The organism is Nonomuraea sp. NPDC050547, assembly GCF_044457345.1.
Classification (GTDB): domain Bacteria; phylum Actinomycetota; class Actinomycetes; order Streptosporangiales; family Streptosporangiaceae; genus Nonomuraea.
The window spans coordinates 56,149-166,971 of sequence record NZ_JBITGW010000016.1; the positions used below are offsets into that span (position 1 = coordinate 56,149).

At 71.9% G+C, this 110,823-nt stretch carries 108 protein-coding genes (2 of these 108 cut by a window edge); 68 read left to right on the top strand and 40 right to left on the bottom strand.

Features of this window, described 5'->3' with window-relative positions; genetic code table 11:
- Positions 1-593 carry the 3' portion of a GNAT family N-acetyltransferase gene (locus ACIBHY_RS35015; RefSeq protein ID WP_397254362.1) on the top strand. Its footprint begins 10 nt before the window's first position, so the window shows 593 of its 603 coding nt (coding positions 11-603); its start codon lies beyond the left edge, outside the window; its stop codon occupies positions 591-593.
- Here ACIBHY_RS35015 and ACIBHY_RS35020 read toward each other — a convergent pair.
- Entirely contained in the window at positions 590-940 is a 351-nt protein-coding gene (locus ACIBHY_RS35020; RefSeq protein WP_397254364.1) for a DoxX family protein, read from the bottom strand. The genes ACIBHY_RS35015 and ACIBHY_RS35020 overlap by 4 nt on opposite strands.
- An 87-nt stretch (positions 941-1,027) precedes the next feature.
- Between ACIBHY_RS35020 and ACIBHY_RS35025 the strand changes: the two genes are divergently transcribed.
- The gene (locus tag ACIBHY_RS35025) at positions 1,028-1,918 is read left to right on the top strand and encodes a LysR family transcriptional regulator (RefSeq protein WP_397254366.1); all 891 of its coding nucleotides are present in this window, start codon (positions 1,028-1,030) and stop codon (positions 1,916-1,918) included.
- A 58-nt stretch (positions 1,919-1,976) separates the two neighbouring features.
- Here the strand turns inward: ACIBHY_RS35025 and ACIBHY_RS35030 are convergent, their stop codons facing one another.
- Positions 1,977-2,462, bottom strand: a complete 486-nt coding sequence (locus ACIBHY_RS35030) for a MarR family transcriptional regulator (RefSeq protein ID WP_397308932.1) — start codon at positions 2,460-2,462, stop codon at positions 1,977-1,979.
- Between the two features lie 37 nt (positions 2,463-2,499).
- Here ACIBHY_RS35030 and ACIBHY_RS35035 point away from each other — a divergent pair, with 37 nt between their 5' ends.
- Positions 2,500-3,384 carry an NAD(P)H-binding protein gene (locus ACIBHY_RS35035; RefSeq protein WP_397308933.1) on the top strand — a complete coding sequence of 295 codons (885 nt, stop codon included), beginning with the start codon at positions 2,500-2,502 and terminating at the stop codon, positions 3,382-3,384.
- A gap of 184 nt (positions 3,385-3,568) precedes the next feature.
- Here ACIBHY_RS35035 and ACIBHY_RS35040 read toward each other — a convergent pair whose 3' ends face one another.
- Positions 3,569-5,623: a BTAD domain-containing putative transcriptional regulator gene (locus tag ACIBHY_RS35040; RefSeq protein WP_397308934.1), complete on the bottom strand. Its 2,055-nt coding sequence runs from the start codon at positions 5,621-5,623 to the stop codon at positions 3,569-3,571.
- 59 nt (positions 5,624-5,682) lie between these two features.
- Between ACIBHY_RS35040 and ACIBHY_RS35045 the strand changes: the two genes are divergently transcribed.
- On the top strand, positions 5,683-7,161 hold the full coding sequence (locus ACIBHY_RS35045; protein ID WP_397308935.1) for an MFS transporter: 1,479 nt from the start codon (positions 5,683-5,685) through the stop codon (positions 7,159-7,161).
- Here the strand turns inward: ACIBHY_RS35045 and ACIBHY_RS35050 are convergent.
- Positions 7,141-8,127, bottom strand: coding sequence for a sigma-70 family RNA polymerase sigma factor (locus ACIBHY_RS35050; RefSeq protein WP_397308936.1), 987 nt, complete (start codon positions 8,125-8,127; stop codon positions 7,141-7,143). The two genes, ACIBHY_RS35045 and ACIBHY_RS35050, sit on opposite strands and share 21 nt — an antisense overlap.
- A gap of 59 nt (positions 8,128-8,186) precedes the next feature.
- Here ACIBHY_RS35050 and ACIBHY_RS35055 point away from each other — a divergent pair, with 59 nt between their 5' ends.
- Entirely contained in the window at positions 8,187-8,807 is a 621-nt protein-coding gene (locus ACIBHY_RS35055) for a maleylpyruvate isomerase family mycothiol-dependent enzyme (RefSeq protein WP_397308937.1), read from the top strand.
- A gap of 67 nt (positions 8,808-8,874) precedes the next feature.
- Positions 8,875-9,411 (top strand): dihydrofolate reductase family protein, encoded by a 537-nt coding sequence (locus ACIBHY_RS35060; RefSeq protein ID WP_397308938.1) that lies wholly within the window; start codon positions 8,875-8,877, stop codon positions 9,409-9,411.
- Here ACIBHY_RS35060 and ACIBHY_RS35065 read toward each other — a convergent pair whose 3' ends face one another.
- The 3 genes from ACIBHY_RS35065 to ACIBHY_RS35075 all read right to left on the bottom strand — a co-directional run bounded on the left by ACIBHY_RS35065 (position 9,412) and on the right by ACIBHY_RS35075 (position 11,362).
- Positions 9,412-9,819: a PPOX class F420-dependent oxidoreductase gene (locus ACIBHY_RS35065; RefSeq protein ID WP_397254382.1), complete on the bottom strand. Its 408-nt coding sequence runs from the start codon at positions 9,817-9,819 to the stop codon at positions 9,412-9,414.
- Between the two features lie 79 nt (positions 9,820-9,898).
- Complete coding sequence (locus ACIBHY_RS35070) at positions 9,899-10,132, bottom strand: DUF3073 domain-containing protein (protein WP_379614054.1); 234 nt, start codon at positions 10,130-10,132, stop codon at positions 9,899-9,901.
- 150 nt (positions 10,133-10,282) lie between these two features.
- On the bottom strand, positions 10,283-11,362 hold the full coding sequence (locus ACIBHY_RS35075) for a Leu/Phe/Val dehydrogenase (protein ID WP_397254384.1): 1,080 nt from the start codon (positions 11,360-11,362) through the stop codon (positions 10,283-10,285).
- A 108-nt stretch (positions 11,363-11,470) separates the two neighbouring features.
- On the opposite strand from ACIBHY_RS35075, the gene ACIBHY_RS35080 reads away from it, so the two are divergent.
- Positions 11,471-12,337: a hypothetical protein gene (locus ACIBHY_RS35080; RefSeq protein WP_397254819.1), complete on the top strand. Its 867-nt coding sequence runs from the start codon at positions 11,471-11,473 to the stop codon at positions 12,335-12,337.
- 335 nt (positions 12,338-12,672) lie between these two features.
- Positions 12,673-12,876, top strand: coding sequence for a developmental transcriptional regulator BldC (bldC, locus tag ACIBHY_RS35085; RefSeq protein ID WP_013133571.1), 204 nt, complete (start codon positions 12,673-12,675; stop codon positions 12,874-12,876).
- Positions 12,877-13,073: 197 nt separating this feature from the next.
- On the opposite strand, the gene ACIBHY_RS35090 is transcribed toward bldC, so the two are convergent.
- Positions 13,074-13,745 (bottom strand): TetR/AcrR family transcriptional regulator, encoded by a 672-nt coding sequence (locus ACIBHY_RS35090; RefSeq protein ID WP_397105581.1) that lies wholly within the window; start codon positions 13,743-13,745, stop codon positions 13,074-13,076.
- A gap of 145 nt (positions 13,746-13,890) precedes the next feature.
- Between ACIBHY_RS35090 and ACIBHY_RS35095 the strand changes: the two genes are divergently transcribed.
- The 4 genes from ACIBHY_RS35095 to ACIBHY_RS35110 all read left to right on the top strand — a co-directional run bounded on the left by ACIBHY_RS35095 (position 13,891) and on the right by ACIBHY_RS35110 (position 17,710).
- Positions 13,891-14,928, top strand: a complete 1,038-nt coding sequence (locus tag ACIBHY_RS35095) for a LacI family DNA-binding transcriptional regulator (RefSeq protein WP_397254386.1) — start codon at positions 13,891-13,893, stop codon at positions 14,926-14,928.
- Positions 14,929-15,022: 94 nt separating this feature from the next.
- Positions 15,023-15,271 (top strand): hypothetical protein, encoded by a 249-nt coding sequence (locus ACIBHY_RS35100; RefSeq protein ID WP_379614062.1) that lies wholly within the window; start codon positions 15,023-15,025, stop codon positions 15,269-15,271.
- A gap of 28 nt (positions 15,272-15,299) precedes the next feature.
- Complete coding sequence (locus ACIBHY_RS35105; RefSeq protein ID WP_397308939.1) at positions 15,300-16,115, top strand: N-acetylmuramoyl-L-alanine amidase; 816 nt, start codon at positions 15,300-15,302, stop codon at positions 16,113-16,115.
- Complete coding sequence (locus ACIBHY_RS35110; protein ID WP_397254390.1) at positions 16,112-17,710, top strand: beta-N-acetylhexosaminidase; 1,599 nt, start codon at positions 16,112-16,114, stop codon at positions 17,708-17,710. The genes ACIBHY_RS35105 and ACIBHY_RS35110 overlap by 4 nt, the downstream gene beginning before the upstream one ends.
- Position 17,711: 1 nt before the next feature.
- Here the strand turns inward: ACIBHY_RS35110 and ACIBHY_RS35115 are convergent, their stop codons facing one another.
- Both ACIBHY_RS35115 and ACIBHY_RS35120 read right to left on the bottom strand, forming a co-directional pair.
- Positions 17,712-17,906, bottom strand: coding sequence for a heavy-metal-associated domain-containing protein (locus ACIBHY_RS35115; RefSeq protein ID WP_397308940.1), 195 nt, complete (start codon positions 17,904-17,906; stop codon positions 17,712-17,714).
- Between the two features lie 53 nt (positions 17,907-17,959).
- Positions 17,960-19,402 (bottom strand): DHA2 family efflux MFS transporter permease subunit, encoded by a 1,443-nt coding sequence (locus tag ACIBHY_RS35120; protein WP_397254394.1) that lies wholly within the window; start codon positions 19,400-19,402, stop codon positions 17,960-17,962.
- A 112-nt stretch (positions 19,403-19,514) separates the two neighbouring features.
- Between ACIBHY_RS35120 and ACIBHY_RS35125 the strand changes: the two genes are divergently transcribed.
- Both ACIBHY_RS35125 and ACIBHY_RS35130 read left to right on the top strand, forming a co-directional pair.
- Positions 19,515-20,225: a TetR/AcrR family transcriptional regulator gene (locus tag ACIBHY_RS35125; protein ID WP_397254396.1), complete on the top strand. Its 711-nt coding sequence runs from the start codon at positions 19,515-19,517 to the stop codon at positions 20,223-20,225.
- Positions 20,226-20,293: 68 nt separating this feature from the next.
- On the top strand, positions 20,294-20,731 hold the full coding sequence (locus ACIBHY_RS35130) for a DUF1772 domain-containing protein (protein WP_397105595.1): 438 nt from the start codon (positions 20,294-20,296) through the stop codon (positions 20,729-20,731).
- 4 nt (positions 20,732-20,735) lie between these two features.
- On the opposite strand, the gene lpdA is transcribed toward ACIBHY_RS35130, so the two are convergent.
- Positions 20,736-22,115: a dihydrolipoyl dehydrogenase gene (gene lpdA, locus ACIBHY_RS35135; protein WP_397308941.1), complete on the bottom strand. Its 1,380-nt coding sequence runs from the start codon at positions 22,113-22,115 to the stop codon at positions 20,736-20,738.
- A gap of 67 nt (positions 22,116-22,182) precedes the next feature.
- On the opposite strand from lpdA, the gene ACIBHY_RS35140 reads away from it, so the two are divergent.
- Positions 22,183-22,833 (top strand): response regulator, encoded by a 651-nt coding sequence (locus ACIBHY_RS35140; RefSeq protein ID WP_397308942.1) that lies wholly within the window; start codon positions 22,183-22,185, stop codon positions 22,831-22,833.
- A 6-nt stretch (positions 22,834-22,839) separates the two neighbouring features.
- Entirely contained in the window at positions 22,840-23,892 is a 1,053-nt protein-coding gene (locus tag ACIBHY_RS35145; RefSeq protein ID WP_397308943.1) for a quinone-dependent dihydroorotate dehydrogenase, read from the top strand.
- Positions 23,893-23,973: 81 nt separating this feature from the next.
- On the opposite strand, the gene ACIBHY_RS35150 is transcribed toward ACIBHY_RS35145, so the two are convergent.
- The 4 genes from ACIBHY_RS35150 to ACIBHY_RS35165 are packed head-to-tail and all read right to left on the bottom strand — an operon-like array spanning position 23,974 to position 27,354.
- A complete protein-coding gene (locus ACIBHY_RS35150; protein WP_397254402.1) occupies positions 23,974-25,152 on the bottom strand; it encodes an ABC transporter permease in 1,179 nt (392 codons plus the stop codon).
- Complete coding sequence (locus ACIBHY_RS35155) at positions 25,149-25,805, bottom strand: ABC transporter ATP-binding protein (RefSeq protein WP_397254404.1); 657 nt, start codon at positions 25,803-25,805, stop codon at positions 25,149-25,151. The genes ACIBHY_RS35150 and ACIBHY_RS35155 overlap by 4 nt, the downstream gene beginning before the upstream one ends.
- A complete protein-coding gene (locus tag ACIBHY_RS35160; protein ID WP_397254406.1) occupies positions 25,802-26,857 on the bottom strand; it encodes an efflux RND transporter periplasmic adaptor subunit in 1,056 nt (351 codons plus the stop codon). The genes ACIBHY_RS35155 and ACIBHY_RS35160 overlap by 4 nt, the downstream gene beginning before the upstream one ends.
- A complete protein-coding gene (locus ACIBHY_RS35165) occupies positions 26,854-27,354 on the bottom strand; it encodes a hypothetical protein (protein ID WP_397308944.1) in 501 nt (166 codons plus the stop codon). The genes ACIBHY_RS35160 and ACIBHY_RS35165 overlap by 4 nt, the downstream gene beginning before the upstream one ends.
- 89 nt (positions 27,355-27,443) lie before the next feature.
- On the opposite strand from ACIBHY_RS35165, the gene ACIBHY_RS35170 reads away from it, so the two are divergent.
- Complete coding sequence (locus tag ACIBHY_RS35170; RefSeq protein WP_397254410.1) at positions 27,444-28,088, top strand: response regulator transcription factor; 645 nt, start codon at positions 27,444-27,446, stop codon at positions 28,086-28,088.
- A complete protein-coding gene (locus tag ACIBHY_RS35175) occupies positions 28,085-29,221 on the top strand; it encodes a sensor histidine kinase (protein ID WP_397308945.1) in 1,137 nt (378 codons plus the stop codon). The genes ACIBHY_RS35170 and ACIBHY_RS35175 overlap by 4 nt, the downstream gene beginning before the upstream one ends.
- Positions 29,222-29,224: 3 nt before the next feature.
- Here ACIBHY_RS35175 and ACIBHY_RS35180 read toward each other — a convergent pair whose 3' ends face one another.
- The 7 genes from ACIBHY_RS35180 to ACIBHY_RS35210 form a co-directional block, all read right to left on the bottom strand.
- On the bottom strand, positions 29,225-29,980 hold the full coding sequence (locus ACIBHY_RS35180; protein WP_397254414.1) for a putative protein N(5)-glutamine methyltransferase: 756 nt from the start codon (positions 29,978-29,980) through the stop codon (positions 29,225-29,227).
- Positions 29,981-30,108: 128 nt separating this feature from the next.
- A complete protein-coding gene (locus tag ACIBHY_RS35185; protein ID WP_397308946.1) occupies positions 30,109-30,816 on the bottom strand; it encodes an NAD-dependent epimerase/dehydratase family protein in 708 nt (235 codons plus the stop codon).
- Complete coding sequence (locus ACIBHY_RS35190) at positions 30,813-31,562, bottom strand: creatininase family protein (RefSeq protein WP_379614098.1); 750 nt, start codon at positions 31,560-31,562, stop codon at positions 30,813-30,815. The genes ACIBHY_RS35185 and ACIBHY_RS35190 overlap by 4 nt, the downstream gene beginning before the upstream one ends.
- A complete protein-coding gene (locus ACIBHY_RS35195) occupies positions 31,559-32,563 on the bottom strand; it encodes a Gfo/Idh/MocA family protein (protein ID WP_397308947.1) in 1,005 nt (334 codons plus the stop codon). The genes ACIBHY_RS35190 and ACIBHY_RS35195 overlap by 4 nt, the downstream gene beginning before the upstream one ends.
- A complete protein-coding gene (locus tag ACIBHY_RS35200) occupies positions 32,560-33,321 on the bottom strand; it encodes an amidohydrolase family protein (RefSeq protein WP_397254420.1) in 762 nt (253 codons plus the stop codon). Before ACIBHY_RS35200 ends, ACIBHY_RS35195 begins: the two co-directional genes overlap by 4 nt.
- The gene (locus ACIBHY_RS35205) at positions 33,318-34,160 is read right to left on the bottom strand and encodes an NAD(P)-dependent oxidoreductase (protein WP_397254422.1); all 843 of its coding nucleotides are present in this window, start codon (positions 34,158-34,160) and stop codon (positions 33,318-33,320) included. The genes ACIBHY_RS35200 and ACIBHY_RS35205 overlap by 4 nt, the downstream gene beginning before the upstream one ends.
- Positions 34,161-34,211: 51 nt before the next feature.
- The gene (locus ACIBHY_RS35210) at positions 34,212-35,390 is read right to left on the bottom strand and encodes an enolase C-terminal domain-like protein (RefSeq protein ID WP_397308948.1); all 1,179 of its coding nucleotides are present in this window, start codon (positions 35,388-35,390) and stop codon (positions 34,212-34,214) included.
- A 36-nt stretch (positions 35,391-35,426) separates the two neighbouring features.
- On the opposite strand from ACIBHY_RS35210, the gene ACIBHY_RS35215 reads away from it, so the two are divergent.
- Complete coding sequence (locus tag ACIBHY_RS35215) at positions 35,427-36,152, top strand: alpha/beta hydrolase (RefSeq protein WP_397308949.1); 726 nt, start codon at positions 35,427-35,429, stop codon at positions 36,150-36,152.
- Here the strand turns inward: ACIBHY_RS35215 and ACIBHY_RS35220 are convergent.
- Complete coding sequence (locus ACIBHY_RS35220; protein WP_397254427.1) at positions 36,127-36,966, bottom strand: Gfo/Idh/MocA family oxidoreductase; 840 nt, start codon at positions 36,964-36,966, stop codon at positions 36,127-36,129. The two genes, ACIBHY_RS35215 and ACIBHY_RS35220, sit on opposite strands and share 26 nt — an antisense overlap.
- Before the next feature lie 94 nt (positions 36,967-37,060).
- On the opposite strand from ACIBHY_RS35220, the gene ACIBHY_RS35225 reads away from it, so the two are divergent.
- Entirely contained in the window at positions 37,061-38,053 is a 993-nt protein-coding gene (locus ACIBHY_RS35225; protein WP_397308950.1) for a Gfo/Idh/MocA family protein, read from the top strand.
- A gap of 173 nt (positions 38,054-38,226) precedes the next feature.
- On the opposite strand, the gene ACIBHY_RS35230 is transcribed toward ACIBHY_RS35225, so the two are convergent.
- Together ACIBHY_RS35230 and ACIBHY_RS35235 are read right to left on the bottom strand one after the other, a co-directional pair.
- Positions 38,227-39,153 (bottom strand): hypothetical protein, encoded by a 927-nt coding sequence (locus ACIBHY_RS35230; RefSeq protein WP_397308951.1) that lies wholly within the window; start codon positions 39,151-39,153, stop codon positions 38,227-38,229.
- Positions 39,153-40,655 (bottom strand): right-handed parallel beta-helix repeat-containing protein, encoded by a 1,503-nt coding sequence (locus ACIBHY_RS35235; protein WP_397254433.1) that lies wholly within the window; start codon positions 40,653-40,655, stop codon positions 39,153-39,155. Before ACIBHY_RS35235 ends, ACIBHY_RS35230 begins: the two co-directional genes overlap by 1 nt.
- Before the next feature lie 159 nt (positions 40,656-40,814).
- Here ACIBHY_RS35235 and ACIBHY_RS35240 point away from each other — a divergent pair, with 159 nt between their 5' ends.
- Genes ACIBHY_RS35240 through ACIBHY_RS35260 form a run of 5 tightly spaced genes read left to right on the top strand, consistent with a single transcriptional unit; the run spans position 40,815 to position 47,470 of the window.
- Positions 40,815-42,080 carry an ABC transporter substrate-binding protein gene (locus ACIBHY_RS35240; RefSeq protein ID WP_397254435.1) on the top strand — a complete coding sequence of 422 codons (1,266 nt, stop codon included), beginning with the start codon at positions 40,815-40,817 and terminating at the stop codon, positions 42,078-42,080.
- Positions 42,077-43,027 carry a carbohydrate ABC transporter permease gene (locus tag ACIBHY_RS35245; RefSeq protein WP_397254437.1) on the top strand — a complete coding sequence of 317 codons (951 nt, stop codon included), beginning with the start codon at positions 42,077-42,079 and terminating at the stop codon, positions 43,025-43,027. Before ACIBHY_RS35240 ends, ACIBHY_RS35245 begins: the two co-directional genes overlap by 4 nt.
- A gap of 14 nt (positions 43,028-43,041) precedes the next feature.
- Positions 43,042-43,851, top strand: coding sequence for a carbohydrate ABC transporter permease (locus ACIBHY_RS35250; protein WP_397254439.1), 810 nt, complete (start codon positions 43,042-43,044; stop codon positions 43,849-43,851).
- Positions 43,852-43,853: 2 nt separating this feature from the next.
- A complete protein-coding gene (locus ACIBHY_RS35255) occupies positions 43,854-46,214 on the top strand; it encodes a DUF4838 domain-containing protein (RefSeq protein ID WP_397308952.1) in 2,361 nt (786 codons plus the stop codon).
- Positions 46,211-47,470 (top strand): mandelate racemase/muconate lactonizing enzyme family protein, encoded by a 1,260-nt coding sequence (locus ACIBHY_RS35260; protein ID WP_397308953.1) that lies wholly within the window; start codon positions 46,211-46,213, stop codon positions 47,468-47,470. Before ACIBHY_RS35255 ends, ACIBHY_RS35260 begins: the two co-directional genes overlap by 4 nt.
- Positions 47,471-47,550: 80 nt before the next feature.
- Here the strand turns inward: ACIBHY_RS35260 and ACIBHY_RS35265 are convergent, their stop codons facing one another.
- The gene (locus tag ACIBHY_RS35265) at positions 47,551-48,267 is read right to left on the bottom strand and encodes a FadR/GntR family transcriptional regulator (protein ID WP_397254445.1); all 717 of its coding nucleotides are present in this window, start codon (positions 48,265-48,267) and stop codon (positions 47,551-47,553) included.
- 153 nt (positions 48,268-48,420) lie between these two features.
- Here ACIBHY_RS35265 and ACIBHY_RS35270 point away from each other — a divergent pair, with 153 nt between their 5' ends.
- Together ACIBHY_RS35270 and ACIBHY_RS35275 are read left to right on the top strand one after the other, a co-directional pair.
- Positions 48,421-49,596 carry a mandelate racemase/muconate lactonizing enzyme family protein gene (locus ACIBHY_RS35270; RefSeq protein ID WP_379614131.1) on the top strand — a complete coding sequence of 392 codons (1,176 nt, stop codon included), beginning with the start codon at positions 48,421-48,423 and terminating at the stop codon, positions 49,594-49,596.
- Positions 49,593-50,465, top strand: a complete 873-nt coding sequence (locus tag ACIBHY_RS35275; protein ID WP_397254447.1) for a dihydrodipicolinate synthase family protein — start codon at positions 49,593-49,595, stop codon at positions 50,463-50,465. Before ACIBHY_RS35270 ends, ACIBHY_RS35275 begins: the two co-directional genes overlap by 4 nt.
- Positions 50,466-50,470: 5 nt before the next feature.
- On the opposite strand, the gene ACIBHY_RS35280 is transcribed toward ACIBHY_RS35275, so the two are convergent.
- Both ACIBHY_RS35280 and ACIBHY_RS35285 read right to left on the bottom strand, forming a co-directional pair.
- On the bottom strand, positions 50,471-51,370 hold the full coding sequence (locus ACIBHY_RS35280; protein ID WP_397254449.1) for an alpha/beta fold hydrolase: 900 nt from the start codon (positions 51,368-51,370) through the stop codon (positions 50,471-50,473).
- 73 nt (positions 51,371-51,443) lie between these two features.
- A complete protein-coding gene (locus tag ACIBHY_RS35285) occupies positions 51,444-52,493 on the bottom strand; it encodes a glucose 1-dehydrogenase (protein WP_397308954.1) in 1,050 nt (349 codons plus the stop codon).
- A 124-nt stretch (positions 52,494-52,617) separates the two neighbouring features.
- Here ACIBHY_RS35285 and ACIBHY_RS35290 point away from each other — a divergent pair, with 124 nt between their 5' ends.
- A complete protein-coding gene (locus tag ACIBHY_RS35290) occupies positions 52,618-53,202 on the top strand; it encodes a TetR/AcrR family transcriptional regulator (RefSeq protein ID WP_397308955.1) in 585 nt (194 codons plus the stop codon).
- Between the two features lie 7 nt (positions 53,203-53,209).
- Here the strand turns inward: ACIBHY_RS35290 and ACIBHY_RS35295 are convergent, their stop codons facing one another.
- The gene (locus tag ACIBHY_RS35295; protein WP_397308956.1) at positions 53,210-54,394 is read right to left on the bottom strand and encodes a serine hydrolase domain-containing protein; all 1,185 of its coding nucleotides are present in this window, start codon (positions 54,392-54,394) and stop codon (positions 53,210-53,212) included.
- A gap of 138 nt (positions 54,395-54,532) precedes the next feature.
- Between ACIBHY_RS35295 and ACIBHY_RS35300 the strand changes: the two genes are divergently transcribed.
- Together ACIBHY_RS35300 and ACIBHY_RS35305 are read left to right on the top strand one after the other, a co-directional pair.
- Positions 54,533-55,165, top strand: coding sequence for a TetR/AcrR family transcriptional regulator (locus ACIBHY_RS35300; protein WP_397254457.1), 633 nt, complete (start codon positions 54,533-54,535; stop codon positions 55,163-55,165).
- A 78-nt stretch (positions 55,166-55,243) separates the two neighbouring features.
- Positions 55,244-56,854: a carboxylesterase/lipase family protein gene (locus ACIBHY_RS35305; protein WP_397308957.1), complete on the top strand. Its 1,611-nt coding sequence runs from the start codon at positions 55,244-55,246 to the stop codon at positions 56,852-56,854.
- Positions 56,855-56,856: 2 nt separating this feature from the next.
- On the opposite strand, the gene ACIBHY_RS35310 is transcribed toward ACIBHY_RS35305, so the two are convergent.
- On the bottom strand, positions 56,857-57,405 hold the full coding sequence (locus ACIBHY_RS35310; RefSeq protein WP_397254821.1) for a GrpB family protein: 549 nt from the start codon (positions 57,403-57,405) through the stop codon (positions 56,857-56,859).
- 80 nt (positions 57,406-57,485) lie between these two features.
- Here ACIBHY_RS35310 and ACIBHY_RS35315 point away from each other — a divergent pair, with 80 nt between their 5' ends.
- Complete coding sequence (locus ACIBHY_RS35315) at positions 57,486-57,881, top strand: hypothetical protein (protein WP_397254461.1); 396 nt, start codon at positions 57,486-57,488, stop codon at positions 57,879-57,881.
- Here the strand turns inward: ACIBHY_RS35315 and ACIBHY_RS35320 are convergent.
- Genes ACIBHY_RS35320 through ACIBHY_RS35330 form a run of 3 tightly spaced genes read right to left on the bottom strand, consistent with a single transcriptional unit; the run spans position 57,859 to position 60,646 of the window.
- A complete protein-coding gene (locus tag ACIBHY_RS35320; RefSeq protein WP_397105666.1) occupies positions 57,859-58,137 on the bottom strand; it encodes an antibiotic biosynthesis monooxygenase in 279 nt (92 codons plus the stop codon). The two genes, ACIBHY_RS35315 and ACIBHY_RS35320, sit on opposite strands and share 23 nt — an antisense overlap.
- Complete coding sequence (locus ACIBHY_RS35325; protein ID WP_397254462.1) at positions 58,134-58,727, bottom strand: DUF2867 domain-containing protein; 594 nt, start codon at positions 58,725-58,727, stop codon at positions 58,134-58,136. The genes ACIBHY_RS35320 and ACIBHY_RS35325 overlap by 4 nt, the downstream gene beginning before the upstream one ends.
- Positions 58,724-60,646: a fumarylacetoacetate hydrolase family protein gene (locus tag ACIBHY_RS35330; RefSeq protein ID WP_397308958.1), complete on the bottom strand. Its 1,923-nt coding sequence runs from the start codon at positions 60,644-60,646 to the stop codon at positions 58,724-58,726. Before ACIBHY_RS35330 ends, ACIBHY_RS35325 begins: the two co-directional genes overlap by 4 nt.
- Positions 60,647-60,703: 57 nt before the next feature.
- Here ACIBHY_RS35330 and ACIBHY_RS35335 point away from each other — a divergent pair, with 57 nt between their 5' ends.
- Positions 60,704-61,297 carry a TetR/AcrR family transcriptional regulator gene (locus tag ACIBHY_RS35335; RefSeq protein WP_397254465.1) on the top strand — a complete coding sequence of 198 codons (594 nt, stop codon included), beginning with the start codon at positions 60,704-60,706 and terminating at the stop codon, positions 61,295-61,297.
- Between the two features lie 127 nt (positions 61,298-61,424).
- On the opposite strand, the gene ACIBHY_RS35340 is transcribed toward ACIBHY_RS35335, so the two are convergent.
- Together ACIBHY_RS35340 and ACIBHY_RS35345 are read right to left on the bottom strand one after the other, a co-directional pair.
- Positions 61,425-63,350, bottom strand: a complete 1,926-nt coding sequence (locus tag ACIBHY_RS35340; protein WP_397254467.1) for a glycosyl hydrolase family 8 — start codon at positions 63,348-63,350, stop codon at positions 61,425-61,427.
- A 112-nt stretch (positions 63,351-63,462) separates the two neighbouring features.
- On the bottom strand, positions 63,463-63,771 hold the full coding sequence (locus ACIBHY_RS35345; RefSeq protein ID WP_397254469.1) for a hypothetical protein: 309 nt from the start codon (positions 63,769-63,771) through the stop codon (positions 63,463-63,465).
- 138 nt (positions 63,772-63,909) lie between these two features.
- Between ACIBHY_RS35345 and lanKC the strand changes: the two genes are divergently transcribed.
- Both lanKC and ACIBHY_RS35355 read left to right on the top strand, forming a co-directional pair.
- The gene (gene lanKC, locus ACIBHY_RS35350) at positions 63,910-66,456 is read left to right on the top strand and encodes a class III lanthionine synthetase LanKC (RefSeq protein WP_397308959.1); all 2,547 of its coding nucleotides are present in this window, start codon (positions 63,910-63,912) and stop codon (positions 66,454-66,456) included.
- Positions 66,457-66,608: 152 nt separating this feature from the next.
- A complete protein-coding gene (locus ACIBHY_RS35355; RefSeq protein WP_397308960.1) occupies positions 66,609-67,961 on the top strand; it encodes an MFS transporter in 1,353 nt (450 codons plus the stop codon).
- 49 nt (positions 67,962-68,010) lie between these two features.
- On the opposite strand, the gene ACIBHY_RS35360 is transcribed toward ACIBHY_RS35355, so the two are convergent.
- Positions 68,011-70,914 carry a BTAD domain-containing putative transcriptional regulator gene (locus tag ACIBHY_RS35360; protein ID WP_397308961.1) on the bottom strand — a complete coding sequence of 968 codons (2,904 nt, stop codon included), beginning with the start codon at positions 70,912-70,914 and terminating at the stop codon, positions 68,011-68,013.
- Between the two features lie 205 nt (positions 70,915-71,119).
- Between ACIBHY_RS35360 and ACIBHY_RS35365 the strand changes: the two genes are divergently transcribed.
- The 4 genes from ACIBHY_RS35365 to ACIBHY_RS35380 all read left to right on the top strand — a co-directional run bounded on the left by ACIBHY_RS35365 (position 71,120) and on the right by ACIBHY_RS35380 (position 75,431).
- Positions 71,120-72,124 (top strand): sugar ABC transporter substrate-binding protein, encoded by a 1,005-nt coding sequence (locus ACIBHY_RS35365; protein ID WP_397254477.1) that lies wholly within the window; start codon positions 71,120-71,122, stop codon positions 72,122-72,124.
- Positions 72,121-73,602 (top strand): sugar ABC transporter ATP-binding protein, encoded by a 1,482-nt coding sequence (locus ACIBHY_RS35370; protein ID WP_397308962.1) that lies wholly within the window; start codon positions 72,121-72,123, stop codon positions 73,600-73,602. Before ACIBHY_RS35365 ends, ACIBHY_RS35370 begins: the two co-directional genes overlap by 4 nt.
- Positions 73,599-74,531, top strand: a complete 933-nt coding sequence (locus ACIBHY_RS35375; protein WP_397254481.1) for an ABC transporter permease — start codon at positions 73,599-73,601, stop codon at positions 74,529-74,531. The genes ACIBHY_RS35370 and ACIBHY_RS35375 overlap by 4 nt, the downstream gene beginning before the upstream one ends.
- A 75-nt stretch (positions 74,532-74,606) precedes the next feature.
- On the top strand, positions 74,607-75,431 hold the full coding sequence (locus tag ACIBHY_RS35380) for an SAM-dependent methyltransferase (protein WP_397254483.1): 825 nt from the start codon (positions 74,607-74,609) through the stop codon (positions 75,429-75,431).
- Between the two features lie 112 nt (positions 75,432-75,543).
- Here the strand turns inward: ACIBHY_RS35380 and ACIBHY_RS35385 are convergent, their stop codons facing one another.
- On the bottom strand, positions 75,544-76,845 hold the full coding sequence (locus ACIBHY_RS35385; RefSeq protein ID WP_397308963.1) for an aspartate aminotransferase family protein: 1,302 nt from the start codon (positions 76,843-76,845) through the stop codon (positions 75,544-75,546).
- Between the two features lie 105 nt (positions 76,846-76,950).
- Between ACIBHY_RS35385 and ACIBHY_RS35390 the strand changes: the two genes are divergently transcribed.
- The 13 genes from ACIBHY_RS35390 (at position 76,951) to ACIBHY_RS35450 (ending at position 89,904) form a co-directional block, all read left to right on the top strand.
- Positions 76,951-77,964: a Gfo/Idh/MocA family protein gene (locus tag ACIBHY_RS35390; RefSeq protein ID WP_397308964.1), complete on the top strand. Its 1,014-nt coding sequence runs from the start codon at positions 76,951-76,953 to the stop codon at positions 77,962-77,964.
- Positions 77,961-78,947 carry a Gfo/Idh/MocA family protein gene (locus ACIBHY_RS35395; protein ID WP_397308965.1) on the top strand — a complete coding sequence of 329 codons (987 nt, stop codon included), beginning with the start codon at positions 77,961-77,963 and terminating at the stop codon, positions 78,945-78,947. Before ACIBHY_RS35390 ends, ACIBHY_RS35395 begins: the two co-directional genes overlap by 4 nt.
- Complete coding sequence (locus ACIBHY_RS35400; RefSeq protein ID WP_397308967.1) at positions 78,944-79,801, top strand: fumarylacetoacetate hydrolase family protein; 858 nt, start codon at positions 78,944-78,946, stop codon at positions 79,799-79,801. Before ACIBHY_RS35395 ends, ACIBHY_RS35400 begins: the two co-directional genes overlap by 4 nt.
- Positions 79,798-81,345 (top strand): ABC transporter substrate-binding protein, encoded by a 1,548-nt coding sequence (locus ACIBHY_RS35405; protein ID WP_397254493.1) that lies wholly within the window; start codon positions 79,798-79,800, stop codon positions 81,343-81,345. The genes ACIBHY_RS35400 and ACIBHY_RS35405 overlap by 4 nt, the downstream gene beginning before the upstream one ends.
- Complete coding sequence (locus ACIBHY_RS35410; protein WP_397254495.1) at positions 81,345-82,304, top strand: ABC transporter permease; 960 nt, start codon at positions 81,345-81,347, stop codon at positions 82,302-82,304. The genes ACIBHY_RS35405 and ACIBHY_RS35410 overlap by 1 nt, the downstream gene beginning before the upstream one ends.
- Positions 82,301-83,170 carry an oligopeptide ABC transporter permease gene (gene opp4C, locus ACIBHY_RS35415; RefSeq protein WP_397254497.1) on the top strand — a complete coding sequence of 290 codons (870 nt, stop codon included), beginning with the start codon at positions 82,301-82,303 and terminating at the stop codon, positions 83,168-83,170. The genes ACIBHY_RS35410 and opp4C overlap by 4 nt, the downstream gene beginning before the upstream one ends.
- On the top strand, positions 83,167-84,144 hold the full coding sequence (locus tag ACIBHY_RS35420) for an ABC transporter ATP-binding protein (protein ID WP_397254499.1): 978 nt from the start codon (positions 83,167-83,169) through the stop codon (positions 84,142-84,144). Before opp4C ends, ACIBHY_RS35420 begins: the two co-directional genes overlap by 4 nt.
- Positions 84,141-85,154: an ABC transporter ATP-binding protein gene (locus ACIBHY_RS35425; protein WP_397254501.1), complete on the top strand. Its 1,014-nt coding sequence runs from the start codon at positions 84,141-84,143 to the stop codon at positions 85,152-85,154. The genes ACIBHY_RS35420 and ACIBHY_RS35425 overlap by 4 nt, the downstream gene beginning before the upstream one ends.
- On the top strand, positions 85,114-85,545 hold the full coding sequence (locus ACIBHY_RS35430) for a RidA family protein (protein ID WP_397254503.1): 432 nt from the start codon (positions 85,114-85,116) through the stop codon (positions 85,543-85,545). Before ACIBHY_RS35425 ends, ACIBHY_RS35430 begins: the two co-directional genes overlap by 41 nt.
- A gap of 70 nt (positions 85,546-85,615) precedes the next feature.
- Positions 85,616-87,121: an amidohydrolase family protein gene (locus tag ACIBHY_RS35435; protein ID WP_397308968.1), complete on the top strand. Its 1,506-nt coding sequence runs from the start codon at positions 85,616-85,618 to the stop codon at positions 87,119-87,121.
- Positions 87,118-87,981, top strand: a complete 864-nt coding sequence (locus ACIBHY_RS35440) for an IclR family transcriptional regulator (RefSeq protein ID WP_397308969.1) — start codon at positions 87,118-87,120, stop codon at positions 87,979-87,981. Before ACIBHY_RS35435 ends, ACIBHY_RS35440 begins: the two co-directional genes overlap by 4 nt.
- Positions 87,982-88,006: 25 nt before the next feature.
- Positions 88,007-88,834: an amidohydrolase family protein gene (locus ACIBHY_RS35445; RefSeq protein WP_397308970.1), complete on the top strand. Its 828-nt coding sequence runs from the start codon at positions 88,007-88,009 to the stop codon at positions 88,832-88,834.
- On the top strand, positions 88,831-89,904 hold the full coding sequence (locus ACIBHY_RS35450) for an alanine racemase (RefSeq protein ID WP_397308972.1): 1,074 nt from the start codon (positions 88,831-88,833) through the stop codon (positions 89,902-89,904). Before ACIBHY_RS35445 ends, ACIBHY_RS35450 begins: the two co-directional genes overlap by 4 nt.
- Here ACIBHY_RS35450 and ACIBHY_RS35455 read toward each other — a convergent pair.
- Positions 89,847-90,326, bottom strand: coding sequence for a hypothetical protein (locus ACIBHY_RS35455; protein WP_397308973.1), 480 nt, complete (start codon positions 90,324-90,326; stop codon positions 89,847-89,849). The genes ACIBHY_RS35450 and ACIBHY_RS35455 overlap by 58 nt on opposite strands.
- Positions 90,327-90,971: 645 nt before the next feature.
- Here ACIBHY_RS35455 and ACIBHY_RS35460 point away from each other — a divergent pair.
- From ACIBHY_RS35460 to ACIBHY_RS35500, 9 genes are all read left to right on the top strand, one after another.
- The gene (locus tag ACIBHY_RS35460) at positions 90,972-92,555 is read left to right on the top strand and encodes an exo-alpha-sialidase (protein WP_397254520.1); all 1,584 of its coding nucleotides are present in this window, start codon (positions 90,972-90,974) and stop codon (positions 92,553-92,555) included.
- A gap of 126 nt (positions 92,556-92,681) precedes the next feature.
- Positions 92,682-93,443 (top strand): DeoR/GlpR family DNA-binding transcription regulator, encoded by a 762-nt coding sequence (locus ACIBHY_RS35465; RefSeq protein WP_397308975.1) that lies wholly within the window; start codon positions 92,682-92,684, stop codon positions 93,441-93,443.
- Positions 93,440-94,447 carry a 1-phosphofructokinase family hexose kinase gene (locus ACIBHY_RS35470; RefSeq protein WP_397254524.1) on the top strand — a complete coding sequence of 336 codons (1,008 nt, stop codon included), beginning with the start codon at positions 93,440-93,442 and terminating at the stop codon, positions 94,445-94,447. The genes ACIBHY_RS35465 and ACIBHY_RS35470 overlap by 4 nt, the downstream gene beginning before the upstream one ends.
- Before the next feature lie 2 nt (positions 94,448-94,449).
- Complete coding sequence (gene mtlA, locus ACIBHY_RS35475) at positions 94,450-95,532, top strand: mannitol-specific PTS transporter subunit IIC (protein ID WP_397254526.1); 1,083 nt, start codon at positions 94,450-94,452, stop codon at positions 95,530-95,532.
- Positions 95,529-95,837: a PTS lactose transporter subunit IIB gene (locus ACIBHY_RS35480; RefSeq protein WP_397254528.1), complete on the top strand. Its 309-nt coding sequence runs from the start codon at positions 95,529-95,531 to the stop codon at positions 95,835-95,837. The genes mtlA and ACIBHY_RS35480 overlap by 4 nt, the downstream gene beginning before the upstream one ends.
- The gene (locus ACIBHY_RS35485) at positions 95,830-96,246 is read left to right on the top strand and encodes a PTS sugar transporter subunit IIA (RefSeq protein ID WP_397254530.1); all 417 of its coding nucleotides are present in this window, start codon (positions 95,830-95,832) and stop codon (positions 96,244-96,246) included. The genes ACIBHY_RS35480 and ACIBHY_RS35485 overlap by 8 nt, the downstream gene beginning before the upstream one ends.
- Complete coding sequence (locus ACIBHY_RS35490) at positions 96,243-97,238, top strand: zinc-dependent dehydrogenase (RefSeq protein WP_397254532.1); 996 nt, start codon at positions 96,243-96,245, stop codon at positions 97,236-97,238. Before ACIBHY_RS35485 ends, ACIBHY_RS35490 begins: the two co-directional genes overlap by 4 nt.
- 12 nt (positions 97,239-97,250) lie before the next feature.
- Positions 97,251-97,529 carry an HPr family phosphocarrier protein gene (locus tag ACIBHY_RS35495; protein ID WP_397308976.1) on the top strand — a complete coding sequence of 93 codons (279 nt, stop codon included), beginning with the start codon at positions 97,251-97,253 and terminating at the stop codon, positions 97,527-97,529.
- Positions 97,522-99,126, top strand: a complete 1,605-nt coding sequence (locus ACIBHY_RS35500) for a phosphoenolpyruvate--protein phosphotransferase (RefSeq protein ID WP_397308977.1) — start codon at positions 97,522-97,524, stop codon at positions 99,124-99,126. Before ACIBHY_RS35495 ends, ACIBHY_RS35500 begins: the two co-directional genes overlap by 8 nt.
- Positions 99,127-99,484: 358 nt before the next feature.
- On the opposite strand, the gene ACIBHY_RS35505 is transcribed toward ACIBHY_RS35500, so the two are convergent.
- A complete protein-coding gene (locus ACIBHY_RS35505; protein WP_397254538.1) occupies positions 99,485-100,402 on the bottom strand; it encodes a hypothetical protein in 918 nt (305 codons plus the stop codon).
- Positions 100,403-101,053: 651 nt separating this feature from the next.
- A complete protein-coding gene (locus tag ACIBHY_RS35510) occupies positions 101,054-101,929 on the bottom strand; it encodes a hypothetical protein (protein WP_397254540.1) in 876 nt (291 codons plus the stop codon).
- 658 nt (positions 101,930-102,587) lie between these two features.
- Here ACIBHY_RS35510 and ACIBHY_RS35515 point away from each other — a divergent pair.
- The 8 genes in view from ACIBHY_RS35515 to ACIBHY_RS35550 are tightly spaced (each overlapping or abutting the next) and all read left to right on the top strand, a layout consistent with a single transcriptional unit that may run on beyond the window.
- A complete protein-coding gene (locus tag ACIBHY_RS35515; RefSeq protein WP_397254542.1) occupies positions 102,588-103,976 on the top strand; it encodes an exopolysaccharide biosynthesis polyprenyl glycosylphosphotransferase in 1,389 nt (462 codons plus the stop codon).
- Entirely contained in the window at positions 103,976-105,271 is a 1,296-nt protein-coding gene (locus ACIBHY_RS35520; RefSeq protein ID WP_397254544.1) for an O-antigen ligase family protein, read from the top strand. The genes ACIBHY_RS35515 and ACIBHY_RS35520 overlap by 1 nt, the downstream gene beginning before the upstream one ends.
- Complete coding sequence (locus ACIBHY_RS35525; protein ID WP_397308978.1) at positions 105,268-106,797, top strand: lipid II flippase MurJ; 1,530 nt, start codon at positions 105,268-105,270, stop codon at positions 106,795-106,797. The genes ACIBHY_RS35520 and ACIBHY_RS35525 overlap by 4 nt, the downstream gene beginning before the upstream one ends.
- On the top strand, positions 106,794-107,498 hold the full coding sequence (locus ACIBHY_RS35530; protein WP_397254548.1) for a polysaccharide deacetylase family protein: 705 nt from the start codon (positions 106,794-106,796) through the stop codon (positions 107,496-107,498). Before ACIBHY_RS35525 ends, ACIBHY_RS35530 begins: the two co-directional genes overlap by 4 nt.
- Positions 107,495-108,625, top strand: coding sequence for a glycosyltransferase (locus tag ACIBHY_RS35535; RefSeq protein ID WP_397254550.1), 1,131 nt, complete (start codon positions 107,495-107,497; stop codon positions 108,623-108,625). The genes ACIBHY_RS35530 and ACIBHY_RS35535 overlap by 4 nt, the downstream gene beginning before the upstream one ends.
- Entirely contained in the window at positions 108,622-109,266 is a 645-nt protein-coding gene (locus tag ACIBHY_RS35540) for a hypothetical protein (protein WP_397254552.1), read from the top strand. The genes ACIBHY_RS35535 and ACIBHY_RS35540 overlap by 4 nt, the downstream gene beginning before the upstream one ends.
- The gene (locus ACIBHY_RS35545) at positions 109,263-110,366 is read left to right on the top strand and encodes a GNAT family N-acetyltransferase (protein ID WP_397308979.1); all 1,104 of its coding nucleotides are present in this window, start codon (positions 109,263-109,265) and stop codon (positions 110,364-110,366) included. Before ACIBHY_RS35540 ends, ACIBHY_RS35545 begins: the two co-directional genes overlap by 4 nt.
- Positions 110,363-110,823, top strand: partial view of a glycosyltransferase gene (locus ACIBHY_RS35550; protein ID WP_397308980.1) — the beginning only. 646 nt of this gene lie beyond the right edge of the window; the window shows 461 of its 1,107 coding nt (coding positions 1-461); its start codon is at positions 110,363-110,365; the stop codon falls past the right edge of the window. The genes ACIBHY_RS35545 and ACIBHY_RS35550 overlap by 4 nt, the downstream gene beginning before the upstream one ends.

The following is a 110,823-nucleotide window of genomic DNA, read 5'->3' on the forward strand; positions in this document are numbered from 1 at the left end:
GGCTCGTGCAGATCGCGGCAGAGGTGGAGACGTTCCTGGCGAGCCTGCCGCCGGGGGCCGGGCGGGTGACGCTACGGCCGATGACCAGGCACGACGAGGACGAGTTCACCAGACTGACCAAGGCCAGCGCGGAGCTTCACCACCCCTGGATGTCCCTGCCCGCGACCGCCGAGGAGTACCAGGCCTACCTGGCCCACTTCGACCCCGCGACCACCCGCCGCCTGCTGGTGTGCCTGCGCGACAGCGGTGACATCGCCGGCCTGGTCAACATCAACAGCATCATCCGCGGCCGTTTCCAGAACGGCTCGCTCGGCTACGCGGCCTTCGCCCCCACCGCCGGCCACGGCTACATGAGCGAGGGCCTGGCCCTCGTCCTGCGCTACTCCTTCGAGCAGTTGCGGCTCCACCGCCTGGAGGCCCAGATCCAGCCGGGCAATCACGCCTCGCTCAAGCTCGTCCAGCGCCTCGGCTTCCGCCATGAGGGCTTCTCCCCCGAGATGCTGTTCATCGACGGCGCCTGGCGCGACCACGAACGCTGGGCCATCCTCAACCCCGGCCCCTGGCCGGCCCACCCCTCGCTGCCCAACCCCTAGACTGCGGCGGGCGCCAGCGCCAGGCAGGCCGCGGCCAGCACGAGGAAGGTCCCGGGAAAGGGCAGGTGCGCGTGGACGCGGGCGCGCGCGACGGTGAACACGGCGCCGGCGAAGAAGAACACCAGCCCGGCCGCCGCGGCGATGCCGATCGCGGGTACGGCCAGCCCGGCCAGCAGCCCGACCGCCCCCGCCGCCTTGGCCACGCCCAGCGAGGTGATCCACGAACGCGGCACGCCGTACTTGTCCATGTTGGCGAGGACCCACTCGGCGCGGGCGAAGTCGACGGCGGCCGCCGCGAAGTTGCATGCGGCGGCCACGACGACCACCACGACATAGACGGTGAACACCGGATGTTCCCCCTTCGCTGGATACGTGTTCCACCCTCGCCGAGCAGCGCCGAAGGCGTCCAATAGCCGTATCGATAACCTGATGGAATGGATGTGGACACGCGGCTCGTCCGCTCCTTCCTCGCCGTCGCCGAAGAAGGCAACCTGACCAGGGCCGCCGAGCGGCTCTACGTGTCCCAGCCCGCGCTGACCAAGCAGATCAAGAGCCTGGAGACGCAGCTCGGCCTGCGGCTGTTCACCCGCTCGCGGGCCGGGATGGCGCTCACCGAGGCGGGGCGGGCGTTGCGCGAGCGGGCGCCCGGCATGCTGGCCGCCTGCGACCAGGCGCTGCGCGAGACGAAGAGCGCCGCGAGCGTGGCCGCCCGCGTGCTGAGGGTCGGGTTCCTGGCCAGCGCGGCCAACGAGGCCACGCCGGACATCGTCGCCGCGTTCGGCCGGCTGCGTCCCGGCTGGCGGGTGGAGATGCGGCAGGCCGCCTGGTCCGACCCGAGCGCCGGGCTGGCGGACGGCGAGGTCGACGCGGCCCTGCTGCGCCTGCCGTTCCCCGGGCAGGAGGCCATGCGGCACGAGGTGCTGCTCGAGGAGCCGCGCTGGGTCGCGCTGCCCTCGTCCCACCCGCTCGCCGCGCGCGCCGAGATCGCCTTCGCGGACCTGTGGGACGAGGCCTTCGTCGCCGCGCCGCAGGAGACCGGCCGGTGGCGCGACTACTGGCTGGCCGCCGACGAGCGCGACGGCCGCCCGCCGCGCGTCGGCGCCACCACCGACCAGCCCGACGCCTGGCTCCAGGCCATCGCCAACGGGTACGGCGTCGCCCTCGCCCCCGCCTCGTCGGCCCGCTACTACGCCCGTCCCGGCGTCACCTACCGACCCGTGACCGGCGTCAGCCCGACCCGGGTCGGCATCGCCTGGCCACCCGCCGCCGACGCCGACCCCGTCGTCCAGGACTTCGTCCGCTGCTGCCGGGACGCCTGCGGGTAGGGCTTCAGTGGCCGGGGCTCATTCAGCGGGCAGGGCTCGTTCGGCGGGCAGGGCTCGTTCAGTCGTCGGTGAACCGCTCGGTGGCGGCGCGGCCGGCGCCGGTGGTGCGCTGGAGGAACCCGGCGATGAGCGCGAGCTCGCTGTCGGTGTAGTCCTCGCAGAGCGCGTCCATCTGCGCGTTCATGCCGGAGAAGAGCCGGTAGACCTCCCGGTTGCGTTCGCGGCGGGCCCGAACGGTGATGGCGCGGCGGTCGGGGCCGTCGGGGTCGCGTTCGCGCACGATCCAGCCGCCGCGCTGGAGGCGGTCGAGGATGCCGGTCAGCGTGGCGGGGTGCAGACCGGCCTTGCGGGCCAGCGCGCTGGGGGTGAGCGGGCCGTGCCGGTTGAGCAGGTCGAGGCAGCTCCAGTCGACGTCCTTGAGGTTGACCTGCGTACCGATCTGACGGTTGAGCAGGGCCAGCTGGATGTTCAGGTCGCGCAGGGACTCCTTGACCGCCCTGACGACTCGCCTCCGCTCACGCGGATCACCTTCTACGGAACTCATATCGTATGACTCTCAAACTATATGTTACGGTTTCCATATGATACGACTTCCGAACGCGACCGTCCTGGTCACCGGAGCCACCGGCACCGTCGGCCGCCCGCTGATCGACCTCCTGCTCGCCCAAGGAGCCAAGGTGCGCGCGGTGACCCGCGACGCGCGCGCCGCCGCCCTGCCCGACGGCGTCGACGTCGTGGAAGGCGACCCGGCAGGCGCCCTGGACGGCGTCTCCAGCCTGTTTCTCAACCCGCGTGCCCTCGGCCTGAACCCCGACCCGCGCGCCGTCACGGCCGCCGCCGACCGGCTGCTGAGCCTGGCCCGCGAGCACGGGGTCCGGCGGGTGGTCACCATGTCCGCCCTGAATGTCGACCACGACCTCGACGAGCAGCCCTCCCGGCTGCGCGGCGAGTACAACAAGGAGACCGAGGCGGCCGTCACCGCCTCCGGCATGGAGTGGACGGCCCTGCGCTCCGGCTACTACGCGGTCAACACGATCGGCTCGTGGGCCGCCCAGATCCGCGCCGGTGACACCGTGCGCGGCGCGTACGCCGCCGCGGCGTGGGCGCCCCTGCACGAGCGCGACCTCGCCGCCGTGGCCGCGCACGCCCTGCTCACCGGCGACCTGGCCGGCGAACGCCCGGTCCTGACCGGCCCGCGTGCCCTCACCCAGCAGGAGATGATCGAGACCATCGGCGCGGCGATCGGCCGGCCGCTGCGCTTCGAGGAGGTCGCGCCGGAAGCCGCGCGGCAGGGCTTCCTGCGCGGCGGGGTGCCCGAGGCGCTGGCCGACGGCTTCCTGACCCTGCAGGCCCGCTCCTACCTCCAGCACGACCTGGTCACCGGCGAGGTCGAGAGAATCCTCGGCCGCCCCGGACTCACCTTCGCCGAATGGGCCACCGAACACGCCACCGACTTCCGCCCGTAGCCTCCAGGCCGTTGCCGCCCCAGAGGGCCATGGAAGCCTCAGAGAGGCCGTGAAGGCCGCGAAGGGAGGCCGCGGGACCGCACCGCGGGACCGGAGCGGCCGGAGCGGCTGAGGAAGGTGGGAGGGAGGGGAGACCGCGGAGGCCCCGGGAGGCCGTCGAAGTCGTGGGAGGCCGTGGAGGCTTTCAGAGGGTGGCGGTGGCTGGTTCGTCCAGGGGGGTGGGCAGTCGTCCGGCCTGGGTCCAGTACCAGCCGAGCGAGCCGGTCAGCCGGGTGGCCAGGCGGGTGTCGCCCAGCAGCTCGGCCGCCTCCCGCGCGCCGCGCAGGTTGGCGCTCTCCACGTCCAGCCGGCTCACCCAGCGGTGCCGGGCGGGCCCCGACCGGTACGCCTCGGCACACTCGGCGAACTGGGTGTAGTACGTGGCATACCACCGCAGGACGAGGTCGTGCTCGCCGGACTCGCGCAGCCGTTCCATGCCATAGGCGGACACGGACTCCAGCAGCCGGTACCTCCCCCCGGAGCGCACGACCAGCGACCGGTCCACCAGCCGGGCCAGCAGGTCGGCGACGCCGGCCGGGTCGAGGTGGTCGGGCCCGACCCCGGCCGCCTGCGCCTCGGCTGCCAGCTCGATGTCGCCGGGCGGTCCTCCGGGCAGCGGCATGGGCACCGCGCACACCCGTTCCGCCGCCTCCAGCGTGCACCCGCCCACCTGTACGGCCAGCCGCCGCAACACCACCCGCTCCGGCTCGCTGAGCAGGTCCCAGCTCCAGTCGATGGCCGCCTTGAGCGTGCGCTGATGAGCGGGCCCGGCTCGGCGCCCGGCCGACAGCAGCCGGAAGCGGTCGTCCAGCCGGTCGGCCAGGGCGCGCACGCCCATGGACCGCACCCGGGCCGCGGCCAGCTCCAGGGCCAGCGGGATGCCGTCCAGGCGGCGGCAGATCACCTCGACGGCTTCGGCGTCCTGGGGCGCCAGCGGCGTACCGGGGAGGGCTCGGGCGGTGAACAGGCGTGCGGCGGCGGCGGGGTCCAGCGGCGCGACCTCCCGCACGACCTCGCCCGCGACGCCCAGTGGCTCCCTGCTCGTGGCCAGGACGCGCAGGTCGGGTGCGGCGCGCAGCAGCAGGTCGGCGAGCTTGGCCACGGGCTCGACGACGTGTTCGCAGTTGTCGAGGATCAGCAGCGCCCGCCGGGTGCCCAGGGCGGCGGCGAGCTCGCCGTCGTCGCGCAGCCCGAGCGCCGCGGCCACCACCCCTGGCACCTCTGACTCCGAGGAGGCGGACAGCTCCACCAGGTGGGCGCCGTCGGGGAAGCGGTCGGACAGGCGGCGGGCGGCCTCCAGGGCCAGGCGGCTCTTGCCCACCCCGCCGCTGCCCGTCAGCGTGACCAGGCGGGCCGAGGCGGCCAGGCCGAGCAGGCCGGCCAGCGCCTCCTCCCTGCCGACGAGCTCGGTCAGCGGCTCGGGCAGGCGGGCGGGCGCGGGCTCCGGGGCGGGCGCGGGCCGGTGGAGGGCGGGGCGCTGTTCGAGGATCGCCTGATGCAGGGCGGCGAGTTCGGGCGCGGTGTCGAGGCCCAGCTCCTCGCGCTTGCGCTCACGCAGGGCGCGGTAGACCTCCAGGGCGTCGGCCTGCCGTCCCGACCGGTAGAGGGCGCGCATCAGCAGCGCGTGGAAGCGTTCCCGCAGCGGATGCTGGGCGGTGAGCTCGCTCAGCTCGCCGACCAGCTCGGCGTCCTGGCCGAGCGCGAGCCGTACGTCGGCATAGTCCTCGACGGCGGCCAGGCGCTGCTCCTCAAGCCGGACGGCGGTCCTGTGCACGAGAGGCGAGTCGGCGAAGTCGGCGAACGCGGGCCCGCGCCACCACGCCAGCGCCTCGGCGAGCACGGCGGCCCGCTCGCCGGGCCCGCCCGTGGACGGGAGGCGGTCCAGGGTCGCCTGGAAGCGGTGCGCGTCGGTGTCGGCCTCGATCAGGTAGCCGGGCGCGCGGGTGACGACGAGCAGCCTGGCCCCGGGCTCGGCCTCGTCCAGCGCCCGGCGCAGCTGCGAGACCTTGGCGCGCAGCGCGGCCAGCGGGTTGCCCGGTGGTTCAGGGCCCCAGAGGCTCTCGATCAGCCGCACCGAAGGAACGACCCGCCCGTGGTGGGCGAGCAGCCCGGCCAGAAGGGCCCGCACCTTACGCTCGGGCACCCCTACCGGGCGATCGTCGGCGATCACCTCAAGCGGCCCCAACACGGCGAAGCGCATGAAGCTCACCCTAAACACCTCCGAACATTTCCCGAACGTCCGCCCTTGAGGCTGATCACATGACTACTACTGTTCCCCGTACCGGGGCCGGGGCGTGGCTGGGACTGTCCGTGCTCGCCCTGGCCACGTTGTTGCTCGCTGTGGACAACACCGTTCTGCTGCTGGCTCTGCCCCATCTGGCCGTCGATCTGAATCCGAGCGCCACCGAGCTGCTGTGGATCACCGACGTGTACGGCTTCATGATCGCCGGATTCATCATCACCATGGGCTCGCTCGGCGACCGGATCGGCCGGCGCAGGCTGCTCCTGATCGGCTCGGTCATGTTCGGCGCCGCCTCCGCGCTGGCCGCCTACTCCACCTCGACGACCATGCTGATCGTCGCGCGGGTGCTCCTGGGCGTCGCCGGGGCGGCGATCGGGCCGTCGGCACTGGCGCTGGTGGCCGGGTTGTTCCCCGGGGCAAGGCAGCGGGCCATCGCCATCGGTGTGTTCACCGCGTGCTTCATGGGCGGGGCGGCGGCCGGGCCGGTGATCGGCGGAATGCTGCTGGAGCACTTCTGGTGGGGGTCGGTGTTCCTGATGGGCGTGCCGATCATGGCGTTGGTCGTGCTCGGCGGGCTCGCCTATCTGCCGGAGACCGGGGGCGGCGGCTCGGCCCGGCTCGACCTGGCCAGCGTCGCCCTGTCGATGGCCGCGCTCCTGCCGCTCGTCTACGGGCTGAAGGAACTGGCCGACGACCCTGGCCAGGTGGTGGCGTACGTGGCCGTGGTGGTCGGGCTGGCGTGCGGAGCCGCGTTCGTACGGCGGCAGCGCACGCTGGCCGAGCCGCTGCTGGACATGCGCCTGTTCGCCAACCGGTCCTTCAGGACGGCGCTGCTGATCCTGGCTCTGGCCATGGTGACGCAGGGCGGCGTGTACCTGTTCGTGAGCCAGCACCTCCAGCTCGTCGAGGGCCTGTCGCCGCTGAGCGCCGGGCTGTGGATGGCGCTGCCCGCGCTGGGCCTGGTCGGCGGCTCGCTCGCGGCACCGGTGATCGCCGGGAGGTTCCGGCCAGGACTCGTGGTCGGAGTGGGGCTCGTGGTGTCGGCGGCCGGCTTCGTCGTGATGGTGGCCGGCGACGGGCTCGTCGTGCTCTTCACCGGCGTCACGATCGCGTTCCTCGGCATGGCCCCCGTGGGCGCCCTGGGCCTCGGTCTCATCGTGGGTTCGGCGCCGGAGGAGCGGGCCGGGTCCGCCTCCGCCATCGGGGAGTGCGGCGGCGAGCTGGGCATCGCGCTCGGCGTCGCGCTGCTCGGCAGCGTCGGCACCGCCGTCTATGGCGGCCTCGCCACCTCGCCGCAGGCGGGCGACTCGCTCGGCGAGGCCCTCGACACCGCCTCCGGCCTCGCGCCGGCGCAGGCCGCCGCCCTGATCGCGGAGGCGCAGGGCGCCTTCACCCAGGGGCTGGTCGTCGTCTCGGGCATCAGCGCTGTGATCGTGCTCGCCCTGGCCGTCTCCTCCCTGACCCTGCTCAGGCACCTACGCCCGATCGGGCACTGACACGGGCAGTCCGAAGGCCGGGAAGTGTTCGGCGCCGAGGAACGAGGTGATCTCGGCGATCCGGTCTCCGCGCAGCCCGAACACCGTGATCGACCAGGCCTGATGCGTCGCGTCGGCCGACTCGCCGAGGTAGAAGGCCGCGGCGGGCCGGCCGTTCGCGCCGGTGAGCAGGTGGCGGAAGCTGGGGCATCGGGCCAGCGGAACCTGGACCGCGAAGTCGGTGACCGCGGGCAGCCCGCCGTACCACTGGGCCAGGGGCGGCATCGACCAGGTGACGTCGGCGGTGAGCAGCGCGACCAGAGCGTCTGCGTCGCCGCGTTCGAGCGCGGTCGCGAACCCCGTGACGAGCTCACGGACCCGGACGTCCGCAAGAGTCCGCAAGGCCCGGCCGGGCGCGGGAACCCGGTCGGCGACGACCCTGCGCGCGCGGGCGAGCGCGGAGTTCACGGAGGTCGTGGAGGCGTCCATCATGGCGGCGATCTCCGCGGCCGAGAACCCCAGCACGTCGAACAGCAGCAGGGCGGCACGCTGGTTCCCCGGCAGATGTTGCAGCGCCGCCACGAAGGCGAGCTCGACCGCCTCACGCTGCTCATACCCCAACCCCACGTCCGGGTACGGCCCCAGCCACCGCTGCTCGGTCACCGGAGCGGCGTCGAGCACCACGTGCCCGCTCGACGGCCCGAGGTCGACCGGCAGGGCCCGCCGGTCACGATCCTTCACCAGATCCAGGCACGTACGGGTGGCCACCGTGTACAGCCAGGACCGCAGCGCCGAGCGCCCCTCGAACCGGGCCAGCCCGCGCCAGGCCCGCAGCAGCGCCTCCTGCAGGGCGTCGTCGGCGTCGTGGACGGAGCCCAGCATGCGGTAGCAGTGGGCGTGCAACTCACGCTGGAGCGGCTGGACGAGCCGGGTGAACGCCGCGTCGTCCCCCTCCCGGGCCCGCTCCAGGTCGTCGTTTTCCGTCACGGCGACGATTCTGCAGCATGACCGCAGTCCTACCTGTCAACGACAGGAGGTGCTCTGACATGACAGATACCGGACTTTGGGCGCTGATCTTCGCCGAGCGGGCGGCTCTGGCCGACGATCTCGCGGCGCTGACGGACGAGCGGTGGGCGACGCCGTCCCTGTGCGAGGGCCTGAGCGTGCGCGAGGTGCTGGCCCATCTGACCTCGGCCGCCCGGCTCACTCCTCTGCGGTGGCTGGCGGGCGTGGTGCGCTGCCGGTTCGACTTCGACCGGCAGGTGGCGATGCGGCTGCGCGAGCAACTGGGCGCGTCGCCGGACGAGACGCTGGAGCGCTTCCGCGGGGCCGTCACGAGCAGGACCAGGCCGTTGTCGGCCATCGCCATGCTGGGCGAGACGGTCGTCCACGGCGAGGACATCCGCCGCCCGCTGGGCATCCGCCGCGACCACCCGATCGGCACGCTGACCCGCCTGGCCGGGTACTACGTGGGCTCCAACCAGGTCGTCCCGGCCAAGCGGCAGGTACGCGGGCTGCGGCTGGCGGCCGTGGACGGGCCGTTCGCGAGCGGCTCAGGGCCGTTGGTGACCGGCTCGACACTGGCGCTGATCATGGCGATGGCCGGGCGCGGGGACTACCTGGACGAACTGTCGGGCGACGGCGCGGCGATCCTGCGCGAACGCTGACCCCGGTACGTTCCCTGTCACATCTCCCGATCGACGTGGAAGCAGAACCACCGAGAAGGAGAAACCCATGAGAAAGATCGTCGCCGGCCTGTTCGTCTCCCTCGACGGAGTGGTGGAGGCACCGGACCAGTGGCACTTCCCCTACGTCAACGACGAGATGACCGGGGCCGTCATGGCCCAGCAGGAGGGCTCCGACACCCTGCTGCTCGGCCGGGTCACCTACGAGGTGTTCGCCTCGTCCTGGCCGCACCGCAGCGACCCGATGGCCGACCACCTCAACAACGTCCGCAAGCTCGTCGTCTCGACCACGCTGGCCGGCGCGGACTGGAACAACTCCACCCTGATCAGCGGCGACGCGGTCGAGGAACTGCGCCGGATCAAGGAGGGACCCGGCGGGAACATCGGCATGACCGGCAGCGTCACGCTGACCCGCGCCCTGCTCGGCGCGGGTCTCGTCGACGACCTGCACCTCTACGTCCACCCGATCGTGCTGGGCTCGGGGACCCGCCTGTTCGACGAGTCGGCGGAACGGCTGCCGCTCAGGCTGGCCGGCTCCGCCACCTTCGCCACCGGCGTCGTCCACCTTCACTACCGGCCCGCGTGATCAGCCCGCGTTGCTGATCACCCGCTGGGGAGTCAGCCGGATCACCACGCGGACCATCTCCCCGGGCAACTCCAGGTACGCCCGGCCGGCGCCCTCGCCCTCGTACTTCTCCGCCAGCTCCACCGCCAGCCGCCGGCCCTCGTCCTCGGTGACCGTCGTCACGCCGCGGACCTCGACGTACAGGTCGGGGTCCGTGAGGTCGAACACGCTCAGGCTGGCCCGCGGGTCGCGCTCCAGGTTGGTGACCTTGCGCCGGCCCGACTGGGAGGAGATCACGACGTCGTCACCGTCCGTGCCCACCCACACGACGGAGGTCTGCGGACTGCCGTCGGGGTTGAGGGTGGCCAGAACGCCGATGTTGGGAGCGTCGAGGATCTTCCTGGCGGTGTCACTCAGAGGCGTGTTCATGAGTGGATCACATCACACAGGCACCCGGCGCGGGGATCCCGCACCGGGTGCCTGCACAAGACGTCAACCGGGAGACCGGCTACCGGCGGCCGGACGTACGGTCATCGTCGTCGTCCTCAGCGCCGTAGTCATCGGCGTAATCGGCATAGCGATCCGCCAGCTCATCGTTGAGGTCGTCGGCGTCGTCGTCGGTCTGGCCGGAGTCTCCGACCCCGAGTTCATCGCGAAGACGTTCAAGATCTGTGCCACCGCTGTTGTACTTCAGCTGGCGAGCAACCTTGACCTGCTTGGCCTTTGCTCGGCCGCGCCCCATTGGCTCGACCCCCTCGTGTGGGGTCGTCCCCGACCCCTCGTCGCTAACGCACCACTCGCTGACGCCGCTGTCTTCGGACGTCAGCCTCTCGTTCGCCTATTACCGTACCTGTTTTGTGCCCAGCTCGGTACGTCGTATGGGCGCGGGGCGTCAGGCGCCCAGCCAAATGCCCCTGATTCGCCCGACTTCCGACATTCTGCGCTCTGCCAGCCTATCGGCTGCCGCCGCCGGAGGTACGCCCTCCTCAGCGGCGATTCCGAAGATCTTCAAGGTCGTGTCGTAGATCTTGGCGGCCCTGGACCGCGCGCGCTCCATGTTGAAGCCCTCGATCTCGTCGGCGACCTGGATGACCCCGCCGGAGTTCACCACGTAGTCGGGAGCGTAGAGGATGCCCCGGTCGGCGAGCTGCTTCTCCACGCCGGGATGGGCGAGCTGGTTGTTGGCGGCGCCGCACACGATCTTGGCACGGAGCGTCTCCACCACCGAGTCGGTCAGCGCGCCGCCCAGGGCGCACGGGGCGAAGACATCGATGTCGGAGACGGCCATGGCGGCGGCGTCGGCCACCACCTCGACCTCCGGATGGCGCTGGCGCACCCGCTCGATCGCCTCCTGACTGACATCGCAGACGACCACCTCGGCGCCGTCCTCGCGCAGCAGGTCGACGAGCCGGTGGCCGACCTTGCCCACGCCCTCGACGCCGACCCGCCTGCCGTGCAGGGACGGCGTGCCGTAGACCCGCTCGGCCGAGGCGCGCATGCCCTGGAAGACGCCGAACGAGGTGAGGATCGAGGAGTCACCGGCGCCGCCGTGCTCCACGGTGCGGCCGGTGACGAAACGCGACTCCCTGGCGACGATGTCCATGTCGGGGCTGTAGGTCCCCACGTCGCAGGCGGTGATGTAGCGGCCGCCCAGCGACTGGATGAAGCGGCCGTAGGCCCGCAGCAGGGGCTCGGACTTCTGTGTCGCGGGGTCGCCGATGATGACGGCCTTGCCGCCGCCGTGGTCGAGGCCGGCGAGGGCGTTCTTGTACGCCATGCCCTTGGCCAGGTTGAGCACGTCGGCCAGCGCGGCCGCCTCGCTCTCGTAGGGGTAGAAACGTGTCCCCCCGAGTGCGGGCCCGAGCTGGGTGTTGTGGATCGCGATGATCGCGCGGAGGCCGCTCTGCTCGTCGGCGCAGAAGACGACCTGTTCGTGAACGTCCTTGTGGGACGTGCCGAAGACGTCGGTCACGGTAGTGACTCCCTGTCCGGTTCCGCCGCATCTTCGCGGCGGAGATCACCTCTCAGGGTAGTGGCAGCAACGGTGCAAGCAGGCTGTCTTCATGACACGATGCCTTCCGTGCTGCCCTACGCCGCGTACCTCCGCGTCTATGAGCCGCTGACCGCCTTCAGCGAGTCTGAGCGGAAGGTCTGGGCCGAATACGCCGAGTCGCGTGACCGCCCCCGCCGGGCCAACGCGCTGCAGGCCGAGCACGGCGAGTCCGTCCGGCGCCTGCTCGGCATGCCGCCGCACCCCGCACCGGCCCAGGAGAGCCCCAACGCCTATTTGCGCCGCGTTGAGGATCGCCTCTATGTCTGCCCCTGGCAGACGCGGCTGCGCTCGTGGCTGGCGTTCTCACGGCTGCGCGGGACGGTTCCCGTGAAGATGATGGACCGGTTGGTCCCGAAGACGATCGCCGAGCAGACGGCCGACGACTTCGACCGGTTCAAGCGCACGGGCGGCTCCTCGGTGCTGCGCACCCACATCAGGACCACGACCTGGCACGTGCCACCGGCGTGGTTCATCCCCTTCGACGGCAACGAGCGGTGGCTGGTGCTGGGCTCGACGCCGCCCAAGGGCCAGGACCTCACCACCACCACCGGCCGCAACCTCATCTACGTGACCTCCATGGCGCAGGCCAGGCGGCGCTCGGCCAAGGCGCTCCAGGTGCTGCGCAAGCATCTGGGGGACGTGGCGGCCGGGCTGGACGTGGAGGACGTGGCCCGCTGGCTGGAGGAGTTCCACCCGCACTCGCTGGTGGAGCTCGACTACGGCGGCCTCGTCCATCTGATGGACGACGACGCGCTCCAGGCGGACCAGTCTGTAGCGGAGCTTTCGGCTGCTTTGACCGGATTGGACACAGGTCAAGAAGAACTTGCGTTCGCGATGTATCAGCGGGTGATCTTGCGCTGGAAGTCAATGCAACTTCTGGAATCTGCCAACTGAACCCCATACAGGGGTCCTGACCAGCAAGAGCACGGCATGAGTGGGTCACGTGTCACGCCTGCTGGCTTCTGCGAACTGAGTAGTTTGCCGTTTTCACTGCGATACCACGAAACGTGTCGCTAGAATCACCGAGCGTGACATCGCCATGTGGGCGGGCAGTTGGGTCAAAGAAGGGCTCGCCAATCGCTCTGCGTGGCGGTATGGTCACTTCGGGTGATGCCGCATATGGCTCAGAAAAGCCGCACGCTCTGGGCTATAGGGGGACATCCGTGACACGCGCAAAGGCAGTCGCAGGGATCGCAGATGCCGGTCCACACGGAGGAGAGGCCGCACAAATGTCAGCTCGTACACCCGAGGCCGAGCCACTGCTCACGCCCGCCGAGGTCGCGACCATGTTCAGGGTCGACCCCAAGACCGTTACCCGGTGGGCCAAGGCGGGCAAGTTGACGTCGATTCGCACCCTCGGCGGTCACCGGCGATACCGGGAGACCGAGGTCCGCGCGCTGCTGGCGGGGATTCCGCAGCAGCGCTCGGAGTAACTCCGAGGTCGTCACGGACCTATAGGGGGGTTTCACGGTGGGCCAGGGTCTCCGGCCCGGTCCACCCGCGTGACGACGTCATGTCGCCCCGCGCGTCGGGGGACGCATACGGGAGTTGGCGCCGCCCGCCCGGCGCCATCCTTCCCACTCCAGGGCGGCCCGCTCTCCTGGCGCGAGAGCATGGCGCGGCCGCCCGTTCAGGCGGGGAACTGCTTGTGGGCCAGGCCCTCGAAGAGGGTCCGCACCTCGCGGTCGTAGTTCGCCGCGACGCCGAGCAACGCGATCATGTGGTCCACGAGCATCTTCTCCAGCACGGGACGCTCGATGTCGCGGTGCTCCAGCCAGTCCAGCCCGGCCGTCTCCACGGAGGCGATCCAGGACACGATCGTGGTGCGCAGCACCGGCGAGGGCTGCTCGACCCGCATCTGCTTCTGGATGAGGCGGAACAACCGCTGCCGGACCCCGTCGACGATCTCGCCGACCTCGCCGGCCCGGTTGGCCGGCCCCCCGCGCAGCAGCGCGGCGAACCCGGCCGCGTGCTCTTCCACGAAGTCGAAGTAGCGCCTGAGCCCGGCGGCCAGCTCGTCGAGCGGCCTGCCGCCCTCCTGCGGCCGAAGCCGGGACTCCAGCTGTTGTGCCGCGCTTTTCAGCGCGGCGACATAGAGCTCCTGCTTGCCGCCGAAATAGTGGTACACGAGCGCCCGTGAGGCGCCCGCGGCGCTGGCCACGTCGTCGATGGAGACGTCTTCCGCATCGCGCTTACTGAACAGCTCAAGGGCCGCGGCCATGAGCTCTTCGCGACGCCGGTCGACGCTGAGCCTGCGCCGCGCAGGGCGCGCTGCTTCGGCGGAGGACTTCCCGGGTGTCACACCTGCACAGTATCCGACTCCATGCCCAATAACGGCCGCCTGCCGTCGGGGCCGACATCAGGCTTACCTCATGAAAGCCGTACCCTGCGGCGAACTCGATCGTTCTGTGAGGCAGGTGCCCGTATCCGCATCGCGGGGGAGACACATGTCAGGACCGCCCGTCAACACGACCGTCGCCGAGGTAGACACCCTGCCCCGGCCCAGGCCAACCATCCGCAACGTCGCCGAGCGAGCAGGCGTCTCGAAATCGCTCGTCTCACTCGTGCTGCGTGGGTCCCCCCACGTGAGCGAGCATCGGCGACAGGCGGTGCTGGCCGCCGCACGCGAGCTCGGCTACCGCCCCAATGCCGTGGCGCGCAGCCTCGTCGAAGGCCGTACCCATCTCGTCGGCGCGCTCGTCGCCGACCTACACAACCCGTTCTACGCCGAGTTCCTGGACGGCCTCCAGGAAAGTCTGCACGGCGACGGGCTACGCATGCTGATCGGCAACAGCCAGTGGGACCCCGCGTTCGAGGACGAAGCGGTGGAAGCCTTCCTGGAGCTCCGCGTCGACGGCCTCGTGCTCTTAGGCATAGCCCCGACCAACGAAACCCTCATCGAGGCGACCTCGTACACGCCCACGGTCGTCGTAGGGGAACGTGACATCGAGCTCGACGGCGTCGACATCGTGGTCGACGACGATCAACTCGGCGCCCGGCTGGCCATCGACCACCTGGTCGAACACGGCCACAAACGCATCGCCCACATCGAGGGCAACCGCTCCTCGCGCTGCGAGGGGTATCTGGTCGCGATGCGGCGGCACGCGCTGGCGCCGTACATCATGGTCGAGCACGCCGAGTGCTCGGAGGAAAGCGGCAGGGAGGCGGCGACGGCGCTGCTCACCCGTGAGCCGCGGCCCACCGCGATCTTCGCGGCCAATGACATGGTCGCGCTTGGTGTCATGTCGGCGGCGGCGGATCTGGGGCTGCGCATCCCCGAGGATCTGTCGGTGATCGGCTACGACAACACGCATCTCGCGGCCTCACGCCACATCTCACTCACCTCGGTCGACCTGCCCAGACGTACGATGGGCCGCTCGGCCGCCGCTCTGCTCAGCGACCGCATCGGCGACCCCGCGAAGGCCTCCCGGCTGCGCGAGGTCACCCCCGAGCTGATCGTACGGCGGAGCACGGGACCGGCCTAAAGAGCTACCCAAGGGCTGGTCAATCCCGGATGCCATGGCGAGTCTCCCCGCTTTACTCGTCAGCGTCATGGCGTCATTTCCGGGGGGAACAGTCATGCGTGATCCAGAACTGGTGTCCTGTGCCCAGCGCGCGGCGGCCGAGCTCGAACGCGCCTGGGCACACTGGCGCGCCGGCAGGGGCAGGGGGAGCGACGTCGGCGCCGAGTCCGTGGCCAGTTACGTCGCCCACTCCCTCGACCATCCGTGGGGCCGCCCGCGCGTGGTCCTCGGCCTCGACGCGGAGGACGCGAGGGACCTCGCGGCCCTCCTCCAGCGGCAGGAAGTGGGGGAACACGTCTGGTGATACCGGATCGTGACGTACCTTGGAGCTCATGCGTGCTCTACCTGCCACCGTTCTCGCCCTGCTCGGCCTGACCGCCACCGCTTGTGGCGGCGTCGCCAACAGTGACGCCGCGGGCGGTCAGGGGCTGGCCGTGTCGGCGCAGCCACAGCAACCCGCGCAAGCCACGACCATCGAGGCCAGGAAGCCGCTCGACGGCAAGGTCATCGTCATCGACCCCGGCCACAACGGCGGCAACTTCCGCGACCCCAGGGCCGTCAACCGCAAGGTGAACGTGCTGACCAAGTGGAAGGCCTGCGACACCACCGGCACGGAGACCGCCGACCGCTACACCGAGGCGGCCTTCACCTGGGACGTGTCCAACCGCCTGGTCAAGATCCTCAAGCAGCGCGGCGCGAGCGTGAAGCTGACCAGGGCCGACAACGACAGCGTGGGCCCGTGCATCACCCAGCGCGCGGCGATCGGGAACAAGGCCAAGGCCGACGCCGCGCTCTCGGTGCACGCCGACGGCTCCTCGCCGGGCAACAAGGGCTTCCACGTGATCATGCCCGAGAAGATCAACGGGCCGGTGGACCCGGTGGTGGGCGACTCCAAGAAGCTCGGCCTGGCGGTACGGCAGGCGTTCAAGACCGGCACGGGCCTGCCGTACTCGACCTACATCGGCAAGGACGCCCTCGACTTCCGCAACGACCTCGGCGGCCTCAACCTGTCGACGGTGCCGAAGATCTTCGTCGAGTGCGGGAACATGAAGAACGCCGGCGAGGCGGCGAAGTTCCGCGACCCCGAGTTCCGGCAGCGCATCGCGTTGGCGTTGGCCAACGGGTTGCAGCAGTATCTCAAGGCATGATTCCTCGCCCCAATCTGCTCAGCCAGCTGTCCGGCTCCTACGAGCTGACCACGGGCGCCGTGGTGTCCGGCCCCGCCGACCTCGTCGAGGCGGTACGCCTGGCGCTGCCCGTCCTCGACCTGCGGCCGGGCGACTCCGGCGCCGTCGACATCCGGCTCGACCCGGCCCTGGGGCCCGAGTCGTACCGGCTGACGGCAGGCTCGCGGGGCGTCGAGATCTCGGCCGGCGACCGGGCGGGGGCGTTCTACGCCGGTCAGTCGCTGCACCAGTTGCTGCCCAACGCCTCCTACCGGCGTACGCCGGGGGCGGAGTGGCGGGTGCCCGGCGTGCGGATCGAGGACGCGCCGCGCTACTCCTGGCGCGGCCTGCACGTGGACGTGGCCCGGCACTTCTTCCCCAAGCGGGAGCTCCTGCGCGTCGTCGACCTGATGGCCGTGCACAAGCTGAACCGGCTCCACCTCCATCTGGTCGACGACCAGGGCTGGCGGGTGGAGAGCCGGGCCTTCCCGCGCCTGCACGAGGTGGCCTCGCACCGCCCGCGCACCGCGACGCACCACTACCGGGAGCCCGAGTCGTTCGACGACCTCCCGCACGGCGGCTACTACACGCTGGACGACCTCGCGGAGATCGCCGCGTACGCGCGGGCGCGGGCGGTCACGATCGTGCCGGAGATCGACGTGCCGGGGCACGCGTCGGCGATCCTGGCCGCCTACCCCGAGTTCGGGGCCACGGGCGAGCCGGTCGAGGTGCTGGAGCGGTGGGGCATCTCCCCCGCGATCCTGTCGCCGCTGCCGCCGACGGTCGACTTCCTCACCACGATCTTCGACGAACTGCTGGGCGCGCTGGGCGAGACGCCGTACGTGCACGTCGGCGGGGACGAGGTCGTCCTCGACCAGTGGGACGCCTCCCCCGAGATCACCGCCTACGCGCGGGAGCTGGGGCTGGAGTCGGTGGCGGCGCTGCACGCGTGGTTCCTGCGGCGGCTGGCGGACGTGCTGGCCGAGCGGGGGACGCGGGCCGTGGTGTGGGACGAGGCGTTCGTCGCCGGTGACCTGCGGCCGGACACGCTCGTCATGCCGTGGCGCGGCATGCCGGTCGGCCGGCGGGCCGCGGCGGCCGGCCACGACGTGGTGGCCACGCCGGTCTTCCCGCTGTACTTCGACTACGCCGAGGCCGCCTCGTCCGACGAGCCGATGGCGATCGGCGACACGGTCACCGTCGCCGACGTGGCCGCCTTCGACCCCGCGCCGGCCACCTGGTCGCTCGCGGAGCGCAGGCACGTACTCGGGCCGCAGGCGCAGCTGTGGAGCGAGCGCATCCCCGACGCCCGCACGCTGGACTACAAGGCGTGGCCCCGGGCGTGCGCGCTGGCCGAGGTGGGCTGGTCGGGCGCCGCGGGCCCCGATTTCCCCGAACGGCTCCGCGCCCACCTGGGGCGGCTGGACGCGCTCGGGGTGGAGTACCGGCCGCTGGAGGGGCCCAAGCCGTGGCAGCGCCGCCGTCCCCACCGGCCGGGCGTGGTGTCGGTGTCCGACGTCATGGACCACGTGGAACAGATGGCGGAGAGCGCCACCTCCACCCGGCCCAGCATGTGAGTCAGGCGACCTGGTAGCCGGCTTCCTTGATGGCGGCGCGGACGAGGGAGTCGTCGGCCGCGCCGGTGACCGAGACGCGGCCGGAGGCCAGGTCGACGTCCACGGCGGTGACGCCGGGGACCTCCCCCACCTCTTCCTTCACGGAGGCGACGCAGTGGCCGCAGGTCATGCCGGTGACGGTGTACGTGGTGCTCATGGGAACAAGCGTATGCCCCCGGCCGGTATGACGAGGGCGCTTGCCGTACAACCTCAGTGTCCTTCTTCGCGGGCGAACCTGGGGAGCAGGAACGAGAGCGCGAACGTGGCGGCCAGCAGGCCGATCTCCACGGCGATCGTGATCTGGAGCGCGTCGGGGAAGGCCATCCGGCTCTTGAGCAGGTTGAAGAACAGCGTCCCGAGTACGGCGGCGCCGAGCGCGCCACCGAGCTGCTGGACGGCGGTGAGGGTGCCGGAGGCCGAGCCGGACTCGTGGGGTTCGACGCCGGCCAGGATGATGTCGAAGAACGGGGCCATGGTCAGGCCCATGCCGATGCCGACCAGGGCGAGCCCGGGGGCCAGCTCCCAGTAGCCGATCTGCGTGCCGTTCAGGTGGATGAACAGGGCGAGGACGGCCGCGCCGAGCGCCATCACGACCGAGCCGGCCTGCATGAGGCCGCGGCCGAACCTGGCCTGCAGGCCGGACATCGCGAGGCCGAAGCCGATCACGCCGCCGATGGCCTGCGGGAGGCCGGCCATGCCGGCCTGGAGCGGTCCCCAGCCGAGACCGACCTGGGTGAACAGGTTGAAGACCACGCCGAACCCGACCATGCCGGAGAAGAACGCGAGCCCGGCGACCAGGCCGGTGGTGAAGGCGCGCTTGCGGAAGAGGGCGGGCACGACGAGCGGGTCCTTGCCGTCGCGGACGCGGGCGCTCTCGTAGCGGCCGAAGAGGGCGAAGACGACGATCGAGGCGGCCATGGAGACGAAGGTCCAGGCGGGCCAGTCGTGCTCCTGTCCCTGGATGAGCGGGAAGATCAGCAGGAACGCGGCCACCGAGACCAGGAGCATGCCGACGAGGTCGAGCTTGGTGGCGTTGGAGAGCCTGTACTCCGGCAGGAACTTGATCGCGGCGAACGCGGCGGCCAGGCCGAGCGGCAGGTTGATCAGGAAGATCATGCGCCAGCCGGTGCCGAAGAGGTCGGCGTCGATGAGCCAGCCGGCCAGCACGGGGCCGCCGACGGACGAGATGGTCATGACGGGCCCGAAGGCGGCGAACGCCTTGCCGATCTCCTTCGGCGGGAACATCTCCTTGATCAGGCCGAGGCCCTGGGGGATCATCACGGCGCCGAACAACCCCTGGACGACGCGGAAGACGATCAGCATCTCGGGGGTGCCGCTGATGCCGCACAGCAGTGAGGCGGCGGTGAAGCCGAAGGCGCCGATCACGAACATGCGCTTGCGGCCGTAGAGGTCGCCGAGGCGGCCTCCGGTGATCAGGCCGACGGCCATGGCCAGCGCGTAGCCGGCGGTCAGCCACTGGACCATCGCGTTCGAGCCGCCCAGCTCACGCTGGATGGTCGGGGCGGCGATCGTGGTGATCAGCGCGTCGAGCAGGTCCATCACCTCGGCGGCGAGGATGACGAAGAGGGCGACCCAGCGCCATCTGTAGGGCTGGGTGCCGGTGGAGGTCTCCGCGGGGGCGGTGACGGTCATGCGAACTCCTTGGCAGGAACAACGTTCTTAGGACGAACAGCGTTCGTGTACGGACACTGTTCTAATGACGAACGGCGTTCGTGTCAAGTACACTGTTCCGGGAGGAGGAAACATGACGTCATTGCCCACCCCGCCGTGGCGCAAGTCACCCAGGCCGGTGAAGCAGCAGCTCAGTCAGGCGTTGATCGTGGAGACCGGGTTGCGGATCCTCGACGCGGAAGGATTCGACGCGCTGAGCATGCGCAGAGTCGCCCAGGAGCTCGACACGGGCCCGGCCTCGCTGTACGCGCACGTGTCCAGCAAGGACGAACTACTGGAGCTGATCTACGACCTGGTTCTCGGCGAGATCGAGGTAGGCGAGGCCGACCCGGCCAACTGGAAGGCGCAACTGCGTGAGTACGCGATGGAGTCGCACCGGGTCCTGGGCCGCCACGCCGACATCGCCAGGGCGGCCATGGCGACCGTGCCGACCGGGCCCAACGCGCTGCGGCTCGGCGAGTACATGATGACGCTGCTGATCTCGGCGGGGATGGATCCGCGCGACGCCTCGTTCGGGGTGGACCGGCTGTCGCTGTACATCGCCGGCGACGCCTACGAAGGCTCGCAGCACTACGCGCGGATGCGGGCCAAGGGCCTGAACGACCGGGAAGCCTACCTCAACAGCTTCGTGGGCCAGATCAAGGACTACTACAGATCGCTGCCGCCCGAGCGGTTTCCCATGCTCGTGACCTATGTGGACGAGCTGACCGACCCCGACGGGGAGGCCCGGTTCGAGTACGGGCTCGACCTGTTGATCGACGGCATGGCGGCCCGGATGAAGTAGACGCGCTCGTATGCGATCAAGCGTTCAGACCATGGACCGTCTCAGGGCGAGTACGCCACGATAGTCGCATGATGACACTCGCTCTGATCACTCTCGTCCTGCACGGCGCCATCGCCGGCCTCTTCTACACCTTCTCGATGTCGGTCATGCCCGGACTCAACGCGATCGACCCCGCCCAGGCCGAGACGGCCATGCGGAGCATCAACCGGAAGATCCTCAACCCGTGGCTCTACATCCCCTTCATGGGGGCTCCGGTCGCGGCCCTGGCGGCCGGGTTCCTCGCGGGTTCCCCGGCCGCCCTGTGGTTCTTCCTCGCCGCGGGCGTCAACTTCGTCGGCTCGTTCCTGGTCACCGTCGCCATCAACGTGCCGATGAACAACAAGCTCGACGCGGGCACGATGACCTACCCGGAGTACTCGCCCCGGTGGACGGGGTGGAACACGCTGCGAGCGGTGGCCGGCTTCGCCTCGGTCGTGCTGGTCGGCGTCGGCATCGCCTACCTGTAGGCACCTACATGTTGATCATGTGGCCGGCCAGACCGTGGACGGCCTCCTTGACGGCCTCGCCGAGCGTGGGGTGGGCGTGGATGTTACGTCCCACCTCATGCACGGTGAGGTCCCACTGCTGGGCCAGGGTCAGCTCGGGCAGCAGCTCGGTGACCTCGGGGCCGATCAGGTGGGCGCCGATGATCTCGCCGTGGGTGTCGTCCGCGATGATCTTCACGAAGCCGTTGGCGTCGCCCAGGCCGTGGGCCTTGCCGTTCGCGGTGAACGGGAACTTCTGCACCTTGACGTCATAACCCAGGTCGCGGGCCTGGGCTTCGGTGTATCCGAAGCTGGCGACCTGCGGCTGGCAGTACGTGGCCCGCGGCACCATCGCGAAGTCGATCTCCATGGTCTCCGCGCCCGCGATCGTCTCGGCCGCGACGACCGCCATGGCCTCGGCGGCATGCGCCAGCATGAGCTTGGCCGTGACGTCGCCGATGGCGTAGATGTGCGGCACGTTGGTACGGCCCCGGCCGTCCACCTGGATGGCGCCCCTGTCGGTGAGCGCGACCCCGGTCTTCTCCAGGCCGTAGCCCTCGACCCGCGCCTGGAAGCCGATCGCCTGCAGGACCTTGTCCGCTTCGAGCACCTGGGTCTGCTGGTCGCGGGTGACCGTGACCTTGACCGAGGAGCCGGTGTCCTCGATGTTCTCCACGCGGGTCGAGGTGAGCACCTCGATGCCGAGCCGCTTGTAGCGCTTGGCCAGCTCCGCGGAGACCTCTTCGTCCTCAAGCGGCACGACCCGGTCGAGGAACTCCACGATCGTCACCTTGACGCCGTAGTTGTGCAGCACGTAGGCGAACTCGACGCCGATGGCGCCCGCGCCCGCGATGATGATGCTGCCCGGCAGGTCCTCGCTGAGGATCTGCTCCTCGTACGTCACGACCCGCTCCGACAGCGAGGTGCCCGGGATGAGCCGGGTGGTGGCGCCGGCCGCGATGATGCAGTGGCCGAAGGTGACCGTCTCGCCGTTCACCTGCAGGGTGTTGGCGTCGAGGAACTGGCCACGGCCGTTGTACTCCGTGATGCCGTTCTTCTTCATCAGGAAGTGCACGCCCTTGACCCGGCCGTCGGCCACCTTGCGGCTGCGCTGGAAGGCGGCGCTGTAGTCGAAGGTGACCTCGCCGCTGATGCCGAAGGTCTTGGCCTCCTTGGTGAAGATGTGGGCCAGTTCGGCATTGCGCAGCAGCGCCTTGGACGGGATACAGCCCACGTTCAGGCAGACGCCACCCCAGTACTTCTCCTCGATGACCGCAGCCTTGAGGCCAAGCTGGGCGGCGCGGACCGCAGCCGTGTATCCCCCGGGTCCAGCGCCGAGAACGACGACGTCATAGTGAGTGCTCATGCGTCGGACGATACCGCCCGCCGGACCTCCCTCTTGTACGGCACTGCCAGGGGCCAAGATAGAGACCGTGATTCGCATCCTCCTCGCCGACGACGAGGCCATGATCAGGGCGGGCATCAAGGCCATCCTCGGCACCGATCCCGAGCTTGAGGTGGTCGCCGAGGCCGCCGACGGCAAGGAGGCCGTCGACCTGGCCATCAGCCACCACCCCGACGTGGTCCTGCTCGACATCCGCATGCCCAGGATGGACGGCCTGGCCGCCGCCGCCGAGATCCGCCGGGCGGCGCCGGGCAGCGCGGTCGTCATCCTGACCACGTTCGGCGAGGACGACTACATCGCCAAGGCGCTCGACGTCGGCGCCGGCGGCTTCCTGCTCAAGTCCGGCGACCCGCGCGAACTCCTGGCCGGCATCCACGCCGTCGCCGGCGGAGCCGCCTACCTCTCGCCCAAGGTGGCCCAGCGGGTCATCACCCAGCTCGCCGGCGGCCAGATGTCGCGCGGCGCCGCGGCCCGCGACCGCATCGAGCCGCTCACCGAACGCGAACGCGAGGTCCTCGCCCTCGTCGGCGCCGGACTTTCCAACGCCGAGATCGCCGCCAGGCTCTTCATCGTCGAGGGCACCGTCAAGGCGTATGTGAGCGCCATCCTGACCCGTCTCGGCGTGCGCAACAGAGTGCAGGCCGCGATCATCGCCCACGAGGCCGGATTGGTAGCCTGACCTGTGATGTACCGCCTCTTCTTCACGCTCGTCCTGCGCCGCTTCGACGCCGAGAGCGTGCACCACGCCACCGTCCGCGCGCTGGCCGTGCTGTCCGCGCTGCCGTTCGCCAAGCGCCTGCTGCACCGATGGCTCGCGCCGCACGACCCGGCGCTGCGGGTCAGCGCGTTCGGGGTGCACTTCCCCGGGCCGTTCGGGCTGGCCGCCGGGTTCGACAAGGACGCCGCCTGCGCCGAGGCGATCTCCGCGCTCGGATTCGGGCACGTCGAGGTCGGCACCATCACCGCCCACGCGCAGCCGGGCAACCCCCGGCCGAGGCTGTTCCGCCGGGTCGGGCAGGCCGCGATCATCAACCGGATGGGGTTCAACAACCACGGCGCCGCCGCGGCCGAGCGGCGGCTGCGCCGTCCGCGGGGGCTGCCGGTGGTGATCGGGGTCAACATCGGCAAGACCAAGGTGGTGCCGGAGTCCGACGCCGCCGCCGACTACGTGGCCGGCGCCAGGCGGCTCGCGCCGCTGGCCGACTACCTCGTGGTCAACGTGAGCTCGCCCAACACCCCGGGGCTGCGGAACCTGCAGGCGGTCGAGCTGCTGCGGCCCCTGCTGTCGGCCGTGAAGGAGGTGGCCGACGGGACGGCGCGCCGTACACCTTTGCTGGTGAAGATCGCGCCGGACCTCGCCGACGAGGACGTCGACGCCGTGGCGGACCTCGCCCTTGAGCTGGGGCTCGACGGCATCATCGCGACCAACACCACGATCAGGCACGACGGAGAGCAGGGCGGCCTGTCCGGCCGCCCGCTGAAGGCGCGTTCGCTGGCGGTCCTGCGCCGCCTGCGCGCCAGGGTCGGCGACCGCCTCACGCTGGTGTCCGTGGGCGGCGTCGAGGACGTGGACGACGTGTGGGAACGCCTGCTGGCCGGCGCCACCCTGGTCCAGGGCTACACGGGCTGGATCTACAACGGCCCGTTCTGGCCCTCCCGCATCAACCGCCAGCTGAGCCGCCGGCTGCGCCGCCACGGCATGAAGTCCATCACCGAGGCCATCGCCCGCACCGCCTGACCGCCTACAGTCCTGCCCGCCGCCCCGCGCGGCCCAGGGGCCGATCGGCTCCGGGCCGCGCTGGAAGAGATGCCGCCATCGCTAGACCGTCAGGGCGACGGTTGGGGACAGGCGGGCGGCGCGCATGGCCGGGTAGATGCCGGCGATGGTGCCGATGAGGAGGGTGGCGGCCACGGCGCCGCCGATCGCCCAGGGCGGGACCACGGGCGGCCAGTCGCGGGAGACGGCGTAGCCGACGGTGGCCACGGCGCCCAGGAAGGCCCCCGCGACTCCGCCCAGCGCCGACAGCAGCAGCGACTCGGCCAGGAACTGGACGCGGACCTGTCCCCTCGTGGCGCCCAGTGAGCGGCGCAGGCCGATCTCCTTGCGGCGTTCCAGGACGGAGATGACCATGGTGTTGGCCACTCCCACCCCGCCCACCAGCAGGGCCACCGCGCCCAGGCCGAGAAGCAGGTTGGTGAAGGCGCCCGCGGCGGCGGCCTTGGCGGCCAGCGCGTCGGAAGGACGGCTGACCTCCACCTCGTTCGGGTTCTCCGGGTTGACGGTGCGGGGCAGCGCCTCGCGGACCGCGCCGACCGCCGCGTCGTCGGAGCGCTCGTAGATGGTGGTCGGGTGACCGTCGAAGCCCAGATACTTCTCGGCGGCGGAGAAGCCGACCAGCGCGGAGCGCTCGATCTCCGGTGCCAGCGGCATCGGGCCGAGGATGCCGAGGACGGTGAACCAGCGGTTGCCGATCCACACCCGCACGCCGGTTCTGGTGATGCCCAGCCGTTCCGCGGCCTTGGCGCCGAGCACGACGGCCGGCTGGCGGCCGGTGGCGGCGTTGAGCCAGGCCCCCTCCACCACGCTGCCTTCCAGGGTCTTGAGCAGCGGAACCGTCGCAGCCTGTACGGCGATGCCCCCGGTGACCGCCTCAGGGATGTGGCCGGTCCTGCGCACGCTCGTCTTGATGGCGCCGGTGGCCCCGGCGGTCTGCACGTGCTCCATGCGCTCGACCATGCCCGCGGCGTCCTCGGGCAGCTGGGCCTGCTGGCCGAAGAGCGTCTGCCCGGCCGAGACCGTGAGCAGGTTGGTGCCGAGCTGGTCGAGCTGGCGCAGCAGTTGCTCCCTGGAGGACGACGAGATCCCGATGACCGCGATCATCGTGGCGATGCCGATCGCGATGCCGAGCGCGGACAGCACCACCCTGGTCGGACGGCTGCGCAGGCCGGCCGCGCCGACCCGGAGGACGTCCGACGGGCTGAGCCTGGCGGGCTTCATGACACGGCTCCGTCCCGCACCTTGACCTGGCGCGGGCACCAGGCGGCCACGTCCATGTCGTGGGTGATGATCGCGATGGTGGTGCCGGAGGCGTGCAGTTCGCCCAGGATGCGCAGGACCTCGGCACCGGAGGCGGAGTCGAGGTTGCCGGTCGGCTCGTCGGCCAGGAGCAGCGGCGGGTCGCCCGCCACCGCCCTGGCGACGGCCACCCGCTGCTGCTCGCCGCCGGACAGCTGGTTGGGCCGGTGGCCGAGCCGGTGGCCCAGGCCCACGCGTTCGAGCGCCGCGGCGGCCTTCTCGCGGCGTACGCGCCGGGGCGTGCCGGTGTAGAGCAGGCCGTCGGCCACGTTGTCCAGCGCGCTGACGCCGGGCGCCAGGTGGAACTGCTGGAAGACGAAGCCCAGGTTCTTGGCGCGCAGCGCCGACAGCTCACGGTCGCTCAGCTTGGAGATGTCGTGCCCGGCGATGCGTACCATCCCGCTGGTCGGCCGGTCGAGCGTGCCGATCAGGTTGAGCATCGTGGACTTGCCGGAGCCGGAGGGCCCGACGATCGCGACCAGCTCGCCGTAGTCGACCTTGAGGTCCACGCCGCGCAGCGCGTGCACGTCGCCGTTGTAGGTCTTGGTCACCTCGCGGAGCTCGATGACGCTCATGCCGTGGGCACCCCGACCTTCATGCCCTCCGCGAGGCCTGAGCCGGTGACCTCGACCCGGCCGCTGCCGAACGCGCCGAGCTCGACCGGCACCACACGGCTGCCGGAACCGTCGACGACCTCGACGCCGAAGCCGCCTTCGCGGGTGGCCAGCAGCGCCTCGACCGGGACGGTCAGCACGCCCTTGACCCGCTTGCTCTCCAGCTCCACGTCCACGGGCGCCTGGTCGAGCTTGGTCTTGGGCTTCTTGTTCAGCGTGATGTCCACGTCGATGGTGGTCGTCTTGTCGTCGTCGCGGCCGGAGGTCTGGGCGACGGTGCCGACCTCGGTGATCTTGCCCTTGGCCCGCTCGCCACCGGGCAGCTCGACGGTGACCTTGGCGCCCTTCCTGGCCAGATGCTGCTCGTCGGTGTCGAGGTCGACGTGGACGAGCCGCTGGGTGCCGGTGACCTTGAGCGCCTCCTGGCCGGGCATCGCCTTGCCGCCGACGGTGGCCTTGACGTCGCCGACGCGTACCTCGCCGGGCTGGAAGACGACCTGCGTGGCGTCGACCCTGCCGGTCTCCTCCAGGTCGCGGTCCTCCTGCCATTCGAGGACGGCCAGGTAGGTGGCGTAGGTGAACTCGTCGTCGACGGTCAGGTCGTCGCCGTAGCCGAGCGCCTTGAGGTTGCGCTCCAGCTGGGTCACGTCCGGGCCCTCGACGCCGCGTTCCAGGGTGCGGTAGAGGGGCAGCTTGCCGTACATGAGCGTGACGGGCTTGCGGTCCACCTTGAGCAGCGAGCGGCCGCGCTTGACCAGCGTGCCTTCCTCCGGCACCCAGGTCACGGTGCCCCGGGCGTCGGTGGTGATGGCGCGCTCGTCGTTGTAGGCGAGCGTGCCGTCCACGGTCTGGGTGTCGACGAGGTCCTGCTTGGTGATCTCCGCGGTGGCCGGCGCAGGCGGGCGGGTGGGCGCCGCCGTTCCCGTGCCACTGTCACTCAGTACGGCTGTCGCCGTCCACGCGGCGGCCGCGCCCACGAGCGCGACCGCCGCCGCTGCCAGGAGCTTTCTCACGACTGCTTCTCCGCGCCCGGCTGGAACTTCTTGCAGGCCTCCTGGGCCTTCTTCATCTTCTCTTCGTCGCCGGGACCGCCGGTCATCATGATGCCGCCGTTGGCCGTGGGGTCGGGGACGTTGATGCCGTTCTCCCGCATGCACTGGGCGAACTTCACCATCTGGTCGCGGCGCTTCGGGTCCATGGCCCCGCCCTGGTCGCCCATGACGCCCTTGAGGTGCTTCTGGCACTCCTTCTGCGCCTTCTCGACCTTGGAGCGGTCGGTGCCCTGACCGACCTTGAACTGGATACGGCCGTCCTCGGCGGGGTCGTCCATCTCGACGCCGTTCTCCCGCATGCACTGGGCGAACTTGAGCTGGGCGTCGCGGGCGTTGCCGGACGGGCTGGCGGAGGCGCCGGCGGTGGTGGCGCCGGTGCCGGTGGTGGCGCTGGTCGAGCCGCAGGCGGCGAGCGCCAGGAGCATGGCCGCTGCGGCCGGAATGAGGCGAAGGTTCATGGCACCGCACTTCATCGGAGCGGGTGCTAAACGCGGATAAGCCGCCGGACTTACTCCCCGCTAACACCGCGTCGGTGAGTCTTTGCAGCATGCGGGTGCTTGTCGTGGAAGACGAGGAACAGATGGCCGACGCCATCGCGCGGGGGCTGCGGCTGAACGCGATGGCCGTCGACGTGGCCTACGACGGGCAGGAGGCGCTCGATCTGGCCTCCTACGTCGACTACTCGGTCATCGTGCTGGACCGGGACCTGCCCGAGGTGCACGGGGACGACGTCTGCCGCGAGCTCATGGCGCGCAGCCGGATCATCATGCTCACCGCCGCCGGGCAGCTGCACGACCGGGTGGACGGGCTGACGCTCGGCGCGGACGACTACCTGGTGAAGCCGTTCGCGTTCGCCGAGCTGGTGGCCAGGGTGCGTACGCTGGCCCGCCGTACGGGCCGGGCGAGCGCGCCGGTCGTCGAGCGGGCGGGCATCCGGCTGGACCCGGCCTGCCGTACGGTCACCCGCGACGGCAGGGACGTGAGCCTGAACCGCAAGGAGTTCGACGTGCTGCACGAGCTGCTGCGCGCGGACGGCGAGCTGATCACGTCGACCGGGCTGCGCAAGAGCGTGTGGGACGAGTTCGCGGAGAGCGGCACGGGGGTGCTGCGCGTCACGCTGACCTCGCTGCGCAGGAAGCTCGGCGCGCCCGGCGTGATCACGAACGTTCCCGGCCAGGGGTATCGCCTGTGAAGCGGCTCGGGCTGCGCATGCGGCTCACCCTGATCTACGGCGGCCTGTTCTTCGTCGCCGGTTCGGCACTGTTGTGGATCACCTATCTGCTGACCGCCCGCTCGCTTGACGCGAAGTTCGTCAAGGTCATCGGCACCGGGCCGCCGCCGCCCCAGACCAATGCCCAGACCAAGGACGCCCTGTTCTTCCAGGCCCAGGTTCAGGCGCAGGCGGAGGTGGGACAGCGCGCGGACAAGGCGCTCAACGAGATCCTGCAGTGGTCGGTCAGCGCCATGGTGATGATCGGGCTGGCCGCGGTGGTCATCGGCTACCTGGTCGCCGACCGGGCGCTGAAGCCGCTGAACAGGGTGACCGAGACCGCGCAGCGCCTGTCCGAGAGCACGCTGCACGAGCGGATCGCGCTGGAGGGCCCGCAGGACGAGGTCAAGCGGCTGGCCGACACCTTCGACGCGATGCTCGGCCGACTGCACCGGGTCTTCGACGCGCAGCGCAGGTTCATCGCCAACGCCTCGCACGAGCTGCGCACCCCGCTGGCGATCAACCGGACGGTGCTGGAGGTGTCGCTGGAGGAGCCGGAGGCCTCTCCCGACCTGAAGGCGCTGGCCAGGGCGCTGCTCGGCACCAACGCGCGCTACGAGCGGCTGATCGAGGGCCTGCTGCTGCTCGCGCAGTCGGAGCAGGAGCTGACCACCCGCAAACCCGTCCAGCTGGAGCGGGTGGTACGCACCGCGCTGGAGCTCACGCCGGCCAAGCGGGGGGTGACGATCGTCGAGGACCTGCGGCCCGCCGTGGCCGAGGGCGATCCGCTGTTCCTGGAGCGCTGCGTGTTCAACCTGGTGGAGAACGCGATCAAGTACAACATCCGCGGCGGGCAGGTGTGGATCACCCTGCGCGAGTCGTACGGCGGCGGCGGAACCGTCACCGTCGAGAACACCGGGCCGGTGGTCTCCCCGTTCGAGGTGGACGACCTGTTCGAGCCGTTCCGGCGCAACGGCGACCGGGTGCAGTCCGGGCGGGGCGCGGGCCTTGGCCTGTCGATCGTGCGGGCGATCACCGAGGCCCACGGCGGCACCGTGACCGCCAAGCCCCGCCCCGAGGGCGGGCTCTCGGTGACCCTGCGCCTGCCCGCCTGACCGTCAGGGCAACAGGCCCGTGACCACCGTCGCGTGGAACTCCTCGGAGCGCAGCACCCGCGCCTTCAGCCCGCTGGCCGTGACCGCGTCGACGGCCTGGCCGGCCTGGCGTTCGCTGGTCTCGAACAGCAGCAGCCCGCCGGGGGCCAGCCAGCGCGGCGCGCCCTCGGTGACCCGCCGCAGCACGTCCAGGCCGTCGGGGCCGCCGTCCAGCGTGACCCGGGGCTCGTGGTCCCTAGCCTCGGTCGGCAGCAGGGCCAGGTCGGCGGTCGGGACGTAGGGGACGTTCGCCAGCAGGACGTCCACCCGACCGCGCAGCCTCGGCGGCAGCGGGTCGAACAGATCGCCCAGGTACACGTTCTCACCCAGGTTGCGGCGCGCGCAGGCGACCGCCGCCGGGTCGACGTCGGCCGCGTGCAGTTCGCCGCCGGTCAGGACGGCCAGCGCGGCGCCCATGGCGCCGGAGCCGCAGCACAGGTCGAGGATCACTCCCGGGCCGGGGGCCAGCGCGGCGGCCCGCCGTACCAGGAACTCGGTACGGCGGCGCGGCACGAACACGCCGGGATCGATGCGGACGCGCAGACCGCAGAACTCCGCCCAGCCCACGACCTGCTCCAGGGGAAAGCCCTCGGCCCGCCTGGCCACCATGGCGGCCAGTTCGCCGGGGTCGGCGGCGGTGGAGAGGATGAGCTCCGCCTCGTCCTCGGCGAACACGCAGCCGGCGGCACGGAGCTTGGTGACGACTTCTTCGGGTGACACGGAAACGCCTCTCGGGGTTACCCGCGGGCGTCTCCGAACATCACTGGTGAGAACGCCCGCGTCTCGGTTGCGGAAATCGGTCTCACCTCCTCAAGTCGCTCACAGGATATCGGGGCGATACCGGCCGGTCACCGGCGGGCTCGGGGGCTCCAGCCGAGGTCGCGTTCCGCCGGTGTCCAGTCGAGGATCCGCCGCTCGTGGTCGCCGGTGATCGTGTACGCGGCGAAGGCGGGCCGCGGGCGGTCCAGGGCTGCCAGGAAGGCGGCGGCCACGTCGCTGCCCGCCGTCATCACCGGGGAGACGTCCGGCGCCAGCCACTCGTCGTCGCCCATCGGCCCGACCAGGCGCAACGCGGTCGCGGTCACGCCGTGGGCGGTGACGGCGGCGGCGCACACCTGCTCGCCCAGGCGCTTGCTGAGGCCGTAGGCGTCGGTGTTGTCGGGCTCGGGGTCCGTGCTGTAGTCGCGGGACTGGTATCCGGCGAAGACGGACATGCTGCTGGCGTAGACGACGTGCCGGACGCCGGCCGCGGCGCAGGCCTCGACGGTGAGGTAGAGGCCGGTCACGCTGACGGTGAAGTGGGTACGCGCCCATTCGAGGCCGTCGCGCCAGCCCGTCTTCCTGCCCATGGCCAGGTAGAGCAGGGCGTCCTGGCCGTCGGCCGCCCGCTTCAGCGCGGCCGGGTCGGTGACGCTGCCTTCGACGAACTCCACGTATCCGACGGGCTCGGCGGGCGGGCGCAGGTCCAGGACGCGCACCGTGTGGCGGGCGGCCAGGGCGGGCAGCACCAGCGCGCCGACCGCCCCGGAGCCTCCGGCGACCAGGACGCGCATCATTCCTCCTCGGCGAAGGCGCGGGCGAACTCCAGCGCCCGGCCGTAGGCGGTGTCGACGATCTTGTGACCCATCTCGGGCGTGGCCAGCCTGGCGTCGCCCAGCGCGCCCGTGGCCGACAGGCGGTGGTAGGCGAGTGCGAGGTCCACCCTCGGCGCGGGCGGGGCGGCGTGCGGGAGGACGGGCAGCGGGTCGGCGGGCGGGCCGATCCGGTCGGCGCGTACGAGGTGCGGCGCGAGCACCATGGCCACGGAGGTCTCTCCTTCGCAGGCGTGGCCGTAGCGCTCGCTGCCCATGAGTTCGGCGATGACGTCGCCGGCCAGGCCCGCCCACATGACGTGGGCCATCGTCACCTGGTGGTCGCGGCGCAGGACGCGGGCGGCCAGCCGTACGGCGTCGACGTTGCCGCCGTGGCCGTTGACCACGAGGACCTTGCGCACACCCGCCTCGGCCAGCGACTCGGCCAGGTCGCGCAGCAGGGCCAGCAACGTCTCTGGCCGCAACGTCATCGTGCCGGGGAAGCCCAGGTGGTGCTCCGACAGCCCATAGGGCACGCCGGGGCACAGCACCGCGTCGGGACCGAGGTCGGCGGCGAGCCTGCGGGCGAACGCGGCGGCGATGGCGAAGTCGGTCTCCAGCGTCAGGTGCCTGCCGTGCTGTTCGGTCGCCCCGATCGGCAGCAGCGCCAGCCTGGCCGTGCGCAGCGCCAGCGCGGCCTCCTCGGCGACCATGGCGGCCAGTTCGTTCATCGTGCTCCCCACTCGTGCAGCACCCGCGTCGCGGGCAGGATGTCGGCCGCGGAGCAGCCGGGCGGCCGTCCGAGGGTGATCGCTTCGAGGAAGTCGGCGTCCTGGCGGGCCAGGCCGTCGGCTTCCATCCGGTCGCCGCAGTCGAGCAGGACCGTGCCGTCGTGCTCGCGCAGCAGGCCGCCGGACAGGTGCAGGGTGCGGTCCTCCCCGATGACCGTCAGCTCGCGGGCGGGCAGCCGCGAGTGGTAGGACAGCGCGATCGTGGCCAGCGCGCCGCCCGGCGTTCGCAGGACCGCTCCGGCGTCCATGGGCGGGCCGCCCCGCCAGGGCTCGCCGCTGACCCCGTGCACCTCGGCCCGCCACGGCTCGCCGCGGGCCCCGTGCGCCTCGGCCCGCCAGGGCTCTTCGCCGGTGCCTCGCTCGTCGGCCCGCTGGGCGCCGAGCAGCCACAGCGCCGCGTCCACGGTGTGCGCGCCGTGGTGCCAGAGCACGTCGTCGGTCCAGTCGCGCGGCCGTCCGCCCATGCCGGTGTCGTCCTGGCGCAGCATCAGCGTGCGCGCCACCACGTGCGTGACGCTCAGCGCGCCCCGCTCGATCTCCTCCCGCACCCGCAGGTACGGCCGGCAGAAGCGCAGCGTGTGCGCCACCGCGACCAGCCTGCCGGTGGCGCGCGCCCGCTCGGCCACCGCCTCGGCGTCGGCCAGGGTCAGGGCCAGCGGGATCTCGCACAGCACGTGCAGGCCGGCGTCAAGCGCGGCCAGGGTCTGCGCGGCGTGGTGGGCGTGCGGGGTGGCGATGACGACCGCGTCGAGACCGGGATGGGCGTAGAGGTCGCGGGCGGTGCCGTACACCTGCTTGATCCCGAAGCGCGCGGCGAACGCGGCGGCCTGCCCGTGGTCGGGACCGGCGACGGCGGCCAGGTCGGCGCCGGCCGCGGCGAGCGCGGCGGCGTGCCGCTCCGCGATGGCGCCGGGACCGACGATGCCCAGGCGGGGCGTCATCCGCCCATGCCGAACAGCGCGGCCGAGGCGCCGCCGAGGATCCAGCGCTTGTCCTCGTCGGTGAGGTAGGGGCGCTCCAGCACGTGGTTGATCGCGGACTTGTAGTCGCCCGGCGCGGGGTCGGGCCGGTTCCAGTCGCCGCTCCAGGTGACGCGCCGGGCGCCGTAGGCGGCGACCGCCTCGCGCAGGAAGGGGTCGGCGTCGGGGTGCGGGTACGGCCGGCCGCTGTTGGCGTAGAAGCCCGCCCACATGGTGTGGACGAGCGGGCGTTCGGCCAGCGCCAGGAAGCTGCCGAAGTGGGCGGGGTCGGCGTCGGGGTAGGTGGTGAAGCCGAGGTGCTCCAGGCGTACGGTGAGGCCGGGCACCTCGTCGAGCAGCGTGGCGAAGGCCGGGTCCGCGATGTCGGCGAGCGGGCCGCGCACGCTGGCCACGAGCCCCGCGGCGGCGATGGCCCGCCACAGCGCGTACGGGTCGGGGCCGGGTGAACGGGTGGCCGCCCACAGCCGCACGCCCTTGACGTGGGGGGATGCGGCCAGGCGGGCGACGTGCCCGGGCGCGCCGTGCGTCTCGGTGTCGACCATGGCGACGACGGCGAACCTGCCGGGGTGGGCCTCGGCGCAGCGCAGCAGGTAGGAGTTGTCGGTGTTGCCGACGAACTGGACGAGGACGGCGGCGTCGACGTCGGCCATCTGCGGGAGGTAGGCCGATATTTCGGGGTACTTCCAGGTGCCGACGTGCACGTGCGAGTCGATGATCATTCGGCCGCCTTGATCAGCGCCTGGGTGCCCCGGTCGCCGCCGTGGACGGCTCTGACCCGCTCGGCCACCTCGATCACGTTGGCCAGCCCGGACAGTTCCAGCCCGCCCCCGGCCTCGCCGGCCAGCGTGAGGTCCTTGATGAAGTGGTCGAGCTTGAAGCCCGGCTCCAGGTCGCCCGCGCGCAGCTTGCCCCACAGGAAGTCCAGCAGAGGTGAGCCGGCCACGCCCGGCCGTACGGAGGCCAGGACCTTCTCGACGTCGAGCCCGCCGTGCCCGGCCAGCGCGTACGCCTCGCAGGCCGCCAGCGTCACCCCCGCCACCAGCGTCTGGTTGACCAGCTTGGCCAGTTGCCCGGTGCCCGGCCCGCCGTGGTGCACGACGGTGCCGGCGACGGCGGCGAGCACCGGCCCGACCCGCTTCAGGGCCGTGGCGTCACCGCCGACCATCACCGACAGGGTGCCCGCCTGGGCTCCGGCGGGGCCGCCGCTGACCGGCGCGTCCAGGACGGCGACGCCGCGCGCCGCGCCCCGCTCGGCCAGGTCCCGCGCCAGCGCCGGTGAGGAGGTGGAGCAGTCCACGGCGACCAGGTCCGCGCCCGCGTGGTCGAGGACCTCGCCGTAGACCCGCTCGACGTCGGCCGGGTAGGGCAGCATCGTGATCACCACCTCGCTGCCCGCCACGGCCGCGGCGACCGATTCGGCGACCTCGGCTCCCCTGGAGGCCAGGTCCGCTGCCCTGGCCGGTGTCCTGTTGAAGACCGTGACCCGATGGCCCGCCTCCAGCACCCTTCGTGCCATCGGCTCGCCCATCAGTCCGGTGCCTATCCATGCCACTCGCACGGCCCCGACTCTAAGCGGACATCGACCAGAAGAAAAGACCTAGGTCCTATTTCAACGGATGCCGGAATAGTGTGGCTCCAGGGTGATCTGCCCATCCTGGACCGCCATGAACGCCAGGCCGTCGTTGGCCCGCGGCGCGTACTGCCTGCTGTTGCACTCGAACGGCGGCCACGACCACGGCAGTGTCGCGGCCAGCCGGGCCGAGTGCGCGAGGGCCAGGTCCACGGCGGTGAGGTCCTGGATCATCACGGCCAGACCGTGCTCCCTCGCGTAGGCCCAGCTGCGCAGGGCGAGGCTCTGGCCCTTGGCGGCCTTGACGACCACGCCGCTCCAGCCGCCCTCCGCGAGCCGGTCGAGGTCGGCGACGCCGGCCAGCGACTCGTCGGCCAGAACGGGGACGCGGCGGGCCAGTTCCCGCATGCCGTCAGGGTCGGGGGGCGCGTCCCTCGGTACGGGCTGTTCCAGGTAGGCCACGTCGGCCAGGACCCCGGACGGCAGGGCGTCCAGCATCGCGGCGGCGCCGGCGGCGCTCCGGCAGCCCTCGTTCGGGTCCACGGAGACGCTTCCGCCGCCGCCGAGCAGGGCGTGGATCGCGGTGATCCGGGCGGCGTCGGCCCGCGGGTCCTGGCCGGCGACCTTGACCTTGACGTGCCGGATGCCGTCGCGTTCGAGCCAGGCGCCTACCTCGTCGAGCGAGTCGCCGACGCCCACCACATGCTGGACCGGCAGGCGGGTCCTGGGCTCGCCGAGCCCCTCCTTCAGCAGGGCCGACAGGCGGGTGTCGGCCAGCGCCTCCGGGTACAGCCCGGCCGCCGGGCGGCCCGCCGCGCGGGCCCAGCCGTCGTGCACCGCGTTGTCCACGGCACCGAGCACCAGCGACGCCGCCAGCCTCGGCACCCCGCGCGGCCCGGACAGGCGCGTCTCCAGCTCGGCGCAGATCTCCAGCGGGTCGCCCGACGCGGACCCGGCGTCCGCGCACAGGCCGGTGACCATGTCGCGCAACGTCTGGTCGCGCGCGTGCCAGCTCAGCGGCGAACGCGGCCAGGCCCACGGGACCGACAGCACGCTCGCGCCGCTCCCCTCGGCCGACCGCCCGTCCGCGGTCTCCACCTCGGCCGTCACCACCGCGAGCGTGAACCGGTCGACCGTGGCGCCGGCCAGCCTGAGCGGGTGGTCGAGGATCACCTCCCTGAAGTCGGCACCGGCCTGTCTGATGCGCACATCCGTCATCTGCCGTTCTCCAAACTTAGGACCTAGGATCTAGCTATGAGCATTCGTGTCCTGCCGTACGACGGCCCGCCGCACCCGCGCCGCCGGCTCGACCTGCTGCATCCACCGGCCGCGCACGCACCCTACGCGCTGTGCTTCGTGCACGGCGGCGGCTGGCGCGCGGGCGAGGCCGCCCAGTGGCACAGGCAGATGCGGCGGGCCGGGGCGCGCGGCGTCATCAGCGCCTCGCTCGGTTACCGGGTGGGCGAGCGGCTGCCCGCGCTGCTCGACGACGTCGCCGACGGGTACCGGCGCCTCCTGACCCATCTGGACGAGCGCGGGCTCGGCGAGCTGCCGGTGTTCCTGGTCGGCAGCTCGGCCGGCGCCCACCTGGCCACGCTGCTGTCGCTGTCGCCCAACGGCCTGGAGCCCGCCGGGTGCGTCAGCGTCAACGGGCCGGGCGCGAGCCTGCGGCCCTGGCCGGGGATGGACCCCGAGATCCGCGCGGCCGTCGAGCATCTCGCCGGCGGCGACTACGCCGCCGCCTCACCCGCGCACCACGCCGACCCGGCGACCGCGCCGCCCATGCTGTTCATCGTCGTCGGCAAGGAGCGCTTCTTCCCGCACGAGCACGTGCGCGAACTGGCGGCGACGCTCCCCGGCGCGCGCGTGGTGCTGCTGCCGGGCGCCGAGCACGGCTTCTTCTACGAGCCGGGCAGCAAGGACAGCGCGCGGGCGCAGGCCGAGATCGACGTGTTCATCGCGGAGGTACTGCGCGGGTGAGCGTCTCCAGCAGCCGGACCGGCGCCAGCAGGGCCTCCTCGTCCAAGGGCGGCTTTCCGCTCTCCACCATCTCGGCGAACCGCCGCAGCGCGGGCAGCGTGTAGTCCTTGCCCAGCGAGGGCTGCTCGGCGAGGACCCCGCGGGTGCCCGTCACCTGGATCGCGAAGGGGACCGCGCCGTCGGCGTCGCGCTCGACCAGGTTGAGCACCGCGTGAGCGGCGCCCGCCCGCGCCACGGCCAGCACCCCGCCGGGCAGCACCGAGATCCGCGGCTCGCCCTCGGGCGGGGGCAGCAGGTGCAGGGCCATCTCCACGACGTGCACACCGTAGAAGGCCACTCCGCCGTACGGGCTCTCGCGCTGCACGGGGCCGGTGGCGACCACGGAGCGGATCGGCCCGAGCGCCTCCAGCCGATCACGCATCGCCTCCACCGCCCAGCGCAGCGCACTGGAGGAGGTCACCGGTACGCCGCCCGTCCTGGCCGCGGCCAGGATCGCCTCCGCGTCGGCCGAGGATCCGGCCAGGGGCTTGTCCACGAAGACCGGCACACCCGCCTTGAGCAGGGGTTCGGCGTGAGGCCTGTGCAGGTCGCCATCCCTGTCCATGACGATGGCCGCGTCGATCCGGCCGATCAGGTCCTCGGGCCGGTCCACGCCGAACTCGACGCCGCCCTGGCCGGAGAGCTGGGCGGTGCGCTCCGCCGTACCTCCGCAAAGAGCCACGATGCGGACGTCGCCGAGGGCGCGCTCGGTGTTGAGGTGGCGGATGGCGTGGTCGGCGTGGGTGTTGTCGAGCCCGATCAGTCCGAGCCTCATGGGGCACTCCTTCTCTCGTTATACCGGCATATTGACCTATTTCCCGGAAGACATCTAGAGTCCTAGGTCATAAGTTACGACGTGGAGGTGGTCCGTGCGGTTCGGGATCGTCGGGAGCGGAGTCATCGGCGGCTTGCACGCCAGGCTCATCGCGGACATGGCAGGAACGGCGGAGCTCGTCGCCGTCGCCGACAACGACCTGGCGCGGGCGAGGGAGCTCGCCGGAAAGCACGGCTGCGCGGCGCTCGGCTCGACGCAGGAGCTCTACGCCCGCGACGACGTGGACGCCGTGGTGATCTGCCTGCCCAGCGGCCTGCACGCGGACGTGGCGGTGCCCGCGCTGAAGGCGGGCAAGCACGTGGTGGTCGAGAAGCCGATCGACATCTCGCTGGCCGCGGCCGACCGGATCATCGCGGCCGAGCGCGAGAGCGGCAAGAGCGTGACCGTGATCAGCCAGCGCCGCTTCGAGCCGTCCTTCCGCGCGGTGAAGGCGGCCGTCGACCGCGGCGAACTGGGCCGGTTGACCTCCGGGACGGCCGAGGTCACGCTGTGGCGTCCCCAGTCGTACTACGACTCGGGCGGCTGGCGCGGCACCTGGGCGATGGACGGCGGCGGCGCGCTCATGAACCAGGGCGTGCACGTCGTGGACCTGCTGCTGGCCCTGCTCGGGCCGGTGGAGTCGGTCAGCGCCTACTCGGGGCTGCTCGCGCACGAGAACATCGAGGTCGAGGACACTGTCGTGGCCGCCGTCCGGTTCGCGAACGGCGCGCTCGGCCGCGTCTTCGCCAGCACCGCCGCGTACGGCGGGGCCAGCGTGCGCGTCTCCGTCCACGGCGACGCCGGGCACGCGATCGTGGACAACGAGGTGCCGACCAGCTTCCGCGTGGGCGAGGAGGACCGGGCTCAGAACGCCCTGGCCCGCCTGGGTCCGGAGTCGCACCGCGCCCAGCTCACCGACTTCATCGCCGCGGCCGCCGAGGGGCGCGCCCCCGAGGTCACCTCGGCCGACGGACGGGCCGCGCTCGCGCTGGTCCTGGCCGTGTACGAGTCCGCCCGCAACGGCGGCGCCCCCACCAGGCCCGCCTGAACCTCAGGCCCCGCCTGAGGTTCTCCGATTTCCCTGCCTTCCGAGGCCGCTAAAGGCAGGGGAAACCGGGGCGGGAGGGAGAAAATACCGCATCCCCCTCCCGCCCCGGTCACCTACTCACCGGCCGTTCAGCCGGAACGGTCGTTCCGGCTGAACGGTCATTCGGGTAGCGGTCATTCCGGGTAGCGGATGCGGTAGACCGCGTCCAGCCGCCAGATGTCCCCGGGCGCCACCTGCTCGCTGCCCGGCTTGCTGACCCTGGTCGGGTAGACCTTGTTGTACTTGTCGCCGTCGTAGACCCAGACCCCGCGCCCGTCCGACTGCGCGTAGCCGTTGAAGAAGCCGGGCTCGACCTCGACCGACATCGTCGCCCCGTTGACGGTGTTGTACAGCTCCGCGCCGTAGCTGTCGGCCGGCGGCGCCCGATGCCCCGGTGTGCCGATCTTGTGCTCGATCGCCTGGTCGAGGTAGCGGAACCGGGTGGTGACCCCGTCGGCCCTGACCGCCGGGAGCATGGCCCCGTAGGCGTACTCGATGGCACGCGCGGCCCGCCAGCGCAGCACCCACCGGATCCGCAGCCCGGCGGCGGTGAAGATGTGGCGCACGTTCATGTCGCCGAGGACCGTCGGCGCCTCGACGGCCGGATCGAGGACCTGAGTGTCCTGGGCCAGCTCGAACTCCCCCATCTGGAGGATGCCGGACGGTACGGCGGCGCGGCCGTCCACGAGGAAGAGCAGGCTCCGCAGGAGCTCGTCGCCGTGGAGGCCGCCGAAGTGGTCGGGCGCACCGGCCGGCTTGATGGCGTACGGGTAGGCGGCGGCCGTGGCCAGCTGGATGCCCTCGGCCGTGGCCGGAGGCGGGCCCGCCTGCCGTACGGCGGTGATCTCCTGGATGCGCCAGGCGTCCATGCGCTTGGCGGTGTCGGTGAAGTGGCGCAGGTCGTAGCGGATCCACAGGTGGCCGGGCTCGCGGGTCCAGACCATGAGCTGCCGGGGGCCGAGCCGTTCTACGTAGAGGCCGGATGTGTCGCCGGGGGCGGCGAGCACGAGCCCGCTCGCGGCCAGCGCGGCGGTGCCGCCGAACAGGGCGCGGCGCTCCATCAGGCCGGTCCCGGCAGCGGCAGCCAGGTGCCGGGCTTGCCGGAGACGGTGCACACCCAGCCGAACGGCTGGCCGGCGGCGGGGTTGCGGTTCTGCACGACCATGCCCTTCTCCCACCAGCCCTCGGTGGGCGCGGCGGTGCGCGTCACGGTGAAGGAGTAGCTGATGTCCTCCTGCGTGCCGGTGCGGAACATGCCCTCCTTGTTGCCGGTGAGCGTGTTGGCGCCGATGTCCACGCCGCGGGTCCTGGCGTGGATGAAGATGCCGTAGTCCTGGGTCTTGACCTCCTGGTCGTCGAAGCTGCGGTTGCCGCTGATGACCACGTTCTCGGCCTTGAAGCCGGTGCGGGCGTAGGTCCTGATGCCGCCGCGCGGCTCGTTGCTGAGTCCTCCGCCGTAGTTCTGGTGGTTGTTGTAGACGACGTTGCCGGTGACGGTGACGTCGTTGGACTGCCAGACGTTGATGCCGACGGTGTTGCAGTGGCCGACGATGTTGTCGGAGATGACCAGCTTCCTGCAGCGGTCGGTGGACAGGCCGGCGTCGCCGCCGTAGAAGAGCGTGTTGCGCTCGAAGATGCCGTCGAAGATGTCGTAGACGGCGAGCAGGTCGGCGTTGCCACCCTGGCCGTAGGCGAGCTTGTTGCCGATGACCAGGTTGTCCATCGCGCGCACGAAGCGGTGCTTGTGCGCGGCCGGGTTGTTGCCGCCGCAGGTGATGTAGACCGGGTAGCCGACCTGGCCGGGCTTGCCGCCGATGCGTTCGAGGCGGTTGCGGCTGACCGTGAGGTACTCGGTGTGCGACTCGGTGTTGCCGAGCACGTGCAGGCCGAACTGGGTGACGTCCTGGAAGTCGCAGTCGTCGACCGTGATGTTGGTTCCGTTGCCGTTGACGTTGATCCCGACGTAGGCCTTGCTGATCCGGCAGCCGCCGACGTGGACGCGGTGGCAGTCGGTCAGGCGCAGCAGCGCGGTGGAGGCGGTGCCGGGCAGGGGTTCGTACGCGCCGGCTTTGAGTCCTTCCAGGTGCACGTTCTCGATCAGCACGTCCTTGCAGCCCGTCAGGTGTACGGCCCGCGTCAGGGAGGCCCGGTCGTCGCAGAGGATCGCCAGGTTCCGCAGGCCCACGACGGACAGCCCGCTCCCGTCGATCACGTGGCTCTGGCTGTATCCCGCCGAGAGCACGAGCGTGGCCCTGGTCCGCTCCGACCGCAGGCTCACCCCGTTCTTGAGGCGCAGAGGGGCGCCGAGCAGGTAGCGCCTGCCCGCGCCGAGGTGCACCGACCCGCCGCCGGCGGCGGAGGCGGCGTCGATCGCGCGCTGTAACGCCGCGGAGTCGTCGGTGGTGCCGTTGCCCACCGCGCCGAACGCGGAGGCGGGGTAGACGTTGAGCTCGTTCTCCTTGAACCGGGTCTGGGCCTGAGCAGGGCTCGCGGCCAGCGGAACCACCGCCGCAGCCGACACTCCCAGCAACCCCAGCACACGCCGTCGATCCGTTGAAGTCACGATAAGTCCTTTCAAGTAGGACCTAGGACGGAAGATTGAGCGGAATGTATGCCTCGGCGACATGTCCGTCAAGTGGGCTATTGACCCACCAGCATTGCGCTGTACCGTGAGCACACACGATGGTCTGTCCTATGTCTTACTTGGCGAGAGGCAAGAAACATGAGGTTAAGAATCGCTGCGAGCCTGCTCGCCCTCCCCCTGGCCGCCACCGCCTGCGGCTCCGGAGGAAGCGGCGAGAAGGCGGCGGAACTGCGCGTCTGGAGCATGTGGTCCGAAGGCGAGCCCAACCAGAAGGTGCTGGCCGAGGCGTTCAAGGACTTCGAGAAGGCCACCGGCGTCAAGGTCAGGGTGCAGTGGAAGGGCCGCACCGCGATGAAGTCGTTCCTGCCCAGCCTGAACACCGCCAACGTGCCCGCCGACCTGATCGAGGGCAACAACAGGGAGCTGACCCGCCAGTTCGCCGCCGCCAAGGGCGCGCTCGACCTGTCCGACGTGTACGCGGCCACGGTCCAGGGCGAACAGGCCACGGTCGGGCAGATCGTCGGAGACGCCTACAAGCGCATGGCCACCTCGTCGCAGGGCGTGCTGGCCCAGCTCCCGTACCAGGTGTCCACCTACGGGTGGTTCTACAACGGCAAGGACTTCCCCACCACGCCCAAGACATGGGAGGAGTTCGTGAAGGTCCTCGACGAGCGCAAGGCCCAGGGCCGTAAGCCGCTCGGCCAGGACGGCAGCATCCCCAACTACAACATGCGCTACCTGGAGCACTTCGCCCGCGCGATCATGGGCGACGAGGGCTGGCACGCGCTGGCCCCGGACAAGAGCGGCCAGGGCTGGCTCAAGCCCGAGGTGCTCAAGGCGGCCCAGATGGTGGAGTCGCTGGCCAGGGGCGGCTACTTCCCCGACGGCTTCAACGCCGCCAAGTTCCCCGCCATGCAGCAGAAGTGGGCCAACGGCGAGTCCGACTTCCTCTACCAGGGCACCTACCTGCCCAAGGAGGTCGCGCCGTACGCCAAGCCCGGCCTGGAGTTCCGCGCGTTCCGCTTCCCGGCGGTCGAGGGCAAGGCGCCCACGATGAACGTCACCACCACCGGCTTCGGCATCCCGGTCAAGGCGGCCAACCCTGACGCGGCCAAGAAGTTCCTGGCCTTCTTCCTACAGAAGAAGTACCAGGACAAGGTGGCCGGGGTGGCGCTGGAGATGTCGGTGCGCAAGGACGTGCCCGCCGCGCCGCAGGTGGCCGACCTGAAGACCGCCCTCGACAGCGGCGAGATCAACAAGGCCGACGTCCTGGACATGGGCGACTTCAACACCAAGGTCCTGCTGCCGCTCAGCGACCAGCTCCTGTTCGGCAAGATCGGCGCCGCCGACTTCACCAAGCAGATGGCCGAGCAGTCGGCCGCCTACTGGAAGTCCAAAGGATGACCGCGGTCCTGGAGCGGCCTCCGGTCAAGGCCGCTCCCCGGTCACGGCGGGGCGGCAGCCCGTTCGAGGCCGCGCGTCGCCGGATGATCGGCCCGTTCCTGCTGCCCGCTTTGCTGGTCTACGCGCTGGTGATGATCGTACCGAGCGTGATCACGGTCTGGATCAGCTTCAACGAGTGGGCCGGGGTCGGCGCCATGGAGTGGGCGGGGCTGGCCAACTACCGTGAGATGGTCGCCGACCCCGTCTTCGGCACCTCCTTCGCCAACACCATGAAGATCCTGGTGCTGGTGGGCGCGGCCGTCTTCGTCATCGCGTTCACCCTGACCATGCTGCTGCAGGACATGGTCGGCAGGAAATTCGTGCGGGCGGTGATCTTCTTTCCGAGCCTGGTGCCCGGACTGGTGATCGCGATCCTGTGGGGCTTCCTGCTGGACCCCGACGGGCTGGCCAACTCGGTGCTGAAGTCGCTCGGGGTGGCGGAGCCGCCGCTGTGGCTGGCGCCGGAGAACATGTTCACCACGGTCATGGCCGGGATGACCTGGCTGGCCGCGGGCACGTACACGGTCATCTTCATGGCCGCGGCCGACCGCATCCCCCGCTACTTCTACGAGGCCGCCGAGCTCGACGGCGCCGGTCCGCTCACGCGCTTCTGGCACATCACGCTGCCGCTGATGTGGGACGTCATCGGCGTCTGCGCGGTGCTGTGGGCGATCGGCGCGCTGAAGACGTTCGAGTTCGTGCTGGTCTTCGCCGGCGCGACCGGCAGCCTGCCGCCGACCGGCCTGTGGACGTTCTCCGTCTACGCCTACGCCGGCGCCTTCCCCTCCGACGGCGTCCCCAGGTACGGCATCGCCTCGGCTGCCGCCGTCCTGACCATGCTGCTCACGGTCGTGCTCACCGTCCTGGTCCGGCGGGTCATGGCCCGCCGCGAGCAGGCCACCTACTGACGCAAGGAGGTCACATGAGACTCCTCGCCATGCCGCTGGCCTGGTCGCTGGCGTTGTTCGACCTGTTCGTCGTGGCCTGGATGGCCCTGTCGTCGCTGAAGACCACGCGGGAGGTGGTCCACGATCCCTGGGGTCTGCCCGCCTCCCCGCAGTGGGGCAACTACGGCGAGGCCTGGACCTCGGCCGCCTTCGGCGACGGCGTCGTCAACTCGCTGCTGCTGGTGATCGGCAGCGGGCTCGGCACGATCGTGCTGGCCGCGCCCGCCGCGTACGTGCTCGCCCGCTTCAGCTGGCGGCTGTCCGGCCCGGTCACCATCTTCTTCGCGCTGGGTCTCGGCATCCCCGCCCCGGCCATCATGATCCCGATCTACCTGGGCCTCGACCGGGTCGGGCTGATCGACTCGCTCGGCGGCCTGCTGATCGTCTACATCGCCACCAACCTGCCGTTCGCCGTCTTCTTCCTGACCGCCTTCTTCTCCTCGCTCCCCCGCGAACTGGAGGAGGCCGCCGCACTCGACGGCTCCGGCCCGTACCGCACCTACTGGCGGATCATGCTGCCGCTGACCAGGTCGGGACTGCTGGCGCTGTTCATCCTGCAGGCCATCGGCGACTGGGGCGAGACGTTCTTCGCCCTGTCGTTCCTGCAGGAGAAGAAGACGATCTCGCTGACGTTGCTGAACTTCATCCAGACCATGCAGTACACCGGCGCCCGCTGGTCGGTGCTGTTCGCCGGGATCTGCATCGTCGTCATCCCCCTTCTGCTGCTCTACCTGTGGATGAGCAGCCGCCTGATCGAGGGCATCGCCGCCGGATACGGGAAGTGACCATGAAACGCCGCCAGTTGTTCGGCCTCGCCGGGGCCGTCGCCGCCACCCCGTGGATCCGCCCCAAGGCGGGCCTGCCGATCGTGCGTTCCGGCAGGGCGATGGCCGCGGTCATCGCCCCGCCGGACGCGGAGGAGGCCGCCGCCGAGCTGGTCGCCTACGTCGAGCGCGCCACCGGCGTGCGCCTGCCCAGGACCGCGGCGCCCGGCCTGACGCCCGTCCACGTGGGCTCGCCCGGCCCCGACCCCGCCGTGCCCGGCCTGCTGGCCAAGCTGGACAGGGACGGCTTCCTGATCCGGCCCTACCAGGGCAGCCTCACCGTGGTCGGGCCGAGCCCGACCGGCACCGCCAACGGCGTGCGCGAGTTCCTGGAGCGCTACGCCGGGGTGCGCTGGCTGATGCCGGGCCCCGACGGCGACGACGTTCCGGCCCTGTCCGCCCTGGAGGTGCCCGCGGTCGCGCTCTGCCAGCAGCCCGCCTTCGCCATGCGTTCCTTCAGCCCGCTGCGTGACACCCGCTACCCGCTCCAGCAGCTGTGGGCCCGCCGCAACCGCATGCAGGGCACCACCACCGAGCCCATCGCCTTCCACCACAACCTGCACGCGCTCTTCCCCGTCGAGCGCTACGGCGTGTCGAACCCCGAGTTCTACCCGGGCGGCAAACCCCCGGCGCCCGGCAAGCTGACCGGCTGGCAGCCCGCCTTCACCGTGCCCGGCACGATAGACGCCGCCGTCACCGGAATCCTGGAGTACTTCACCGCCAACCCCGGGGCGAGCTCGTACTCGCTCGGGGTCAACGACGGGGAGGGCTTCGCCGAGGCCGATCCGGTGCCCGCCTACTACGCCTGGGTGAACGAGGTCGTACGCCGGGTTCTGCTGGAGCGTCCCGGCAAGCGGTTCGGGCTGCTGGCCTACCGCAAGCTGGAGACGCCGCCGTCGTTCAAGCTGCACCGGCAGGTGGTGCCCTTCCTCACGCAGGACCGCTACGCCTGGACCGACCCGGCCGTGGAGTCGGCCGCGCACGCGCTGACCGATCGGTGGCTGGCGGTCAGCTCGCAGCTCGGGTTCTACGACTACCTGTACGGCGCGCCGTACCTGCTGCCGAGGATGTTCACCCGCCGCTACGCCAAGACCATGCGCTACGCGAAGGCACGCGGCATCGTCGCCCATTACGCCGAGCTCTACCCGAACTGGGGCGAGGGCCCCAAGCCGTGGGTGAGCGCCAAGCTGCAGTGGAACGCCGACGCCGACCCGGTGGCGCTCCAGCGGGAGTGGTGCGAGCGCGCGGTCGGCAAGGCGTCCGCCGGGGATCTGCTGGCCTATTTCGATTTATGGGAGAAGTTCTGGGCCGAGCGGGTGCCCGGTTCGGCGTGGTTCCTGCCGAACGCCACCTACCAGACCTTCAACCTGCCGCACTACCTTGAGCTGGTCCAGGACGGCGACATGACGCGCAGCCGTACCCTGCTCGACTCGGTGGTGGCGCGGGCGGCCACGGCGCCGCAGCGGGCCAGGGCGACGGTGCTGCGGCGCGCGTACGAGTTCTACGAGGCCTCGGCGCTCAGCTACCCGCGCGCGGTCACCCCGCCCGCGACGCAGGAGGCCGCGCTCGCGATGCTCCAGAGCGGCGCGGACGCGCATCAGCGGCGTCTGGACCAGGCGGCGCGGCGGCTGGCGCTGATCAAGGAGTTCGCCACCGATCCGGTGCTGGTGCTGCAGATGAACCCCGCCTCCCACGCCAACCTGGTCTGGACGGGCTGGAACGCCGGCGAGTACTGGAGCGTCGTGGCCTACATCCGCGCCCACGAGCCCACCGGCGGCCCGGTCACCGACCTGGCCAGGAGCCTGTCGGCGGCGAACCCGTACGCCGCGCTCGTGCTGCGCGGCCTGCCCGCGCCCAACCTCGTCGTCAACCCGGACCTCACCTCCGGCCTGCCCCCGTGGACGCTGCTGCCGCGCTCCAACGGCACCAGGGCCGTCGCCCGCCCGACGGACCAGGCCGTGCTGCGGGTGAGCGGCAAGGGCTGGGGCGGGCCGTGCCAGAAGATCGCCGTCACGCCCGGCCTGGCCAGGCTCACCGCCTCCTACCGGGCCCCGGCGGGCACCGCGGCGTCGGTGCAGCTCGCGCTCGACCTGTGCGACGCCGCGGGCACCCCCATCCCGAGCAGCTCCGTGCGCTCCCCCGTGATCAGCCTGCGCGCCAACGACACCTGGACCCCGCTGCGGCTCGACTGCGAGATCCCCGACAAGGCGCGCAACATCGCCGTCGGCATGGTCGAGCTCATCTTCCTGGTGGACAGCGCCGCCGAGGTCACGGTGGACTTCGACGACATCTCCCTGCTCAACATCGCCAAGGAGGCTCCGTGAGCCTGCGCGTCACCGCCGTCGAGCGCGTCACCCTGCGGGTGCCGTTCAGGGAGCGCTCGCGGCCGTGGAACGAGATCCTCGTCTCCGAGTTCGCCGTCGTGGAGGTCGTGCGGGTCCGCACGAACTCCCCCGGCCTCATCGGGTACGGCGAGAGCCTGCCCCACTACACCTGGGCCAGGACCACCGACGCGTCCGTGGCCCGGGTCCTCGACCGCCACCCCGCCGAGCTGATGGGCGACGACTCGCTGGGCGCCGGTCTCCAGATGGCCCTCTACGACGTGGCGGGCAAGGCCCTGGGCGTCCCGGTGTACCAGCTGCTCGGCCAGCCGATGGTCCGCCAGTGGTGCCCGCTGGCCTGGTGGAGCACCAAGATGCCCGCCCGGGTGCTGGCGGAGGAGGCCAAGGACGCGCTGGCCGAGGGCTACCTGGCGCACAAGCTCAAGGCCAGGCCGTGGTTCGACGTCCATGAGCAGGTGGCCGCCATCTCCGCCGTCACGCCCGCCACCTACGTCCTCGACCTCGACTGGAACGGCATGCTGCGCACGCCGGGCGAGGCGGTCGAGGTGCTGCGCGAGCTCGACCGCAGCCCGCGCGTCGGGGTCTACGAGTCGCCGGTGCTCCAGTCGGACGTGGCCGGGCAGAAGGCGCTGCGCGCCCGCGTCGACCGGCCGCTGGCCGAGCACTACAACAAGGCCCTGTTCCCGATCTGGATGCGCGAGGACGCCATCGACGGCTTCGTCTCGTGCAACGCGGGCGTGGCCGGGACGATCGCGCAGGGCCTGCAGGCGGCGGCGTTCAACAAGGACCTGTTCCTGCAGATCGTCGGGCCAGGACTGACCACGGCGTGGACGCTGCACCTGGGCGCCGTGCTCACCCACGCCCGCTGGCCGGCGGTGACCTGCCTCAACGTCTACGCCGACGACCTGATCACCACGCCCGTCGAGATCAGGGGCGGCTACGCGAGGGTGCCCGAGTCGCCGGGGCTGGGCGTGGAGTTCGACGAGGAGGCGCTGGAGCGCTGGCGGGTGCCGGACGGGTTCACCCCGTCGCCGTCGCGCAAGCTGCTCGGCTTCCACCTCGGCGACGGCAGGGTGCGCCGCTACGCCGGGATCAAGCAGCTGTTCGAGGAGTGCAGGTACGTGGGCAACCTGCCGGTGCAGCCGCGCGGGGCCGATCTGGAGGTCTGGGAGGACGACGGCACGGCCGAGTTCGACCGTCGCTACCGGGAGGCGGAGCGGGCGCCGGTCTGGGAGTGACCTGCTGTGGGGGCCACGGCCCGTGGCCCCCACAGCAGGTCACGGCCTCCGGCAGGTCACGGCCTGCTCCAGGCCGTCGCCTACTCCAGGTCGTCGCCGCGGAAGGTGCGCTGCACGCGCTCCAGGTGGGCGCGCATCTGCTGCTCGGCCAGCGCCGCGTCGCGGGTGCCGAGGCCGAGCAGCAGGGCCTTGTGCTCGGCGTCGCTCTCGGCGTGCGTCTCGCCGAGGAACTCCGTCAGCTCCTTGCCCTTCTCGCGCTCGTTGGCCAGCACGTCGGACAGGGCCTCCAGCACCGCGGTGAAGAAGCGGTTGCGGGCGGCCTTGACGATGCCGAGGTGGAAGGCGAGGTCGAGCTCCACGCGCCGCTGCAGGTCGTCGCCGACCGCGTCGGCCTCCTCCAGCAGGGCGCGCAGGCCCTCCAGCTCGCGGTCGGTGATCCTGGCGGCGGCCAGCCCCGCGGCCTTGGTCTCCAGGGCCAGGCGCATCTCGACCAGCTCGTCTATGGCCGACCCGTCGGCCTCCATGGCCAGGCGGAAGTAGCTGTGGACGGCGACCGGGCGCAGCTCGCTGACCACGGCGCGCTTGCCCTGCCGGGTGCGGATGACGCCCTGCTGGCTGAGTGAGCGGAAGGCGTCGCGGACCACGCGCTGGCTCACGCCGTACTCCTCGGCCAGCCTGGCCTCCGACGGGAGCTCGTCGCCCTCCTTGAGACCCTGCTTCCTGATGTAGTCCGTGATCAGGGCGGCGACTCGGGTGCCCAGCAGCGCGCGCCCGCGCGGCAATGCCTCGGTGTCCACGTCTCGCCTCCACTCATGTCCTATGTTCCACGTCATCGTAGACCATCGGCCCAATTTTGGCCGCAAAACTTGAGACTCTTGACTTAGGTCCTTTCTATTCGGACGATGAGGACATCATCGGGAGAAGGAGTCTTAAGTGATAGGAGTCATCGAATGCGCGTGACCGCCGTCCGGCAGTGGATCGCCGAGTTCGGGTACTACAACGCGATCTACGTCAGGATCGAGACGGACGAAGGCGTGGAGGGAGTGGCCGAGGTCGCGATGCGCCGCCGGACCAAGACCGTCTCCGCGATCGTCGAGGAACTCGGCGAGTACCTCGTCGGCAAGGACCCCACCCGCATCGAGCAGCACTTCGAGCGCATGTACCGCGACTCCTTCCTCGGCGGGACGCTGCTGACGATCGGGATCTCCGCCATCGACGTGGCACTGTGGGACCTCAACGCCAGGGCGCTCGGGGTGCCCGTGCACCGGTTACTGGGCGGGAAGTTCCGCGACTCCGTCCCCGTCTACACGCACGCCAGGGCGACCGAGACGCCCGAGCAGTTCGCCGACGAGATCGCCGACCGGCTGGCCATGGGGTTCACCGCGATCAAGACCACGCTGCCCGGCTTCTACACGAAGGTCTCCAGCGTCCACCACGAGACGCCGGCCGCCATCCCCGCCCGGCAGACCGAGACCGAGCTGCTGCCCAACTGGTTCTGGCCGCTGCTGGCCGAGTACTTCGAGGCGGCGCGGGAGGTCGCCGGGCCCGACGTGCACCTGATGCTCGACTGCCACGGGCGGCTCAACGTGGCCAACTCGATCCGGTTGTGCGAGGTGCTGGAGCCGTACCGGCTGGCGTTCGTGGAGGAGCCGGTGCCGCCGGAGCGGCCGGAGTGGCTGGCCGAGGTGACGCGCCGGTCCACGACGCCGATCGCCGCCGGGGAGCGCTGGGCCGGGCCGTACGCGGCGGCGCCGTTTCTTGAGCGGCGCGCGCTGTCGGTGGCGCAGCCGGACGTGATCTTCTGCGGCGGCATCACCGCGGCCAAGCGCATCGCGACGCTGGCCGAGGCGAACGCGGTCTCGATCGCCTTCCACAACCCCTTCGGACCCCTGGCCAGCGCGGCGACCTGGCAGCTCGGCGCCACGCTGCCCAACCTGCTCATCTCCGAGTCGATGCTCACGCCGGAGCAGATGGTGTTCTGGGAGCGCTACACCGAGGACCCGCCCCAGGTGCGCAACGGCGAGTGGGTGGTCTCCGACGCGCCCGGCCTCGGGCCCAAGCTGCGCATCGAGGAGATCGTCAAGCACCCCTTCCGTCCCGAGTACGACGCCGGCGGCACCCGGTGAACGGCGTCTACCCGGCCGCGCTGACCATGTTCGACCGGTTCGGGCGCCTCGACCTGGACGCCACCGCCGACCATCTGGACTGGCTGGTCGGCGAGGGCGCGCACGGGCTCGTCGTCGGCGGCACCAGCGGCGAGTTCGTGGCGCTGTCCGGCGAGGAGCGCAGGGCGCTGCTGGAGGCGGCCGTGGCGACGGTCGCCGGCCGGGTTCCCGTGCTGGCGGGGACCGGCGCGTACACCACCGCGGAGACCGTCGCGCTCACCGCCCACGCCGAGGCGGCGGGCGCCGCCGCGGCGCTGGTCGTGCTCCCCTACTTCCAGCGGCCCTCGCGCGAGGAGGTGCTGGGCCACTACCGCGCGGTGGCGGCGGCGAGCGGGCTGCCGATCTGGGTCTACAACATCCCGGCCAACGCCGCCGTCCCCGCGCTGGACGTCCCCGACCTGACGGCGCTGCACGCCGACGGGGTCATCCACGGGGTGAAGAGCACGCTGCCCACCGTGCACCAGCTGAGCGAGCTGTCGGCGCTGCCCGGCTTCCACGCCTTCTACGGCGGGTTCACCTCGCCGCTGGAGGCCCTGGCCGGTGGTGCGCACGGGTGGATCAGCGGGCTGCTCAACATCGTCCCCGCCGCCGCCGTGAGCGTGTGGGACGCCGTGCGCGCCGCCGATCTGTCCCTGGCACGCTCCCGGTGGGCGGAGCTGCTGCCGCTGCGCCGCATGCTCTTCCAGCCGCCGGTACGCGGGGTGGGCGACCTGGCGCTATACCGGGGCGTCCTGCGGATCAGGGGCAGAACGGCCGGATACTGCCGCGCCCCGCTACGCGACCTCGGCGCCGAGGAACTGCGGGTGCTGGAGAAGGCCGTCTCCGGCTGAGGCGGTCAGTGCCCCTTTTCCGCGCGCCGGACCAAGGCGGCGATCCGCGCGGCCAGATCGGGCCACAACTGCCTCGGGAAGTTGTGGCCCATGCCCTCGACCACCACGAGCTCGGCCCCCGGCACGGCCGCCGCCGTGGCCTTCCCGCCGCTGACGTCGAACATCACGTCGTCGGCGCCGTGGATCACCAGCGTGGGCGCCACGACCTCCCGCAGCCTGTCGGTACGGTCCCCCGAGGCGATCACCGCCACAGCCTGACGCGCCATCCCGGCCGGATCCCAGCCCCGGTCGTAGACCCGCTCGGCCCGCTCCCGCGCCCCGGCCAGGTCGGGCTCGAACCCCGGCGACCCGAGCACGCTCATCGCCCTGACGGCCTGGTCGGCGTACTCCTCCCGGTTGGCAGGCGGCGCGCCGCCGCCCATCGCGCGCAGCGCCTCGGCGTTCGAGCGTCCCACGGAGGGGTCGCCGGTCGTGGACATCATGGAGGTCAGCGACCGGACCCTGCCGGGGTGCTCGATCGCCATCGTCTGCGCGATCATCCCGCCCATCGAGGCGCCGGCGACGTGGGCGCTGCCCAGCCCGAGCGCGTCCAGCAGGCCGGCGCAGTCGGCGGCCAGGTCGGACAGCGTGTAGGCGACCGCGGACAGGTCTCCGGCCATGGCCGCGGCCACATCGGGAACGGGCGCGTCGCGCAGGTGTGTCGAGTGCCCGCTGTCCCGGCCGTCGAACAGAATCACGTACAGGCCGCGGGCGACCAGTTCGGCGACGAGACCGCTCGGCCAGGACACCAGCTGGCCGCCGATGCCCATGATCATCAGCAGGGGCGGGTCGTCGGGGTCGCCGTGGCGCTCGTAGGCCACCTCAAGGCCCGCGGGCCCCACGTTCAGCGCCTTTTCCTCAGCCATCGGCTTCCCTTCAGAATGACCCGGGGAAAAGCTAGCAGCATTCCGCCTGGAGTTTTCGGCTTCGGAAAGGGCGTTACTTCTCGAAATCGAGGACCACTTTGATGTCGTCGCCGGGCTCGAAGGCCTCGTGCGCGCGCTCCAGCGGGATCCGGCGGGTGATCAGCCGTTTCAGCCAGCCGTGGTCGGCTTCGGCGAGCGCCGTGGCGGCCTGCTCGTAATGGTGGCGATTGGCGTTGACCGACCCGAAGATCAGGTCGTTCTCCAGCACGATATTGCGGTTGAGCGTACCGGCGTCGACCCGCAGCGGCCGGCCGGTCGGCGTGACTCCGGTGAGGCAGACGATGCCCGCCGGGCCGTTGGTCGTCATCACGCCGACGGCCACCTCGGAGACGCCGGTCGCCTCGACGACGATGTCCGGGGCGATCCGCTCGGCCACCTCGATCACGTCGCCGGTGTGGTACGTGCCGCCGAGGTCGCGGACCAGCACCGGCTTGAGCCCGTCGGTGACCCGGTCGAACACGTGCACCTCCAGGTCGCGCCGCCGGCCGAACAGCGCCGCCAGCAGCCCGATCGGGCCGGCGCCGGTGACCAGGACGGTACGCGGGCCGTACCAGGCGCGTGTGCCGATGCGCTCGATCTGGTCCCACACCTTGGCCAGTACGGTGGCCGGCTCCATGAGCACGCCGACCTCCTCCAGGGACGGGGCCAGCTTGACGGCGTAGTCGATCTCGACGGTCCACAGCTCTGAGCCGAAGCCGTCGATCTCCTTGATGCCGCGCTCGGTGTAGCGGCCGTTGCGGCACATGTCGAACTCGCCGTGCGCGCAGGCGCCGCACGGCTCCGGGTCGGGGCGGCGGACGATGCCGACCACCAGGTCGCCCGCCAGGAAGCCGCTGCGCTCCGGCGCCTGGCGGACCCGGCCCAGGCTCTCGTGGCCGAGGATCAGCCGGTCGCGGCCGGGCGGGGCCCAGCCGTACTCGCCGTCCGCGATCTCGCGGTCGGTGCCGCAGACGCCGAGCGCGATGGCCTCGACCAGCAGATCGTTCGCGCCGGGGACCGGGTCGGGCACGTCCTCGACGCGCAGGGAGCCGGTGGCGCCGGGGGCGATGGTGAGTGCACGCATGAGCCTGTCCTTGTCCGTTCGCGGGGTTCGACCCGATAACTGCCCGCCATCTGCCCTTTGTGCGGTCAAGGACGCCAAGACTTGGCACAGGCCTGGGCCGGGACCTGCCGTACGATGCGGAGCTATGCCGAAGGTGGTCGATCACGACGCGCGCCGCGAGGAGCTGATCGCGGCGACCTGGCGGACCATCCGCAGGCTCGGGCTGGCCGGCACGACGACGCGGGAGATCGCCAAGGAGGCCGGGTACGCGCACGGGCTGCTCGCCTACTACTTCCCCGACAAGGACGCCATCCTCGAGGCCGCGCTTGAGCGCGCGTACGCGGTGGCCCGCGAGCGGCTCGGCGCGCGCATGGCCGGGCGCTCCGGCCGCGACGCGGTGCGCGAGGTGCTGCTGGCGGCGCTGCCGATCGGCGCGGCGAGCGTGGAGACGCAGGTGCTGGTCCTGTCGTGGGGCTCGATGGTGACCTCGCCCGCGCTTCGGGAGCGGCGCTTCGCCAGCTTCCGCGAGTGGCGCGACACGGTACGCCTGCTGGTGCGTATCGCGATCGCGGTGGGCGAGATGAGCGGGGAGAAGGAGCCGGAGGAGATCGCCGACGCCCTGGTGGCGGTGGTGGACGGGCTGACGCTGCACGGGGTCATGAACCCCGGGGAGTACCCGCCCCACCGGCTGATCGCCACGCTCGACAACGTGCTCGACCGCTACAGCTAGCCGGCTTCTATCGTGCCGAGTCGCTCAGGGCGCAGAGGATTCGCGGCGCCACCTGCTTGATCAGCACCAGCTTGTCCAGGCCGGGATGGGCGTTCACGCCGAAGGTCACGGTCGCGCCGCCGTCGTCCAGCGCGGCGGCCAGCGTGCGGTAGCCGGGGAAGCTGCCGCCGTGGCCGTACCAGGTGCGCTCGCGCGCGCAGCCCTGAGCGGCGCCGAGGGTGTCGGCGAACAGGCCGAGGCCCGCCCGCGCGCCCGGCCACATGCGGGCCGGGTCGGCGGGGACCAGCGTCTTCATCCGCGCCAGCTGGGCGGCGGGGACGACCCGGCCGGCGAGCAGTTCGCGGTAGAAGCGGTTCAGGTCGGGGGCGGTCGAGATGAGCGCGCCGGCGGCGTGGGCGGTGGTGGGGGTCCAGCGGGTGACGTCGTGCCACGTGCCGTCGTCGTTGAGGTAGCCCTTGGCGTGCGGGCCGCGGATGGTGGTGCGGGTTCCGGGCCAGTAGGTGTCGCGCAGCTTCAGCGGCCTGATGATCCGGTCGGTGACGAGGTCGCCGAACGGCCGGCCGGTGACCTTCTCGGCGATCTGGGCGGCGATGACGTAGCCCGTGGAGGAGTAGGCCCAGCCTGGCGGGCGGGGCAGCTTGAGTCCGGCGGCGACCAGTTCGGCCGGGGTGAGCTTGGTGAAACGCTGCTCCTCGGTGAGCCGCTCGGCGAAGTCGCCGAGCCTGGCCTCGTGGGACAGCAACTGGCGTACGGTCACGCCGGGCGGCGGCTCGGGCAGATAGCGCGAGACCGGGGCGTCGAGGTCGATCCTGCCCTCTGCGGCCAGTTGCAGGACCACGGCGGCGGTGAACGTCTTGGTGACGCTGCCGACCCGGAAGCGGTCGCCGGGCCGCATCGGGCGGGCGCGCTCGCGGTCGGCGAGACCGGCGGCCAGGTTCCAGGTGCCGCATCGGGTGCCGGAGACGGTCGCGGCCAGGCCGGGGATCTTCGTCTCGCGGACGACCCGGTCCAGGGTCGCCCGGACGTCGGCGCGTACGTCCGCGCAGGCGGCGGGCGAGACCGCCGCCGCCCCGGCCGCCGGGGCGGCCGTCCCGGCGGCCGGGGCGGTGGTCAGGGCGGTGGTCAGGGCGGTGGTCAGGGCGGTGGTCAGGGTCGCGGCCAGGGCGATGGGGAGGAGGGCGAGGGTAGGCATGCCGTCGATCCTCACGGCCGGGGCGCCGCCGCACGATCGGCCGTCCGGCCATGGTGAGCCCTTCGGGGAGCGGGGGCCGTCTCCTCCTTCAGAAGGGGCCGCGCCGGGGTGACGTACGACCGTGGAAGGATTGAGGTCGTGAGCGCGGAGGGGAAGCGGCAGGCGAAAGGCACGGGCGGCGCGGCTCCCAAGCGGGGGTCCAAGGCCACGCAGAGCCGGGCGGCGACCGAGGCGGCGCTGATGGCGGCGGCGCTGCGGCTGCTGGAGCGTGACGGGGTGCTGGCCGGGCTCAGCCTTCAGGCGGTCGCCGACGAGGCCGGGGTCAACCGCGGCCTGATCCACCACTACTTCGGCAGCCGCCAGGCGTTGCTGCGCGCGGCGCTGGAGGCCAGGAAGAACGCCGGGGAAGTGCCGTTCGAGCAGGTACGCGAGGACGCCCCGGCCGACAAGGAGGCGTGGTCGTTCGAGGCGCATGCCCGGGATTCGAGCTATGCCCGGGTGGTGGCGCTGCTGGCGCTGGACGGGGACGAGGAGTTCGCGCCCATGCCGTACGTGGAGAGCCGCCTGGCCGATCTGCGCCGCGAGAGCGACGAGGGCCGGCTGCCCCAGGACGTGGATCTGGCCGCGATCTTGGTCATGTGGGACAGCTTTTTCTACGGATATTTCGTCATGCGTACGGCTCTCGCCCGGCAGCTCGGCGTGACCCCCGAGCAGCTCGATCAGCGTGTCGTCGGCACCTACAACCGTCTGACCGGCCGCGACAACGGTTAGCGTTTCGCTAAGTAAGGGATTGACCGGCGGTCTCGCCATGTGTTCCGATTTAGCGAAACGCTAATATCTGGAGGACGGATGAGGACGACCCTCGCTTTGCTCACCGCCGCCCTGACCCTCAGCGCCGCCGCCCCACCGGCCGCCGCGAGCCCACCGGTGAACGCGCAGGTCCAGGCCCAGGGACGGGTGGACGTGCGCACCGACAAGGGCAAGGTCAGGGGTGTCACCGACGGCCGGGTCAACCGGTTCCTGGGCGTGCCCTACGCCGCCCCGCCGGTGGGGGCGCTGCGCTGGGCGTCGCCGCGGCCGGCCGTACCGTGGAAGGGGGTGCGGGACGCGGCGGCGTCGGCGCGCAGATGCCCGCAGTCCCCGCAGATGGGCGGGGGCGACAGCGGCGTGGAGGACTGCCTCTACCTTGAGGTGACCGCCCCGGCGAAGCCCGGCAAGCGGCCCGTGGTGGTGTGGTTCCACGGTGGCGTGGGGATGTCGGGCGCGGCCTCGGAGTACAACGCGAACAGGCTGGTCGCGGGCGGTGACGTCGTGGTCGTGTCGGCCGCCTTCCGCATCGGGATCCTGGGCGGGCTGCAGCATCCCGCGCTGGACGCCGCCTCCGCCGCCGGCGACTCGGGCTTCTGGGGCACCGAGGACCGGATCGCGGCGCTGCGCTGGGTGAAGGCGAACATCGCCGCGTTCGGCGGCGACCCGGGCAACGTCACGATCGGCGGGCAGTCGGCCGGGTCGACCGCGGTGTGCGGGCTGCTGGCCGCTCCCCCGGCGGCCGGGCTGTTCCACCGGGCGATCCTGCAGAGCGGGCCGTGCAAGCTGCGGTGGGCGAAGAACTCCCTGTTCGAGGGCACTCCGGCCAACGACGGGCGGCCGCGCACCCACAAGGAGACGCTGCCCGGCAACCTGGCCACCGCGGCCAAACTGGGCTGCGCCGACCGGGCGGGCGCGGCGGCGTGCCTGCGCGGGCTGAGCGTGGAGAAGATCCTCCAGGTGCAGGCCGGCGACTTCGAGGCCGGCGGCGGATCAGGCTCCGCGTTCCTGCCGAAGGGCGACGTGTTCGGCGACGGGCGGTTCAACCGGGTGCCGGTCCTCATCGGGGCCACCAAGGACGAGAGCCGCCTGTTCATGGTGTGGCGCTTCGACGGCGCGGACCCGTCGAAACCGCTCACGGCCGCCGAGTACCCGGTGAAGGTGCGCGAGAGCTTCGGCGCCGACGCCCCGAAGGTCCTGCGCCGCTACCCGCTGTCCGGCGGGGTGCGGCCGGCCGAGGCACTCGGATCGGCGTACACCGACCACGGCTGGTTCTGCTCGACCGTGACCACGGCGCGGGCCATGGCCGGGAAGGTCCCGGTGCACGCCTTCGAGTTCGCCCAGTCGGTCGGCGACTATCCCGGGCTCACCTTCCGGCCTGGCGCCTGGCACGGGGCGGAGCTGCAGTATTTGTTCGACATGCCGGGCGCCAAGCCGATCTCGGCCCCGGCGCAGAAGCGGCTGGCCGCCCAGATGATCGGCTACTGGTCGAACTTCGCCAGGACCGGTGACCCCAACGGGCGCGGCCTGCCGTACTGGCCGAGGTCGAAGGCGCGTGGCGGGACGGCGATGTCGATCAGCGCGGACGATCCGGGCCCGCGGGATGTCGGCAAGAGCCACAACTGCGGCTTCTGGGACCGGCTCGCCCGGTGACGTCAGACGCCGGCCCGGGCGAGGATCGACTCCACGACCCGGGTCTTGGCGTCGGCGTAGTTCTGGACGTACTTCCAGGTGCGCCCGGCGAGGTCGCGTTTGGTGTCCGCGTACAGGTCGCGGTCCTCGTCGTGCGTACGCAGCCAGTCGCGAAAGCCCAGCATGCGGCGCACCTCCAGGCAGCCCTCCGGCAGCACGTGCAGGTTGACCGGCATCTCGCCGCCGGTCAGCTTGAGCACGCGGTGCTCGTACCACTCCGGCTCGCGGATCGTCAGGACGTAGCCGAGCGACTCCAGCGCCGGGACGTACGCGGCCTCGCCGGCCGGGTCCTCGACGATCAGGAGCATGTCGAGGATCGGCTTGGCCGGCAGACCGGGCACCGACGTGGACCCGACGTGCTCCAGCCTGACCTCGCCGAGGGCGGCCAGGATGTCATCGGCCAGGCGTTCGAAGCGGACCGGCCAGGCCGGGTCGTAGCCGGCCAGGTGGATGTGATCATTGTGGACGGGCGGGGTCGTGACGTGGGCTCTGGCGATCTCTTCGTCGGACATGTTCACGCATGACATCCTGCCCGTTCCCGGAGGAACCGGCGTAAAGCGTTGTGCAAGCGGCCCCCGCTAGCTTGCCGATCGTGCACCCTCTCCCCCACATGGCCGCCGTGGCCAGGACCGGGCTGATCACCGGCCTGATCTCCACCGTTCCCGCCGTCGCCCTGCTGGTCGTCGCGCTGACCGCCGATCCGCGCAGCGGCATCGGGTACTTCTACTTCCTGGCGCCCATGATCACGCCGTTCGCGTTTCTGGTCGGCCTGGTGATGCTCGCCGCCCGCGGCGGCGCGCGCCAGGCCGGCGGCGCCGTGGCGGGCAGCGTGCTGATCGTGCTGGTGGCCTACGCCGTCACGGCGCTGATGACCGACGAGCCACGGACGATGCTCACCTTCTTCGTGCTGCCCCTGGGCGCCGCCGCCCTCTTCCCGCTCGCGTTCGTGACGGGTGTCTGGCTGGTCAGGGCGCCACGAGGCGGATGATCTCGCGGGGCCGTACCTCGCGCTCGTCGTAGGCGAGATCCACGTCGGCCGCCTGGACCGCGGCGAGCGAGGCGGTGAACGCCGCCTCCGACTCCCACTCCACGATGGACACCACCGCGTCGCCGGCCAGCCAGCACGTGGCCGACAGGCAGCCGGGCGCGCGCCGGAACTCCGCCGCCACCGCCTGGACGCGGGCGACGAACTCCTCCCGGTGCTCGGCGCTCGGGTAGTGGTGTCCGATCATGCCGACCTTCATGAGGATCTCCTTCGACTCGGGTCTTCGGGTGTTCGCCAGCCCCGGCCGATCTTCCTGACCAGGGCGGGATCCACGATCAGGTGCCTGAACGGCCTGATCGCGAGCATGTAGGCCCGGCCGAACAACCCGTTCGGCTTCACCAGGACGGCCATCTGGCCGCGGTGGCCGCCACGGCCGTCCGGGACCCAGGCGATGTGCATCACCGTGTGCACGGTCCTGTTCGCCATCTCCGACGCCCACTCGGTGTCGGTCTGGAAGACCGAGGTGAACGGCACCGCGCGCAGGTCGGGACCGCGCCTGGCGAGCAGGTGCTCCGGCAGCCGTCCGCGCAGGGATCGCACGCGCGAGCCGATCCCGGCGGCGCGGCGGTCCCAGCCGAGCAGCGCGCCGATCTTCCAGCGGAGGGCGAAGAGCGCGCCCGTGAGACCGGAGAAGCCGCCAGGGCGCGTGGACATCTGGCGCACGAGCACGTCCAGGTCGCCGGGGCCGCCGGGGGTCGGCAGCGCCCAGACGTCCTCGACCCGGAAATCGGGCGCCACCTCGTGGATGTGCCAGGCGTGCTTCGTGTGCTCGGTGTCCGGGATTCTCATGCGCGCGCCCATTCGGCCATCAGCGCGAACAGCGCGATGCGGTCGAGCACCGGCTGCTCGGGGTCGAGCTCGCGGTAGCGCTGGTAGACGTTGACCACGACCCGCTCGGCGTCCAGCCAGGCGGCGTACTCGCCCAGGTCGATGCCGAAGGCGGCCTCGCGCACGTCCAGGCCCTTGGCGTGGGCGGCGTCGGCGTGCGCGACGACGTGGCCCAGGTAGTCGCGGACGGCGCGGATCCCGGCGGCGTCGGTCACCGGCCCGTGGCCCGGCACCACGGTGGGCGCGTCGAGGGCGAGCATCGTGTCGCAGGCGGCGACCCAGTTGGCGATCGGGCCGCCCCACACGATCGGCGTGCACCCGACGAACAGCAGGTCGCCCGCGAACAGCACCCCGGCGTCCGGCACGTGCACGACCGTGTCGGCCCCGGTGTGCGCGGGGCCGAGGTCGAGCAGGCGCACCTCGCGTCCGCCCACGTCGAGGGTGAGCCGCCGCTCGTAGGTCTGGTCGGGGCCGCGCAGCCTGATCCCGCCGAAGTCGAACGCGCCGAACCTTTCACGCAGGTACGGCGTGAGCACCGGCCCGAGATCCATGATCTGGAGCGCCGCGGTCATCTCCGGGGCCATCTCGGTACGCATCTCGTGGGCGGTGCCCTCCGCGGCGATGACGCGGACCGAGCCGGGCAGCAGCTGGCCGCCGTGGGTGTGGTCGCCGTTGGCGTGGGTGAGCACGTGGTGGGTCAGCGGGTGGCGGTCGGTGACCTGCCGCAGGCCGTCCAGCATCTCGGCGGTGTGCCGCAGGTCGTAGAGCGTGTCGACGAGCAACGACGCGCCGTCGCCGGCGACCAGTCCGGCGTTGCTCATGCCGAAGCCGCCGTCCGGCAGCAGCCACGCCCACACCCCGTCGCCGACCTGGTGCGGCCCCTTCGTGTACGGCACCTTCGTGCTCGGCGCGCGGTTGGCCCGCGGCCTGGGCGGACCGGCGGCGGGATCGGGTCTGGCGGGCAGCGGATGCGGGGCCGTACCGGCGCGGACGGTCTGGCGGATCTCGCCGAGCCCCTCGGCGCGCAGCGTCACCACATCGCCGTCCTTGAGCCAGCCGCGGAAGGCGGCGAGGTCGGCGAAGCTGAGGTGCTCGATCAGGCAGCAGCCGGGAACGGTGCCGGAGCCGAAGACGTCGCCCGGCCGGAGCTCGACGCCGCGCGAGGCGTAGGCGACGACCTCGCCGAACGTCCAGTCCATGGCGTCGGTACGGCCCGCCCCCACCAGCTCCCCGTTGACCTCGGCCCGCACCTCGAGCGCCGGCCGCCCGCCGGGGCCGAAGGGCAGCTCGTCGGGCGTGACCAGCCAGGGCCCGAGCGTGGTGGCGCCGTCCTTGCCCTTGGCCTGCCCGATCTTGAGCTGGCCTTCGAGTGCCTGTAGGTCACGGGCGCTCCAGTCGCAGAACAGCGTGTAGCCGGCGATGTGCTCCACGGCCTGCTCGGGCGTCAGGTCGCGCCCCGGCACGCCGATCACCGCGCCGATCTCCAGCTCGAAGTCGAACCAGGCGCTGCCCGGCGAGACGCTCACCTCGTCGCGGGGCCCGATGACGGTGGCCGGGTTGGCGAAGTAGAAGGCGGGGATCTGGTACCAGGTCGGCTCCAGGGTCTCGGTGCCGCCCATGGCTCTGAGGCAGCCGCGCATGTGGTCGAGGAAGCACAGGCAGTCGCGGATGGACGGCGGTCTGGGGATGGGCGCCTTCAGCGTGAGCTCGGCGAGCGGGGTGACCTGGGCGGGCTCGGCGAGTGCCCGCTCGCCCGCCTGCCGCAGCGACGGGCCGAGCAGGTCGATCAGGCCCGTGCCGGCGGGCAGGGCGTGGACCTGGTCGCCGTTGACGACGCCGACCCGGTCGCCCTCGGCCGACGCGTAGGTGACGAAGCGCAAAATGACCTCCTGTGTTGGCCAGCATAGAGTATGATTGCTAGCATAGAAGGAGGCACGGTGACAACACGTCGAGAGCAGACCAGCCAGGAGAGCCGCGAGCTGATCCTGGCGGCGGCGGCCGAGCTGTTCGCGGAGAAGGGCTACCGGCAGACCACGTTCGCCGACGTGGGCGAGCGCTCCGGGATCAGCAGGGGGTCGATCCCCTGGCACTTCGGCAGCAAGGAGGGGCTGCTGCTGGCCGTTCTCGAACGCTCGCTGGAGGAGCTGCGCGCCGGGCTCGGCGAACCCCCCGAGCGAGTGGAGACGGCGCTCGACCTGCTGGCGGAGGGCGCGGGGGCGCTGTTCGCGCTGCCCACGGGCAGGCTCTTCGTCAACCTGCTGGTGGAGGCGCTGGAGCCGGGCTCACCGATCCAGGGGCGCTACGTCGAGATGCACGAGGCGCTGCGCGCGCACGGCCGGCGGGTGCTGGATCGGTTGCCGCTGCCGGCCGGACTGTCGGCCGAGGGGCTGTCGATCCTGCTCGTCGGGGCCGTCATCGGCGTGCACCAGCAATGGCTGCTGGCCCCCGATCGCGTCGACTACCCGGAGGCGCTGGCCGCGCTGCGTGCGCTGATGGCGAGAGCGGTGCTTCCGGGCCCTGCACAGGAGTGATGCGGGTGATGCCACCCCTCGGCGCAAGGGTGATGCCACCCCGGCGCGGGGGTGAAGGCGCCCGTGCCGCGCCGGGGTGGAGCGGGGTGGCGGCCGGTCGGGCGGGCCGGCCGGCCGCCGGGGTGCGTCAGGGCACCCAGTGGTTGTGCGTGGCCGTGATCATGACCTGGAGCTGGATGCTCGCCGCAAAGTAGCTGCTGCTGTCGATCGGCGTGGCCAGCATCTTGTTCCAGAGCGCGTCCAGCCAGGCCTGGCTGCCGGAGTCGGTCATCGCCGCCACCGCGAACGGGGCGAAGAACGAGGCGTCGCTGCCGGAGGAGATCTGCGTGCCGTTGAGCTTGTAGCCCATGGCGATCTTGCCGGGGTCGCCGCCGGTCTTGGACTTGACCCAGGTGTTCAGTTTGCGGGCGGCCGTGAGCGACTTGGCGTCGCCGCTGGTCACCGCGTCGGCGCCGATCCGCCAGGGCACGCGGCAGGAGTTCCACCAGTACTGGCCGTCGTTCGCGTGCTCCAGCACCTTTCCGGGCGCCGGGCGCGGCGAGGTGTTGGTGTCGACCACGAAGTCGGGCAGCAGGCCGGTGTTCGGGGCGTAGGTGGACTGCAGGGAGGCGATCACGTTCTGGTGCGCGTTGCGCACGGTGTCCCAGGTGGAGTCGCCGGTGGCCTTCTTGAAGGCGCGGAAGTGGTCGGCCATCCAGTCCGAGGCGCGCGAGACGTAGTAGCGATGGTCGCTCGGCGTGCTCCAGTCGCCCAGCTTGAGCAGGTTCGTGGAGGGGTTGAGCTCATCCTTCTTGATCGCGTTGATGTGCCGCACGGCGAGGTTCTTGTAGTTGTAGGTGCCGTTGCTGCCCCACTGCCGGTCGGCCAGGAGCAGGCCGTAGGCCACGTCCATGTCGCCGTCGGTGGCGCCGTCGCTGCCGTTGACGCTCTGGCAGGCCTCGTTCTGCTCGGCGGCCAGCAGGTCGGGGTTGATCACCGACGGGTGGTCGATCATCCACTTGGTCAGGCCGTCGAAGATCTTCTTGGCGTCCGGGTCGGCTCCGGCCATGGTCGCCGCGATCACCATGCCGTAGCCCTGGGCCTCGGCCACGTACGGGTGGTCGGCGTCCGGGGAGTAGACCTGGTACCAGCCGTTGCCGCAGTTCTGCCGGAGGAAGGCGGTCTTCCACCGCTTGTAGTAGTCGATCACCTTCTGGTCGAGCGTCGCCTGGGCGCCGGAGGGCTTCAGCATGCCGGAGGCGTAGGGGAAGGCGTGGCTGCCGAACGGTACGGCGGGGCCGCCGCCGCCCGCCTGGGTAGTGGCGGTGACGGGGCCGCTCGCGGGCGAGACGTTGCCCGCGGCGTCACGGGCCTTGACCGTGTAGGTGTAGCTCGTGCTCGCGGTCAGGCCGGTGTCGGTGAACGTGGTGCCGGTGGCGGTGTCGACCAGGGTGGCGCCCCGGTAGACCTCGTAGCCGGTGACGCCGACGTTGTCGGTGGCGGCGTTCCAGGCCAGGGAGACGCTGGTGGAGGTGGTGGCGGTGGAGCGCAGGCCGCCGGGGGTGCTCGGCGGCGTGGTGTCGCCGCCGGAGGAGAACGAGCCGTAGGTCTCGAACTCCCAGAGCGAGTAGCCGTAGGTGGTGCCGCGGGCGGTGCCGTACATGCGGATATAGCGCCCGCTGCCCGACAGGCCCGTCAGGTCGTCGGTGGCGCCGTTGCCGGTGGTGGTGGAGTAGATGTCGGTCCAGGTCGAGCCGTTGGGCGAGGTCTGGATTTTGTACGACTTGCCGTAGGCGGCTTCCCAGCTCAGCTTGACGCGGGAGATGGTCGCCGTGGCGCCGAGGTCGATGGTGACCGATTCGGGGTCGTGGCCCTCGGCGCTGGCCCAGCGGGTGCTCGTGCTGCCGTCCACCGCCTTGGCCGCCTCGAAACCGGCGCCTTCGATGGACGAGGCGGTCGCGGGCCTGTCGCGGGAGATCAGGGTGTCGGCCGCCGAACTGGCGGCGGCGGGATGGGCGGCGAGGGCTGCGACCATGGCCGCGGCGGCGGCCATGGCTCTGACAACGTGGGGCATCAGCGGGGTCCTTGGGGGGTGAGGTTCGGACGACGCCTTAGTTAGGAATGTTTCCTAACTTGTAGGGACAGTAAAGAACCTTCGCCCGCTTGGCAAGAGCCCCCTCGCGCGATCAGCAGGGATAGAGGCCGCGCCCCTGCCGGTGGGAGGCGTTTCCGTACAGGAGGTTCTTCCGCTCGTTGGCCTTGATCGTGTAGGGGCCGGGGTCCGGCCAGTTGGGGACGTCCACACAGACCTTCTTCGCGTATCCGCACTCGTTGACGACCTTCACGTACCGGAAGAAGTTGGCGGAGCCGCCGCTGTACCACCCCTCGTGCTGGACGTTGCACGCCGACGCCGCCGCCGAGACGTCAGCCTGCGCCGGAGCCGCGATCGACAGGGAAACCAGCGCCGCGGCGCCGAGGAGAACCTTCTTGAGCATGACTGACTTTCCTTTCTGGGAGTTACGCGGCGAAACGTTAGGGACGCGGGATTCGCGGGAGATATGAGCGCCTCATATCGAGCTCATAGCGGCGGCGTGCAGGCTCTAGCCAGCCGATCACCGCCGAGGGGGACACCAATGATCGAGTGGGAGCATCTCGCGCTCTTCTGCCAGTCGGACCCCGACTTCTTCGCCCGCCCCGACCGGATCGCCGACACCGCGGAGCGACTCGCGCACCGCGAGCCGCCGGAGCACTGGGAACGCACCGAGAAGGACCTCTGGGTACGGCTGCGCCCCGCCTACCGCCCGCTCAAGCGGACCGGCTGGAAGATCCACGTCGCGGTGACGCCCGGCGACGCCGACCACGCCTGCGCGATCGTCTGGGACTACTGCGTCGAGCGCGACATCCCGTTCAAGTTCCTGCGCAGCCGCCGCGCCGTCCAGCTGCTGAACGGCAAGTACGCCGACCGCTCGGCCAGCGGCAAGACCATCACCATCTACCCGGCCGACGACGAGGAACTGGCCGAGGCGCTGGAAACGCTCGGCCGCCTGCTCAAGGGCATCACCGGCCCGTACGTCCTCAGCGACCTCCGGATCGGCGAGGGCCCGCTGTTCGTACGCTACGGCGCCTTCACCAAGCTCACCTGCGTCGGCGAGGACGGCGAACCGGTGTCCGGCAGGCTCGACCCGGACGGCCGGATCGTCCCCGACGTACGCGAGGCCCGGTTCGTCCTGCCCGAGCGGGTCAAGGTGCCCGAGGTCCTGACCCCGCACCTGGAGGCCCGCCACGGCGGGAGCGCCGACTTCCCCTTCGCCGTCGAGAGCGTCATGCACTACTCCAACGCCGGCGGCGTCTACCTCGCCACCCGGAAGGGGACGGACGAGCGCGTGGTCCTGGTGGAGGCCCGGCCGCACGCCGGTCTCGACCGCAACGGCCGCGACGCGGTCGCCCGCCTCCAGGTCCAGCGCGACATCCTGCGGCGGCTGGACGGCCTGCCCTGCGTGCCCCGCCTGCTCGGCCACCACCTCGCCTGGGAGCACCACTTCCTGGTCGAGGAGCACGTCGAAGGCCTGAGCCTGTTCGATGAGATGGTCCGACGCTACCCGTACGCCCACAACACCTACGGCCCGCCGGAGCCCGAGGTCAGGGCGTACACCGAATGGGCCGCCGAGATCGTCGGCAAGATCGGGCACGCGCTGGAGCGGATCCACGAGCGCGGCGTGCGCTACGGCGACCTGCACCCCGGCAACGTCATCGTCCGCCCCGACGGCGAGATCGTGCTGGTCGACTACGAGTACGCCCGCGACCTCGACGACACCACGATCCTGGACGGCGGCGCGCCCGGCTTCCACGCGCCCGCCGGGGTGAGCGGCGCCGCCGCCGACCGCTACCAGTTGGAGTGCGTACGCGTCTGGCTCCACCTGCCGATGAACATGCGGCCGGAGCACACCCCCGCCCAGGTCCGCCGAGCGATCGGCACGGTGACCGATCTGTTTCCCGTGGACGAGACGTTCGCCGCGCAGACGGCCGCCGGGTTCGGGCTGACCGGGGACGGCCCCGCCCCCGACGTGGCCGACCGGCTGCTGGGCGACGGGGAGATCTCCTGGCCTGCCGTACGCGACTCGCTGGTGGCGGGGATCATGGAGAGCGCGGACTTCTCCCGCGACGGCGCGCTGTTCCCCGGCGGCCCGCAGCAGTTCGCCACCGGCGGCTTCACGCTGGCCTACGGGGCGGCCGGGGTGCTGCTCGCACTGCACCGGGTGGGCGCCGAGGTGCCGGCGTCCTTCGCCGACTGGATGGCCGCCCAGGCCCTGCGCAGCCCGGACGCCAAACCCGGGCTGTACGACGGCCTCCACGGCGTCGCCTACGTCCTGGACGAACTCGGTTACACCGACGTCGCGCTGAAGGCGCTGGAACAGGCGCGGGCGGCCGAGGACCGGGTGGCGACCGCGGGGCTGCTCAGCGGCGGCGCGGGCCACGCGCTCAACCTCCTGCACTTCGCCCACCGGACCGGCGACGACACGCACCTGGCCGGCGCGCTCGCCATCGGCGAGCGGCTGGCCGGGCTCACCGACGACCGGAAACCCGCAGAAGGAGGACTGATCCGCGGCATGTCGGGGGTGGCGCTCTGCTTTCTGCGGCTGTTCGAGACGACGGGCGGGGACGTGTGGCTGGACCGCGCCCGCGCCGCCCTCCAGCAGGACCTCGACCGAGGCGAGGTCCTGGGCGGCGACACCTTCCACCTGGTCGACCACGGCACCCGGCGGCGCAACATCCTCTACGTCGAGGGCGGCAGCGCCGGGCTGGCGATCGTCGCCCACGAGTACCTGCGGCACCGGCAGGACGAGGCGCTGGCCGCCGCCGTCACCGGGGTGCGGCGCGGGTGCCGGGCGCCGTTCACCCGGGGGCCCAGCCTGTTCCGCGGACGGGCCGGGTTCATCGCGACGCTCGCGCACCTCGGCCATCCGGGCGACCACGACGTGCTCATGGCACACGTGCCGAGGCTGGCGCTGCACGCGCAGCCGTACCGGGGGCACCTGGCCTTTCCGAGCACCAAGCTCCTGCGCCTGTCCATGGACGTGGCGTCGGGATCGGCGGGCATCCTGCTCGCCCTGAACTCCGCGTTCCGAGGGGGCAGGTCCTTTCTGCCCTTCCTCGGGACCGGGACCACAGAAGGGAGGTGACCACCATGGCCGAGATTCTCGCCCTGCAGTCCGAGGCCCCCAAGCGGGGGGACAGCCACTGCATCAGCATCACGACCGACTAGTTCGAGTCCGGCAGGCCGCCGTCGAAGACCGTTCGACGGCGGCCCGCCGCTGTCCAGGGAAGGAGCGCGATGAAGGAGCTGCTGCTCGACCGGACCTACCGCCGCCTCTGGCTCGGGCAGAGCGTCTCGCTGGCCGGCGACTACCTGTTCACCACCACGATGGCGCTGTGGATCGGCACCGTCCTGCTGCGCGACCAGCCGTACGCGCCGAGCGCGACCGCGGCGAGCCTGATCATCGTGGCCGTGGTGACGGTGGCGGGCGCTCCGGTCGCCGGAGCGCTGGTCGACCGCTGGGACAAGGTACGCGTCGCCAGGACCGCCGACGCCGTCAGGACGCTGATCGGCGGCGGCTTCGCGATCCTGGCCTGGCTGTCGGGCTCCCTGCCCGTCGGGCTCACGCTGGCCCTGTGCGGGCTGGCCCTGGCCGGGCAGTCCGCGGCGACGCAGTTCTTCAACCCCGCGCGCATCGTCATCCTCAGCGACGTGGTCTCCGAGGACCGGCGCGAGCAGGCGGCGAGCTTCGCGCAGGCGAGTTCCGCGATCGCGATGATCGCCGGTCCCGCGCTGGCCGGCGCCCTGTTCGCCGCCGCGGGCCCCGGCGTCTGCTTCGGCCTCAACGCGGCCACCTTCGCCTGCTCCTTCCTCGCCCTGCGCGGAACCCGCGTGCCCATGACCGAGACCCGCGAACGCCACCTGGGCCGGGAGATGCTCGCGCCTCTGGGCCTCATCGCCCGCGACCGCACGCTGCGGGCCGTCCTCGGCGCCGGCGTGATCGTCATGCTGGGCGCGAGCGCGTTCGGCTCGCTCAACGTCTTCTTCGTCAGGGAGAACCTGAGCGCCGACCCGGCCTGGTTCGGCGTGATCAGCTCGGCGCTGGGCGCGGGCATCCTCACCGGCGCGCTCGGCTCCGCCGCGCTCCACACGCGGCTGGGCAAGGAGCGGCTGTTCGCCGCCGGCCTGCTGCTGTGCGGTCTCACCTGCCTGCTCTACGCGCGCCTCGACAGCGCGCCCCTCGCCGCCCTGGTCATCTTCGGGTACGGCGTCGCCGGCGGCATCGTCGAGACCGTGATGTCGCCCATCCTGCTGGCCGCCACCGGCCGGGACCATCTCGCCCGGGTCCTGTCGGTCTTCACCTCGGCCCTGCGCGTGGCCTCGATCACCTCACTGGGCCTGGTGGGCTGGCTGGCCGGGGGGCGGGGCCGTATCGACCTCATCCTGCTCGGAGCGGCCGTGATGTTCCTGCTGGCCGGCGCGCACGCGGCCCTCTACCTGCGGCGGCCCGGCCCGAGGGCCGGGCCGGCGCCTAACACCACTCGTGGTCGCCCGGGCATTCGCCGGCGACGACGGTCTGGGCGGGGGGCGAGTGCGGCGGTTCGAGGTGAGCCGCCGCGGCACTGCCTCCGAGCACTACGGCGACGCTGATCAAGAGTGCGGAAAGACGGCGCTTCATCGTCATGTCCTCCAGGACGGGTTAGGTGAGGTTGAGTGCCTTCTCCAGCCAGGGCTGGGCGCCCAGGCGTCGGAAGGCGGTGATGGCGAGGTCAAGGTGCTCGTTCGCGTCCTCGCCGCCCAGGCGGGCGAGGGCGAGGTGGGCACGTCCGGCGAGCAGGAGGTCCCCGAGCCGGTCGGCCCCCGCCACGGACGAGGCGAGCGTCTCCCTGCCGAGGGGCCCGTCCACGTCCGCCAGCGCCTCCCCCAGGCTCAGCAGCACCCAGGCCTCGCCGATCTGGTCGCGCTGCTCCCGGGTGAGCCGGAGGGCGAGCCTGCCCGCCTCGACGGCTTCGAGGTTCTTCCCCAGCTCGTGATAGGTGTCGGCCAGACGCTTGGTCAGCAGGGCCTTCGTGCGCCTGCCCAAGGGGTGGGCCAGTGCTCGCACCAGAGGCCCTTCGGCCTGGTCCGGGCGGCCCACGGTGGTGTGGTGGTAGGCGATGCTGCCGAGGGTCACCGCCTCCGCGGTGGTGTCGCCCACCCGCTCGAAGACGGCGACCGCCTTCCACAACTCGGCCACTGCGCCCTCGTGGTCGCCCCGGTAGCCGCGGGTGACGACGTCATAGCGGCGGGTGAGGGCCAGGCCGTACTCGTCGCCGACCTCCTCGAAGATCCGCGTGGCCGCCGCCAGCGTGGTCTCGGCCTCGGTGAACTGGCGGCGCTGGTTGTGGATCTCGCCGCGCGACAGCAGCATCGCGGCCTCGCCGCGCCGGTCCCCGGTCTCCCCGCACGCGGCCAGCGCCGCGTCCACGACCGTTCGCCAGTCGTCGAAGTAGCCGGACATCTCGTAGAGGTAGACCGGGGTGGCGGCCAGTTCCCAGGCCAGGCCGGCCCAGCCGAGACGGGCCGCCTGGGTGACGAAGGCGACCACGGTCGCGCGTTCCGCGTCGAGCCAGGCCATCGGGTCGGCGTCCAGCTGGGGCGGGGGTTCCAGGTGGTGGCGTGGCGCCGTACCCCGGAGGATCATGAGGTCGTGGCGGGGATACTCGTGCCCGCGCGCATGCTCGGCCAGGGCGAGCAGGCCGCCGATCGCGCGGGTGAGGGCCTCCGCGCGCTGTTCCCGGCTCTCCTCCGCCTCGGCCCGCTCGATCGCGAACAGGCGGACCAAGTCGTGCATCGTGTAGCGGCGCTGCCCGCTGGCGTCGCGCCGGGCGGGCTGGAGCATCTGGGCGTTGGCCAGTTCCTCGCACAGCTCCTCCGCGCCGCGCAACGACGTGTGAAGGAGCGCGGCCAGGGTCCAGGGGGCCAGGTCTCTGACGCCCTGGAGCAGGCCGATCCGCCGGAAGGCCAGCCGGGCGGTCTGCGGCAGGTCGAGGTAGCTCAGCTCGAAGGTGTTGCGCAACTGCTCCTCGTCCTGGCGCAGCTCGTTCAGGCGGTGGCGCTCGGCGCGCAGGCTGCCGGTCAGCTCGCCCAGGGACCACGCGCTGCCGACGGCCAGTTTCGCCGCCGCGATGCGCAGCGCGAGCGGGAGGCGGTCGCACAATTCGGCGAGCGTGGACAGCTCCTCGCCGTCGGCGTCGTCCTCGACCCGTCGCCGCCCGGCGATGCGGCGCAGCAGCAGCCGCGCGTCGGCGGGCGGCAGCACCTCCAGCGTGAGCGGCCGCGCGCCCTCCTGGACGACGAGTCCGCCGAGCCGCTTGCGGGAGGTGACGATGACGCGGCAGGTGCCGGAGCCGGGCAGGAGCGGGCGGACCTGGTCGGCGGAGTGCGCGTTGTCCAGCACGACCAGCAGCCGCCGGCCGACGAGCATGCTGCGGTAGAGGGCCGTGCGCTCGGCGAGGCTCTGCGGTATCCGGCGGCCCGGCACCCCGAGCGCCCGCAGGAACCCGTCCAGCACGCTCTCCGGCGCGGCCGGGCGGCTGCCGCGGGTGAATCCGCTCAGGTCCGCGAACAGCTGCCCGTCGGGGAAGCGCTCGGCCCGGCGGTGCGCCCAGGCCATGGCGAGGGCGGTCTTGCCGATGCCGCCCACCCCGCTCACCACACTGACGCGGACGGCGTCGTCACCGCTGTCCAGCAGACCGTCCATCTCTTCCAGCTCCGCCTGCCTGCCGGTGAACGCGAAGGCGGCGGGCGGAAGCTGCGAGGGCCGTACGTCGGCGACCTCGCGCTCCGGCTCACGGGTGACGGGATCCTCCAGGAGGATCATGTTGTGCACCTCGCGCAGGCGCGGGCCGGGCTCCAGGCCCAGCTCGTCGACCATGAGCCTGCGTCCCTCGTCGTAGACGGCCAGCGCGTCGGCCTGCCGTCCGGAGCGCGACAGGGAGAGCATGAGCTGGGCGCGGGCACGCTCCCGCAGCGGGTGCTCGCCGACGAAGCTCCTGAGCTCGCCGGTCAGCTCCCGGTGGTGGCCCAGGTCCAGCTCCAGCTCGACGCACTCCTCCAGCGCGGCCAGGCGCAGTTCCTCCCACCTGCCGGCCGCGTTGAGGAGCGCGGAGCTGGTGATCCCGCCGAGCACGGGGCCGCGCCACAGCTTGAGCATCGCGCGGAACATGGCCGCGGCCTGGCCCGGCCTGCCGCCCGCCGCCTCCCGGCGGGCCGCGGCGAGCCCTTGCTCGACCGTCAGCGCGTCCAGGGCCAGCGTCCGGGGAACCCGGTAGCCGCCCGCGACGGTCTCGATCAGCGCCGGGTCTCCACCGGCCTTGCGCAGCGCGCCGCGCAGGGCCGAGATCGCCGCGGCCACCTGCCCGCGTACGGAGGAGGGCGGCGCGTCCTCCCACACCAGGTCGACCAGGCGGCCGGTGCTCACCGTCTGCCCGTTGTGCAGCAGGAGGGTCGCCAGGACCGCCTGCGGCCGCGGACCTCCCACGTGGACGGGCCGGTCGCCGACCGCGACCTCCAGCGGCCCGAGAATCCCGAATCTCGTGCCCGGCTCTCCGCTCAGCGCCACCGGCGCCTGCCGATCCGGCTCGCCGCGGAGGTCAACCCGGGGAAGGTCATCACGCGGCCACTCCTGATCATGGTCTCTCCACTGCCGAGGGGACCGTAACCGTGACCGCTTTCGATCGGTTATCGGTGGGCGAAAGCGCCCGCCGTTCCCTATGATCAAGCTCTCTGGGACGTGCACGTTCGCTGACATGCGAAGGAGACCGTCGATGGTCGCACGCTGGACCGGATTACCCCTGCTCGCGGCGGTGATGGCGTTGGCGGCGGGCTGCGTCAACCCCGACACCGGGGGCGCCCCGACGGCGCAACCGAGTCCCCAGGGCCAGAGCCGCGTCGCGTTCTTCGGCTTCGCGAAGGCGAACTCGTTCACCGCCGCCACGTTCGCCGGCGTCGAGGAGCACGCGAAGTCCCGCAACGCCACGGCCGAGTTCTTCGACCCCAACTTCGACGCGCAGACGCAGGTCCGCCAGATCCAGGACGCGGTCACCTCCAAGCGCTTCGACGTGTTCGTCATCCAGGCCAACGACGGGGCCGCCGTGGTCCCCGCGGTCCGCACCGCCGTACAGGCGGGGATCGCGGTCGTCGTGCAGTTCACCCCGCTCGGCACCCGCTACGACACCGCCGTGCCGCAGGTCGAGGGTACGATCACGCTGATCGACGTGCCCACGGTGAACGGCGCGGCCCTGGCGGAACTGGCCGTGCGCGCCTGCGTGAGCAAGAAGCTGAACCCGTGCGAGATCGCCTACCTGGAGGGCCTGAAGGCGCTCCCGCTCGACAACGCGCGCACCGGCGCGGCCGTCGGGGCGCTGAAGAAGGCGGGAATGAAGATCGTCGCCCAGGTCGAGGGCGGATACACCCAGGACAGCGGGCGCAAGGCCATGCAGGACGTCCTCCAGCGCGCTCCCGGCGTCGACGTCGTCGTCGGCTCCTCCCAGGCGATCGCCGGCGCCGAGGCGGTCGCGAAGGGCAAGCCCATCCTGTACGTCGCCAACGGCGGCTCCCGCCAGACGGTCACCGCGGTCCAGGAGGGGCGCTGGTTCGCCGCCTACTACCTGCCCGTCCGCACCCTCGGCGCCAGGGCCGCCGAGCTGGGCCTGGACAAGGCGCAGGGCAGGCAGGTGCAGGCGGGCAACCTGATGACCGACGTCACGCCGGGCAAGCACCTGGGCACCAAGGAGGTGCTGGCGGGCGTCACCGGCGAGTACGACGAATGACCGGCCCGCTCCTCCTGGAGGGCATCACCAAGAGCTACGCGGGCACGACCGTGCTGCACGGCGTCGACCTGCGCGTCGAGCCCGGACGGATACACGGCCTGGTCGGCGAGAACGGCGCCGGCAAGAGCACGCTGGTCAAGGTGATGTGCGGCGTCACCACGCCCGGCGCGGGGCGGATCGTCGCCGACGGCCGGGCGGTGCGGCTGGACAGCCCCCGGGCCGCGCGGGCGCACGGGATCGCGCTGGTCACGCAGGAGGTGGCGCTGGTCCCCCGGCTCACGGTGCTGGAGAACGTCTTCCTCGGCCGCTGGGCCCACCGGGCGGGATGGTGGCGGCCCCGCGCGGACCGGCTCCTGCTCGACGGGCTGCTGGGCCGTACCGGATTCGCGCTCGACGCGGACCGGCCCGTGCGGGAGCTGCCCGTCGCCGACCAGCAGCGGGTGGAGATCCTGCGCGCGCTGGCGAGCGGCGCGCGGGTGCTGGCCCTGGACGAGCCGACGGCGCTGCTGCCGCGCACCGAGGCGGCGCGGCTGCTGGAACTGCTGGGCACGCTCGCGGCGGACGGGATGGCGATCATGCTGGTCTCCCACCGGCTGGAGGAGGTGCTGTCGGCCTGCGACGTGGTCACCGTGCTGCGCGACGGCCGGCACGTGCTCACGGCGCCGGCCGCCGGGCAGACCCCGCGCTCGCTGGTCCAGCACATGGTCGGGCGCCCGGTCGAGGTCCTCTACCCCGAGCCCGCCCCCGTCGCGGCGGACGCCCCCGTGGTGCTGTCGGCCACCGGGCTGCCCCAGGCGGAACGGCTGGAGGTCCGCGCGGGCGAGATCGTCGGGCTCGCCGGGCTGACCGGCAGCGGCAGGTCGGCGGTCCTGCGGCTGTTGTTCGGCGCCGACCGCCGCACGTCCGGCGACGTCGCCGTCGACGGCCATCCGGTACGGCCCGCCTCCCCCCGCCACGCGATGGCCCGGGGCATGGCCCTGGTCCCCGAGTCCCGCAAGGAACAGGGCCTGGTCCTGGTCCGCTCGCTGCGCGAGAACCTCGCCCTGGCCGGTCTGCCCGCCCGCCAGCGCGCCGGGTTCGTCCGGCGGGCCGCCGAGGCCCGCGAGGTCGGCCGGTGGCTCGACCGCCTCGATGTCAGGGCGGCCGACCCCAAGGGCAGGACCGCAGGCCTGTCGGGCGGCAACCAGCAGAAGGCCATGTTCGGCAAGTGGCTCATGCGCGAGCCCAAGGTGCTGCTGGTCGATGAGCCGACCAGGGGCGTCGACGTCGTGGTGAAGGTGGAGATCCACCGGCTGCTGGTCGAGCTCGCGGCGCGCGGCGTGGCCGTGCTCATGGTGTCCTCGGAGATCGAGGAGGTGCTCGGGCTCTCGCACCGCGTGCTGGTGATGCGCGGCGGCCGGGTGGCCGGCGAGTTCGCGCGCGGCGCCGCGGAGCGCGAGGACGTCATGGAACTCGCCTTCGCCGGGAGGCCGCGATGAGAGTACGCGACTCCGGGATCCTGCTGGCGCTGTTCGCGCTGGTGGTGGCGCTGTCGCTGGCCACGCAGACGTTCCTGACCCAGGGCAACCTGGTCAACCTGCTCGACCAGGCCGTCATCGTGGGGCTGCTGACCTGCGGGATCACCCTGTGCATGATCTGCGGCGTGTTCGACCTGTCGGCGAGCGCGGTGCTGGCGGTCAGCGCCGTCGTGGGTGTGCTGGTCGCGCGCGGCGGCGGGGTGGCGCTGGGGTTCGGCGCGGCGGTGCTCGCGGGTGCGCTGCTCGGGGCGGTCAACGGGGCCGCCGTCGTGCTGCTGCGCGTGCACTCGTTCATCGTGACGCTGGCGCTGAGCATCGTCTACCGAGGGCTTGCGCTGGTCATCACGGCCGGGGCGATCGTGTACCCGGATCCGGCGCGGCTGACGGAGTTTCAGTCGCTGAGCTGGCCCACGGCTCTGGGCGGGGTGACCGTACCGTCGTTGCTGCTGCTCGCCGTCTCGGCGGTGACCTCGCTCGTGCTGTGGCGGACCACGCTCGGGCGGCGCGTGTACGCCGTCGGCGGCAACCCGGAGGCGGCCAGGCTGTCCGGCATCCGGGTGGGGCCGGTGCGGATCGTCGTGTTCACGATCAGCGGGGTCTGCGCGGCGCTCGCGGGTCTGGTGCTGGCGGCCCGCGGCGGATCCGCGCAGGCGAGCATGGGCACGCTGCTGGAGCTCAGCGCGATCGCCGCCGCCGTGATCGGGGGCACCAGCATCCTGGGCGGCGAGGGCGCGATCTGGCGGGGCATGATCGGCGTGCTGATCCTGACGCTCATCGGCAACGGGTTCAACCTGCTCGGATGGGATACGACATACCGGCCGATCGTCGAGGGACTGCTCATTCTTGCCGCCGTCGGCACGGACTACGCGTTACGGCACCGCGAGGAGTAGCCGAAAGATCGCGAATAATGAGTGTTCATACCGTTAGCATCTGTTCATCGGATTGCGCTGATCAAAGGTGTGACGATGAGCAACCCCACGCGCGTGCCCTCCGGGATCAACCCGAACGTGCCCAACGCCGCGCGCATGTACGACTATTACCTCGGTGGCAAGGACAACTTCGCCGCCGACCGCGCGGCGGCCGAGAAGATCATGGCGCTGGGGCCCAGCCGCCAGATCTGCCTGGCCAACCGGTGGTTTCTGGGCAGGGCCGTACGCCATATCGCCAACCTTGGCATCCGCCAGTTCATCGATCTCGGCACCGGGCTGCCCAACCAGAACAACGTGCACGAGGTCGCCCGCCGGATCCACCCGAGCGCGCCCGTGGTCTACGTGGACCACGACCCGGTCGTCATCGTCCACGCGCGGGCGCTGCTGGCCGACGTCGACGGCAACACCGCCATCGCGCACGCCGACATCCGCGAGCCGGGAACGATCCTCGACCATCCCGACGTGAAGCGGCTCATCGACTTCAGCCAGCCGGTCGGGGTGGTGTTCCTCGGCGTGCTGCACTGCATCCCCGACGAGGACGATCCGTACCAGGTGGTGCGGGCCTTCTCCGAACGCATGGCGCCGGGCAGCTACCTGATCGTCTCCCACCTGACCGACGACGCCCATCCCGAGGTGGGGGTGGCCGCCAGGAAGGTGTACGACAAGGCGGACACGCCCCTGCTGCACCGGAGCTTCGCGCAGATCTCCCGCTTCTTCGACGGCTTCGAACTGGTCGAGCCCGGCGTGGTCCACGTGGCGGGCTGGCGGCCGGAGGAGCCGTGGGAGGAGGACCCCGAGGGCAGCGAGTGGTGGTACGTCGGGGTCGCCCGCAAGCCCGCCAATCCTCCCCGCACGCCCTGACCGCCCCTCCCCGCCCATCCTGACCGCCCGGCGCGAGCGCCCATCCTGACCGCCCGGCGCGAGCACCCGGCGCCCGCCGCGCGCCGGGGCCCGCGACGGTCCCGCGGCCTCGTCAGACGAGGCCGTCCGCGCGCATCTCCTTGAGCACGTCCCTGGCCGCGTCCAGGGTCAGGTCGATGTCGGCGTCGGTGTGCGCGCCGGAGACGTGGTTGCGCTTGAGCGCCATCGGCAGCATCAGGAAGCCCTTGCCGGTCATCCTGCGGTGGAAGGCCGCGTACGCCGCGTGGTCGTTGCGCATCAGGTCGCGGTAGCCGGAGACCGGGCCGGTGCCGAAGTAGAGCACGAACACGCCGCCGAAGCCGCTGACCGTCGCGTCCACGTCGAGTTCGGCGGCGATCTGGCCGAGCCCGTCGCGCAGGCGCTGCCCCAGCCGGTGCGTCCTGAGGTAGAAGTCCGGGTTGTCGCGCAGGTGGCGCATGGTGGCGACGGCCGCGTGCGCCGCGACCGGGTGGCCGTTGAAGGTCCCGGCCAGCAGGACGTCGGCGGCGAAGCGCTCCATCAGCTCGCGCGGTCCGGCCAGGCCCGCCGTCGGGAAGCCGTTGGCCATCGCCTTGCCGAAGGCGGTCAGGTCGGGCAGCACCCCGCAGACCTGCTGGTAGCCGCCGAGCGCGTGGCGGAATCCGGTGATCACCTCGTCGAAGACCAGCAGCGCGCCCTCCCGCCTGGTCAGCTCGCGCAGCCCCTCGACGAACTCCGCCGTCGGCACCAGCGCGCCGACGTTGTGGGGGATCGGCTCCAGGAAGACCGCGGCGATCTGCTCGGGATGGGCCTCGAACAGGGCGCGCACCGAGTCCAGGTCGTTGAACTCGGCGATGAGCGTGGCGTCCACGGCCGAGTCGAGCAGCCCGGCGGAGAGCGGGTCACGGCCGTAGGCGGACTCGGGCTTGGAGATCACGTTCCTGGCCAGGGCGTCGCCCCAGCCGTGATAGCAGCCCTGGAACTTGACCAGCAGCGACCGGCCGGTGACCGCGCGGGCCAGGCGGACCGCCTGGACGGTGGCTTCGGAGCCGCTCATCGTGGTGATCATCATCTCGGCCGAGGGGATGAGCTCACAGGCCAGCTCGGCCAGCTCGACCTCGATCGGCGTCACGCCCAGGCCCATCAGGTCGACGCCGTCGAGGGCGGTCAGGACGGCCTGCCGTACGGCCGGATGGTTGTGACCGAGCAGAACGGCGCCGAAGGCGGCGTGGTAGTCCAGGTAGCGGTGGCCGTCGGCGTCACTCACGTAGGCGCCGTCGGCGGCGGTGAAGGCGTACGGCGCGCCCACCTGGCGGGTGGCGGAGTTGACGCCTCCCGGCAGAACCCGGCGCGCGGCCCCGTCGATCGCGTGTCCCAGCGGACGGTGTAATTCCACAACTGCTCCTTACGTGAAAAGACGTTCCATGTCGCGGAAGTTACGTGGAAGGAGATTCCACGTCAACCCTTGACATCCGCACGGGCACGCACGAAGGATGCACGCATGGAAAGAGGTTCCACGTCGGTGGGCGTGCTCGTGATCGGTGCGGGCGCCATCGCCGACCAGCACGTCGCCGCGTTATCCAGCGATCCACGAGGGCGGCTGGCCGGCTTCGTCGACACCAGCGCCGCACGGGCCGAACAGGCCGCACGGGCCCAGGGCGGCGTCCCCTGGACCACCGATCTGGCCGAGGCGCTCGCCTGGCCCGGCGTCGACGCCTGCGTCCTGTGCACCCCCAACGACACCCACGACGAACTCGCCGCCCGCGTCGCCGCGGCCGGCAAGCACCTGCTGGTGGAGAAGCCGCTGGCGACCACCGTTCCGGCGGCCCGCAAGACCGTCGAGGCCTTCGCCGCCGCCGGCCGCACCCTTTCCGTCGCGCACTCGCACCGCTTCTACGACTACGCCCGCACCGTCCGCGGGGAGATCGCCTCCGGTGCGCTCGGCCGCCCCCTCCTGGTACGGCTGGCGCTGCTCGGCGGCTGGATCTGGCCCGACTGGCGTACCTGGGTGATCGACCGCGAACGCTCCGGCGGCCACGCCCTGCACAACGGCGTCCACCTGCTCGACCTGGTGACCTGGTGGATCAGCGACGAGCCGGTCAGCGTGTACGCCAGAGGCCAGCGCAGGACCGCCGCGGAACTGGACGTCCACGACCACCTGGAGATGGTCGTCACCTACGCCGGCGGCGCCACCGCGATCTGCGAGATGAGCCGCGCCCACCGCCCCGCGAGCCTGAGCGCCCGCGACGTCGTCGTCCAGGGCAGCGAGGGCCTGCTGACGATGGAGTGGGACGGCGAGGGCGTGCTGCTCGCCGACGAGCGCGGCACTCACCTGACCGCAGAGGGCCCGGCCACGGGCTTCGCCGCCCAGCTCTCCGCCTGGCTCGACGCCGTCACCGGCGCCGCGAGCACCGGAGTCGCCGGCGACGAGGCCCTGCTGGCGGTGGCGATGGGCGTCGCCGCGGAACGCTCGATGGAGCTCGGCCGCCCGGTGACGCTGGAGGAGGTCCGATGAGGATTCTCGACGTCCTGCTGGTCGGCGAGTACGGCCTCGGCCACCAGAACCACCAGCGCGACATGTACGCCCCCGCGTTCGAGGCGCACCCGGGCTTCCGCGTCACAGGCCGGACCGAGGCGGACGACCCGCTCGACCGGCCGGACGCCGACGTCGTCAGCGTCTGCGTGCCCTACGAGCGGCGCGTCGAGGTGGTCACCCGCGCCCTGCGGGCGGGCAAGCACGTGCTGGTCGACAAGCCGATGGCGCTGACCGCCGCCGAGTGCGCGCGGATCGCCGAGGCGGCCGCGGGCACCGGCCTGGTCTGCCTGCCCGCCCACCACCAGCGTTTCCAGCCCGCGGTCCGGGTGGCGCGGGAGGCGATCGCCGCGGGCAAGGTCGGACTGCCGTGGAACGTGCAGGCCGACTTCCTCGTCGCGGGCGGCGGATCGGTCTGGCCGCTCGGCGAACTGCTCAACTTCGCCCCCTACGCCACCGACGCCATTCACGCGATGACCGCACTGCCGGTCACCGCCGTGTACGCCACCGGCGGCCCCCGCTTCCAGAACGCCCCCGCCCAGGACGCCACCTCCCAGGACGGCCGCTTCCAGGACGGCCCATCCCAGGACGGCCCCGAGGACCTGGTCACGCTCTGCCTCACGCACGAGCGCGGTATGACCAGCACCGTCGTGGCGGGCCGTACACCGGCGATGCCCGGAGCGAGCGGCCTGTCGCTGCACCGCTACCGCGTGGCGGGCTCGCACGGCACGCTGCTGGCCGACGCGAACCGCCCGGCCGCGCGCGTGCTGACCACCACCGGGACGCCGCGTGGCACGTGGGCGGGGCCGTCCACCGTCGATCGCATGCTCACCGAACTGCACATCGCCGTCGTCACCGGCCGGCCCGCCGAACTCGGCCCCGCCGACGCCGTGGCCGCGCTGCGCGTCGTCGAGGCCGCCCGCCGTTCCATGGCGTCCGGCCAGGTCGAGGAGGTCCTGCCGTGAAGCTGCTCACCTACCGCCGCGACGGCGTCGTACGGCACGGCCGTCTCCTGGACGGCGACATGATCGAGGAGTGGGGCGAAGGCGACCTGACGAAATGGCTGGCCGGATCCCCGGAAGGGGCCCTGGCGACCGTGCCGCTGGCGGCCGTCGAGGTGCTCACCCCGCTACTGAACCCCGGCAAGCTGCTCGGCGTCGCCGCCAACTACCAGGACCACGTGGCGGAGGCCGGCGCCGAACCGCTGGACAGGTCCCGGCTGGCGCCCCGGCTGTTCCTCATGCCGCCGACCGCGCTGCTGGCCCACGGACGCCCGATCCCGCTGCCCTCGGTCAGCGAGCAGGTCGACTGGGAGGCCGAACTGGCCGTCGTGATCGGCCGCACCGCCAAGGACCTGGACGTGGAGACGGCCCTGGACGCGGTCGCCGGGTACTGCGTGGCCAACGACGTCTCGGCCCGATCGGTCGGCTACGGCTACCCGCGTGACCTGGACGACCCGGCCGTGCGCTTCTTCGACTGGCTGGCCGGCAAGTGGCTGGACGGCTTCGCGCCGCTGGGGCCGTACCTGGTCACGGCGGACGAGGTCGGCGACCCGCAGGCGCTCGACGTCGAGCTGCGCGTCAACGGCCGCGTCAGACAGCGCGGCTCGACCAAGGACATGATCTTCACGGTGGCGGAGCTGGTGGCCTTCGCCTCCCGTCTGATGACGCTGCGCCCGGGGGACGTGCTGATGACCGGCACCCCGGCCGGCGTCGGCGCCACCACGGGGGAGTTTCTCGCCGCGGGCGACGAGGTCTCGGTCTCGATCTCCGGCCTCGGCACGCTGGTCAATCCCGTCTCGCCCATGGAGCCCTCATGATCCGTCCGCTCGGCGTGCTGGCCGCCGCCGTCCTCGTGCTCGCCACCGGCTGCTCCGACCCCACCAACTCCGGCTCCAAGACCGCGCAGGGCGGCGCGCTCAGCGTGTACCTGTACCAGAAGCCCAAGCGCTTCAGCCCGCTGGACCCGCTCACCGGCCCCGATCAGCAGGTCATGCAGCTCGTCTACGACAATCTGCTGACCGTCAACGACCGCTACGAGTACGAGCCCCGCCTGGCCGAGCGCTGGGACGTCACGCCCCGCAAGGTCGTCTTCCACCTGCGCAAGGGCCTGAAGTGGAGCGACGGCACCGCGTTCTCCAGCAAGGACGTGCTGTTCACCTACAAGCTGCTGGCCGACGCCAAGCTCGGCAGCGCCATGGCCGGCAAGCTCGCCGGAGCCGCCTTCGAGGCCCCCGACGCGGACACGTTCGTCATCAACCTGGCCAAGCCGAACGTGGGCTTCCTCAGCCTGCTGGCCGGGCCGTTCGGGTTCGTGCTGCCCGAGCACGTGCTCGGTTCCGTGCCCGCCGCCCAGCTCACCGGGCACGCGTTCTTCAACAAGCCCACGGCCGGCATGGGCCCGTACACGTTCGTGCAGTACAAGACCGACCAGTACGTGGAGCTGGCCGCCAACCCGAACTACCGCAAGCCGGTGTCCATCCCCAAGATCTTCCTCAAGCCGGTCAGCTCCGACGTGGCGACCGCGCAGCTGGGCACCGGCGAGATGGACCTGGTCCAGATCTCCCCCACCGACCTGCGGGCAGTAGGCGCGCTCAAGGGCGTGACGGTGGCGGGCCGGCCCAGCCCCGGCTTCCTCAGGATGGCGGTCGACCAGACCGACCGGCGCTTCGCCGACCCCCGGGTACGGCAGGCCATGCTCCACGCCATCGACAGGAAGGCACTGGTCGACAAGCTGCTCGCAGGCAAGGGCCGGGTGCAGAACTCCTCCTTCGTCGCCGCCTGGGCCCTGCCCGAGACGCTCGCCGGCTACGCCTACGACCCGGCCAAGGCCAAGACGCTGCTGGCCGAGGCGGGCTGGGACGCGTCCAAGCCGGTGACGTTGTCGTGGATCCCCGGCCAGCGCGACCGCGACGCCGCGGCGACCGTGGTGCAGAGCTCGCTGGCAGCGGCAGGGGTGAAGGTCGAGCTCAAGCAGGTGCAGGCGGCCCAGCTCCTGCAGTCGTACGAGGATCACAGCTTCGACCTGGCGTTGTTCGGCGGCGGCACCTACGCCGTCGACCCCTCCAGCAGCGTGCCCATCCTCGGCTGCGGCGCCTTCTACCCGACCGGCGGCAACATCAGCTCCTTCTGCGACAAGTCGCTCGACAAGCTGACCGCCGAGGCCGACGGGGTCTCCGACCAGGACCAACGCGCTGGGCTGTACCGCGAGGCGGCCGAGAAGGACAACGCGCAGGTGCCGTACCTGTGGCTGTACAACCCGGACACCCTCTGGGCGAGCAGCGCGCGGCTGCGGGGCTTCAAGCCGAGCGGCGACTTCGTCTCCGGCTTCTGGAACGCCGACGAGTGGACCCTGGCCGGCTGATGCTCGCCTTCCTCGTGCGCCGGCTCCTGGTCAACGCCGCCGTCTTCCTGCTCATCAGCGTGGGGGTGTTCGTCCTGGTCCAGTCGGTCCCCGGCGACCCCGTCCTGATGATGGTCAACCCCGAGCAGCTGCAGTCGGGCGGGCCGGAGTTCCTCGCCGCCAAGCGCGCCGAGCTGGGGCTGGACGCCCCGGCGTTCGTCCGGTACCTGATCTGGCTGCGCGACGCGCTGGGCGGCGACCTCGGCTACTCCTTCGTCAGCCGCCGGCCCGTGGCCGACGTCCTGCTGGAGCGGGTGGGCCCCACGGTGCTGCTCATGTCCACGGCCCTGGTCATCGGGCTGCTGCTGGCGGTGGCCGTCGGCACCCTGGCCGCCGTGCGGCGCAACACCGCGGTGGACTACGCCGCCACCGCGGCGAGCCTGGGCACCATCTCGGTGCCCAGCTTCTTCCTCGGCATCGCGGCGATCTACGTCTTCGCGCTCAAACTCGGCTGGGTGCCCTCCTCGGGCATGTCCACGCCGGGCGACGGCGGCGGCGCCGACGTCCTGGCCCACCTGGTGCTGCCCGCCGTGATACTCGGACTGTCGATCGCGGGGCCGTTCACCCGGTACGTGCGCGCCGGACTCCTGGCCGAGCTGGGCGCCGACTACGTGCGCACGGCCGAGGCGAAGGGCGCCGGCCCCGGCCGGGTGCTTCTGCGCCACGCGCTGCGCAACGCGCTCATCCCGCTCATCACCGTCGTCATGATCTACGTCCCCCAGCTGCTGGCCGGAGCCGTGGCCCTGGAGCAGGTCTTCGCCTGGCCCGGCATGGGCCAGCTCGCGGTCAGCTCCATCGGCCAGCTCGACCACCCGGTGGTGATCGGGTTCGCGATGTTCATCGCGGTGCTCGTGCTGATCTGCAACCTCGCCGCCGACCTGCTCTACGCGGTGGCCGACCCGAGGATCAGCCTGTCATGACCACGCAGATCATCCCCCGCTCCCCCGCCCGGCTGGCGGCCAGGCGCTTCCGCCGCAACCGGATGGCGCCGGCCGGCGCCGTCTTCCTCACCGTGATCGTGCTCATGGCGCTGGCCGCGCCGCTGGTCAGCGGGCACGACCCGAACGCCGTGGACCTGTCCGCCTTCCGCGAGCCGCCCTCGGCCGCGCACCTGCTCGGCACCGACTCCTCGGGACGCGACGTCTTCGCCAGGCTCGTCCACGCCGGGCGGGTCTCGCTGCTGGTCGGCCTGATGTCGGCGCTGGCGGCGGTCGTCCTCGGCGCACTGCTGGGAGCGCTGGCCGGCATGTTCGGCGGCCTGCTCGACGCGGCCGTCATGCGGGTGGCCGACGTGGTGCTGTCCTTCCCCTCGCTGGTCGTTGTCGTCGTGCTGGCCGGCGTTCTCGGCCCCAGCACCGCGATGCTGGTGGTGGTCTTCGCCGCCTGCAACTGGCCCACCGCCTGCCGCGTGGTGCGCGGGCTCACGCTCGCGCTGCGCGAGCAGGAGTACGTGCAGGCCGCGCGGGCCTTCGGCGCCGGCCGGCTGACCATCGTCTTCCGCCACGTGCTGCCCGCCGTGCTCTCGCAGGTGGCGGTGGTCGGCACGCTGCTGGTGGCGCAGATGATCCTGCTGGAGGCGGTGCTGTCCTTCCTCGGGCTCGGCGTCCAGCCGCCCCAGGCGAGCTGGGGCAACATGCTGAACGACGCCCAGAGCCTCACGCTCATCCAGACCATGCCGTGGCTGTGGCTGCCGCCCGGCCTGGCGATCGCGCTCACCGTGCTGGCGGTCAACTTCGTCGGCGACGGCCTGCGCGACGCCGTCGACCCGAAGGGAGCCCGCGCATGAGCCCGCTGCTGCAGGTGGACGACCTGGCCGTGGAGTTCCCCACGGAGGACGGCGTGGTACGCGCCGTGGACGGCGTCAGCCTCGACGTACGGCCCGGCGAGATCCTGGGCGTCGTCGGCGAGTCCGGCTCGGGCAAGAGCGTCACCGCCATGTCGGCGCTCGGCCTGATCAGGCCGCCGGGCCGGATCGTCCGCGGCTCGGTGACCTTCGACGGCGAGGACCTGCTGGCGCTCCCGGCCCGCAGGCTGCGCCGGATCCGCGGCCGCCGCATCGCCATGATCTTCCAGGACCCGATGACCGCGCTCAACCCGGTGGTGCCGGTCGGCGCGCAGATCGCCGAGGCGATCAGGCTGCACCAGCCGCGCCTGTCACGCGCCGCCGTCCGGGCAAGGGTCCTGGAGCTGCTGACCGCCGTCGGCATCGCCAACCCCGCCGACCGGTACGGCAGGCATCCCCACGAGTACTCCGGCGGCATGCGCCAGCGCGCGATGATCGCGATGGCCATCGCCAACGAACCGGACCTGCTCATCGCCGACGAGCCCACGACCGCGCTCGACGTGACCATCCAGGCGCAGGTGCTCGGCCTGCTGGACACCGCCAGGCGCGAGGCGGGAGCGGCGGCCATCCTCATCACCCACGACCTCGGCGTGATCGCCGAGCTGGCCGACCGGGTGGCCGTCATGTACGCCGGCCGCGTCGTCGAGCACGGCGACGTGCACCAGATCTTCGCCGCGCCCCGGCACCCGTACACGGCGGGGCTGCTGGCCAGCCGGCCGCGGCTGGAGTCGACCGGCGAGCTGACGGCCATCCCGGGCAGCCCGCCGAACCTGCTGGCGCCGCCGCCCGGCTGCGCGTTCCAGCCGCGGTGCGGGCTGAGCGAGGAGCGGGAGGCCTGCCGTACGGACCGGCCGGAGGCCGCGGAAGTCGAACCGGGCCACCACTCGGCCTGCCACTACCACGAGGAGCTGGCGTGAACGAGCCCTTGCTCTCCGTCGAGGGCCTGGTGAAGCACTTCCCGATCCGGTCGGGCGTGCTGCGCAGGCAGACCGGTGCGGTACGCGCCGTGGACGGGGTCGATCTGGCGCTGCACGCCGGCCGTACCCTGGGGCTGGTCGGCGAGTCCGGCTGCGGCAAGACCACCACGGGCCGGCTCGTCGTACGGCTGGCCGAGCCCACCGCGGGCCGGATCGTGTACGACGGCCGGGACCTGGCCACGCTCTCACCCGCCGAGCTGCGCCCGCTGCGCGGCGAGATCCAGATCGTCTTCCAGGACCCGTACGCGTCGCTGTCGCCCCGGCTGACCGTGCACGAGATCGTCGCCGAGCCGCTGCGCTCCCAGGGCCGCTACCGCGACGGCGGCCGGGAGCGTGTGGCCGAACTGCTGGAGATGGTCGGCCTGCTGCCCGAGCAGGCCAACCGCTACCCCCACGAGTTCTCCGGCGGCCAGCGCCAGCGCATCGGCATCGCCAGGGCGCTGGCGCTGGGCCCGCGCGTCCTGGTGCTGGACGAGCCGGTCTCGGCGCTGGACGTCTCCATCCAGGCGCAGGTGGTCAACAAGCTGGCGGAACTGCAGCGGGAGCTCGGGCTGGCCTACCTGTTCATCTCGCACGATCTTTCCGTGGTGCGGCACGTGTGCGACCGGGTTGCGATCATGTATCTCGGCCGTGTCGTGGAGGAAGGCGAGCGCGAGGAGGTCTTCCAGCGGCCGGCTCACCCCTACACCAGGGCGCTGATCTCCGCGGTGCCCATCTCGGACCCGTCCGCGCGCGGCGACCGGGAGCGGATCGTGCTCACCGGAGACGTGCCCAGCCCGGCGGATCCGCCGTCGGGCTGCCACTTCCGTACCCGCTGCTGGAAGGCCCAGGAGCGGTGCGCGGCCGAGGCGCCCGTGCTGACGGGGGCCGACCACCGCGTCGCCTGCCACTTCCCCGAGGAGAACCCCGATGCTCGACTCCCTGCCCGACACACCGCCGGCTCCCGCTGAGCCGGTGACCATCGAACTGGTCCGCCGCGACGGCGACACGCTGTTCGCCTCCGGCCAGGTCGCCATGGCGGGAGACACGCTGGTCGCCACCGGGCCCGTCACCGACCTGGACACCGCCCGGCACTGCGCCTGGCAGTGCGCCCGCAACCTGATGGCCGCGGTCCGGGAGCACACCGGCTCGCTGGAGAACGTCCACGCGGTGAAGCTGACCGTCTACGTGGCGAGCACTTCCGGCTTCACCGAGCAGCACCTGGTCGCGCACGCCGCCTCGCAGCTGGTCCTGGAGGTGCTGGGCCCCGAGCGGGGCCGGCACGCGCGGGCCGCGATCGGTGTGGCCGCCCTGCCGCTCGGCAGCCAGGTCGAGGTCGAAGGCGTCTTCCGTGTCGGCTGACCGTGGACTCACCGACGCACCGCCAACCGGAAAGAGCGCAGACGCGCCGCCGACCGGAAGGCGGGCCGACGTGGTGCTGACCGGTGGCTTGCTGGTCGACGGCACCGGCGCGCCCGCACGCCCGGCCGACGTCGAGGTGACGGGCGCGCGGATCAGCGCCGTCCGCCCGCCCGGCACCGGCCGCGCCGCCCGCGTGCTGGATGTCGCGGGCCGCGTGGTCTGTCCCGGCTTCGTCGACGTCCACAGCCACTCCGACCTGGCCCTGCTGTCTAACCCCCAAGCCCACAGCAAGGTACGGCAGGGCGTCACCACCGAGATCGTCGGCAACTGCGGCCTCGGCGTGACCCCGGCGGCCGACGAGGCGGCGCTCAGGGCCGCCGTCGCCTTCATCGACCTCGACCCGGCGCTGCCCTGGCCGCGAGGCGGCACCACCGGCCACCTTCGCGCCCTGGAGGCCGCCGCCCCGTCCCTGAACGTCGCCACGCTCACCGGCCACCTCCCGCTGCGCGCGAGCGCCGTGGGCTTCGCCGACCGCCCCGCCGCCCCCGCCGAGTTGGGCGCGATGCGCGAGGAGCTGGCCCGCTCGCTGGAAGAGGGCGCGCTGGGCCTGAGCACCGGCCTCATCTACGCCCCCGCCAGCTACGCCACCGAGGCAGAGCTGACCGCGCTCGCCGAGGTGGTCGCGGAAGCGGGCGGCGTCTTCGCCTGGCACCTGCGCGACTACACCGACACGCTGACGGAGTCGGTGTCCCAGGCGGTACGCGTGGCCGAAGCCACCGGGTGCCTCACCCAGATCTCCCACCTGGCCGCCGTCGGCCGCCGCAACTGGGGCGCCGTCGCGAGGGCGCTCGACCTCATCGGCGACGCCCCGGTCCACGTGGACGTCTACCCGTACCTGGCCGGCAGCGCGAACCTGTCGCAGCTCCTGCCCGGCTGGGCCCACGAGGGCGGCCGGGCGCGGGAACGGCTGGCCGAGCCGGGAGCCCGCGACCGCGTACTCGCCGAATGGGAGGGGCGCTGGTGGGACTGGCCGGACATCCTCGTCGACGGCCACCCGCTGGAGTCCGGCGAACAGGCGCTCGACCTGATCGCCGAGCACGGCAACGCCGTCACGATGGTCGCCTTCGGACGTTGCGAGGAGGACCTGCTGACCGTCCTGCGCCACCCCGCGACCATGATCGGCTCGGACGGCTTCGCGCTCGACCCCGGCGGCCTCACCGGCGGCGCCACGCCGCACCCGCGCTCCTACGGCTGCTACCCCCGGCTGCTGGCCCGCTACGTCCACGAGGGCGCGCTCACGCTGGAGGAAGCCGTGCGCAAGAGCACCGGGCTGCCCGCCGCGGTCTTCGGCCTCGACGGCCGCGGCCTGATCGAGGAGGGCGCGGCGGCCGACGTGCTTGTCCTCGACCCCGGCACGCTCAATGATCTGAGCACGTTCGACCGACCACACCAGTTCCCGTCAGGGGTGGAGCTCGTCCTGGTGAACGGCGTCGCCGTCGTGGAGAGCACAGGCCACACGGGCGCCGGACCGGGCCAGGTGCTACGCGCCCGCGGCCAGATCGGAGTCAGCGCATGAGGAGAGGCACCGAGAAGCGGAGCATCGACGAGGACAAGCCCGCGGCGGCCAACTACCACGCGCACGCACTCGCGCGCGGCCTGGCCCTGCTGGAACGGCTGGCCACCAGCCGCCACCCGGTGACCCTGTCGGAGCTGTACGAGGAGACGGGACTGCCCAAGAGCACGCTCGTCCGGCTGCTGTCCGTGCTGGCCGAGACCGAGTACGTGGTGCGCGTGGACGAGCGGCCGTCGTTCCGGCTCGGCCACAAGGTGCTGGACCTGTCCACCGCCTACGTCTCCACGCTCGACGCGGGCGCCTCGGCCCGCGGGCACCTGGCCGAGCTGGCCAAGCGGACCGGGCAGACGGCCAACCTCGGCGTCCTGGACGGCACGCAGGTGCTTCATCTGTGCGTCGAGGAGCCGGACCGGCCCATCCGGTACATGGCGATGAGCGGCTCGCGCGACGACACGCACGCCACCGGGCTCGGCAAGCTGCTGCTGTCGCGGCTGGGGGAGGGTGAGCTGCCGGGGTTCCTGCCGGCGGAGCCGTACCGGAGGAGGACGGAGCACACGCGCACCACCTTCGCCGAACTGCTCGCGGATCTGCGCGTCACCCGTGAGCGCGGCTACGCCTTCGACGACAACGAGAACAGCATCGGGCTGCGCTGCCTGGCCATCCCGCTGGAGGCGGACGGTGAGGTCCTGGCGTCGCTGAGCGTCTCGGGACCGGCCGGGGAGCTGGAACCGGCCCGCCACGAGGCGCTGCTCGCCGAACTGCGCGCCACCGCCGGGGCCATGCTCGCCGACCACGAGCTGGTGACGGCGCTGCACGTGGTGACCCGCTCCCTGCTGCCCGCCGCGGAAGGACGAAGCCGATGACCGACGTGCGGAAAGGACGCGCCCGATGATCGATGTGCACACCCATTGCATGCTCGCCGAGGACTGGGGGTGCGAGTGGGACGACCACTGGCGGCCGGTGTACGGCGGGCCCTGGCAGGACGTGACCCCCGAGGACTACGACCGGGCGATGACCGGCGTGCGCGCGGCGTTCGTGTTCGGCATCCGGGCCACCTCGGCGGGCGTGGCCACCTCCAACGAGCACGTGGCCCGCTTCTGCGCCGACACCCGTACCGAGACGGTCGGCTTCATGGCGCTCGACCCCACCGACCCCGACGTGCTCGAGCAGCTCGCCGACGGGGTGGCGCGCGGGCTGCGCGGCATCAAGCTCTACCCGGTGCTGGCCCACTTCGATCCGCGCGACCCCGCCCACGACCCGTTCTACGCGGCCGCCGCGGCGGCGGGTCTGGTGATGCTGTGGCACATGGGCGCCACCCCGAGCCCCGCCGGCGACCTGGACGTCACCAACCCGCTCACCGTGGACGCCGTCGCCCGCCGCCACCCGGAGCTGACGCAGATCATCGCGCACATGGGCCATCCCTGGCAGCGCGAGACCATGATCGTGCTGCGTAAGAACCGGCGCGTGTTCTCCGACGTGTCGGCCAGCTGGGCCAGGCCGCTGGACGGTTACCTGTCGCTGGTGCGCGCTCAGGAGTGGGGCGTGGCGGACAAGCTGCTGTTCGGGTCCGACTTCCCGCTGTGGACGCCGGACGAGGCGGTCAAGGGCCTGCGTTCCCTCACCGGGATCCGCGTGCCCGGTCTGGAAGGCGTGCGGCAGGAGACCCTGGACACGCTGCTCGACGCCGACCCGCGCCCGCTGCTGGGGCTCTCGTGAGAATCCCGCTCGACGAGCTGCCCACGCCCGCGCTGCTGATCGACCTGGCCAGGCTGGAGCGCAACCTCGCGGACATGGCCGGGCTGGCCGCCTCCGCCGGGGTGGCGCTGCGCCCGCACTTCAAGGCGTCAAAATGCGTCGAGGTGGCGCGGCGGCAGCTCGGCCACGGCGCCGCCGGGTTCACCTGCGCCACGATGGGCGAGGTCGAGGCCCTGCTGGAGGCGGGGATCGACGACCTGGTCTGGGCGCACCAGCCGGTCGGGCCCGCCAAGGTGCGCTTCGCCGTGCGTACCGGGGTGACGGTGGCGCTCGACTCGGTGGCCGCCGCCGAGCCGCTGGCCGCCGCCGCCCGTGCGGCGGGGGTGCGGCAGCCGTACCTGCTGGAGGTGGACACCGGGATGGGGCGGGCGGGCGTCGCGCCCGCAGCGGCCGTGCGGACGGCCGCCCAGCTGGAACGGCTGGGCGGGCTGAGCCTGCGCGGCGTGCTCACGCACGAAGGCCATCTGATGACCTATCTGGGCGACCCCGGCGGGCGGGAGAAAGCCGGGCGGCGGGTCGGCGAGACGATGGCGGGTGTGGCCGCTGACCTGCGCGCGGCGGGGCACGACTGCGCGATCGTCTCGGTGGGTTCGACGCCGGGGGCGGCCAGCGCGCCGTTCGTGCCCGGGGTGACGGAGGCGCGGCCCGGCACCTACGTGTTCTACGACGGCAACCAGGTGGCGCTCGGCACCGCCGAGGAGTCCCGGTGCGCGCTGACCGTGCTGACCCGGGTGGTGAGCGTGCCACGGGGCGAGGACCTGGCCATCGTCGACGCGGGGCTGAAGGCCATGAGCTCCGACGCCTCGGTCAGGGGCGGCGGGTTCGGCACCGTGCTGGGGCTCTCGGGCGTCGCCTTCGGCAAGGCCAACGAGGAGCACGGCTATCTCACCGGCGTGGGCGGCCTCCGGGTCGGGTCCCTGGTGTCGGTGCTGCCCAACCACGGCTGCGGGGTGGTGAACATGTGGAGCGGAGCCTACGTCGTCGACGGCGGCTTCGCGGTGGACCGCTGGCCCATCAGCGGCCGCCACTGAAACGCCAGGACGGCGCCGCCGAGCACCAGCAGCCCGGTCCCGGTGCCGACGACCGTGCCCGAATGCGCGATCCAGCGCTCGCCGCCGGGCAGGCGCGTGGCGGTGACCCGCGGCGGATCGGTCCGTCCGTCGTGGTCGACGAACGTCAGAGCCGTGCGCCGTCTCGGCTCGCCCGGATGGCCGCCCTCGCGGTGGGCGCGTAACGCCGCGAGTTCGGCCCGGCGGACGGCCGCGTCGTTGGCGCGCAGTTGCTCCGGGCTCTCGCCGTCGCAGTGCCAGACCGTGCCGCCCTTGACCATGACCGAGCGGCACTCGATCCGGGTGAACACGTGGGTCTCCAGCCCGAACGCGCCGGTCCCGACGGCGATCACGCCGACCCCCAGCGCCACCGCGACCGCTCCGGCCGCCACCATCGCTCGCATGACGCCTCCACCCTACGGCGCGAAAGTCGTTGGCGGCGGGCCGCGGGGACTGGGCATGATGACGGGATGATCGACACCGGACTGCGTGGACGCGTGGCGCTCGTGATCACGTTCCTCGCTTCCGAGCAGGCGCGGTGCGTCACCGGTCAGCTCGTCAGGCTGTACTGAACGGCCTGCCCAGGGCGGGCAGCACGAGCCGGTCGATGATCGCGGCCAGCTCCTCGCCGGTGGGCGTCGCACCGTTGATCAGGTGCCGCCAGGACCTGATCGGTCATCCGGAACCCCACCTCGGCCAGCTCCGCCGCACGGCCGCGTAGATCGCGTCCAGCAGAGCCCGCCCGCGCCTTCTTCACCTGCTCGGACACGCGGGCTCTCCTCTCGGGCGGCGGCCGGCCGCACTCGGGCATTGTCCCGCATCCTCGCTCGTCTCCCGTGTACGACCGGCCGCCCCTCTCCCGAGCACCCTGGCGGCTCTGGAAGCTCATGCCGCCGCCCACGATCAGGACGGGTACTGCGTGTCGTGCCGCCATGTCGCTCATTAGGTACACGGATGCCTCCAATGAAGAGACATAACATGGAACAACCTTTCACGTTGACATGGAACGAGATTTCGCGTTCGATCGCGGCAACCCCCCAGGAGGTCGAATGTTCCTCAAGGCGTTAGCCGTCGCCACCCTGCTCCTGACCAGCACGCCGGACGTGCAGATCATCAGCCCCGACAACAGCACCTGCCGCCCGTGGGACCCCGCCCTGACCCGGGAGCAGAACGAGACCGTCGAGTGCCCCTGGTTCCCGTCCATCGCCACGCTCGCCAACGGCGACCTCTACCTCGCGTACAGCTGGAGCGTCTCCCACTCGCACTCGGGCGCGATCGCCGCCCGGCGCAGCACCGACGGCGGCCAGACCTGGTCCGCCCAGCAGATCATCGCGAGCGACCCGGACCCGCTGACGGTCGACGTGAAGGAGCCCAGCCTCACCGTCCTGCGCGACGGCACCCTGCTGATGGCCTACTACGACTACCGGCCTTCACGCGGCAACCGCCGCCAGGTCTACGTCAAGCGCTCCACCGACAACGGCGTCACCTGGTCGGCGCCGATCCTGCCGCCCAGCCTCATGTACGACAGCGGCAAGGCCAGCGTCGCCGTCAACGGCGAGATGGTCGAGCTCGACAACGGCGACATCCTCCTCCCCGTGTACGGCTACCGCCACTACTCCGGCTCCCTGGGCGGCTCGGGCGCCCACGTCCTGCGCAGCCGGGACGGCGGCCTGACCTGGGCCAAGAGCGACGAACGCGTCGCCATGTGGGAGGGCCCCGTCTACGTCGCCGGCACCACCATCGGATACGCCGAGCCCGCCCTGGCCAACCTCGGCGGCGGCCACGTGATGATGGTGGCCAGGACCTCCAACAACGGCGACGTGATGCGCGTCAGCCACTCCTACGACGGCGGCGACACCTGGAGCGCCCCGGTCAACGAGCCCACGCTCAAGGGCCACGCGCCGCACCTGCTCAAGCTGCGCGGCGGCAGCCACCTGCTGACGTACGGCGACCAGTCGGCGACCTGGGTCGGCGGCCGCCCCGTGGCCGGGCGCATGTACATCGACTCGCGCGGCTGGTCCGCCACCCAGAGCCAGCTCATCTACCGCAACCCCGGCATCTTCTCCGACATGAGCTACCCGGGCAGCGTCCAGCTCGCCGACGGCCGCGTCCTCACCGTCTACTACGACCGGGGCCAGGGCATCCTCGGCGGCAACCACATCACGCCGGCCCCGGACCGGCTCGACCTGGCCGCGCTGCACCAGGCGGGGACGCTGACCGTGTCCACCGACCTCACCCACACCGCGCCGAGCCGTCCGTCGATGGGGCCGCTGGGGCCGATCGACGGTGACCTCACCTACTGGCACGCCGCCGGCGCCGGGACGACCGCGCCGCCCGCCCGTTACTGGCAGGCCGATCTCGGCGGGCCGTACCCGATCACCGGGGTGGGGGTCGTGCTCAAGCCCGGCTACCACGAGTCGGCCAAGGTCGAGGTGTCGGCGACCGGGTCCGGCGACTGGCAGGAGGTGCGCGCGTACACGATGGCCCGCACCGACACGCTCGACTGGACCACGCTGGCGGCGCCGCGCGAGGCCAGGTACGTGCGCGTGACCATCACCGACACGACCGGCAACGGCCACGCGATGCTCACCGAGGTGGCGGTCCGTGTCGCCCCGACGGGCTTCACCGGCTAGAAGGAAGTGGAGGGCGCGTGATCCGGTCAGGATCACGCGCCCTTTTCTGTGTCCAGACCTTGACGAACAACACATACACGTCTAAAACAATGTGAAACCACATTGAAACGGCGGTGAACCAACAGCATGTACGCCGAGGAGCGCCAGCAGGAGATCCTGCGCAGGGCGCGCGAGGCCGGTCGCGTGGACGTCGTGGCGCTGGCCGAGAGCTTCGACGTCACGACGGAGACCGTACGCCGCGACCTCACCGTGCTGGAGCGGGCCGGCGTGCTGCGCCGCGTGCACGGCGGGGCGATCCCGGTCGAACGGCTCGGCTTCGAGCCCGCGCTGGCCGCCCGCGACGAGGTGATGACCGCCGAGAAGGAACGCATCGCCAAGGCCGCCCTCGCCGAACTGCCCGACGACGGATCCGTGATCATCGACGCGGGCACCACGACCGGCCGCCTGGCCCAGGTGCTACCGGCCGACCGGGAGCTGACCGTGGTCGTGAACTCCCCGCCGCTGGCCACGGTCCTGGCCACCCGGGCCAACCTGACCGTGATCATGCTGGGTGGCCGGGTCCGCGGGCGCACGCTGGCCACGGTCGACGACTGGGCGCTGCGTCCGCTGGCCGACCTGCACGTGGACGTGGCGTTCATGGCGACCAACGGCTGCTCGGTCGCCAAGGGCCTCACCACGCCCGACCCGGCCGAGGCGGCGATCAAGCGGGCGATGATCGCGGCCGCCGAGCGGAGCGTGCTGCTCGCCGACCACACCAAGTTCACCAACACCTACTTCTCCCGCTTCGCCACGCTGAACGAGATCGACGTGGTGATCACCGACGCCGGCCTCGACCCGGCCACCGCCGCGGATCTGGCCGAGGCGGGGCTCGAGGTGGTCCGCGCATGATCCTCACCCTGACGCTCAACCCGAGCCTCGACCGCACCATCGAGGTCGGCGAGCTGACCCGCGGCGCGGTGATCAGGGCGGGAGCGGCCAGGCTCGACCCCGGCGGCAAGGGCGTGAACGTCTCCCGAGCCCTCCTCGCCAACGGCGTCGTCTCGTGCGCGGTGGTGCCGTTCGGCGGCGACGAGGGCAGGCGGCTGGTCCACCTCCTGGCCGACGAGGGCCTGGAGATGGTGATGGTCCCGGTCAGGGGCGCCACCCGCTCGAACGTGGCCCTGGCCGAGCCCGACGGCACCGTCACCAAGATCAATGAGCCCGGCACCGCGCTGTCGGCCGACGAACTCGACACCGTCGCCGAGGCCGTCCTGTCCGCCGCGCACTCGGCCGACTGGGTGGTCGCCTCCGGCAGCCTGCCGCCGTCGGTCCCCCAGGACGTCTACGCCGTGCTCTGCCGCCGCTTCACCGGCGCCGGCATCCACATGGCCGTCGACACCAGCGGCCCCGCCCTCATGGCCGCGGTCGCCGCCGGTCCCGCGCTGGTCAAGCCCAACCGCGACGAGCTCGCCGACGTGACCGGCCGCCCGATCACCAGCCTGGGCGACGCCGTGGAGGCCGCGGAGAAGCTGCGCGCCGCCGGCGCGCGCTCGGTGCTGGCCAGCCTCGGCGCGGCCGGCGCCGTCCTGGTCGCGGAACACGGTGTCTGGTACGGCGACTGCCGCGTCGAAGAACCCCGCAGCACGGTAGGCGCCGGCGACGCCATGCTGGCCGGCTTCCTGGCCCACCTGTCCCGCTCAGCTCTCCGGGACGGCCCAGCCCGCAGGGACGGCTCCCCGGGGGACGCGCTCCTGGCCGATCCGCTCGCCTGCGAACGCGCGCTACGCGAGGCCCTGGCCTGGGCCGCCGCCGCCGTCGAACTGCCGGGGAGCCGCATGCCCCACCCCTCCGACATCCGCCGCGACCGTGTCCGGCTGCTTCCCGCAGATCCGTCCACCCCCCTGGGAGAGTAACCATGGCCGACACCTACACCCCTCCGGTCACCGGGACCGGCGTCAAGGCCACCATCCAGCGCATCGGAGGCTACTTAGCGGGCATGATCATGCCGAACATCGGCGCGTTCATCGCCTTCGGCCTCATCACGGCCCTGTTCATCCCGACCGGCTGGTTGCCGAACGAGGACTTCGCCAAGCTCGTCACCCCGATCATCAGCACCCTGCTTCCGATCCTCATCGGCTACACCGGCGGCCGGATGGTCCACGGCCAGCGTGGCGCGGTGGTCGGCGCGGTCGCGACCGTCGGGCTGATCGTCGGCGCGACCATCCCCATGTTCCTGGGTGCGATGATCATCGGCCCGCTGGCCGCGTACGTGCTCAAGCTGGTGGACGGGTTCACCGAGGACCGCACCAAGGCCGGCTTCGAGATGCTGGTCGACAACTTCACCGCCGGCATCGTGGGCGGCGCGATGGCGCTGCTGGGCGCCTGGGGCATCGGCCCGATCGTCAAGGTCGTCACCGACGCCGCGGGCGGGGCGGTCGGGTGGCTGATCGGCAACAGCCTCCTGCCCGCCGCCTCACTGCTCATCGAGCCGGCCAAGGTGCTGTTCCTCAACAACGCGATCAACCACGGCGTGCTCGGCCCGCTCGGCGTCGCCGAGGCGGCCAGGTCCGGGCAGTCCATCCTGTTCATGCTGGAGTCGAACCCGGGCCCGGGGCTCGGCCTGCTGCTGGCCTTCATGTTCTTCGGCCCCAGGGTCATGCGGCCCACCACCCCGGCGGCGATCATCATCCACTTCTTCGGCGGGATCCACGAGATCTACTTCCCGTACGTGCTGATGAAGCCCCGCCTGATCCTCGCGGTCATCGCGGGCGGCGCGGTCGGCATCTTCACCTTCATGATCACCGGCTCCGGCCTGGTGGCGCCACCCTCGCCGGGCAGCATCTTCGCCTACCTCACGGTGACGCCCAGGGGCGGCTGGCTCGGGGTGGGGGCCGGCATCCTGCTGTCGACCGCGGCCAGCTTCGTCGTCGCCGCCCTCCTGCTCGGCTTCGGCCGGGGCGAGAAGAAGGAAGAGAAGGAAGAGGTCGCAACAGCATGAGCAGCATCGACAGCAAGGACATCCGCAAGATCGTGATCGCCTGCGACGCCGGCATGGGCAGCAGCGTCATGCTCGCCACCACCGTCCGCAAGCAGCTCAAGGGCACCGGCGTCCTGGTGGAGCACACTCCGGTCAACTCCATCCCCGACGACGCCGACGTGGTGCTCACCCACGCGGGGCTCGCCGCCCGCGCCCAGGCCGGGGCGCCGGGGAAGGTCATCATCCCCTTCCAGATCTTCCTCGGCGATCCGGCCGTCACCCGGCTCGTCGAGACCATCAAGAAGGGCGGGACCGTCGGTGCGTGAGGTGCTGGAGGCGCGAGCCGTACTCCTGCGCGAGAAGGCGGCGACCCGCGAGGAGGCCGTCGCCCGGTGCGGTGAGGTGCTGGTGGAGGCCGGCGCGGTGGCGCGGCCGTACGTGGAGGCCATGCTGGAACGCGAGCGCTCCATCTCCACCTACGTCGGCGAAGGCGTGGCGATCCCGCACGGCATGTCCAAGGAGCACGTGCTGCGTGACGCGATCTGCGTGCTCCGCTTCCCCGCCGGGATCGACTGGGACGGCGAGCGGGTCACGCTCTGCGTCGGCATCGCCGCCAAGGGCGACGGCCACGTGGCGCTGCTGGCCGAACTCGCCGAGATCCTGCTCGATCCCGACCGGGCCCGCAGGCTGCGCGAGGCCCCCGACGTCGAGACCGTCATGAAGGAGCTCACGTGAAGGTCGCCCGATTCCACGCCCCAGGCGACATCAGGATCGAGGAAGCCCCGCGCCCCGAGGGCGGCCTGGTGATCCGCGTGCGCAACTGCTCGACCTGCGGCACCGACGCGAAGATCTACAAACACGGCCACCACCACATCGCGCCGCCGAGGGTGATGGGCCACGAGATCGCCGGGGAGGTCGTGGGCACGGGCGAACGCGTGCAGGTGATCGCGGCCGTCCCCTGCGGCACGTGCGCGGAGTGCCGGCGCGGCCGGATGACGGTCTGCCCGAACCAGGAGTCGATGGGCTACCACTACGACGGCGGTTTCGCCGAGTACATGGCGATCCCCGACAAGGTCGTCGCCGTCGGTGGCGTCAACCCCGTCCCCGACGGGGTGTCCTTCGCCGAGGCCTCGGTGGCCGAGCCGCTCGCCTGCGTGCTCAACGGCCAGGAGCTGGCGCGGGTGTCCGATGGGGACGACGTCGTGGTGATGGGCGCGGGTCCGATCGGCTGCCTCCACGTACGGCTGGCGCGCGCCCGCGGCGCGGCCAGGGTCTTCCTGGCCGACGTGAACGCCGACCGCCTGGCCAAGGCCGCCGCCCTGGTCGAACCCGACGCGGTGATCGACGACGACGCCGTCGACCGGGTGCTCAAGCTGACCGGCGGGCGCGGCGCCGACGTGGTGATCACCGCGGCCGCCTCGGGGGCCGCCCAGGAGCAGGCGCTGGCGATGGCGGCCAGGCAGGGCCGGATCAGCTTCTTCGGCGGCCTGCCCAAGGACGACCCGATCATCCGGTGTGACTCCAACCTCGTGCACTACCGGGAGCTGACGATCGTCGGGGCGAACGGGTCGAGTCCCGCCCACAACGCCCGCGCGCTGGAGCTGATCGCCTCAGGACAGGTTCCGGTCGCCGACCTCATCACCCACAGGCTGGGCCTGGATGACGTGCTGGAGGCGATCGCCCTGGTCAGCAGGGGCGAGGCGATCAAGGTAACGATCGAGCCGTGAAGGAGCAGTGAGATGGCAGAGCGTACGGTGGCCGTGGCCGCGCGGGCGGGCCTGCACGCGCGACCGGCCAAGCTGTTCGTCCAGGCGGCGATGAAGCTGGGCGTGCCCGTCAGGATCCGTGTCGGGTCCGGCAAGGAGGTCCCGGCCAACAGCATGCTGGGCGTGCTGTCACTGGGCGCGGTCCGGGGCACCGAGGTGACGCTGTCGGCCGCCGACGGCCCCGAGGGCGAGTCCGCCCTGGACGCGCTGGCCGCCATGCTGGCTCGCGATCTGGACGCCGCAGATGCCTGACCTACGGGGACTGGGCGTCAGCCCGGGGCGTACGGCGGGCCCCGTCCTTCTCATGGCCGCCGCGCCCGCGCTCCCGCCCCCAGGCCCGCCCCTGTCCACCGAGGCCGGGACCGCCGCCGTGGCGGCCGCCCTGTCCGCCGTCGCGGCGGAGCTCGACCGGCGGGCAGGGCGGGCCGGTGGCGAGGCCCGCGACATCCTGGAGTCGCAGGCCATGATGGCCGCCGACCCCACGCTGCTGGAGGCGGCCGAGGAGCACGTCATCGGCGGCATGGACGCCGCCCACGCCCTCGACGCGGCGTTCACCGGCCATCGCGCGGCTCTGGTGGCCGCGGGCGGGTACTTCGCCGAGCGCGCCGCCGACCTCGACGACCTGCGCAACCGGGCCGTGGCCGCGGTGCTGGGCCTGCCGATGCCCGGCGTGCCCGACCCCGGCCACCCGTTCGTCCTGGTCGCCGAGGACCTTTCCCCCGCCGACACCGCTGGGCTGAGCGAGGACGTGCTGGCGCTGGTCACCGAGAAGGGCGGGCCGACCAGTCACACCGCGATCCTGGCCCGCGGCAGGGGACTGCCCGCCGTCGTCGCCTGCGCGGGCGCCCTCACGCTGGAGGAGGGCACGCTGGTGAGCGTCGACGGCGCCACCGGCGAGATCCGCACCGGCCTCGACGGCCCGGCCGCCGAGGAGGTCAGACACCGGGCGGAGGCCGAGCGCGCCAAGCTCGCCCACAGCCGCGGACCCGGCCGGACCGCCGACGGGCATCCGGTCAAGCTGCTGCTCAACATCGGCTCGGCCGGGGACCTGGCGCCGGAGGCGGAGGGGGTGGGGTTGTTCCGTACCGAGCTGCTGTTCCTGGACCGCAGGACAGCCCCGGGCTTCGAGGAGCAGGTGGCCGCGTACGCGGCGGTGTTCAAGTCCGTCCCCGACGCGATCGTCAGGACGCTGGACGCCGGGACCGACAAGCCGCTGCCGTTCCTGGAGCTGCCCGTCGAGCCGAACCCGGCGCTCGGCATCCGCGGCCTGCGCGTGGACCGGCTGCGGCCGGACGTCCTGGACACCCAGCTCGCCGCCGTCACCGAGGCGGCCCGCGCCACCGGCGCCGAACCCGCGGTGATGGCGCCCATGGTCAGCACCCCGAGGGAGGCCGCGCGCTTCGCCGGGCGGGCGCGCGCGGCCGGGGTGCGCCGCGTGGGCGTGATGATCGAGGTGCCCGCCGCCGCGCTGCTGGCCGAGGCGATCCTGGCCGAGGTCGACTTCCTCAGCATCGGCACCAACGACCTGGGCCAGTACGCCTTCGCCGCCGACCGGCAGCATCCCGCCCTGGCCGACCTGCTCGACCCCTGGCAGCCCGCGTTGCTCAGGCTGGTGGAGATGTGCGCGGCGGCCGGCCGTGGCGCGGGCAAGCCCGTCGGGGTGTGCGGCGAGGCCGCCGGTGACCCGCGCCTGGCGCCGGTCCTGGTCGGGCTGGGCGTGACGAGCCTGTCCATGTCCGCCGTCTGCGTCCCCGCCGTACGCGAGGCGCTGGCCGGGCACACCCTGGAGGAGTGCCGGGCCGGCGCCGAAGCCGCACTACAGCGGGATCACGCCAACGGCGTCGTGTGATCGAAGGCGATCAGCACCCCGCCCTACAGCGGATGCTCGACCACCTCCGCCCGCACCCCGAACACCTCGGCGAGCAGCCCGCCAGGTGAGCCAGGGCGGCGAGCACCAGGCACGCCACGGCGAAGATCACCGAGCGCGCCACCCGCAAGACCCACATCCCGGCCATGACAGCGGAATGCTCTCACCCGCCTCCCGCGGTCAACAGCACGGGTGCGAGGGCTCAAGAGATCGCAAAGCGGTCCGGCGCGGGATCCGCCGTGCTCTACCGTTTTCCGCGTGGCCCCCACCGCCACTCTGGATGGTTCCCCGTCCGCAGAAGGTAAATGGGGGAGCCCGGCGTCGCGCCGGGCTCCCTGTTTCACAGCAGCGCTTCCACGTCCGTCCACAGATATGTGACGTTGACCCAGTCATTCGTGGTCATGCCGAGGTCCTGCCAGAAAAGCTCGTCCGCCAGATCTATGCCCGCCGGATTACGCACCTTTCTCGACCTGTCGTCGCGGCCCCCGTTGTATCCGTCGAGATATGCCGCCTGCGCCTGAGGCTTTCCCTGCGGCAGATCCGGCCACATATCGCGGGTGGCCGCGGCGTTCCAATAATCGTCGCGGATATTCCACGGGCCCACGTCCCAGATCGGCGCGACGACGCAGCGCGTGGCGTAGCAGATCTTGACCTCGTAGGCGCGTTCCGTGGTGTTGGCGTTCAGGGCCCGCCTGGAAGGCAGGGCGACGAAGCGGTCCGTGGTGCCGATCGTGTGACCGTTGGCGGTCTTGTCGCCGATCTGGCCGATACGGGTGGCGAAGACGCGGCTGGTCAGCGGCTTGGGGGCGGGTTCGGTCCCGGCCTGCGGCTGGCCGCGGGCGGGGTCGACGACCAGCAGGCGCAGGCCGTACACCTCCGGGCCCTGGCCGGTGCCGCGCTGCGTCAGCGTGATCCTGGCCTGGAGCTGGGTGGACGAGGCGGGCAGGACGACCTCGTCGGAGCCCTGTCTGGCCTCCCGCCACTCCGTCCAGCGGGCGGAGCGGGTCTGGCCGCGCAACTCCAGCATGACGCCCGCGCCCGGCGGCGTCTCGGCCATCATGATCGGCCGGATGCGGTTGGCCAGGGAACGTGTGCCGATCGCGGTGGTGACGTAGAAGCCCTGGCGCTCTTCGCCCTCGGTGGCCGTGGCCGCGAGCTGGGGGCCGAGCCGCAGGCCACGTGCGGTGTGGGCGACGTTGAACTGGCTCACGCCGTCCATGGTGAGGTCGACGGCGAAACTCTGGCTGGCCGTGGCCACGCCGGGTGGTAGGAGCCAAAAGGCGGCGATTCCCGCCGCCGCAACGGTTTTACCGATCCTGCTGAGCACTTTCCGCATTCCCGCCCGCTCCTCGCTTGCCGTACGCGATGCATCTTCGGGGCGCTTATTGACTTAGTCCGACATCTCCGTCTCTGGCGCCCCGACGGGTCATACCCTCGGGCAATGGCGCCATGGGAAAAGCACGGTATGGACGCTGTCATGAAAGAGGATTTGCGCGGGAGAAAGAAGCTATATCGGGCATTCTGCTAATTTTCCCTGGAAAACGCGACGGCCGACGGCCGTGCTCGGGCACGGCCGTCGGCGGTTGTCCACGTGAGCCATACCACCGAGCTCGGGTGAAGCGGGCACTATCACCTCGCTCGGCGGGCTGCGCTGTCAGGAACGCAGCTGTCACGCCACACAGCAGTTCGTGGCGCCGATGTTCCCGTTCCCCTCCAATGGCGAGGGCATCGACGTCACCAGGTCAGAGCCCACCGCGTACAGCGACGCGGGCAGGTCGTGACCGCAGCCGATCTGTTCACGCCCGGCGAAAGGCACCATGACGCCGGACGGGTGCGGAAGACGGTCGGGGGGCTGCTTGCTCTGTGCGGCGAAGGGCCTGTGGTTCCTTCAGCGCACGAGGGAGTGACTCTAGTGAGCCGCTGCCATGTCGCCGACGGCGCCGGTCGTCGGGACCGAGGAGCCCAGCGCCTCTCCCACAGCCGCGGGAGCGCCCTTCGTCTGCGCCAGCGGCGACGCGGCGAGCGGGCCTTCGACGAGCGGGGCGATCTCGTCGAGCGGGACGTCGGTCCGCGGGCCGGCGACGCGCTGCGCCATCGGCTGCCTGACCTCGGGGCTGCCCAGGACGGGCGCCAGCTCGGTGGACACCGCCGCGGGCATCGCGGACTTGACCGCCGCGTTCGGGCCGCTGAGCAGATCGTGCGCGGAGACGGAGCCGACCTGGTGGGCGGCGGTCTTCGCCATGAACGCCGCGTGGTCGGTCTGACCGGCCAGGCGCTCGGTGATCTGCGGCATCGCCGCCTCGGCGGCGGGCTCGAGCGCGGGGGCGTGCAGGATCTCGTCGGCGCGCCCGGTCAGGGAGCTGACGACACCCGGCACCGGCTCGTCCTGGTGCTCAAGGCCGACGACCTCACGCCCGTCCAGCAGCGCGAAGTCCAGCGGCGAGCTCGCCGCGCCGGTGAGGGCCGGCTCGAGCGGGTTGCGGTGCTCCACGCCGGCGGCGTTGGAGGCCTCGTTCAGCGGCAGGCCGTTGCGGAAGGTCCCCTGCGGGAGAAGGCGAGCCGCGCCCTCCACCGAACGGGCCGTGCCGTCAGCGGAACGGGTGATCCCGTCCACCGGGTTCTCGCTCTGCGTGATCCCCGCGAGCGGGCTCGTGAGGGACATCAGCGGGTTCTGCCCGTTCCCGCCGAGCAGGCTGCTGCCGCCGCCTCCGCCGAGGAGGCCGCCGAGCGGGTCCCCGTCACTCCTGGCCGCGGCCAGGGCGGGGCCGGCCAGCGCCGCTGCCATTCCCAGGCAGGCCACAGCTATGGCCGTGCTTTTGACTATGCGATTCATGATTGCCTTTCCGGGCTGTGATCGGACGTGTTCGCGATTACGCATGACCTACGAACCGATTACTCCGAATGCCGCGACGTGCGCCCTGTGGACACCGCACAAAGCGCTATCGCGACCGAGCTACCGGGAAAGTTCTATCACCGCGTCTCGGCCCCATCCGACGACGTTGAACTATGTGGGCACAGGCTTTGCCTTAATCAGCCGCCGATTACCACAGTTAATTCGCCGGCGACTTCTTCATTGACCAGCGCCGCGGCTGACGGCATGTCCGTCTTCACGGGACAAGGCCTGCTCTGGCCGTATTGCCGAGAACAAAGAAGTTGTCCGTTTGCTCCGCGCGGGCATGGAATAACTCGCGCAGCCGCGGGCCACAATTCCAGCGCTACTGGCAGTGGCGAAATATTTGCCCACCCATGAACCCCGCGCGAGCCTTCTATCGGCCAGTTCCAACGCTTGCGCCGATACCATCTCAACGATCTTGGGGCGCGAATGAACGCCATTCTTGTGTCCTCGCACAAGCGCCTGCAGAGAAACAGCCACGACTGCCAGCCCCTGCCACTACCCCTCATCCCGCAGCACTGGCGTGTGACCGCGACCTTGGAGGCAACAGATGACCGTAGCTGTTGGCACCAGCGAACCGACTGAGGACTTCCTGGATTCCGGGCCCGCGATGGCACCCGAGGCGCCCGCCTCACCTCGACCTGACATCCCCCTGCGCCACCTCACCCGGCGAGCCGCCCATCTCGGCCTGCCGACCGCCTGCCTGCTGGCCGCGACGACCATCACCGGCTGGCGGCCGACCAACCTGGCGGCAGCGGTCGCGATCGCGGTCGCCCTGCACGTCATCCTGCCCAGAGCCCGGTTCACGGGCTGGGCGATGGCCGCTCTGTGCACGCTGAGCCTGGAGGCGTGGCTGTGCTCGCCCGTCCCCGCGCCGCCGTCCGCGGCCTGGCTGCTGGCGGGCCTCTGCCACGCCGCGCTCATGGCCCTGGCCCACGGGGCCGTACGCGCCTGGCGGCACGTCGCGGCCCGGCGCCGCGCTCCCCGCAAGGCCGTGATCCTTTCCACCGGCGAGCACGGCGTACGGCTGGCCAGGACACTCCTGCAGCACCCCGAGCACGGCATCGAGCCCATCGGCCTGGTCGGCGCCAGCGCGTCGGCCCACGGCCCCGCCGACGACCTGCCGGTGCTGGCCACCTACTCCACCTGCGCCCAGATGCTGCGGCGCTCGGCCGTCAGCGTCGTCATCCTGGCCGGGCAGCCGCCGATCTCGCGGGCCGTGCTGCAGGAGATCGGGGCCACCGGGTGCCAGATCATGCTCGCCCCCGGACCGGACGACCTCGTCCAGGACTTCGTGGCGCCGGGCCGGCAGCTTCAGAGCTTCCCGCTGGTGGACATGCGGCCGCCCGCGCAGCGCCGGCCGTACTGGATCGCCAAGCGCGTCTGTGACGTCACGCTGGCGCTGCTCGCGCTGCTCGCGCTCGCGCCCGTGCTGGGGCTGTGCCTGCTGGGCGTCCGGCTGGAAGGCGGGCCGGGCGTGCTGTTCCGCCAGCGGCGGGTCGGCATGGGCGGGCGCTGCTTCGACATGCTGAAGATCCGTACGCTCAAGCCGGCCAGCGCGCGGGACTCGGCCACCCAGTGGACCGTGAGCCAGAGCCGCCTCAGCGGCCCGTTCGGCGGCTTCCTGCGCAAGACGTCGCTGGATGAGCTGCCGCAGCTGTGGAACGTGGTCACCGGGGACATGAGCATCGTGGGCCCGCGGCCGGAGCGGCCGTACTTCGTGCAGCAGTTCTCGAAGACGGTCGAGCGCTACGACCGCCGCCACCGGGTTCCCGTGGGGATCACCGGCTGGGCCCAGGTGCACGGCCTGCGCGGCGACACCTCCATCGAGGAGCGCGCGCGCCTGGACAACCACTACATCGACACCTGGTCGTTCGGCCTGGATGTCAAGATCGCGCTCAAGACGATCGGCTGCGTGCTGCGCCTGGGCGGCGCGTAGTGGCGCTCGCCCTGCGTCCGCGCCTCTCCCCGCACGCGCTGAACTGGCAGCGGCCCAGCATCCTGGCGGTGCTGACGGTGGCGCTGGTGTGCGTGCCGCAGCAACGGGCCCAGCTCGACTCGTCCTTCAACGTGACCGCGGCCGACGTGGCGGCCGGCTGCCTGGTGGTGGCCGCGCTCGTCCACGCGCTCAGGGGGCGGCTCCGGCTGCCCAGGCGGGCGTACCTGCTGGCTCCGCCCGCCGTCGCGGTGACGGCGGCGACGCTCGCCAGCGTGGACGTCGTCGCGGCGCTGCCGGGGTTCGTGCGTTACCTCGAGATCTTCGTGATCGTGCCGCTGGCCATGGCGATCGTCGTCCGCGACGAGGTGGACCGGCGGCTGGTGGCGGCGGCGGTGCTCGGCGTGGCCCTGGTCCAGGCGCTGCTCGGGTGCTGGCAGGCGTACTCGGGCAGCGGCGCCTCCTACGGCGGGCAGAGCATCAGGGCGATCGGCACGTTCGGCGCCGTCGACATCATGGGCATGGCCACCGTCGTCAGCTACGGCGCGATCGTGGCGCTGGCCCTGGTGCTGACCACGCGGGGACGGCCACGGGTCGCCGCGACGCTGGTCCTGCTCGTCCTGCTGGCGGCACTGGTCCTGTCGCTCAGCCGGGGCGCGTGGCTGGCGTGGCTGATGGCCGGCGTCGTCATGATCCTGCTGTCGGGCAGCAGGAAGGCCGTCGGCGGCGCTCTCGCCGGGGCGCTCGTGCTGGGCCTCGTGGTACTCGGCGGCTGGGGGTCCGGAACCGTCACCCAGCGGCTGGCCTCCATGACCTCCGTCGCCTCCCAGCCGGACCAGTCGGTCAACGACAGGTACGGCCTGTGGGAGACGGCCGCCGGCATGTGGCACGACCATCCGCTCCTCGGCGTGGGCCCGCGCGGCTTCGCGGCCTGGCGCGACAACTACGCGCCCCTGCACGTCTCGGCCAGCAGCGACACCGCCGACCCCGTGAACGGATTCCAGCGGCAGGAGCTGCGCTCCCCGCACAACATGTACCTGCTGGTGCTGAGCGAGCAGGGTCTTCTCGGGCTCTCTGCCTTCGCACTGCTGTGGGCCGGGCTGGCCGTGCTGGCGGCCAAGCGGGCGCGGCGCGGCGGCACCTCCGCCCAAAGGGCGGCGGGGCTGTGCGCGGCGGGCTTCCTGACCTGGCAGCTCGTCGACTTCGTCTACGCCGACGTGGGCGGATCCCCCACCGTCGTCATGTCGATCATGATCGGCCTGCTGTTGTCCTGGGTGGTCGCGGCGGACGCGGCATGAGCGCCACCACCGAGGAGACCCGCGGCCCGCTGGCCAGGGCCACCACGGTCACCATGCTGCTGGTCATCGCCGGCTCGGCGTCCGGGTTCGCCCGCGACCTCCTGGTGGCGGGCGTCTTCGGCGCCAGCGCGGGCACCGACGCCTTCATGGTCGCCTGGACCATTCCGGAGACGGCCGCGCCCCTGCTCATAGAAGGCGCGCTGTCGTTCCTGCTCATCCCCTACTTCAGCCGCTCCGTGGAGGAGGGCCGGTCATTGCGTGAGGTCGTCTGGGCCGCGCTGCCCAAGGCCGTCCTCGCGTTCGTGCTGCTGAGCGCCGCCACGGCCGCCGCCGCGCCGCTCATCGCGCGCGGCCTGGCGCCGGGCATCCAGGAGCACGACCTGGCCACCCGGTGCACGCAGATCACCTCGCTGACCGTGCTGGGCTTCGGGCTGGCCGGGTTCTGCAGCGCCGCGCTGCGTACGCGGCGGATCTTCGGCCCGCCCGCCGCCATCTACCTGGCCTACAACGCCGCCATCGTCGGCGCCATCGCCATCGGCCACGACGGCTGGGGGATCACCGCGGTGGCGTGCGGCGTGGCGGCCGGCGGCCTGCTCATGGCGCTCATCCAGGCCCCGTCCTTCATCCGGCACATCGGAACCCCGGTCAGGACCGGCGTCGCGACGTCGATCTCCTGGACGATCTTCGCGCCCATCGCCGCCTTCACCCTGCTGCGCCAGGCGCAGGTGTTCGTCGAACGGTTCGTCGCCTCCTCGCTGCCGCCCGGCTCGATCTCCTACCTGAACTACGCGCAGAAGATCGCCCAGGTGCCCATGGTGGCCTCGCTCATCCTCGCCACCGTCTCCTTCCCGGTCCTGGCCCGCTGCGTCGCCGCCGGCGACGGCGCGGGCGCCGGCCGGCGGGTGCTGGCGGACACGTGGGTGGCCGCCGCGATCGTGCTGCCCGCCACGGCGTTCCTGGTCGCGCACGCGCCCGGCGTGGTGGGCCTGCTGCTGGAGCACGGCGCCTTCACCCCGGACGACACCGCCGCGACGGCGTGGAGCATGCGCCTGTACTGCCTGGGACTGCTGGGCCAGGCCGTGGTCGGCGTGCTGTGCCGGGTCTACTTCTGCGCCTCCCGGCCCTCCTGGTACCCGGCCGCCGCCATGGCCGCCGGGCTGGCGCTCACCGCGGTCGCCGCGCCGTTCCTGGCGATCCCGCTCGGTGTGGGCGGGGTCGCGCTGGCCAACGCGGCGGGCATCAGCCTGACGGCCGCGCTCCTGCTGGGCGGGCTCGGCGCGCCGCTCCTGGTGCTGCCCAGACGCGCGCTGCTGGGGTCCGTCGGCCGCCTGTCCGCGGCGGCCGCCGTCGCGGCGGGCGTCTCCTTCCTGGTCCGCCCGATCACCGCGGACCTCTCGTTGATCGTCGCCGTGCCGTGCCAGGCCGCCGTCACCACGGCGGTCTTCGTCACCGCGGCACTACTCACCGGTTCCAGGCGGGACCTCGGCGACGCGCTGAGGCCCCGCGAAGGGGGAGTGCGATTGTGAGCCCAACCAGGCAGCAGGTCCTGATGTACCACTCGGTCGACGACTTCGACGAGGATCCGTACCTCATCACCGTCAGACCCGCCCGCTTCGCCGCGCAGATGGCGTGGCTGCGCGGGCGGGGGCTGCGCGGCGTGTCCATGCGCGAACTCCTGCGCGCCCAGCGCGAGGGTACGGCCCGGCGTCTCGTCGGCCTCACCTTCGACGACGGGTACGCCGACTTCGCCGCCCACGCCCTGCCGGTGCTCCTGCGCCAAGGCTTCACCGCCACGGTCTTCGCCGTCACCGGCCGCCTGGGCGGCGACAACGCCTGGGACCCGCTCGGCCCGCGCAAACCGCTCATGACCGCGGAACAGCTCAGGCAGGTCGCCGACGAGGGCATGGAGGTCGCCTCCCACACCCAGACGCACCTGTCGCTGGCCGGCGCCCCGACCGGGGACCTCTACCACGAGGTCAAGACGAGCCGCACGGACCTGGAGGCGATACTCGGCCACGAGGTCCTCGGCCTGGCCTACCCCTACGGCCACGCCGACCGCGAGGCCGTCGAGGCGGTACGCGCCGCCGGCTACACCTACGCCTGTGGCATCAAGCCCGGCGAGGCTGACCAGCTCTGCCTGCCCAGAACCCACGTGAGCGACGACGACCGGCGGCTCCGGCTGACCGTCAAGCGGGGCCTGCACTACTGGAAGTGGGGCCGGCGATGAAGGTGCTGCACGTCATCACCGGGCTGGAGGCCGGCGGGGCCGAGCGGCAGCTGCGTGACCTGGTGGCCAACCATCACGTGACCGCCGAGGTCGCCGCGCTCACGAAACCGGGCCTGATCAGCCAGGCCATCCAGGCCGAAGGGGTGACCGTCCACCATCTCGGCATGACCGGCAACCGGGACCTGCGCGTACTGGGCCCGCTGTGGCGGCTGGTCCGGCGCGGCGGCTACGACGTGGTGCACACGCACCTGTTTCGCGCCGGGTTGTACGGACGGCTGGTCGCCCGGCTGGCCGGCGTGGCCGCGATCGTGGCCAGCGAGCACTCCATCGGCGAACGGCACCTGGAGGGCCGGCCCATCACCGCGCCGGTGCGCGTCATGGCCCGCGCCGGTGAGCGGCTCGGGCACGTGACGGTCGCGGTGTCGTCGGCGGCGGCCCAGCGGCTGGTCCGGTGGGGCGTGCCGGAGCAGCGGATCGAGGTGATCGCCAACGGCATCGACCCGCGGGCGTTCCGCTTCGACCCGGCCGTGCGGGAGACGACCCGCAGCCGGCTGACGATCCCGCCGCACATCACGGTGGTGGGCGGGGTGGGCAGGCTGGAGCCCGGCAAGCGGTTCGACGTGCTGATCGAGGCCGTGGCCGGGTTGCCGGACACCGTACTGCTGCTGGTGGGGGACGGGCCCGAGCGGGCAAACCTCGTCGCGCACGCGCGCAGGCTGGGGATCGCGAACCGCATGGTGCTGGCCGGGCAGTCCAGCCAGGTTCCGGCACTGCTGTCGGCCATGGACGTCTTCGCGGCGCCGTCGCAGGAGGAGACGTTCGGTCTCGCCATCGTCGAGGCGCTGGCGTGCGGGCTGCCCGTCCTCTACAGCGCGTGCCCGGCGCTGGACGAACTGCCCGCGAGCGCCTCGCCGAACGCGCGGCGGCTGCCCTCGGCGGCGGAGCCGTTCCGTCAGGCCGTGGAGGAGCTCATCGCGGCAGGCGCGCCACGGCAGCTCCCGCCGCAGGCCGTGGACCACTACGGCATCGGCCATCACGTCAACCGCATCGAAGCGCTGTACCTGCGCGTGCACGAGCAAAGATCCCGATCGAAGACCATCGCGCCAGCCTGGGGAGAGCAACCATGAGCGTGACCCGCCGTGTATCCGCCGCTGCCCGGCGGTGGTGGCCGCAAGGCTGCGCCGTCGTCCTGGGCCTGTGCGCGGGACTTCTGTACACCGCGCTGACCGACCGCGTGTACACCGCCCAGGCGTACGTCGTCGTGGTGGCCGACGCCCCGTCGAGCATCGAGCAGACGACGAAGTTCGCCCAGGCCTTCACCAAGATCGCCACGCAGCCCGCCGTCGTCGGCGCCGCGCTGCGTCCCGGCCTCGCCGCCCGCACGGTCGGCGAGCTGCAGCGCACGGTACGCGTCTCCGGCTCCCCCGACGCCCCGATGATCAGCCTGGCCGCCTCCGCGCCGGACGCCGCGCAGGCAGCGGGTCAGGCCAACGCGCTGGCCCAGGCGCTCATCACCTATGCCGGCACCCGCGCCCCCGACACCGGCGTCCGCATCGCCAACCTGTCCCAGGCGCTGGCGCCGGAAGAACCGTCAGGCCCCGACGCGCTCATCAACCTCACCGTGGGCGGCGCCGCGGGACTCCTGCTCGGCGGCTTGTTCTACCTCGTCGCCCCGCCCGCCAGACAGAGCCGTGACAAGGGCGCATCCCGCGACGAGCCCGCCGCCCGCTCCCGCGAGCGCTCACGCAAGCGGCCGGTCGGCGCATGACGCCCAGCCTCCTGGCCGACGGCCAGAACAGCGTCGTGACCGACCCGGGCGCCTTCGCGGCCATGAAGCCGGAATGGGACGCCCTGTACGAGCGCTGCGCCACCTCCACCCCCTTCCAGTCGCACGCCTGGCTCACCTCCTGGTGGCAGTGGTACGGCGGGCGGTCCCGCCTGCACGTCCTGCTGCTGCGCCACCAGGACCGGCTGGTGGCCGCGCTGCCGCTGATGCGAACGCGGCGCTGGGGCTGCCGGGTGCTGAGCCCGCTGGGCGTCGGCCTGTCCGACTACACCGACGTACTCCTCGACGAGGCGCATCGCGACGGCCTCGCCCGTACCGCGGGCGAGGCGCTGCTCGGCCTGCCCGGCTGGGACGTCATGGACTTCCCCGAGGCCCAGCCGGGCGCCGCCCTGGAGACGTTGCACGCGTGCTGGCCGGGCCGCCGCTGGCTCATGGAGGGCTCCTCCTGCCTGTACATGCCCGCCCTTCCGCTGGAGGACCAGCTGGCCGCGCTCGGCACGCGTACGGCCGGCAAACTCCGCCGCGGCCTCTACAAGATCGACAAGCTGGACCTTCAGGTGCACGCGGTGACCCCGGAACAGGTGCCCGCGGCCATGGAGGACCTCCTACGCCTGCACGCCCTGCAATGGGCGGGCCGGCCGATCAACAAGGAACACCTCAGCTCCCGCTTCCAGGCCCACCTCACCAGGTCCGCCACCGAGCTCATCGCCACCGGACGGGCCGCGCTGACGGAGTTCCGGGTCGGCGAGCGCCTCGTGGCCGCCGACTTCTGCCTCATCGGCGCCGACTTCGCCGGTGGCTACCTGTACGGGGCCGACCCCTGGCTGCGTACCCGCGTCGACACCTTCGCCATGGTCCTGCGGCACGGGCTGCGCCAGGCGCACGCGCGCAGGCTGGAGAAGCTGAGCCTGCTGCGCGGAGCCGAGCCGCACAAGGCCAAGTGGGGCGCAAAGGCCATCGGCAACCGCCGCATGATCTTCGGCAGGACGCAACGGGCCGGCCTCTACGCGGCGCTGGTGCGCGCCCGCATCCGCGCGGCCCGCACGCTCAAGGAACGCCTCCCAGTGAAGGCCGGCTCATGACCATCTCAGTCCTGCACGTCAGCCAGCCCGTCGAGGCGGGCGTGGCCGCCTACGTCAGCGCCGCCGCCGCCGACCAGGTACGGCGCGGCTGGCGGGTCACGGTGGCGGCGCCGTCGCGCGGCACGCTCCCCGACCGGCTCGCCGAGCAAAAGATCCCGCACGCGGCCTGGGAGTCGGCCCGCTCCCCCGTGCGCTCGTGCAAGGACGAGACCGTCGCGCTGCGCCGGATCGTCGACGAGCTCGAACCCGACATCATCCACCTGCACTCGGCCAAGGCGGGCCTGGTGGGACGCCTGGCCGTACGGGGCCGGCGGCCCACGCTCTTCCAGCCGCACGGCTGGTCGTGGCTGGCCTGCCGGGGCGCGACGGCCAGGACCGCGATCGCGTGGGAGCGCACCGCCGCGCGCTGGGCGGCCGCGATCGTGTGCGTCGGCGAAGGCGAGGCCGAGGCCGGGGC

Excerpts from the sequence above, each read along its gene's own strand:
- ACIBHY_RS35025 (WP_397254366.1), top strand. The coding sequence starts at position 1,028 with ATGGATGTGGACACGCGGCTCGTCCGCTCCTTCCTCGCCGTCGCCGAA.
- ACIBHY_RS35030 (WP_397308932.1), bottom strand. The coding sequence starts at position 2,462 with ATGAGTTCCGTAGAAGGTGATCCGCGTGAGCGGAGGCGAGTCGTCAGG.
- ACIBHY_RS35035 (WP_397308933.1), top strand. The coding sequence starts at position 2,500 with ATGATACGACTTCCGAACGCGACCGTCCTGGTCACCGGAGCCACCGGC.
- ACIBHY_RS35040 (WP_397308934.1), bottom strand. The coding sequence starts at position 5,623 with ATGCGCTTCGCCGTGTTGGGGCCGCTTGAGGTGATCGCCGACGATCGC.
- ACIBHY_RS35045 (WP_397308935.1), top strand. The coding sequence starts at position 5,683 with ATGACTACTACTGTTCCCCGTACCGGGGCCGGGGCGTGGCTGGGACTG.
- ACIBHY_RS35055 (WP_397308937.1), top strand. The coding sequence starts at position 8,187 with ATGACAGATACCGGACTTTGGGCGCTGATCTTCGCCGAGCGGGCGGCT.
- ACIBHY_RS35060 (WP_397308938.1), top strand. The coding sequence starts at position 8,875 with ATGAGAAAGATCGTCGCCGGCCTGTTCGTCTCCCTCGACGGAGTGGTG.
- ACIBHY_RS35065 (WP_397254382.1), bottom strand. The coding sequence starts at position 9,819 with ATGAACACGCCTCTGAGTGACACCGCCAGGAAGATCCTCGACGCTCCC.
- ACIBHY_RS35070 (WP_379614054.1), bottom strand. The coding sequence starts at position 10,132 with ATGGGGCGCGGCCGAGCAAAGGCCAAGCAGGTCAAGGTTGCTCGCCAG.
- bldC (WP_013133571.1), top strand. The coding sequence starts at position 12,673 with ATGTCAGCTCGTACACCCGAGGCCGAGCCACTGCTCACGCCCGCCGAG.
- ACIBHY_RS35095 (WP_397254386.1), top strand. The coding sequence starts at position 13,891 with ATGTCAGGACCGCCCGTCAACACGACCGTCGCCGAGGTAGACACCCTG.
- ACIBHY_RS35100 (WP_379614062.1), top strand. The coding sequence starts at position 15,023 with ATGCGTGATCCAGAACTGGTGTCCTGTGCCCAGCGCGCGGCGGCCGAG.
- ACIBHY_RS35105 (WP_397308939.1), top strand. The coding sequence starts at position 15,300 with ATGCGTGCTCTACCTGCCACCGTTCTCGCCCTGCTCGGCCTGACCGCC.
- ACIBHY_RS35110 (WP_397254390.1), top strand. The coding sequence starts at position 16,112 with ATGATTCCTCGCCCCAATCTGCTCAGCCAGCTGTCCGGCTCCTACGAG.
- ACIBHY_RS35115 (WP_397308940.1), bottom strand. The coding sequence starts at position 17,906 with ATGAGCACCACGTACACCGTCACCGGCATGACCTGCGGCCACTGCGTC.
- ACIBHY_RS35120 (WP_397254394.1), bottom strand. The coding sequence starts at position 19,402 with ATGACCGTCACCGCCCCCGCGGAGACCTCCACCGGCACCCAGCCCTAC.
- ACIBHY_RS35125 (WP_397254396.1), top strand. The coding sequence starts at position 19,515 with ATGACGTCATTGCCCACCCCGCCGTGGCGCAAGTCACCCAGGCCGGTG.
- ACIBHY_RS35130 (WP_397105595.1), top strand. The coding sequence starts at position 20,294 with ATGATGACACTCGCTCTGATCACTCTCGTCCTGCACGGCGCCATCGCC.
- lpdA (WP_397308941.1), bottom strand. The coding sequence starts at position 22,115 with ATGAGCACTCACTATGACGTCGTCGTTCTCGGCGCTGGACCCGGGGGA.
- ACIBHY_RS35145 (WP_397308943.1), top strand. The coding sequence starts at position 22,840 with ATGTACCGCCTCTTCTTCACGCTCGTCCTGCGCCGCTTCGACGCCGAG.
- ACIBHY_RS35150 (WP_397254402.1), bottom strand. The coding sequence starts at position 25,152 with ATGAAGCCCGCCAGGCTCAGCCCGTCGGACGTCCTCCGGGTCGGCGCG.
- ACIBHY_RS35155 (WP_397254404.1), bottom strand. The coding sequence starts at position 25,805 with ATGAGCGTCATCGAGCTCCGCGAGGTGACCAAGACCTACAACGGCGAC.
- ACIBHY_RS35165 (WP_397308944.1), bottom strand. The coding sequence starts at position 27,354 with ATGAACCTTCGCCTCATTCCGGCCGCAGCGGCCATGCTCCTGGCGCTC.
- ACIBHY_RS35170 (WP_397254410.1), top strand. The coding sequence starts at position 27,444 with ATGCGGGTGCTTGTCGTGGAAGACGAGGAACAGATGGCCGACGCCATC.
- ACIBHY_RS35185 (WP_397308946.1), bottom strand. The coding sequence starts at position 30,816 with ATGATGCGCGTCCTGGTCGCCGGAGGCTCCGGGGCGGTCGGCGCGCTG.
- ACIBHY_RS35190 (WP_379614098.1), bottom strand. The coding sequence starts at position 31,562 with ATGAACGAACTGGCCGCCATGGTCGCCGAGGAGGCCGCGCTGGCGCTG.
- ACIBHY_RS35195 (WP_397308947.1), bottom strand. The coding sequence starts at position 32,563 with ATGACGCCCCGCCTGGGCATCGTCGGTCCCGGCGCCATCGCGGAGCGG.
- ACIBHY_RS35200 (WP_397254420.1), bottom strand. The coding sequence starts at position 33,321 with ATGATCATCGACTCGCACGTGCACGTCGGCACCTGGAAGTACCCCGAA.
- ACIBHY_RS35210 (WP_397308948.1), bottom strand. The coding sequence starts at position 35,390 with ATGACGGATGTGCGCATCAGACAGGCCGGTGCCGACTTCAGGGAGGTG.
- ACIBHY_RS35215 (WP_397308949.1), top strand. The coding sequence starts at position 35,427 with ATGAGCATTCGTGTCCTGCCGTACGACGGCCCGCCGCACCCGCGCCGC.
- ACIBHY_RS35220 (WP_397254427.1), bottom strand. The coding sequence starts at position 36,966 with ATGAGGCTCGGACTGATCGGGCTCGACAACACCCACGCCGACCACGCC.
- ACIBHY_RS35230 (WP_397308951.1), bottom strand. The coding sequence starts at position 39,153 with ATGGAGCGCCGCGCCCTGTTCGGCGGCACCGCCGCGCTGGCCGCGAGC.
- ACIBHY_RS35240 (WP_397254435.1), top strand. The coding sequence starts at position 40,815 with ATGAGGTTAAGAATCGCTGCGAGCCTGCTCGCCCTCCCCCTGGCCGCC.
- ACIBHY_RS35245 (WP_397254437.1), top strand. The coding sequence starts at position 42,077 with ATGACCGCGGTCCTGGAGCGGCCTCCGGTCAAGGCCGCTCCCCGGTCA.
- ACIBHY_RS35250 (WP_397254439.1), top strand. The coding sequence starts at position 43,042 with ATGAGACTCCTCGCCATGCCGCTGGCCTGGTCGCTGGCGTTGTTCGAC.
- ACIBHY_RS35255 (WP_397308952.1), top strand. The coding sequence starts at position 43,854 with ATGAAACGCCGCCAGTTGTTCGGCCTCGCCGGGGCCGTCGCCGCCACC.
- ACIBHY_RS35270 (WP_379614131.1), top strand. The coding sequence starts at position 48,421 with ATGCGCGTGACCGCCGTCCGGCAGTGGATCGCCGAGTTCGGGTACTAC.
- ACIBHY_RS35280 (WP_397254449.1), bottom strand. The coding sequence starts at position 51,370 with ATGGCTGAGGAAAAGGCGCTGAACGTGGGGCCCGCGGGCCTTGAGGTG.
- ACIBHY_RS35285 (WP_397308954.1), bottom strand. The coding sequence starts at position 52,493 with ATGCGTGCACTCACCATCGCCCCCGGCGCCACCGGCTCCCTGCGCGTC.
- ACIBHY_RS35290 (WP_397308955.1), top strand. The coding sequence starts at position 52,618 with ATGCCGAAGGTGGTCGATCACGACGCGCGCCGCGAGGAGCTGATCGCG.
- ACIBHY_RS35295 (WP_397308956.1), bottom strand. The coding sequence starts at position 54,394 with ATGCCTACCCTCGCCCTCCTCCCCATCGCCCTGGCCGCGACCCTGACC.
- ACIBHY_RS35305 (WP_397308957.1), top strand. The coding sequence starts at position 55,244 with ATGAGGACGACCCTCGCTTTGCTCACCGCCGCCCTGACCCTCAGCGCC.
- ACIBHY_RS35310 (WP_397254821.1), bottom strand. The coding sequence starts at position 57,405 with ATGTCCGACGAAGAGATCGCCAGAGCCCACGTCACGACCCCGCCCGTC.
- ACIBHY_RS35320 (WP_397105666.1), bottom strand. The coding sequence starts at position 58,137 with ATGAAGGTCGGCATGATCGGACACCACTACCCGAGCGCCGAGCACCGG.
- ACIBHY_RS35325 (WP_397254462.1), bottom strand. The coding sequence starts at position 58,727 with ATGAGAATCCCGGACACCGAGCACACGAAGCACGCCTGGCACATCCAC.
- ACIBHY_RS35340 (WP_397254467.1), bottom strand. The coding sequence starts at position 63,350 with ATGCCCCACGTTGTCAGAGCCATGGCCGCCGCCGCGGCCATGGTCGCA.
- ACIBHY_RS35345 (WP_397254469.1), bottom strand. The coding sequence starts at position 63,771 with ATGCTCAAGAAGGTTCTCCTCGGCGCCGCGGCGCTGGTTTCCCTGTCG.
- lanKC (WP_397308959.1), top strand. The coding sequence starts at position 63,910 with ATGATCGAGTGGGAGCATCTCGCGCTCTTCTGCCAGTCGGACCCCGAC.
- ACIBHY_RS35355 (WP_397308960.1), top strand. The coding sequence starts at position 66,609 with ATGAAGGAGCTGCTGCTCGACCGGACCTACCGCCGCCTCTGGCTCGGG.
- ACIBHY_RS35365 (WP_397254477.1), top strand. The coding sequence starts at position 71,120 with ATGGTCGCACGCTGGACCGGATTACCCCTGCTCGCGGCGGTGATGGCG.
- ACIBHY_RS35370 (WP_397308962.1), top strand. The coding sequence starts at position 72,121 with ATGACCGGCCCGCTCCTCCTGGAGGGCATCACCAAGAGCTACGCGGGC.
- ACIBHY_RS35375 (WP_397254481.1), top strand. The coding sequence starts at position 73,599 with ATGAGAGTACGCGACTCCGGGATCCTGCTGGCGCTGTTCGCGCTGGTG.
- ACIBHY_RS35380 (WP_397254483.1), top strand. The coding sequence starts at position 74,607 with ATGAGCAACCCCACGCGCGTGCCCTCCGGGATCAACCCGAACGTGCCC.
- ACIBHY_RS35390 (WP_397308964.1), top strand. The coding sequence starts at position 76,951 with ATGGAAAGAGGTTCCACGTCGGTGGGCGTGCTCGTGATCGGTGCGGGC.
- ACIBHY_RS35395 (WP_397308965.1), top strand. The coding sequence starts at position 77,961 with ATGAGGATTCTCGACGTCCTGCTGGTCGGCGAGTACGGCCTCGGCCAC.
- ACIBHY_RS35405 (WP_397254493.1), top strand. The coding sequence starts at position 79,798 with ATGATCCGTCCGCTCGGCGTGCTGGCCGCCGCCGTCCTCGTGCTCGCC.
- ACIBHY_RS35410 (WP_397254495.1), top strand. The coding sequence starts at position 81,345 with ATGCTCGCCTTCCTCGTGCGCCGGCTCCTGGTCAACGCCGCCGTCTTC.
- opp4C (WP_397254497.1), top strand. The coding sequence starts at position 82,301 with ATGACCACGCAGATCATCCCCCGCTCCCCCGCCCGGCTGGCGGCCAGG.
- ACIBHY_RS35420 (WP_397254499.1), top strand. The coding sequence starts at position 83,167 with ATGAGCCCGCTGCTGCAGGTGGACGACCTGGCCGTGGAGTTCCCCACG.
- ACIBHY_RS35430 (WP_397254503.1), top strand. The coding sequence starts at position 85,114 with ATGCTCGACTCCCTGCCCGACACACCGCCGGCTCCCGCTGAGCCGGTG.
- ACIBHY_RS35440 (WP_397308969.1), top strand. The coding sequence starts at position 87,118 with ATGAGGAGAGGCACCGAGAAGCGGAGCATCGACGAGGACAAGCCCGCG.
- ACIBHY_RS35445 (WP_397308970.1), top strand. The coding sequence starts at position 88,007 with ATGATCGATGTGCACACCCATTGCATGCTCGCCGAGGACTGGGGGTGC.
- ACIBHY_RS35455 (WP_397308973.1), bottom strand. The coding sequence starts at position 90,326 with ATGCGAGCGATGGTGGCGGCCGGAGCGGTCGCGGTGGCGCTGGGGGTC.
- ACIBHY_RS35460 (WP_397254520.1), top strand. The coding sequence starts at position 90,972 with ATGTTCCTCAAGGCGTTAGCCGTCGCCACCCTGCTCCTGACCAGCACG.
- ACIBHY_RS35465 (WP_397308975.1), top strand. The coding sequence starts at position 92,682 with ATGTACGCCGAGGAGCGCCAGCAGGAGATCCTGCGCAGGGCGCGCGAG.
- ACIBHY_RS35470 (WP_397254524.1), top strand. The coding sequence starts at position 93,440 with ATGATCCTCACCCTGACGCTCAACCCGAGCCTCGACCGCACCATCGAG.
- mtlA (WP_397254526.1), top strand. The coding sequence starts at position 94,450 with ATGGCCGACACCTACACCCCTCCGGTCACCGGGACCGGCGTCAAGGCC.
- ACIBHY_RS35480 (WP_397254528.1), top strand. The coding sequence starts at position 95,529 with ATGAGCAGCATCGACAGCAAGGACATCCGCAAGATCGTGATCGCCTGC.
- ACIBHY_RS35495 (WP_397308976.1), top strand. The coding sequence starts at position 97,251 with ATGGCAGAGCGTACGGTGGCCGTGGCCGCGCGGGCGGGCCTGCACGCG.
- ACIBHY_RS35500 (WP_397308977.1), top strand. The coding sequence starts at position 97,522 with ATGCCTGACCTACGGGGACTGGGCGTCAGCCCGGGGCGTACGGCGGGC.
- ACIBHY_RS35510 (WP_397254540.1), bottom strand. The coding sequence starts at position 101,929 with ATGGCAGCGGCGCTGGCCGGCCCCGCCCTGGCCGCGGCCAGGAGTGAC.
- ACIBHY_RS35515 (WP_397254542.1), top strand. The coding sequence starts at position 102,588 with ATGACCGTAGCTGTTGGCACCAGCGAACCGACTGAGGACTTCCTGGAT.
- ACIBHY_RS35525 (WP_397308978.1), top strand. The coding sequence starts at position 105,268 with ATGAGCGCCACCACCGAGGAGACCCGCGGCCCGCTGGCCAGGGCCACC.
- ACIBHY_RS35535 (WP_397254550.1), top strand. The coding sequence starts at position 107,495 with ATGAAGGTGCTGCACGTCATCACCGGGCTGGAGGCCGGCGGGGCCGAG.
- ACIBHY_RS35540 (WP_397254552.1), top strand. The coding sequence starts at position 108,622 with ATGAGCGTGACCCGCCGTGTATCCGCCGCTGCCCGGCGGTGGTGGCCG.
- ACIBHY_RS35545 (WP_397308979.1), top strand. The coding sequence starts at position 109,263 with ATGACGCCCAGCCTCCTGGCCGACGGCCAGAACAGCGTCGTGACCGAC.